Source organism: Mycobacterium decipiens (assembly GCF_963853665.1).
Lineage (GTDB): Bacteria > Actinomycetota > Actinomycetes > Mycobacteriales > Mycobacteriaceae > Mycobacterium > Mycobacterium decipiens.
In genome coordinates, this window is sequence record NZ_OY970459.1 from 57,672 (window position 1) to 170,313 (window position 112,642).

The 112,642-nt window shown below is 65.5% G+C and carries 106 protein-coding genes, 6 pseudogenes and 1 riboswitch (2 of these 113 only partly in view); of the genes and pseudogenes, 53 read left to right on the top strand and 59 right to left on the bottom strand.

The features are described from left to right. From AADZ55_RS00265 to AADZ55_RS00295, 7 genes and pseudogenes are all read right to left on the bottom strand, one after another. A protein-coding gene (locus tag AADZ55_RS00265; protein WP_165759398.1) for a MarR family winged helix-turn-helix transcriptional regulator crosses the window boundary here: on the bottom strand, positions 1-369 show its 5' portion. The gene continues 135 nt to the left of window position 1, outside the view; only the first 369 of its 504 coding nucleotides appear in the window; it begins with the start codon at positions 367-369; the stop codon falls past the left edge of the window. Positions 370-665: 296 nt separating this feature from the next. Continuing rightward, positions 666-1,399: pseudogene (locus AADZ55_RS00270) on the bottom strand (GntR family transcriptional regulator). A gap of 58 nt (positions 1,400-1,457) precedes the next feature. Further along, positions 1,458-2,255: an LLM class F420-dependent oxidoreductase gene (locus AADZ55_RS00275; protein ID WP_085325494.1), complete on the bottom strand. Its 798-nt coding sequence runs from the start codon at positions 2,253-2,255 to the stop codon at positions 1,458-1,460. A gap of 32 nt (positions 2,256-2,287) precedes the next feature. Continuing rightward, complete coding sequence (locus AADZ55_RS00280; RefSeq protein WP_085325495.1) at positions 2,288-3,202, bottom strand: alpha/beta fold hydrolase; 915 nt, start codon at positions 3,200-3,202, stop codon at positions 2,288-2,290. A gap of 101 nt (positions 3,203-3,303) precedes the next feature. Next, entirely contained in the window at positions 3,304-4,410 is a 1,107-nt protein-coding gene (locus AADZ55_RS00285; protein ID WP_085325496.1) for an inositol-3-phosphate synthase, read from the bottom strand. Positions 4,411-4,494: 84 nt separating this feature from the next. Further along, entirely contained in the window at positions 4,495-5,037 is a 543-nt protein-coding gene (locus AADZ55_RS00290) for a PadR family transcriptional regulator (RefSeq protein ID WP_085325497.1), read from the bottom strand. A 155-nt stretch (positions 5,038-5,192) separates the two neighbouring features. Continuing rightward, a complete protein-coding gene (locus tag AADZ55_RS00295) occupies positions 5,193-6,071 on the bottom strand; it encodes a DUF1707 SHOCT-like domain-containing protein (protein ID WP_085325498.1) in 879 nt (292 codons plus the stop codon). A gap of 134 nt (positions 6,072-6,205) precedes the next feature. Between AADZ55_RS00295 and AADZ55_RS00300 the strand changes: the two genes are divergently transcribed. The 9 genes from AADZ55_RS00300 (at position 6,206) to rplI (ending at position 14,266) form a co-directional block, all read left to right on the top strand. Continuing rightward, positions 6,206-6,649: a DUF5318 family protein gene (locus AADZ55_RS00300; RefSeq protein ID WP_165759399.1), complete on the top strand. Its 444-nt coding sequence runs from the start codon at positions 6,206-6,208 to the stop codon at positions 6,647-6,649. After that, on the top strand, positions 6,642-9,182 hold the full coding sequence (locus AADZ55_RS00305; protein WP_119184985.1) for a transglycosylase domain-containing protein: 2,541 nt from the start codon (positions 6,642-6,644) through the stop codon (positions 9,180-9,182). Before AADZ55_RS00300 ends, AADZ55_RS00305 begins: the two co-directional genes overlap by 8 nt. Next, positions 9,179-10,831, top strand: coding sequence for a glycosyltransferase family 87 protein (locus AADZ55_RS00310; protein WP_085325501.1), 1,653 nt, complete (start codon positions 9,179-9,181; stop codon positions 10,829-10,831). The genes AADZ55_RS00305 and AADZ55_RS00310 overlap by 4 nt, the downstream gene beginning before the upstream one ends. Continuing rightward, positions 10,828-11,469: a DJ-1/PfpI family protein gene (locus tag AADZ55_RS00315; protein WP_207569098.1), complete on the top strand. Its 642-nt coding sequence runs from the start codon at positions 10,828-10,830 to the stop codon at positions 11,467-11,469. Before AADZ55_RS00310 ends, AADZ55_RS00315 begins: the two co-directional genes overlap by 4 nt. Beyond that, positions 11,466-11,813, top strand: coding sequence for a hypothetical protein (locus tag AADZ55_RS00320; RefSeq protein WP_207569099.1), 348 nt, complete (start codon positions 11,466-11,468; stop codon positions 11,811-11,813). Before AADZ55_RS00315 ends, AADZ55_RS00320 begins: the two co-directional genes overlap by 4 nt. A 744-nt stretch (positions 11,814-12,557) precedes the next feature. Next, positions 12,558-12,848: a 30S ribosomal protein S6 gene (rpsF, locus tag AADZ55_RS00325; protein WP_085325502.1), complete on the top strand. Its 291-nt coding sequence runs from the start codon at positions 12,558-12,560 to the stop codon at positions 12,846-12,848. 106 nt (positions 12,849-12,954) lie between these two features. After that, on the top strand, positions 12,955-13,476 hold the full coding sequence (locus AADZ55_RS00330; RefSeq protein ID WP_085325503.1) for a single-stranded DNA-binding protein: 522 nt from the start codon (positions 12,955-12,957) through the stop codon (positions 13,474-13,476). 44 nt (positions 13,477-13,520) lie between these two features. Continuing rightward, positions 13,521-13,775, top strand: a complete 255-nt coding sequence (rpsR, locus tag AADZ55_RS00335; RefSeq protein WP_085325504.1) for a 30S ribosomal protein S18 — start codon at positions 13,521-13,523, stop codon at positions 13,773-13,775. A gap of 32 nt (positions 13,776-13,807) precedes the next feature. Then, complete coding sequence (gene rplI / locus AADZ55_RS00340; RefSeq protein ID WP_085325505.1) at positions 13,808-14,266, top strand: 50S ribosomal protein L9; 459 nt, start codon at positions 13,808-13,810, stop codon at positions 14,264-14,266. On the opposite strand, the gene AADZ55_RS00345 is transcribed toward rplI, so the two are convergent. Next, positions 14,263-14,553 carry a hypothetical protein gene (locus AADZ55_RS00345; protein WP_165759400.1) on the bottom strand — a complete coding sequence of 97 codons (291 nt, stop codon included), beginning with the start codon at positions 14,551-14,553 and terminating at the stop codon, positions 14,263-14,265. The genes rplI and AADZ55_RS00345 overlap by 4 nt on opposite strands. A 236-nt stretch (positions 14,554-14,789) precedes the next feature. Here AADZ55_RS00345 and dnaB point away from each other — a divergent pair, with 236 nt between their 5' ends. The 3 genes from dnaB to AADZ55_RS00360 all read left to right on the top strand — a co-directional run bounded on the left by dnaB (position 14,790) and on the right by AADZ55_RS00360 (position 19,198). Then, entirely contained in the window at positions 14,790-16,169 is a 1,380-nt protein-coding gene (gene dnaB, locus AADZ55_RS00350) for a replicative DNA helicase (RefSeq protein WP_085325506.1), read from the top strand. Positions 16,170-16,517: 348 nt separating this feature from the next. After that, a complete protein-coding gene (locus AADZ55_RS00355) occupies positions 16,518-18,002 on the top strand; it encodes a biotin carboxylase (protein ID WP_085325507.1) in 1,485 nt (494 codons plus the stop codon). Continuing rightward, positions 17,999-19,198 carry a serine hydrolase domain-containing protein gene (locus AADZ55_RS00360; protein WP_085325508.1) on the top strand — a complete coding sequence of 400 codons (1,200 nt, stop codon included), beginning with the start codon at positions 17,999-18,001 and terminating at the stop codon, positions 19,196-19,198. The genes AADZ55_RS00355 and AADZ55_RS00360 overlap by 4 nt, the downstream gene beginning before the upstream one ends. 344 nt (positions 19,199-19,542) lie before the next feature. Here AADZ55_RS00360 and AADZ55_RS00365 read toward each other — a convergent pair whose 3' ends face one another. From AADZ55_RS00365 to AADZ55_RS00385, 5 genes are all read right to left on the bottom strand, one after another. Beyond that, positions 19,543-20,391, bottom strand: a complete 849-nt coding sequence (locus AADZ55_RS00365; protein WP_085325509.1) for an SMP-30/gluconolactonase/LRE family protein — start codon at positions 20,389-20,391, stop codon at positions 19,543-19,545. 120 nt (positions 20,392-20,511) lie between these two features. Beyond that, positions 20,512-20,718 carry a hypothetical protein gene (locus AADZ55_RS00370; protein WP_085325510.1) on the bottom strand — a complete coding sequence of 69 codons (207 nt, stop codon included), beginning with the start codon at positions 20,716-20,718 and terminating at the stop codon, positions 20,512-20,514. A 455-nt stretch (positions 20,719-21,173) separates the two neighbouring features. Further along, complete coding sequence (locus AADZ55_RS00375; protein WP_085325511.1) at positions 21,174-22,064, bottom strand: alpha/beta fold hydrolase; 891 nt, start codon at positions 22,062-22,064, stop codon at positions 21,174-21,176. 345 nt (positions 22,065-22,409) lie between these two features. After that, positions 22,410-22,667, bottom strand: coding sequence for a Txe/YoeB family addiction module toxin (locus AADZ55_RS00380; protein ID WP_085325512.1), 258 nt, complete (start codon positions 22,665-22,667; stop codon positions 22,410-22,412). Next, entirely contained in the window at positions 22,664-22,945 is a 282-nt protein-coding gene (locus AADZ55_RS00385; protein WP_085325513.1) for a type II toxin-antitoxin system Phd/YefM family antitoxin, read from the bottom strand. Before AADZ55_RS00385 ends, AADZ55_RS00380 begins: the two co-directional genes overlap by 4 nt. Before the next feature lie 644 nt (positions 22,946-23,589). On the opposite strand from AADZ55_RS00385, the gene AADZ55_RS00390 reads away from it, so the two are divergent. After that, positions 23,590-24,636 (top strand): methyltransferase, encoded by a 1,047-nt coding sequence (locus AADZ55_RS00390; protein WP_085325514.1) that lies wholly within the window; start codon positions 23,590-23,592, stop codon positions 24,634-24,636. A 114-nt stretch (positions 24,637-24,750) separates the two neighbouring features. On the opposite strand, the gene AADZ55_RS00395 is transcribed toward AADZ55_RS00390, so the two are convergent. The 6 genes from AADZ55_RS00395 to rpmB all read right to left on the bottom strand — a co-directional run bounded on the left by AADZ55_RS00395 (position 24,751) and on the right by rpmB (position 27,651). Next, positions 24,751-25,908: a PE family protein gene (locus tag AADZ55_RS00395; RefSeq protein WP_085325515.1), complete on the bottom strand. Its 1,158-nt coding sequence runs from the start codon at positions 25,906-25,908 to the stop codon at positions 24,751-24,753. 346 nt (positions 25,909-26,254) lie between these two features. Next, positions 26,255-26,644 (bottom strand): hypothetical protein, encoded by a 390-nt coding sequence (locus tag AADZ55_RS00400; protein WP_085325516.1) that lies wholly within the window; start codon positions 26,642-26,644, stop codon positions 26,255-26,257. Beyond that, positions 26,641-26,940, bottom strand: coding sequence for a 30S ribosomal protein S18 (gene rpsR / locus AADZ55_RS00405; protein ID WP_085325517.1), 300 nt, complete (start codon positions 26,938-26,940; stop codon positions 26,641-26,643). The genes AADZ55_RS00400 and rpsR (AADZ55_RS00405) overlap by 4 nt, the downstream gene beginning before the upstream one ends. Before the next feature lie 2 nt (positions 26,941-26,942). After that, a complete protein-coding gene (rpsN, locus tag AADZ55_RS00410; RefSeq protein ID WP_085325518.1) occupies positions 26,943-27,248 on the bottom strand; it encodes a 30S ribosomal protein S14 in 306 nt (101 codons plus the stop codon). Positions 27,249-27,250: 2 nt separating this feature from the next. Beyond that, a complete protein-coding gene (rpmG, locus tag AADZ55_RS00415; protein ID WP_085325519.1) occupies positions 27,251-27,415 on the bottom strand; it encodes a 50S ribosomal protein L33 in 165 nt (54 codons plus the stop codon). Next, positions 27,415-27,651 (bottom strand): 50S ribosomal protein L28, encoded by a 237-nt coding sequence (gene rpmB / locus AADZ55_RS00420; RefSeq protein WP_085325520.1) that lies wholly within the window; start codon positions 27,649-27,651, stop codon positions 27,415-27,417. The genes rpmG and rpmB overlap by 1 nt, the downstream gene beginning before the upstream one ends. 126 nt (positions 27,652-27,777) lie before the next feature. Between rpmB and mrf the strand changes: the two genes are divergently transcribed. Both mrf and AADZ55_RS00430 read left to right on the top strand, forming a co-directional pair. Next, complete coding sequence (mrf, locus tag AADZ55_RS00425; protein WP_085325565.1) at positions 27,778-28,977, top strand: ribosome hibernation factor-recruiting GTPase MRF; 1,200 nt, start codon at positions 27,778-27,780, stop codon at positions 28,975-28,977. Between the two features lie 307 nt (positions 28,978-29,284). Beyond that, entirely contained in the window at positions 29,285-30,046 is a 762-nt protein-coding gene (locus AADZ55_RS00430) for a hypothetical protein (RefSeq protein ID WP_085325521.1), read from the top strand. Between the two features lie 88 nt (positions 30,047-30,134). On the opposite strand, the gene AADZ55_RS00435 is transcribed toward AADZ55_RS00430, so the two are convergent. From AADZ55_RS00435 to AADZ55_RS00445, 3 genes are read right to left on the bottom strand one after another with little or no spacing between them, the layout of a single operon-like run. Continuing rightward, the gene (locus tag AADZ55_RS00435) at positions 30,135-31,136 is read right to left on the bottom strand and encodes a SagB family peptide dehydrogenase (RefSeq protein ID WP_165759401.1); all 1,002 of its coding nucleotides are present in this window, start codon (positions 31,134-31,136) and stop codon (positions 30,135-30,137) included. 31 nt (positions 31,137-31,167) lie between these two features. Beyond that, complete coding sequence (locus tag AADZ55_RS00440; RefSeq protein WP_133056430.1) at positions 31,168-33,882, bottom strand: YcaO-like family protein; 2,715 nt, start codon at positions 33,880-33,882, stop codon at positions 31,168-31,170. A gap of 53 nt (positions 33,883-33,935) precedes the next feature. Beyond that, positions 33,936-34,538: a glycine-rich domain-containing protein gene (locus AADZ55_RS00445; protein WP_085325524.1), complete on the bottom strand. Its 603-nt coding sequence runs from the start codon at positions 34,536-34,538 to the stop codon at positions 33,936-33,938. A 299-nt stretch (positions 34,539-34,837) separates the two neighbouring features. On the opposite strand from AADZ55_RS00445, the gene AADZ55_RS00450 reads away from it, so the two are divergent. Together AADZ55_RS00450 and AADZ55_RS00455 are read left to right on the top strand one after the other, a co-directional pair. Next, positions 34,838-35,320, top strand: a complete 483-nt coding sequence (locus AADZ55_RS00450; protein WP_085325566.1) for an RNA polymerase sigma factor — start codon at positions 34,838-34,840, stop codon at positions 35,318-35,320. Continuing rightward, positions 35,320-35,934 carry a methylated-DNA--[protein]-cysteine S-methyltransferase gene (locus AADZ55_RS00455; RefSeq protein WP_085325525.1) on the top strand — a complete coding sequence of 205 codons (615 nt, stop codon included), beginning with the start codon at positions 35,320-35,322 and terminating at the stop codon, positions 35,932-35,934. Before AADZ55_RS00450 ends, AADZ55_RS00455 begins: the two co-directional genes overlap by 1 nt. A gap of 20 nt (positions 35,935-35,954) precedes the next feature. Here the strand turns inward: AADZ55_RS00455 and AADZ55_RS00460 are convergent, their stop codons facing one another. Together AADZ55_RS00460 and AADZ55_RS00465 are read right to left on the bottom strand one after the other, a co-directional pair. After that, a complete protein-coding gene (locus AADZ55_RS00460) occupies positions 35,955-36,368 on the bottom strand; it encodes an ester cyclase (protein ID WP_165759402.1) in 414 nt (137 codons plus the stop codon). Positions 36,369-36,487: 119 nt separating this feature from the next. Continuing rightward, positions 36,488-37,519: a fused (3R)-hydroxyacyl-ACP dehydratase subunits HadA/HadB gene (locus AADZ55_RS00465; RefSeq protein WP_085325527.1), complete on the bottom strand. Its 1,032-nt coding sequence runs from the start codon at positions 37,517-37,519 to the stop codon at positions 36,488-36,490. Positions 37,520-37,631: 112 nt separating this feature from the next. Here AADZ55_RS00465 and AADZ55_RS00470 point away from each other — a divergent pair. Continuing rightward, positions 37,632-38,699: pseudogene (locus AADZ55_RS00470) on the top strand (glycoside hydrolase family 6 protein); the annotation flags it as partial. A 7-nt stretch (positions 38,700-38,706) separates the two neighbouring features. Here the strand turns inward: AADZ55_RS00470 and AADZ55_RS00475 are convergent. The 3 genes from AADZ55_RS00475 to AADZ55_RS00485 all read right to left on the bottom strand — a co-directional run bounded on the left by AADZ55_RS00475 (position 38,707) and on the right by AADZ55_RS00485 (position 41,393). Beyond that, the gene (locus tag AADZ55_RS00475; protein WP_085325528.1) at positions 38,707-40,200 is read right to left on the bottom strand and encodes an amino acid permease; all 1,494 of its coding nucleotides are present in this window, start codon (positions 40,198-40,200) and stop codon (positions 38,707-38,709) included. Between the two features lie 214 nt (positions 40,201-40,414). Next, positions 40,415-41,053 carry an SRPBCC family protein gene (locus AADZ55_RS00480; RefSeq protein WP_085325530.1) on the bottom strand — a complete coding sequence of 213 codons (639 nt, stop codon included), beginning with the start codon at positions 41,051-41,053 and terminating at the stop codon, positions 40,415-40,417. Then, the gene (locus tag AADZ55_RS00485; RefSeq protein ID WP_085325531.1) at positions 41,046-41,393 is read right to left on the bottom strand and encodes an ArsR/SmtB family transcription factor; all 348 of its coding nucleotides are present in this window, start codon (positions 41,391-41,393) and stop codon (positions 41,046-41,048) included. Before AADZ55_RS00485 ends, AADZ55_RS00480 begins: the two co-directional genes overlap by 8 nt. 111 nt (positions 41,394-41,504) lie before the next feature. Here AADZ55_RS00485 and AADZ55_RS00490 point away from each other — a divergent pair, with 111 nt between their 5' ends. The 4 genes from AADZ55_RS00490 (at position 41,505) to AADZ55_RS00505 (ending at position 44,748) form a co-directional block, all read left to right on the top strand. Then, a complete protein-coding gene (locus AADZ55_RS00490) occupies positions 41,505-41,843 on the top strand; it encodes an ArsR/SmtB family transcription factor (RefSeq protein WP_085325568.1) in 339 nt (112 codons plus the stop codon). A 16-nt stretch (positions 41,844-41,859) separates the two neighbouring features. Continuing rightward, positions 41,860-42,354, top strand: coding sequence for an SRPBCC family protein (locus AADZ55_RS00495; protein WP_085325532.1), 495 nt, complete (start codon positions 41,860-41,862; stop codon positions 42,352-42,354). A 57-nt stretch (positions 42,355-42,411) separates the two neighbouring features. Next, the gene (locus tag AADZ55_RS00500) at positions 42,412-43,086 is read left to right on the top strand and encodes a methyltransferase family protein (protein ID WP_085325533.1); all 675 of its coding nucleotides are present in this window, start codon (positions 42,412-42,414) and stop codon (positions 43,084-43,086) included. Positions 43,087-43,293: 207 nt separating this feature from the next. After that, positions 43,294-44,748 (top strand): FAD-dependent oxidoreductase, encoded by a 1,455-nt coding sequence (locus AADZ55_RS00505; RefSeq protein WP_085325534.1) that lies wholly within the window; start codon positions 43,294-43,296, stop codon positions 44,746-44,748. A gap of 43 nt (positions 44,749-44,791) precedes the next feature. Here the strand turns inward: AADZ55_RS00505 and AADZ55_RS00510 are convergent, their stop codons facing one another. Then, entirely contained in the window at positions 44,792-45,310 is a 519-nt protein-coding gene (locus AADZ55_RS00510) for a TetR/AcrR family transcriptional regulator (RefSeq protein ID WP_085325535.1), read from the bottom strand. A gap of 52 nt (positions 45,311-45,362) precedes the next feature. Between AADZ55_RS00510 and AADZ55_RS00515 the strand changes: the two genes are divergently transcribed. Then, positions 45,363-45,716: a VOC family protein gene (locus tag AADZ55_RS00515; protein WP_085325536.1), complete on the top strand. Its 354-nt coding sequence runs from the start codon at positions 45,363-45,365 to the stop codon at positions 45,714-45,716. A 30-nt stretch (positions 45,717-45,746) separates the two neighbouring features. Here the strand turns inward: AADZ55_RS00515 and AADZ55_RS00520 are convergent, their stop codons facing one another. Further along, positions 45,747-46,010: a YdeI/OmpD-associated family protein gene (locus AADZ55_RS00520; protein WP_085325537.1), complete on the bottom strand. Its 264-nt coding sequence runs from the start codon at positions 46,008-46,010 to the stop codon at positions 45,747-45,749. A 349-nt stretch (positions 46,011-46,359) separates the two neighbouring features. On the opposite strand from AADZ55_RS00520, the gene AADZ55_RS00525 reads away from it, so the two are divergent. The 3 genes from AADZ55_RS00525 (at position 46,360) to AADZ55_RS00535 (ending at position 48,465) form a co-directional block, all read left to right on the top strand. Next, on the top strand, positions 46,360-47,571 hold the full coding sequence (locus AADZ55_RS00525; protein ID WP_085325538.1) for an EspA/EspE family type VII secretion system effector: 1,212 nt from the start codon (positions 46,360-46,362) through the stop codon (positions 47,569-47,571). A 61-nt stretch (positions 47,572-47,632) separates the two neighbouring features. Beyond that, positions 47,633-47,947: a type VII secretion target gene (locus AADZ55_RS00530; protein ID WP_085325539.1), complete on the top strand. Its 315-nt coding sequence runs from the start codon at positions 47,633-47,635 to the stop codon at positions 47,945-47,947. 2 nt (positions 47,948-47,949) lie between these two features. After that, complete coding sequence (locus AADZ55_RS00535; RefSeq protein WP_085325540.1) at positions 47,950-48,465, top strand: hypothetical protein; 516 nt, start codon at positions 47,950-47,952, stop codon at positions 48,463-48,465. A 26-nt stretch (positions 48,466-48,491) separates the two neighbouring features. Here the strand turns inward: AADZ55_RS00535 and AADZ55_RS00540 are convergent, their stop codons facing one another. The 3 genes from AADZ55_RS00540 to AADZ55_RS00550 are packed head-to-tail and all read right to left on the bottom strand — an operon-like array spanning position 48,492 to position 52,582. After that, positions 48,492-50,492 (bottom strand): hypothetical protein, encoded by a 2,001-nt coding sequence (locus AADZ55_RS00540; RefSeq protein WP_133056431.1) that lies wholly within the window; start codon positions 50,490-50,492, stop codon positions 48,492-48,494. 42 nt (positions 50,493-50,534) lie between these two features. Beyond that, positions 50,535-50,942, bottom strand: coding sequence for a YbaB/EbfC family nucleoid-associated protein (locus tag AADZ55_RS00545; protein WP_085325541.1), 408 nt, complete (start codon positions 50,940-50,942; stop codon positions 50,535-50,537). Then, positions 50,939-52,582: a PPE domain-containing protein gene (locus AADZ55_RS00550; protein WP_085325542.1), complete on the bottom strand. Its 1,644-nt coding sequence runs from the start codon at positions 52,580-52,582 to the stop codon at positions 50,939-50,941. Before AADZ55_RS00550 ends, AADZ55_RS00545 begins: the two co-directional genes overlap by 4 nt. 617 nt (positions 52,583-53,199) lie before the next feature. Here AADZ55_RS00550 and AADZ55_RS00555 point away from each other — a divergent pair. Beyond that, positions 53,200-54,363 (top strand): AAA family ATPase, encoded by a 1,164-nt coding sequence (locus AADZ55_RS00555; RefSeq protein WP_085325543.1) that lies wholly within the window; start codon positions 53,200-53,202, stop codon positions 54,361-54,363. Between the two features lie 27 nt (positions 54,364-54,390). Here AADZ55_RS00555 and AADZ55_RS00560 read toward each other — a convergent pair whose 3' ends face one another. Beyond that, the gene (locus AADZ55_RS00560; protein WP_085325544.1) at positions 54,391-55,137 is read right to left on the bottom strand and encodes an SDR family oxidoreductase; all 747 of its coding nucleotides are present in this window, start codon (positions 55,135-55,137) and stop codon (positions 54,391-54,393) included. A 246-nt stretch (positions 55,138-55,383) separates the two neighbouring features. On the opposite strand from AADZ55_RS00560, the gene erm reads away from it, so the two are divergent. Continuing rightward, a complete protein-coding gene (erm, locus tag AADZ55_RS00565) occupies positions 55,384-56,160 on the top strand; it encodes a 23S ribosomal RNA methyltransferase Erm (protein WP_085325545.1) in 777 nt (258 codons plus the stop codon). Positions 56,161-56,181: 21 nt separating this feature from the next. Here erm and AADZ55_RS00570 read toward each other — a convergent pair whose 3' ends face one another. Next, positions 56,182-56,751 (bottom strand): TetR/AcrR family transcriptional regulator, encoded by a 570-nt coding sequence (locus tag AADZ55_RS00570; protein WP_085325546.1) that lies wholly within the window; start codon positions 56,749-56,751, stop codon positions 56,182-56,184. A gap of 103 nt (positions 56,752-56,854) precedes the next feature. Here AADZ55_RS00570 and AADZ55_RS00575 point away from each other — a divergent pair, with 103 nt between their 5' ends. Next, positions 56,855-57,766 carry an SDR family NAD(P)-dependent oxidoreductase gene (locus AADZ55_RS00575; RefSeq protein WP_085325547.1) on the top strand — a complete coding sequence of 304 codons (912 nt, stop codon included), beginning with the start codon at positions 56,855-56,857 and terminating at the stop codon, positions 57,764-57,766. A 52-nt stretch (positions 57,767-57,818) separates the two neighbouring features. On the opposite strand, the gene AADZ55_RS00580 is transcribed toward AADZ55_RS00575, so the two are convergent. The 3 genes from AADZ55_RS00580 to AADZ55_RS00590 form a co-directional block, all read right to left on the bottom strand. Beyond that, positions 57,819-59,030, bottom strand: coding sequence for an acyl-CoA dehydrogenase family protein (locus tag AADZ55_RS00580; RefSeq protein ID WP_085325548.1), 1,212 nt, complete (start codon positions 59,028-59,030; stop codon positions 57,819-57,821). A gap of 27 nt (positions 59,031-59,057) precedes the next feature. Further along, positions 59,058-59,669, bottom strand: a complete 612-nt coding sequence (locus AADZ55_RS00585; RefSeq protein WP_085325549.1) for a TetR/AcrR family transcriptional regulator — start codon at positions 59,667-59,669, stop codon at positions 59,058-59,060. Positions 59,670-59,748: 79 nt separating this feature from the next. Continuing rightward, positions 59,749-60,036, bottom strand: coding sequence for a DUF3040 domain-containing protein (locus tag AADZ55_RS00590; protein WP_165759403.1), 288 nt, complete (start codon positions 60,034-60,036; stop codon positions 59,749-59,751). 160 nt (positions 60,037-60,196) lie between these two features. Here AADZ55_RS00590 and AADZ55_RS23440 point away from each other — a divergent pair. Continuing rightward, positions 60,197-60,267: pseudogene (locus AADZ55_RS23440) on the top strand (hypothetical protein); the annotation flags it as partial. 163 nt (positions 60,268-60,430) lie between these two features. Next, positions 60,431-63,388: a UPF0182 family protein gene (locus AADZ55_RS00595; protein ID WP_085325551.1), complete on the top strand. Its 2,958-nt coding sequence runs from the start codon at positions 60,431-60,433 to the stop codon at positions 63,386-63,388. Positions 63,389-63,405: 17 nt separating this feature from the next. On the opposite strand, the gene AADZ55_RS00600 is transcribed toward AADZ55_RS00595, so the two are convergent. Further along, a complete protein-coding gene (locus AADZ55_RS00600) occupies positions 63,406-64,671 on the bottom strand; it encodes a M23 family metallopeptidase (protein ID WP_423202344.1) in 1,266 nt (421 codons plus the stop codon). Positions 64,672-64,807: 136 nt separating this feature from the next. Then, positions 64,808-65,026: pseudogene (locus AADZ55_RS00605) on the bottom strand (NADP-dependent isocitrate dehydrogenase); the annotation flags it as partial. 30 nt (positions 65,027-65,056) lie between these two features. Between AADZ55_RS00605 and AADZ55_RS00610 the strand changes: the two are divergent. Together AADZ55_RS00610 and AADZ55_RS00615 are read left to right on the top strand one after the other, a co-directional pair. Beyond that, positions 65,057-65,544 (top strand): annotated as a pseudogene (locus AADZ55_RS00610) (membrane protein); the annotation flags it as partial. A 215-nt stretch (positions 65,545-65,759) separates the two neighbouring features. Then, a complete protein-coding gene (locus tag AADZ55_RS00615) occupies positions 65,760-68,108 on the top strand; it encodes a PE family protein (RefSeq protein ID WP_341286247.1) in 2,349 nt (782 codons plus the stop codon). 25 nt (positions 68,109-68,133) lie between these two features. Here AADZ55_RS00615 and AADZ55_RS00620 read toward each other — a convergent pair whose 3' ends face one another. From AADZ55_RS00620 to AADZ55_RS00635, 4 genes are all read right to left on the bottom strand, one after another. Then, on the bottom strand, positions 68,134-70,371 hold the full coding sequence (locus tag AADZ55_RS00620) for an NADP-dependent isocitrate dehydrogenase (protein ID WP_085327564.1): 2,238 nt from the start codon (positions 70,369-70,371) through the stop codon (positions 68,134-68,136). Between the two features lie 130 nt (positions 70,372-70,501). Next, positions 70,502-71,857, bottom strand: coding sequence for an 8-oxoguanine deaminase (locus AADZ55_RS00625; protein ID WP_085327563.1), 1,356 nt, complete (start codon positions 71,855-71,857; stop codon positions 70,502-70,504). Positions 71,858-71,897: 40 nt separating this feature from the next. Continuing rightward, on the bottom strand, positions 71,898-73,379 hold the full coding sequence (locus AADZ55_RS00630; protein WP_085327567.1) for an FAD-dependent oxidoreductase: 1,482 nt from the start codon (positions 73,377-73,379) through the stop codon (positions 71,898-71,900). Then, complete coding sequence (locus tag AADZ55_RS00635; RefSeq protein WP_085327562.1) at positions 73,379-73,786, bottom strand: hypothetical protein; 408 nt, start codon at positions 73,784-73,786, stop codon at positions 73,379-73,381. Before AADZ55_RS00635 ends, AADZ55_RS00630 begins: the two co-directional genes overlap by 1 nt. A 96-nt stretch (positions 73,787-73,882) precedes the next feature. On the opposite strand from AADZ55_RS00635, the gene AADZ55_RS00640 reads away from it, so the two are divergent. From AADZ55_RS00640 to AADZ55_RS00650, 3 genes are all read left to right on the top strand, one after another. After that, complete coding sequence (locus AADZ55_RS00640; RefSeq protein WP_085327566.1) at positions 73,883-74,458, top strand: TetR family transcriptional regulator; 576 nt, start codon at positions 73,883-73,885, stop codon at positions 74,456-74,458. A 109-nt stretch (positions 74,459-74,567) separates the two neighbouring features. Further along, positions 74,568-74,723, top strand: coding sequence for a hypothetical protein (locus tag AADZ55_RS00645; RefSeq protein ID WP_242670380.1), 156 nt, complete (start codon positions 74,568-74,570; stop codon positions 74,721-74,723). A 2-nt stretch (positions 74,724-74,725) separates the two neighbouring features. Then, complete coding sequence (locus AADZ55_RS00650) at positions 74,726-75,766, top strand: LLM class F420-dependent oxidoreductase (protein WP_085327565.1); 1,041 nt, start codon at positions 74,726-74,728, stop codon at positions 75,764-75,766. On the opposite strand, the gene AADZ55_RS00655 is transcribed toward AADZ55_RS00650, so the two are convergent. The 4 genes from AADZ55_RS00655 to glyA are packed head-to-tail and all read right to left on the bottom strand — an operon-like array spanning position 75,763 to position 80,845. After that, positions 75,763-77,370, bottom strand: a complete 1,608-nt coding sequence (locus AADZ55_RS00655; protein ID WP_085327561.1) for an FAD-binding protein — start codon at positions 77,368-77,370, stop codon at positions 75,763-75,765. The genes AADZ55_RS00650 and AADZ55_RS00655 overlap by 4 nt on opposite strands. Next, positions 77,360-78,127 carry a PP2C family protein-serine/threonine phosphatase gene (locus AADZ55_RS00660; RefSeq protein ID WP_207569182.1) on the bottom strand — a complete coding sequence of 256 codons (768 nt, stop codon included), beginning with the start codon at positions 78,125-78,127 and terminating at the stop codon, positions 77,360-77,362. The genes AADZ55_RS00655 and AADZ55_RS00660 overlap by 11 nt, the downstream gene beginning before the upstream one ends. Positions 78,128-78,185: 58 nt before the next feature. Then, a complete protein-coding gene (locus AADZ55_RS00665; protein ID WP_085327559.1) occupies positions 78,186-79,571 on the bottom strand; it encodes an L-serine ammonia-lyase in 1,386 nt (461 codons plus the stop codon). Further along, on the bottom strand, positions 79,568-80,845 hold the full coding sequence (gene glyA / locus AADZ55_RS00670) for a serine hydroxymethyltransferase (protein WP_085327558.1): 1,278 nt from the start codon (positions 80,843-80,845) through the stop codon (positions 79,568-79,570). Before glyA ends, AADZ55_RS00665 begins: the two co-directional genes overlap by 4 nt. Before the next feature lie 313 nt (positions 80,846-81,158). Further along, positions 81,159-81,249: riboswitch (glycine riboswitch) on the bottom strand. 154 nt (positions 81,250-81,403) lie between these two features. Here glyA and AADZ55_RS00675 point away from each other — a divergent pair. Continuing rightward, positions 81,404-82,771, top strand: coding sequence for an HNH endonuclease signature motif containing protein (locus AADZ55_RS00675; RefSeq protein WP_341286248.1), 1,368 nt, complete (start codon positions 81,404-81,406; stop codon positions 82,769-82,771). A 7-nt stretch (positions 82,772-82,778) separates the two neighbouring features. Here AADZ55_RS00675 and AADZ55_RS00680 read toward each other — a convergent pair whose 3' ends face one another. Together AADZ55_RS00680 and AADZ55_RS00685 are read right to left on the bottom strand one after the other, a co-directional pair. After that, positions 82,779-84,539, bottom strand: coding sequence for an N-acyl-D-amino-acid deacylase family protein (locus AADZ55_RS00680; protein ID WP_085326849.1), 1,761 nt, complete (start codon positions 84,537-84,539; stop codon positions 82,779-82,781). Positions 84,540-84,751: 212 nt separating this feature from the next. After that, positions 84,752-85,159, bottom strand: a complete 408-nt coding sequence (locus AADZ55_RS00685; protein WP_085326848.1) for a pyridoxamine 5'-phosphate oxidase family protein — start codon at positions 85,157-85,159, stop codon at positions 84,752-84,754. A gap of 209 nt (positions 85,160-85,368) precedes the next feature. On the opposite strand from AADZ55_RS00685, the pseudogene AADZ55_RS00690 reads away from it, so the two are divergent. The 3 genes and pseudogenes from AADZ55_RS00690 to AADZ55_RS00700 all read left to right on the top strand — a co-directional run. Beyond that, positions 85,369-85,605: pseudogene (locus AADZ55_RS00690) on the top strand (ABC transporter permease); the annotation flags it as partial. A 159-nt stretch (positions 85,606-85,764) separates the two neighbouring features. Continuing rightward, positions 85,765-87,069, top strand: coding sequence for an amidohydrolase family protein (locus AADZ55_RS00695; protein ID WP_085326846.1), 1,305 nt, complete (start codon positions 85,765-85,767; stop codon positions 87,067-87,069). Continuing rightward, complete coding sequence (locus AADZ55_RS00700; protein ID WP_085326845.1) at positions 87,070-88,242, top strand: MalY/PatB family protein; 1,173 nt, start codon at positions 87,070-87,072, stop codon at positions 88,240-88,242. 11 nt (positions 88,243-88,253) lie between these two features. On the opposite strand, the gene AADZ55_RS00705 is transcribed toward AADZ55_RS00700, so the two are convergent. Both AADZ55_RS00705 and AADZ55_RS00710 read right to left on the bottom strand, forming a co-directional pair. Further along, a complete protein-coding gene (locus AADZ55_RS00705) occupies positions 88,254-88,634 on the bottom strand; it encodes a hypothetical protein (protein ID WP_085326844.1) in 381 nt (126 codons plus the stop codon). 107 nt (positions 88,635-88,741) lie between these two features. Beyond that, positions 88,742-89,572, bottom strand: a complete 831-nt coding sequence (locus AADZ55_RS00710) for an alpha/beta fold hydrolase (protein ID WP_085326843.1) — start codon at positions 89,570-89,572, stop codon at positions 88,742-88,744. Between the two features lie 60 nt (positions 89,573-89,632). On the opposite strand from AADZ55_RS00710, the gene AADZ55_RS00715 reads away from it, so the two are divergent. Continuing rightward, a complete protein-coding gene (locus AADZ55_RS00715; RefSeq protein ID WP_085326842.1) occupies positions 89,633-90,238 on the top strand; it encodes a TetR/AcrR family transcriptional regulator in 606 nt (201 codons plus the stop codon). 38 nt (positions 90,239-90,276) lie between these two features. Here the strand turns inward: AADZ55_RS00715 and AADZ55_RS00720 are convergent, their stop codons facing one another. Continuing rightward, entirely contained in the window at positions 90,277-91,227 is a 951-nt protein-coding gene (locus tag AADZ55_RS00720; protein ID WP_085326841.1) for a LysR family transcriptional regulator, read from the bottom strand. Between the two features lie 74 nt (positions 91,228-91,301). Here AADZ55_RS00720 and AADZ55_RS00725 point away from each other — a divergent pair, with 74 nt between their 5' ends. The 6 genes from AADZ55_RS00725 to AADZ55_RS00750 all read left to right on the top strand — a co-directional run bounded on the left by AADZ55_RS00725 (position 91,302) and on the right by AADZ55_RS00750 (position 96,554). Continuing rightward, positions 91,302-92,447, top strand: a complete 1,146-nt coding sequence (locus AADZ55_RS00725) for a hypothetical protein (RefSeq protein ID WP_207569146.1) — start codon at positions 91,302-91,304, stop codon at positions 92,445-92,447. 38 nt (positions 92,448-92,485) lie between these two features. Then, entirely contained in the window at positions 92,486-93,058 is a 573-nt protein-coding gene (locus tag AADZ55_RS00730) for a UGSC family (seleno)protein (RefSeq protein WP_085326840.1), read from the top strand. Continuing rightward, on the top strand, positions 93,055-94,233 hold the full coding sequence (locus AADZ55_RS00735) for a CaiB/BaiF CoA transferase family protein (protein WP_085326839.1): 1,179 nt from the start codon (positions 93,055-93,057) through the stop codon (positions 94,231-94,233). Before AADZ55_RS00730 ends, AADZ55_RS00735 begins: the two co-directional genes overlap by 4 nt. A gap of 13 nt (positions 94,234-94,246) precedes the next feature. Next, positions 94,247-95,446: an acyl-CoA dehydrogenase family protein gene (locus tag AADZ55_RS00740; RefSeq protein ID WP_085326838.1), complete on the top strand. Its 1,200-nt coding sequence runs from the start codon at positions 94,247-94,249 to the stop codon at positions 95,444-95,446. An 85-nt stretch (positions 95,447-95,531) separates the two neighbouring features. Further along, complete coding sequence (locus tag AADZ55_RS00745) at positions 95,532-96,152, top strand: hypothetical protein (protein ID WP_085326837.1); 621 nt, start codon at positions 95,532-95,534, stop codon at positions 96,150-96,152. Positions 96,153-96,284: 132 nt separating this feature from the next. Further along, a complete protein-coding gene (locus AADZ55_RS00750) occupies positions 96,285-96,554 on the top strand; it encodes a DUF4242 domain-containing protein (protein WP_085326836.1) in 270 nt (89 codons plus the stop codon). A 16-nt stretch (positions 96,555-96,570) separates the two neighbouring features. Here AADZ55_RS00750 and AADZ55_RS00755 read toward each other — a convergent pair whose 3' ends face one another. Further along, the gene (locus AADZ55_RS00755) at positions 96,571-99,489 is read right to left on the bottom strand and encodes a helix-turn-helix transcriptional regulator (protein ID WP_085326835.1); all 2,919 of its coding nucleotides are present in this window, start codon (positions 99,487-99,489) and stop codon (positions 96,571-96,573) included. 121 nt (positions 99,490-99,610) lie between these two features. Here AADZ55_RS00755 and AADZ55_RS00760 point away from each other — a divergent pair, with 121 nt between their 5' ends. Further along, on the top strand, positions 99,611-100,987 hold the full coding sequence (locus AADZ55_RS00760; RefSeq protein WP_207569145.1) for an FAD-binding oxidoreductase: 1,377 nt from the start codon (positions 99,611-99,613) through the stop codon (positions 100,985-100,987). Between the two features lie 37 nt (positions 100,988-101,024). On the opposite strand, the gene AADZ55_RS00765 is transcribed toward AADZ55_RS00760, so the two are convergent. Further along, positions 101,025-101,825, bottom strand: a complete 801-nt coding sequence (locus tag AADZ55_RS00765; protein WP_085326855.1) for a transcriptional regulator — start codon at positions 101,823-101,825, stop codon at positions 101,025-101,027. Positions 101,826-101,900: 75 nt separating this feature from the next. Here AADZ55_RS00765 and AADZ55_RS00770 point away from each other — a divergent pair, with 75 nt between their 5' ends. Next, complete coding sequence (locus tag AADZ55_RS00770) at positions 101,901-103,118, top strand: aromatic ring-hydroxylating oxygenase subunit alpha (RefSeq protein ID WP_085326833.1); 1,218 nt, start codon at positions 101,901-101,903, stop codon at positions 103,116-103,118. Here AADZ55_RS00770 and AADZ55_RS00775 read toward each other — a convergent pair. The 3 genes from AADZ55_RS00775 to AADZ55_RS00785 all read right to left on the bottom strand — a co-directional run bounded on the left by AADZ55_RS00775 (position 103,057) and on the right by AADZ55_RS00785 (position 107,116). Next, complete coding sequence (locus AADZ55_RS00775; RefSeq protein WP_085326832.1) at positions 103,057-103,824, bottom strand: hypothetical protein; 768 nt, start codon at positions 103,822-103,824, stop codon at positions 103,057-103,059. The genes AADZ55_RS00770 and AADZ55_RS00775 overlap by 62 nt on opposite strands. A gap of 84 nt (positions 103,825-103,908) precedes the next feature. Next, positions 103,909-106,203, bottom strand: coding sequence for a heavy metal translocating P-type ATPase (locus AADZ55_RS00780; RefSeq protein WP_085326831.1), 2,295 nt, complete (start codon positions 106,201-106,203; stop codon positions 103,909-103,911). Between the two features lie 10 nt (positions 106,204-106,213). Further along, positions 106,214-107,116 (bottom strand): hypothetical protein, encoded by a 903-nt coding sequence (locus AADZ55_RS00785; protein WP_085326830.1) that lies wholly within the window; start codon positions 107,114-107,116, stop codon positions 106,214-106,216. Positions 107,117-107,281: 165 nt separating this feature from the next. Here AADZ55_RS00785 and AADZ55_RS00790 point away from each other — a divergent pair, with 165 nt between their 5' ends. Then, positions 107,282-107,755, top strand: a complete 474-nt coding sequence (locus AADZ55_RS00790; protein ID WP_207569144.1) for an SRPBCC family protein — start codon at positions 107,282-107,284, stop codon at positions 107,753-107,755. Position 107,756: 1 nt separating this feature from the next. On the opposite strand, the gene AADZ55_RS00795 is transcribed toward AADZ55_RS00790, so the two are convergent. Together AADZ55_RS00795 and AADZ55_RS00800 are read right to left on the bottom strand one after the other, a co-directional pair. Next, positions 107,757-108,311: a pyridoxamine 5'-phosphate oxidase family protein gene (locus AADZ55_RS00795; protein ID WP_085326853.1), complete on the bottom strand. Its 555-nt coding sequence runs from the start codon at positions 108,309-108,311 to the stop codon at positions 107,757-107,759. Between the two features lie 142 nt (positions 108,312-108,453). After that, the gene (locus AADZ55_RS00800; RefSeq protein WP_085326829.1) at positions 108,454-109,113 is read right to left on the bottom strand and encodes a TetR/AcrR family transcriptional regulator; all 660 of its coding nucleotides are present in this window, start codon (positions 109,111-109,113) and stop codon (positions 108,454-108,456) included. 143 nt (positions 109,114-109,256) lie between these two features. On the opposite strand from AADZ55_RS00800, the gene AADZ55_RS00805 reads away from it, so the two are divergent. The 3 genes from AADZ55_RS00805 to AADZ55_RS00815 all read left to right on the top strand — a co-directional run. Continuing rightward, the gene (locus AADZ55_RS00805; RefSeq protein ID WP_085326828.1) at positions 109,257-109,895 is read left to right on the top strand and encodes a TetR/AcrR family transcriptional regulator; all 639 of its coding nucleotides are present in this window, start codon (positions 109,257-109,259) and stop codon (positions 109,893-109,895) included. Positions 109,896-109,995: 100 nt separating this feature from the next. Further along, entirely contained in the window at positions 109,996-111,795 is a 1,800-nt protein-coding gene (locus tag AADZ55_RS00810; RefSeq protein WP_085326827.1) for a flavin-containing monooxygenase, read from the top strand. Then, positions 111,792-112,642: the 5' portion of a flavin-containing monooxygenase gene (locus tag AADZ55_RS00815; protein ID WP_085326826.1), read on the top strand. The gene runs 739 nt beyond the window's last position; 851 of the gene's 1,590 nt are visible here — the first part of the coding sequence; the start codon lies at positions 111,792-111,794; its stop codon lies off the right edge, out of view. The genes AADZ55_RS00810 and AADZ55_RS00815 overlap by 4 nt, the downstream gene beginning before the upstream one ends.

Below are 112,642 nucleotides of genomic sequence, written 5' to 3' on the forward strand. Positions count from 1 at the left end.
CAGGGCGGCGCGTCGGTTGGCCAGCGACTCACCGTGAACCGCGCGCCCTTGCGGAGTGATGTCGACCAGCACGGCCCGCAAGTCGGACGGGTCGCGCGAGCGTTTCACCAGCCCGATCTTCTCCAGCCGCCGGATCGCCACGGTGGTGGTGGGAGTCCGCACCCGTTCGTGCGCGGCCAAGTCCGTCATCCGGATGGGACCCTGATCGAGCAAGGTGACAAGGATCGACAATTGCGCCAGCGTCAAATCGCCGGCCGCGGCGCCGCTGGGATCCCCGCGGCGCAGGATTGAAATCAGTTTGGACAGTGCGCGGTGCAGCCCCTCCGCCAACTCCGTCACGTCCGGTGCGGTGGAATCGCTGTCCGCCATAAGTCGGCAGTCTAACGTGACGTCCGCGCAACCGAAGACCTGCATCGCGCAGTCTTTGACCGGCAAAGCATTTGGTACCGATAGCCGCCGCAAGTGTTCGGGGCCGTACTGCCACGATATCGAGCGGGCGAACCTCGTTCGGTGGATGACTCCAAGCCCTTGGTACTGCGCCGGACCACTGTCGCAGATGTCGAATACCTTTGGCCGCGAACGAAACCGGCTCTCCTGCGGTCTCTGGCACCGAATGTGCTAACGGAACAGTCAATATTGAAGCCACATCCGACGTCGCGGCCTGTTCAGGGCGTTAGCGATGACGGTTTGCGGGAGCCCGTCGGGCCGGGACCGACGGCTTAAGTGGGCCAGCACCAACGCCCTCGGGTGGGGCCAACACCCTGCGCCGGAATAGCTCGGCCAGCATCGTTTGGGCCATCAGCTCGGAACGCCCGAGGCAGGCAGCCCGCGCAGCTTCCGGGTCGCGCCGATGGATTGCGGTGTTCTCTTCCTCGTAGAACGGCAGCATGTCGTCGCGACTGTTCTGGTACGTCATCCAAAACGCCCGGGGGATCAGATTCTGCGAGGCGCGGATGGTGGCGTGCAGCCGCGGTCCCGCGTACTCGTCGTTGACCGTCCGTCGGTACTCCCACGCGAGTTCGGCAAAGGCCCGCGAATCCTTCGAGCTGCGCAGCGATCGAATGAGGGCATCGAGTTGGCCCAGGATAAGGGGCGTGGGGTTGGCGGCGGCGCGGGCGGAGGCAATGCCGTTGAGCAACCCGTCGAGTTCGTGATGTTCGAGTACGGTGGCGACGTCGAACCGCTCGACGAAGGCGCCGCGGTGATAGCGAGTCGAAACGATGCCGTCATGTTCGAGTTGGACCAGCGCCTCCTGGATGGGGACCCGGCTGACCCCCAGGTCGTGCGCGATTTCGTTGCGGTCGACGCGGTCGCCGCTGCGCAGTTTGCCGGTCAGTAGCAGGTTGAGCAGGTGGGCAACAACCTGGTCCTTTTCTTTGACCCCATATTTCTTCGGCATCGGTTTTTAGCAGCTCTTTCCGCCCGTTTCGGCCATCCAGCGCTGGCCGCAACGGGTGTCACCGGCTATCGCGCCACCTGCAAAGGGCCGCCGCGGCGGTCAGGTCGTAGTCGGGGCCGTCGCAGTCAACGGTCAACAGCGTGACGCCGAGACCAACGAGGGCTTCGGCGTTGGCGATCAGCGTGCTGCCGCTCTTGAGGGTGGCGGATCGTTCGATGGTCGCTGGGTCCCGGCCAACCGCGGAGCAGTGTTTGCTAAGCACGGCCGACTTCGCCAGGTAGGCGTCTCCGGCGGTGAAGCTGTGCCACATGTCGGCGTACTCGGCGACCAGCCGCAGGGTTTTGCGCTCGCCCCCGCCGCCGATCAGCACCGGGATGTCACGTGTCGGCGGCGGGTTCAGCTTGGAAAGCCGCGCCTTGATTCGGGGCAGCGCGGCCGCCAGGTCGTCGAGCCGGCTACCGGCCGTCCCGAACTCGTAGCCGTACTGGTCGTAGTCCTTCTTCATCCAGCCCGAGCCAATCCCCAGGATGAGCCGGCCGCCGGAAATGTGATCGACGGTACGGGCCATGTCGGCGAGCAGCTCCGGATTGCGGTAGGAGTTGCACGTCACCAGGGCGCCGATTTGGATGCGCGACGTTTGTTCGGCCCAGGCTCCCAGCATGCTCCAGCATTCGAAGTGTGGACCGTCCGGATCACCGAAGAGCGGAAAGAAGTGGTCCCAGTTGAATGCGATGTCGACGCCGAGGTCTTCGCAACCGCGAACGGCGTCCCGGATGTTGCGGTAGTGCGGCGCGTGCTGAGGTTGCAGCTGCACGCCGATCCGAATAGGTAGGTCGGGATGTGCGGGGGAAGTCATAGGTCTACCGTAGGTCGTTCAAATCCGCGGGCTCAGTGCGCGTCGATGACTCCGCGGACGATGTCGATCAGCGCGCGAGGCTGGTCACTTTGCACGGAGTGGCCCGAATTCTCGACAACGTGTGCTGTGCGAAATCGCTTAGCCCGCCGGCTCAGTTCGGCAACGTCCTGCGTGCTGACGAAGCCGGAAGCGCCGCCACGCACGAGTGTGACGGGCGCCGACAAGGCGTCGACGTCGTCCCACAGACCGGCGAAATCTCCGAAGGTGCGAATCGCGTCGTAGCGCCATGCCCAGTTGCCGTTGTCGAGCCGGCGGGAGTTGTGGAACACGCCGCGGCGCAACGACTTCACCTCGCGGTGCGGGGCTGCGGCGATCGTCAGGTTCACCATCGCCGTGAAGCTGGGGAACTCCCGCTCGCCGTGCATCAAGGCCACCGTGCCGCGCTGCTCGGCGGTCAACTCAGCGTGCCGCTGAAATGCCGCCGGGGTGACGTCGACGAGTACGAGTTCATCCACCAGGTCGGGTGCCATCGCGGCCAGCCGTATCGCGGTCAGCCCGCCCAGCGACATGCCGACAACGAATTCGGCGGTCGGTGCGAGCTCGCGCAGCACCGGCGCCAAGGTTTCGGAGTTGCGCTGGGGCGAGTAGTCACCGTCCTGGCGCCAGGCGGAATGGCCGTGCCCGGGAAGGTCCACTGCCAGCGCCGGTTCCCCTAGGCCGACGACCACGGTGTCCCAGGTGTGTGCGTTCTGTCCGCCGCCGTGCAGGAAGATCACCCGCGGCTCCGAGCCGCCCCAGCGCAGCGCGCTGATGCGGCCTTCCGCGGTAGCTACTTCGACCCGCTCCACCCCGGGCAGCGGACCCGTAACACCGGCCTGTTCGGCGTTCTCGCCCAGCAGGGCGAACTCGGAGAGAACGGTCAGTTCGTCATCGGAGATCTCGGTCACAAGCTCCGAGGTTACGAGCCCTGCCTGAACGGGACGCTGGGGTGACGCTCGCCGCCCAACGCCACCCTGGGGTGACGTTCAGCGGGGCAGGACGGCCTCTATTAGCCCGCGATGATGAACTCTTCGAGTTGGGTGCGTGCGACGTCGTCGGCGAGCTGCTGCGGAGGGCTCTTCATCAAGTAGGCCGACGCCGGGATCACCGGTCCGCCGATGCCCCGGTCCTTGGCGATCTTGGCCGCGCGTACCGCGTCGATGATGACGCCGGCCGAGTTCGGCGAGTCCCACACCTCGAGCTTGTACTCGAGGTTCAACGGCACATCGCCGAAGGCGCGGCCTTCCAGACGCACGTAGGCCCATTTGCGGTCGTCGAGCCAGCCGACATGGTCGGACGGGCCGATATGGACGTCCTTGCTGTTGAACTCGCGCTGCACATTTGACGTCACGGCCTGAGTCTTGGAGATCTTCTTGGATTCCAGGCGCTCGCGCTCCAGCATGTTCAGGAAGTCCATGTTGCCGCCGACGTTGAGTTGCATGGTGCGGTCCAACTGCACGCCGCGGTCCTCGAACAGCTTGGCCATCACGCGGTGGGTGATGGTCGCGCCGACCTGGCTCTTGATGTCGTCGCCGACGATGGGCACCCCAGCGTCGGTGAACTTCTTGGCCCACACCGGGTCGGAGGCGATGAACACCGGCAGTGCGTTCACAAACGCCACTTTCGCGTCGATGGCGCATTGGGCGTAGAACTTGTCGGCTTCTTCCGAGCCCACCGGCAGGTAGGAGACCAGCACGTCGACCCGGGCTTCCTTCAGCGCCTGGACCACGTCGACTGGCTCGGCGTCGGACAGCTCGATGGTGTCGGCGTAGTACTTGCCGATGCCGTCGAGGGTGGGTCCGCGCTGCACGACCACGTTGGTCGGCGCCACGTCGGCGATCTTGATCGTGTTGTTCTCCGAGGCGAAGATCGCGTCCGACAGGTCGAAGCCGACCTTCTTGGCGTCCACATCGAACGCCGCAACGAATTTGACGTCGCGGACGTGGTACGGGCCGAACCGCACGTGCATGAGTCCGGGCACCGTCGAGGTGTCGTCGGCGTTGTAGTAGTACTCGACGCCTTGGACCAGCGAGGACGCGCAGTTGCCGACGCCGACGATGGCGACTCGTACTTCCGTCTGCGCCTCCGGCGCCCCTAGTGGCTTGTGCTCAGTCATCAAGGCGTTCTCCTAACCTCATAACCTCTGGGGTGTCTTGGGTGGTTGGTTCGTGCTGGGGTACTGCGGGGTTGGTGCCGGGATTCACGTCTGTTCGGCGTGGTTGGGTGCCGCCCGTTCCGCGGCGATGAGCTCGTTGAGCCACTTGACTTCACGCTCGCTGGACTCGAGCCCGAGTTGATGCAGTTGGCGCGTGTAGCGGTCAAACGAACCGCTGGCCCGCGCCACCGCCTCGCGCAGGCCTTCCCGGCGTTCCTCCACCTGGCGACGCCGGCCTTCCAGGATGCGCATTCGCGCTTCCGCCGGGGTGCGGTTGAAGAACGCGAGGTGCACCCCGAAACCGTCGTCGGTGTAGTTGTGCGGGCCGGTGTCGGCCACCAGCTCACCGAAGCGTCGACGACCCTGGTCGGTCAGTTGGTAGACGCGTCGTGCCCGTCGCACCGGGGTCCCGGCCGGCGCCGCATTCTCGGCGATGAGCCCCTCCGCCTGCATGCGCCGCAGCGCCGGGTACAGCGAACCGTACGAGAATGCCCGGAACGCGCCAAGTAGTCCGGTCAGCCTCTTACGCAACTCGTAGCCATGCATCGGCGATTCGATCAGGAGACCCAGAATCGCGAGTTCCAGCATCGAGGCACCCCCTTTTGCATGGCTGGTTACGTTGGCTAGTTACGATGGTCCGACGTCTCGCGTCATCGTATCGTTTCGATATATTCGCCACAATACCGCTCACCGTTGGTGCGCTGTTCGTCCTGCTCAACTGGGGTTGACCGGCGCCGGGCCGACTAGTTCGGGTAGCTCACCTGTTTGATGGTGCCGTCACCAGCGAAGACGATGTGACCACCGCCGTAATCGCTGGAGACATGCAACGACAATGTCAACGCCCCGGGCGCGGTCGGGTCCTTGGCCGGCTCGACTATCAGGTACATGGTCTTGACGTCGGACTGTTTCATCCCGAGGGTTTCCGCGGCACCCCGGATGATGCCGACCGCCGTCTTGGCGTCGAACTTGCTCAGGTCGACGAGAGCCACGTCAGAGCTGTTTCTGGGTGAGCTGGTCGGATCGCCCCACCCGCCGCGGTAGGTGTAGTCCAGGACGCGGCGGTCGTCTTTGGGGTCGCGCCGATCTATCGACGCCCAGTCGGGATAGATCACCAGCTTGTAGCCGACGGTGTCGCCGAACCTGGCGCGAGTTTGTTCCAGCAGTCCGGTGAGTCCGCCGAGGGAGTGCAGTTGCCGGGGCGGGGTCAGCACCAGCGCCGCGACTCCGTCGGGCTTGGCGCCGGGATCCCCTGGATCCGCAGCGAATTCCAGCGGCGAACCGGTGCCGCCGTACAGGCCCCAGCCGATGCCGACGCCCAACAGCACCGACACCACAAAAGCGGCGGCCAGGATGCCCAACCTGTTGTGCTTCGCCCGCGATCTGAGTGCGGGCATCTGTGCGGGTGCGCTCTCGGCTTGCAGGTCGGCCACCAGATCCTGCAGATCACCCAGGGTCACGGCCTTGGTGGCGGTGCTGACGCGTTCCCGGTGTTCTTCCATCGAGAGCTCGCCGTCGTTGAGGGCGTTGTCGAGAATCCGGCAGGCGTCTTGCCGGTCGCTGTCTTTGGCCCGGGTCGTCGTCGATACTGCGCGCGCAAGCGGTGCGCCCAGCCATTTCGCCACGGGATGATCGTAGGAGCCCGTGTCGATTCTGAGCACCTAATGCCCGCCGCTGTCCCGCAAGCGGGAGGTGTCGCCACCGCCAGACCGCGCCGCTCTGCATCGTCGCGACGGGAAAACGTCGTACTCTGGTCAGCGTGCGACTGCAGCGACAGGTGGTGGACTACACGCTACGGCGGCGCTCACTGCTGGCCGAGGTGTATTCGGGACGCACCGGTGTGTCCGAGGTGTGCGACGCGAATCCCTATCTGCTGCGCGCCGCGAAGTTTCATGGGAAACCAAGCCAGGTGACCTGCCCGATCTGCCGCAAGGAGCAGCTCACGTTGGTGTCGTGGGTGTTCGGTGAGCACCTCGGAGCGGTCTCGGGATCCGCGCGCACCGCCGAAGAGCTGATCCTGCTGACGACCCGGTTCTCCGAGTTCGCGGTCCACGTGGTCGAGGTATGTCGAACCTGCAGTTGGAATCATCTGGTCAAGTCGTACGTCCTGGGCGCGGCGCGTCCCGCGCAACCCCCACGGGCCCCTAGGGGAGCCCCCCGCACGCGGACGGCGCGCAACGGCGCCCGCACGGCCAGTGAATAGCGACGGGCGTCGCCACCAGTCGTCCAGGGACGCCCCACGCGGGCCGGCGGCTGACGGTGTGGGCGATCATCCCGGCGGCGACCGACGCCGCGATGACCCCGGTGCACGTCCGGTGTCCGGCCAGCGCCGCCAGGTTCCGCCAGACGACAGACTGACCGCGATCATCCCGCCGGTGACCGATGACCGATCATCTCGGCACGCGGACTCCGTCGAAGCGGTCAAGGCCGCGCTGGACGGTCCGCCGCCGATGCCCCTGCAGCGCGAACCGCTCGAGGCGGTCAAGGCCGCATTGGACCGCCCGCCCGGGAAATCCCCACGGCAGGGCCGGCCGGGGGATGGACGTCGCCCACCGGGGGGACCACAACCGCCCGGGCCGCCGGGGCCCCCCGGACCGCCCGGGCCGTCCCCCGGCCGGGCCCCCCGACCGGGGGTAGACTTCCACCGGCGGATCAACTGGAAATGGGTACGACGCTCGCTGTACCTCGCCACCGTAGTAGTGGTGCTATTGCCGATCGTCACCTTCACGATGGCCTACCTGATTGTCGACGTTCCCAAGCCCGGGGATATCCGCACCAACCAGGTCTCCACGATCCTTGCCAGTGATGGCTCGGAAATCGCTAAAATCGTTCCCCCCGAAGGGAATCGGGTCGACGTCAATCTCAGCCAGGTGCCGATGCGTGTGCGCCAGGCGGTCATCGCCGCCGAAGACCGCAATTTCTATTCGAATCCGGGCTTCTCGTTCAGTGGCTTCGCGCGGGCAGTGAAGAACAATTTGATCGGCGGTGATCTGCAGGGCGGATCGACGATCACCCAGCAGTACGTCAAGAACGCACTGGTCGGTTCCGCACAGCATGGCTTCAGTGGGCTGATGCGCAAGGCCAAGGAATTGGTCATCGCCACGAAGATGTCGGGGGAGTGGTCCAAAGACGATGTGTTACAGGCCTATCTGAACATCATCTACTTCGGCCGGGGTGCCTACGGCATTTCGGCGGCGTCCAAGGCCTACTTCGACAAGCCCGTCGAGCAGCTGACCGTTTCCGAAGGGGCGCTGTTGGCGGCGCTGATTCGGCGGCCCTCCACGCTGGACCCGGCCGTCGACCCGGAAGGGGCCCGCGCCCGCTGGAATTGGGTACTCGACGGCATGGTGGAAACCAAGGCACTGTCTCCGAATGACCGCGCGGCACAGGTGTTTCCCGAGACGGTACCGCCCGATCAAGCCCGCACGGAGAATCAGACCAAAGGTCCCGACGGGCTGATCGAGCGGCAGGTGACACGAGAGTTGCTCGAGCTATTCAACATCGACGAGCAGACGCTCAACACCCAGGGGTTGGTGGTCACCACCACGATCGATCGCCAGGCCCAGCGGGCGGCGGAGAAGGCCGTGGCGAAATACCTCGACGGGCAGGACCCCGACATGCGGGCCGCGGTGGTTTCCATCGACCCGCACAACGGGGCGGTGCGCGCCTACTACGGTGGCGACAACGCCAATGGCTTTGACTTCGCCCAGGCCGCATTGCAGACCGGCTCGTCGTTCAAGGTGTTTGCCCTGATCGCCGCGCTGGAGCAGGGGATCGGTCTGGGCTACCAGGTGGACAGCTCTCCGTTGACGGTCGACGGCATCAAGATCACCAACGTCGAGGGCGAGGGTTGTGGGACCTGCAATATCGCCGAGGCGTTGAAAATGTCGCTGAACACTTCCTACTACCGGTTAATGCTCAAGTTGAAGGGCGGCCCGCAGGCCGTCGCGGATGCCGCGCACCAAGCCGGCATTGCCACCAGCTTTCCGGGCGTTCCGCACACGCTGTCCGAAGACGGCAAGGGTGGACCGCCCAACAACGGGATCGTGTTGGGCCAGTACCAAACCCGGGTGATCGACATGGCATCGGCGTATGCCACGCTGGCCGCGTCCGGCATCTACCATGCGCCGCATTTCGTGCAGAAGGTGGTCAGCGCGGACGGCCAGGTCCTCTTCGACGCCAGCACCGCGGACAACGGTGGTGACCAGCGCATCCCCAAGGCGGTAGCCGACAACGTCACCGCGGCAATGGAGCCGATCGCCGGCTATTCGCGAGGCCACAACCTGGCCGGTGGCCGGGCGTCGGCAGCCAAGACCGGCACGACTCAGTTCGGCGATACCACCGCCAACAAGGACGCCTGGATGGTCGGCTACACGCCGTCGCTGTCCACGGCCGTGTGGGTGGGTACCGTCAAGGGGGACGAGCCACTGGTAACTGCTTCGGGCGGAGCAATTTACGGCTCGGGTCTGCCGTCGGACATCTGGAAGGCGACCATGGACGGCGCCCTGAAGGGCACGTCCAACGAGACCTTCCCCAAACCGACGGAGGTGGGTGGGTACGCGGGTGTGCCGGCCCCGCCCCCGCCGCCGCCGGAGGCGCCGCCTACCGAGACCGTCATCCAACCCACGGTCGAAATCGCGCCGGGGATCACCATTCCGATCGGTCCGCCTACCACCATCACCCTCGCGCCGCCGCCGCCGGCCCCGCCCGCTGAGAATCCCACGCCGCCACCGTGACCGGCGCACCGACGCAAAGCAGCAAAGTCTCGCCACTGCCTTTGGCCGCCGATCTGCGTAGCGCAGACAGCCGCGATTGTCCCAGCCGCAACGACGCCCTGGGTTCCGCGCTGGCGAATGCCGTCGGTGGCCCGGTGGGCCGGCACGCGCTGATCGGCCGCACCCGGGTGATGACCCCGGTGCGGGTCATGTTTGCGATCGCACTGGTGTTCCTGGCGCTCGGCTGGTCGACGAAGGCAGCCTGCTTGCAGAGCACCGGAACCGGGTCGGGTGATCAGCGGGTGGCCAACTGGGACAATCAACGTGCCTACTACGAGTTGTGCTACTCCGATACGGTGCCGCTCTACGGCGCGGAGTTGTTGAACCAGGGCAAGTTTCCGTACAAGTCAAGCTGGACTGAAACTGACGCCCAAGGCACACCGCAGCTGCGCTACGACGGACAGATCGCGGTGCGATACATGGAGTATCCGGTCCTGACCGGGATTTACCAGTACGTGTCGATGGCGATAGCCAAGACCTATACCGCGTTGAGCAAGGTGGCGCCCGCTCCGGTGGTTGCCGAGGTGGTGATGTTCTTCAATGTCGCCGCGTTCGGGTTGGCGCTGGCGTGGCTGGCGACCGTCTGGGCAACCTCGGGGTTGGCGGGCCGTCGGATATGGGATGCGGCGCTGGTGGCCGCCTCGCCGCTGGTCATCTTTCAGATGTTCACCAACTTCGATGCGTTGGCAACGGGTTTGGCGATGAGTGGGCTATTGGCGTGGGCGCGGCGCCGACCGACGCTTGCCGGTGTGCTGATCGGGTTGGGTGCTGCGGCCAAACTGTATCCGCTGTTGTTTCTGTTCCCGTTGCTGTTGTTGGGAATCCGCGTCGGTCGTTTGGGCGCTGTGGCCCGCACCGCGACGGCCACGGCCGTGACCTGGTTGCTGGTGAATCTGCCGGTGATGCTGCTCTTTCCGCGCGGCTGGTCGGAGTTCTTCCGACTCAACACCCGGCGTGGTGACGACATGGACTCGCTGTACAACGTCGTGAAATCGTTCACCGGGTGGCGTGGCTTCGATCCCACGCTGGGCTTCTGGGAGCCGCCGATGGTGCTGAACACCGTTGTCACGGTCCTGATCGTGCTGTGCTGTGCGGCAATTGCTTACATTGCGCTCACCGCTCCGCAGCGGCCGCGGGTGGCACAGCTGACTTTCTTGATGGTGGCGACGTTCCTGTTGGTGAATAAGGTATGGAGCCCCCAGTTCTCGCTGTGGCTGGTACCGCTGGCAGTGCTGGCTTTGCCGCACCGCCGGATCCTGCTGGCGTGGATGACGATCGACGCGTTGGTGTGGGTGCCGCGGATGTACTACTTGTACGGCAACCCTAGCCGCTCGCTGCCCGAGCAGTGGTTCACCGCGACGGTGTTGCTGCGTGATATCGCGGTGATGGTGTTGTGCGCGTTGGTGGTTCGGCAGATCTACCGGCCTGGCGAAGATCTGGTGCGCTGGCTTGGACGAGTCGACGATCCTTCGGGCGGTGTGTATGACCGTGCCCCTGACACCGCACCGGGCTGGCTGCCCGGCTGGTTGCGCCCGGCCCGGCTGAGGACCCCAGCTAGACCCGCGGTGCCGGCCGAAACCGGCCCGCAAGCCGTCATGGGGCGGGCATGATGCAGGTCGCCATCCCACTGTTTCCACGGTTCACCGCACTCGATGCGGTCGGGCCCTACGAAGTGCTGCAACGCATTCCGTCGATCGACGTCGTGTTCGTCGGGCACCGGCGAGGCGAGGTGCGCACGGAAAACGGCATGCTCGGCGTGACCTGCGATGCCGCCTTCGACGAAGTCAGCACACCGGATGTGGTGGTGTTCCCCGGTGGTATCGGAACCCGCGTGCTGGTCGGCGACGAAGTCATCCGTTGCTGGCTGCAGCAGGTGCACCCGCGGACCACGTTCACCACGTCGGTGTGTACCGGCGCGCTGTTGCTCGCCGCGGCGGGCCTGCTCGACGGCCTCACCGCGACGACGCATTGGCGGGCCGCGGAGCAACTGAACGAGTTGGGTGCGCGGTATGTGCCCGAGCGCATCGTCGAGCATCTAGGGCAGCGGATCATCACCGCGGCGGGGGTGTCCAGCGGCATCGACATGGCGTTGCGCCTGGTTGAGCTGCTGGTCGATCGAGAGGCCGCGCAGGCCACGCAGCTGCTCATCGAATACGACCCGCAGCCGCCGTTCGACTCGGGCGCGCTGGCCAAGGCCGATGCGGCGACGAAGGCAAGAGCCACCGAATTCCTGCAATCCCGGAAGTGAGCCGCCAAGAACCCGTTGGCCGCAGCGCACAATTAGTACGAAATCGTGGCTCCGAACGCATCCGCCAGGTACGCGGCCGTGACCTCGTGGGCCGCGCTGCCGAATTCGTCGTCGAAGAAGCCGCGATTTTCAAGATGGGCGGCAATCCGAATGGTCGCGCGCACCACCGCCTCGGTCGGACGGCCCCCCGCCGTCAATCGCACGCCCTGGGCGAAATCGACGGAGACGCCAAGTTCAACGCCGTGCTCTTCGAAGACGTCGAGGTGCTCATCGCGAACGACGTAAAGATTCGTTTGCAGGCAATTTCGCACCCGGTGGCTTTCGAACCATTCCTCCGGGAATAGCTCCCGCTGTAGCGCGAACACACGCTCGAAGTAGGTGCGGGGTAGCAACGGTCGGCAACAGGTAGAAAACTGCCCAATCGCGAATGCTTGGGTCAGTGGCGGTGCCGCCGACGAGGCGTCCCTTCTCGATCGCCAGCGTCTTTGCCGTTCGCCAAAACGAAGGTGCCCGAGGTCGCCGGGTCGATGGTCGTGTCCGTGGAGATCAACTCCGCAGTTGACGAGGACTTGGGGGCAAGGGTGCTAACCCGGATCTCTTGCCCGTCCACCGTCTCAACGGTGACGACACTTGGGCGAAAGTGGCTCGTGGGAGGCGTGCCTCGATCTTCAACAAATGCAGAGATGACCGACGCTGTGCTCGCTGACTTCAACGCCTCCGCGATCGCCTTGCGGATAACTGGGTGCTTCGTTTCGTACAAAATCGTCATGTTGCGTTCCTCTTTTGGTATATGGTCGTCGCTTTCGCAGATCGCATTCGGCAGGCAAAACTATAAGCGCTCAAATTTTGTAGGGTGAATGCGAATAAATTGCGAGCAATTCTCGGATTCGCCGCTACAACGCCGCGCTGAGAAATTCCGCTCGGGAGTTCTGGGTCGGCGGCGGCGTGATCGCGTCGCGCCGTGGCGGTTGCCCGGATTTCGCCGCCTAGCGTGGGATCCGGTAGCCTGGGGCGGTTGCCGACGCAGGCGACCCTCCTGCTACGGACCTTCCGTAGCCGCGCAGACCAGAGGAGGTGATGAGGTTCCCATGCGTCCATACGAAATCATGGTCATCCTTGACCCCACTCTCGACGAACGTACCGTTGCCCCGTCTTTGGAGACGTTTCTCAACGTCGTCCGGAAGGACGGCGGAAAGGTCGAGAAGATCGACATCTGGGGCAAGCGCCGGTTGGCGTATGAAATCGCCAAGCATGCCGAAGGCATCTACGTCGTGATCGACGTGAAAGCTGCCCCGGCAACGGTTTCCGAGCTCGACCGTCAGCTCAGCCTTAACGAGTCGGTGTTGCGCACCAAGGTGATGCGCGTCGACAAGCACTAACCGGCGTCGCCAGGCGTTGGCTGCTGCTGTCAGTGCTGTTGCGTAGGCTCACCGAAAACAGGCTCGTGAAACGTCCACCGCCCGCAGGCGGATCCAGGAGGAAATTGTGGCTGGTGACACCACCATCACCGTCGTCGGAAACCTGACCGCCGACCCCGAACTGCGGTTCACCCCATCCGGTGCGGCCGTGGCGAATTTCACTGTGGCATCAACACCGCGGATCTATGACCGGCAGACCGGCGAATGGAAAGACGGCGAGGCGTTGTTCCTGCGGTGCAATATCTGGCGAGAGGCGGCCGAGAACGTGGCCGAGAGCCTGACCCGGGGGGCACGAGTGATCGTCAGCGGGCGGCTCAAGCAGCGGTCGTTCGAAACCCGCGAGGGGGAGAAGCGCACCGTCGTCGAGGTCGAGGTCGATGAGATCGGACCTTCGCTTCGGTACGCCACCGCCAAGGTCAACAAGGCCAGCCGCAGCGGCGGCGGGGGCGGCGGCGGGTTCGGTGGAGGCGGCGGATCCCGTCCGGCGCCGGCACCGGCGCCGGCTAGTAGCGGATCGGGTGACGACCCGTGGGGCAGCGCCCCGGCGTCGGGCTCGTTCGGCGGCGGTGACGACGAACCGCCGTTCTGACCCGCAGAACTTCAGATCAGTACGACACGGAAAGAAAGACACCCATGGCCAAGTCCGGCAAGCGGCGCCCGGCTCCCGAGAAGCCGGTCAAGACCCGCAAATGCGTCTTCTGCGCAAAGAAAGACCAAGCGATCGACTACAAGGACACCACGCTGCTGCGCACCTATATCAGTGAGCGGGGCAAGATTCGCGCGCGCCGGGTCACCGGCAACTGCGTGCAGCACCAGCGAGACATTGCGCTCGCGGTGAAGAATGCCCGCGAGGTGGCACTGCTGCCCTTTACCTCGTCGGCGCGGTAACCGCCGAACGTTCAACGGAAAGCACGAAAACGATGAAGCTGATTCTGACCGCTGACGTCGACCACCTCGGTTCCGTCGGCGACACGGTCGAGGTCAAGGACGGTTTTGGCCGCAACTTCCTGCTTCCGCGCGGGCTGGCGATCGTCGCCTCGCGTGGTGCCCAGAAGCAGGCCGACGAGATCCGCCGGGCCCGTGAAACCAAAGCGGTCCGCGATATCGAGCACGCCAACGAGATCAAAGCGGCGATTCAGGCGCTTGGCTCGGTCTCGCTGCCGGTGAAGACGGCCGGCGATTCCGGAAAGCTGTTCGGCTCCGTGACCGCTGGCGATGTGGTCGCGGCCATCAAGAAGGCCGGCGGACCGAATCTCGACAAGCGGATCGTCCGGCTGCCCAAGACGCACATCAAGGCGCTGGGGACGCATCCGGTGGCGGTGCACCTGCACCCCGAAGTCGATGTCGAGGTGTCGCTCGACGTCGTGGCGGAAAGCTAAGCCCGAACAGTTTGCACATCCCGGTGGCGGCCCTGGTCGGCTGCCACCGGGTTTTCGCCATGCCCGGTGGTGTCCGCAGCGCAGGCCGGTGCGGTGACGCTGGCGAACTGTTCCGCGGGTGTTTGCGGGCGGCCGTCTTTACCGGCGCTTAACGTCAGGAAAATGTGTCCGAAAGCCAACACGCCCGGCGCGGTAACCTGGCCCGACACGCCGAGGAGATTATTGTCCACACCAGAAGTGTCCCGTTGAAGGGCGGTCAACAGCAGCGATGTGATGACGCCCCGCATTGATCCACAGGTTCTCCACACCCCGCTTAACACAGGCGTCAACGGTAATGCACATGCGATGCACAGCTTCATAAACAGCAGCCCCTTGGAGTACTCGCCAGCAACGTCTAGCGTCTTCCCGGCACCACACGATGTGAGTGACCTTGGGGCGGTGGATGTCGGTGCGGTGCCTTACGCTCCGGATATCAGCGGTCGAATATATGTTCGTATGCTCGTGTCGGAGGAGGTGAGAACCCATGGCGGTCGTCGATGATCTGGGACACCCCGGCATGGACGCCCCGCCGCCCAGTGAGGACTTCGGCCGTCAGCCTCCGCAGGATCTCGCCGCCGAGCAGTCGGTGCTGGGCGGGATGCTGCTGAGCAAGGACGCCATCGCGGATGTGCTGGAGCGGCTGCGGCCCGGCGATTTCTATCGCCCAGCGCACCAGAACGTCTACGACGCCGTCTTGGATCTCTACGGGCGTGGGGAGCCGGCCGATGCGGTGACGGTGGCCGCCGAATTGGATCGCCGTGGGCTGCTGCGTCGGATCGGCGGAGCGCCCTACCTGCACACCCTGATCTCGACCGTGCCGACCGCGGCCAATGCGGGCTACTACGCGGGCATCGTCGCCGAGAAGGCGCTGCTGCGCCGGCTGGTGGAGGCCGGCACCCGGGTGGTGCAGTACGGCTATGCCGGCGCCGAGGGCGCGGACGTGGCCGAGGTGGTCGACCGCGCTCAGGCGGAAATCTACGACGTCGCGGATCGGCGGCTCTCGGAAGACTTTGTGGCGCTTGAGGATCTGCTGCAGCCGACGATGGACGAGATCGACGCCATCGCCTCCAACGGAGGTCTGGCGCGCGGCGTGCCCACCGGCTTCACCGAACTCGACGAGGTGACCAACGGTCTGCATCCCGGCCAGATGATCATCGTCGCGGCCCGGCCGGGTGTGGGCAAGTCCACCCTCGGGCTGGACTTCATGCGGTCGTGTTCGATCCGGCACCGCCAGGCCAGCGTCATCTTTTCGCTGGAGATGAGCAAGTCCGAAATCGTCATGAGGTTGCTGTCGGCGGAGGCGAAAATCAAGCTCGCCGATATGCGTTCGGGCCGGATGAGCGACGATGACTGGACCCGGCTGGCGCGGCGAATGAGCGAAATCAGTGAGGCCCCACTATTTATCGATGATTCGCCGAACCTGACCATGATGGAGATCCGGGCCAAAGCGCGCCGGCTGCGGCAGAAGGCCAACCTGCGGCTGATCGTGATCGACTACATGCAGCTGATGACCTCCGGCAAGAAACATGAGTCGCGCCAGGTGGAAGTCTCAGAATTCTCGCGGCATCTCAAGCTGCTGGCCAAAGAGCTTGAGGTTCCGGTGGTTGCGATCAGCCAGCTCAACCGCGGTCCCGAGCAGCGCACCGACAAGAAGCCGATGTTGGCCGATCTAAGGGAGTCGGGCTCTTTGGAACAGGATGCTGACGTCGTGATCCTGCTACACCGGCCGGACGCGTTTGATCGCGACGATCCGCGTGGGGGAGAGGCGGATTTCATTCTCGCCAAGCACCGCAACGGCCCCACCAAGACGGTGACCGTCGCGCATCAGCTGCACCTGTCGCGATTCGCCAATATGGCAAGGTGAGGCGCCAGGCAGGTATGCGCCCGCGGCAGCAAGCCAGAGCGCGACGCCTGCGATGCCGATCGCAACGGTTGGCATCTACGCGCAGGCCCTGCTCGATCGGCGCTTGCGGGCCGGCCGAGCAAATTTCCGTTGAAGCGAGCGACCCCTTCACCCGTAGGGGCAGCCAGATGGTGCTCGACGCGGTGCCGCTCGCCCGACGTTCAGGGACCCATACGTCGGCACGACACCACGATTGCATGCACACTGGTGCAATGGAGGTATGTCATTTCACCGCAATCGCCCTGACCGCGGCGTCTGCACCGCCGCGGTCCCTGCGCCGGGCTCAGGCGTCGACGTCACCGCGGCCGGCTGACCGTGCCCGCGGGTAAGGCTGAACCCCAGCCGCGCCGGGTGCTGAATGGCCTCTCGGATGTACGGGCGTTCTTTCACAACAACGCCGTGCCGATGTACTTCATCTCGCCGACCCCGTTCAACCTGTTGGGCATCTACCGCTGGGTACGGAACTTCTTCTACCTGACCTACTACGACTCTTTCGAGGGCGAACATTCGCGCGTGTTCGTGCCCCGGCGGCGCGACCGCAGGGATTTCGACGGCATGGGGGATGTGTGCAACCACCTGCTGCGTGATCCCGAGACACTCGAGTTCATCGCGAGCCGAGGGCCCGGTGGCAAGGCCTGCTTCGTGATGCTTGACGGAGAGACTCAGGCCCTCGCGCGCCAGGCGGGGCTCGAGGTCATGCATCCCCCGGCGGAACTGCGCCATCGCCTCGGCTCCAAGATCGTCATGACGCGCCTGGCCGACGAGGCGGGCGTGTCGAGCGTGCCGCACGCGATTGGGCGGGCCGGCTCCTACACCGAGTTGTCGGCGCTCGCGCAAGGCGCCGGGCTGGGAGACGACCTCGTCATCGAGGCCGCTTATGGCAACGCCGGCAGCGCGACGTTCTTTGTGCGCGGTGAGCGCGATTGGGACCAGTGCGCCGGTGACCTGGTGGAACAGCCGGAAATCAAAGTCATGAAGCGCATCCGCAATGTCGAGGTATGCATCGAGGCCACCGTGACCCGCCACGGCACCGTGATCGGCCCGGCGATGACGAGCCTGGTCGGTTACCCGGAGCTGACCCCGTACAAGGGTGCTTGGTGTGGCAATGACGTCTGGCGCGAGGTGCTGCCGCCCGCACAGACGCGCGCGGCGCGAGAGATGGTAGGAAAGTTGGGCGACGTCCTAAGCCGACAGGGATACCGCGGCTACTTCGAGGTGGACCTGTTGCACGACCTGGACGCCGACGAGCTCTACCTCGGCGAGGTGAACCCCCGCCTGAGCGGCGCAAGCCCGATGACGAACTTGACCACCGAGGCCTACGCTGACATGCCGCTGTTCCTTTTCCACCTGCTCGAATACATGGACGTGGAGTACGAGCTCGACATCGAGGAGATCAACTCGCGCTGGGAGCGGGGCTACGGTGAGGACGAGGTCTGGGGTCAGCTGATCATGTCGGAGACCTCGCCGGATCTCGAGCTCTTCACCGCAACCCCACGCACCGGGATGTGGCGCCTGAACCACGACGGGCGCGTCTCCTTTGCCCGGCAGGGCAACGACTGGGCCACGATGCTCGACGAGTCCGAGGCCTTCTACATGCGGGTCGCCGCACCCGGCGACTTGCGCTGCGAAGGCGCCCAGCTCGGCGTGCTCGTCACTCGCGGTCACCTGCAGACCGACGACTACCAGCTCACCGAACGCGGCAGGCGCTGGATCGACGGCCTCAAAGCGCAGTTCGCCTCGACACCTCTGTCGCCTGCTGCGCCGATCGTTTCGCGGCTCGTCGCACGAGCGTGAGCAGCGGCGTCCCAACCGGTCTGAAACTGGACAACTGGCTGTCGTCGCGGTATTCGCATTGGGCATTCCAACACGTCGAAGACTTCATGCCGACCGCGGTCATCTCGCGCGGGACGGGGCCGGTCGTGACGTTGCCCCCAGCCTGTGTCCCGATCGCCGACATCCCGTTGACCAGCACGGACGGGGTGGCCACCACCGTCGGCGCGGTAATGGCCAGCACCGCTACCGACGGGTGGGCCGTCGCCTACCGTGGTGCGCTGGTGGCCGAGGAGTACTTCGATGGCTTGCAACCGGAGACCCGGCATCTGCTGTTCTCGGTGAGCAAGTCGCTGGTGGCCGCCGTCGTCGGCGCACTGCATGGGGCCGGTGCGATCGAGCTTGACGCGCCGGTCACGACATACGTTCCCGCCCTGGCGAACTGCGGCTACGCAGGTGCGACGGTACGTCACCTGCTGGACATGAGGTCGGGCATCGCCTTTTCGGAGGATTACCTCGACCCGGCCGCAGAGATCCACGTCCGCGAGCAGGTGATCGGGTGGGCGCCCAAGCGAAGTCCGAACCTCCCCGCAACCCTGCGCGACTACCTGCTGACCTTGCGGCAGAAGTCGGCGCATGGCGGCCCGTTCGAATATCGCTCGTGTGAAACCGACGTCCTCGGCTGGATCTGCGAGGCCGCAGCCGGACAGCCGATGCCCGAGCTGATGTCGGAACTGCTGTGGAGCCGCATCGGCGCCCAGTGCGACGCCACCATCGCCTTGGACAGGGCCGGCGACGCGGGCGGTACCGGGATATTCGACGGGGGCATCAACGCCTGCCTCACCGACATGATCCGGTTCGGGTCGCTGTTCGTGCGCGACGGTGTCTCGCTGACCGGCCAGCAAGTGATGCCGGCGGCGTGGATCGCTGACACTGTCGATGGCGGTACCGACTCGCGTAAGGCGTTCGCTGCCACCCCGGACGACACCGGAATGCCCGGCGGCATGTACCGCAACCAAGTGTGGTTTCCTTACCCGGGCAACACCGTCGCGTTGTGCGTAGGCATGTGTGGTCAGCTGATCTACATCAACCGTGTCGCCGAGGTGGTGGCCGCCAAGCTATCCACCCAGCCGGCTTCCCAGGACGACCCGCAGTTGCAGTCAGACACGCTGTCCGCATTCGATGCGGTAGCACACGAGCTAGCTGAAATCGCTAGTTAGCCTGAGGTTTCGCTGATCGGCGTCCATCAAGGTCCCCGCCCCTCTTATGCCGAGATTTGTCGCCTGATCGTCCCAATGCTCCGGGCATGAATATCCCGGAAGTGACCAGAGGAACACGAATGCAGGGCCTGTAGGAAATGCAGCGGCTCGTGAGACAAACGCAGGAGCAGCCAGTATGAGACAAGACCGAATGACCGCAGGCCAGGGCCGCGGCTATATGCAACCGAAGGTGAGAACCTACACCTACGTCGCGTAGGTTCATATTCCGAGTGTTCTCAGAATCCGCGTGTCGCAGAAGACATCAGGGTATTCGCATCATTCGCATCAATGGATGCAGCTACGTCTCAGGGTGAGCCGGCACCGGGGACGTCGACGCGTGCTTGCAGAATCCACCCGGTCGACTTGCCGGCTACCATGTCCTCTTGGGTGGTCTCGTCGATCACCATGTAGAGGGTGCGCCCGTCGGCTCCGCCCAGCGCGGGTGCAATCGCCCATCCCCGGTCGATGGCGACCCGATGGGTCACCGTGCCGCCCGCGATAACCTGGAGGAACTCGCCGGTGTCGTAACAACCGACCCATACCCCTCCTTCGACGTCAACGCAGAGGCCGTCAGGGTGGCGATGTGCGCCGAGGTCCGCGAATACGCTTGGGGCGCCGAGGCTGCCGTCGGGTGAGGTCGGAAACTGAAGGAGCCGCGAACCGTTCGTCTCGGCGACGACGAGGGTCGACCCGTCGGGCAGGAAACCAAGGCCGTTGGGGACGGCGAGGTCGGTCGCGACGACGCGGACGGCACCGTCTGGATCGAGGAGGCCTATCTCGCCTGCCATCTCGCTCGCGTTGAGCTGATATAGGTCGACGTAAGCGTGGCCGTCCGGGGCGACGACGAGGTCGTTGGTCGACCAAGCGAGGTGGCTGAGGTCGTATGTGGCTGCCACGTTCCCCCGGGTGTCGACGTGGTAAACCTTTGCGTCGAAGAGGGCGGAGACCACTAGCGTACCGTCGGGGAGCCAGCCGAGCCCGGAGGCGTGCGCGACCTCGGCCTGCACGGCGAGGTCGCCGGTCTCGCCGGCCGAGTACACCCGGCCCGCCGGTCCGTCGCTGAACCACAGGCGGCCGCCGTGCCACCGGGGTCCCTCTCCGAACGTGATCCCTTCGATGAAGGGGAGCGGTTCAACAGCTTCGAACGTCGTCATCGGGCGGCCAGACCTAGTCGACCAAGATCGCCCGCAAGCTACCGGCGTGGCGAACGCTATCGATAGCCTGTCGCTCGACAGCCATCGGATCACCCCTTTTGCCGAAAGAGTGCGTTGAGACTATCCCATGCTGCCGCGGGAAAAGCAGTGATTGGTGAGACAAGCCACCGAGGCGGCGACAACCTCGGGACGCTCCATCAGCAGGTAGGTGTCGACCACGTCCAATGCTCCGGGCGGAACGCAAATCTCGCGGTGCTTGCCGTATTTGGCGCATGCTGCACCGAAACGAGGCCGTCGATCGATCGCAAGTTCGGGCAGCAGCACCATTGACCACTCTTCTGGCCGCATCCCCGTGCACAACGTCGGATCGGCCGCGGCCCGATTTCGTAACGGAGCCCGACCCGAAACATCGTGCGGACGTCCGAGTTGGGCAGCCGACCACCCAACCCGACGTCGCGGAGCGATACTGGGTCAAGGTCGTGTGCCGGATGTCCTTCCTTGGCCCACGCCGCGGTTCCGATCTGCATCCATATTCAGCGTCAGCGCCTACTTCGATGTGCACATGCCAATGGTTCAGCCAGCTAGCCATGGCCAGATGCGCTGTGCGCATTGCACCACGGCGGGCCAGAGTTCTTCTCGGCGAAGCGGTCGTCCTTGCGGATCCCCGGGTAGCTGGTCCAGTGTGCGCCAGAGTCGTTAACCGATCGACTCGTATCCGCGATTCTGAAACAGCCCGCGCACACCGTCATCGGGCGACATTAGCTGGTGCACGAAGATCTGAATCATGCGCGGAGGTCTCCCGCGGTGACGGCGAGGATGTCGTCGGCAGCGCCGATCCCGACGAAGTGGCCCGCGTCGGGCACTTCGTGCCACACCGCGCCCGGCATGCGGTCGGCGATCGTGCGGTTGATGTATGGCGGGACGAGCGTGTCGCCGGTGCCCTGCCACACGTGGACGGGCCGCTCGATCGCCGTCACGTCGAAAGCCCAACGGTGGTAGAGCAGTTCGGCGTCGACGACCAGGCCGTTGGATCCGTGCGCGAAGCACTCGGCGAACGCGTCGAGCATGCCGTCCATGACCGCCTGATCGGCGAGCACGTCGCGGTCGTAGTCGTTGACCGACTTGCGGAGCTGGCCTGCGAACGAGCCGCGGAAGTGCTTGGCGGTGATGCCGATTCCCGCGTACATCGCCTTGAAGCCGGGTCGGAACCGCAAGGCGAGCGTGCCGCCGAGGGCGTCGGCCTTTGATAGGTGGTCGGCGGCCCAGTTGTCGCCGAACGCGCCGTAGCAGCCGCCCGCGATGTTGGTGACGTGCCGCAGTCGGTCGGCGTCGACGTAGGCGGCTGCCGCGAGCGCCCACGGCCCGCCCTCCGACCACCCCGTCACGCCGAACTCACTGTGGCCGAGGGCGTCCGCGATTGCGATGAGATCGCCGCCCCAGTCGGCGTAGCCTCGGCCCGGCTGGGCGGTCGATCCGCCGATGCCGGGGCGGTCGACGCAGACGAACCGCAGCCCCTGGCGTCCCGCGGCGGCCGCGAACAGCTTCGCCTCCAGCCTGCTGCTCGGCCCGCCGTGGTTGTGGATGACGAGCGGGCCCGCGGGATCGCCGACCTCGAGGTACGTCAGCACCCGCCGGTCGGGGGTGACGACGTGCGGACCGGCTGCGTCGTTCATGGACTGACTGTATCTCGCGAGTTCTGCGCCAGCGTCGGGATTCGGGGTCGCGCACAGCGAACCCGGGGAACTAGTTCGCTGGTTGCGCGTTGGGAGCCAACCGCAGTTACCAGGGCCTCGAGCATGGTTGGAGCGGGCCGCCCGGGCGGATCATCCACAGGCTCCCCTCGTGCCTGGCTGACAAAGGCTGCCGCAGCAGGGCATCCCGATGCGGTGGCCCTGCTTCGCCGGATGTTCGGCAAGTAAAACTTTTGGGGCACAATGGTTTTAATCCCGCATCGAGGTGTGCCTATGCGCTCGCGCGTGTCACCGTGACAGCGGAGGCCCGGTGATCCGCAGGACCTGTCAGTAGTGGTATCGCGCCTTGAGGATCTTGACTTCGCGATCGTCTGCTCGGTAGACGAGCCGATGTTCATCATCGATCCGCCGCGACCAGTACCCCGACAGTTCTCCCTTGAGCGGCTCCGGTTTTCCGATCCCGGTGAACGGATCGCGCTGAATCTCTGCGATCAGCCTGGTGATTCGACGAGCCATCTTCCGGTCGGTGGACAACCAGAACATGAGATCGTCCCAGGCGTCGGGATCGAAGCTGATGCGTCTCACTCCTGTCCGGCCATCCCCTGGAGTTCATCGATTGTCTTCGTGTATTGCGCCGAGGTGGGTTCGCGCGCCTTGTCCCGGGCGACGGCCTCCATGAGCCGGCGCGCGTTCTCCGGCGACCGCAGAAGGTACACCGTTTCCTGCCACGAGTCGTAGTCATCGGCCGACATGAGCACCGCGTCTCCCGCCTTGGACGTGATCCGAACTGGCTCGTGGTCGGTGTTGACCTGTTCGAGCAGCGGGAAAAGTCGCTGACGGGCTTCACTCGCACTGATAGCCACCGTCGTCTCCTATCGTACGGAATTGTCGTACTTCTATGGTACGGCAATTCCGTACAACAACCGACGGGTGGGGACCGCCTCCACAGACGCACACCACTTTGACCGCAATCAGACAACAGCGTGCGGTTGTCGACTTCAATACATCTCGACAGCAGCAGCGTGAAAGTTCTCGACCTTACCGGCCATTCCAACGTCGTTGACTTGCAGTCCTCGTCTCCCCCATGGCCGCGGCGCCCTTGTCTCACCCTGCTGCCAAGCCCACCCACCGCCGAAGGTCGCCGAACATTGGACGCCGCTTGGGCGGATGAATTCCTCACCCAGAGAGGGCAAACCGAAGACTTCCGATGGGGCACCGACCTAGCGTGCACAATCGCCAGTCGATAGATGCCTGCCAACTCTCGGCCTGCATGCTTGCCTGCCGTTCGGGGGTGCCGTGAGCAAACGCGAGGTTTCCGACGTGTCGGCGCGAGCCACAAGTCCGAGCCGATCGACGGCGTCCGCTTCTGGCGGTGCGAGAGCCGGCCACATGGTCACCGACACCTGCGATCGAGCGTGAGAACCGAAACATCGCGCGATCAGTACCCTTGGAGCGGGCTCGCGTTCGCGTCGAAGAACCCGTAGCGCTCGCCCTGAGCGGAGGAGTCATGACGAGCGACAATCCGAACGAATCCGGCCGGATGGCCCAACGGCTCTTCGAGCTCATCTTTTCCAAGGTGATCACCCAGTGCCTGGCTGTAGCGGCGCAGCTCGGGATTGCCGACCATTTGACGGATGGTGACCGCCCGGTGTCGGAGCTCGCCAGCGAACTCGATGTCGATGAACGCTCCCTCTATCGGGTATTACGCACGCTGGCGAGCTTCGGGGTGTTTGTTGAATCTCAGCCCGGGCGGTTCGGGTTGACGCCCCTGGCCGAGCCGTTGCTAGTGGACTCGCCGAACTCGCTCAAGGACTTTGCGATCTTGTTCGGGCATCCCGTTCACAACGGCGCCTACGCGGACATCATGCACAGCGTGCGCACCGGGGAGACCGCATTCAAGCACGTGCACGGGGCTGAGCTCTTCGACTACTGCCAGACGGATGCCGACTTCTTTTCCGTGTTCAACGACGCCATGACGGCGACCTCGCGTCGCGAGGCTCGCGCGATCGCCGCAGCCTACCCGTTTTCCGACTTTGGGACTCTCGCCGACGTCGGCGGCGGCCGGGGGCTGCTGCTGTCGGAGGTCCTGAAGAAGGTTCGTGGTCTGAAGGGTGCCCTCTTCGATCTGCCCGGAGTAGTGGCTGGCGCCGAGGCCACCTTCGAGCAGGCCGGCGTGGGAGATCGAGCCACCATCCACGGCGGCAGCTTCTTCGAAGCGATTCCGGTTCGCGCCGACGCCTACATGATGAAGTACATCATCCACGACTGGGACGACGAGAAGGCGACGATCATTCTGCGGAACTGCGTCGAATCCATGGCGCCGGATGGCAAGGTTCTGGTGATCGATTACGTTCTTCCCGAGGGAAACGAGGCCAGTGTCGGCAAGTTCGTCGACATCGAAATGCTCGTCATCCCGGGCGGACGCGAGCGCACCAGGGCTCAGTTCGAGACGCTCTTCCAAGGAGCTGGACTCGAGCTGACCAACGTCGTGCCCACGTCCACATCCCTGTGCATCGTCGAAGGGGTGCGGGCGGACCGATCCGCACACGGGTGACCGCGCACGGAGGCGTCACGTCGTCTATCAATCGTGACTCGAGTTGGCACGCTTGCTCTTTGCCGATTTCGACGCGAGTGTGCGGCGAAGCCACACCGTCCGATCCGTCCTGGGCTAGGACAACAGCGCCGTGACAGCGGCATTGCCAGCCGTCTGCAGGTGGCCAATACCCTGAGCGAACTGGCCGCCGGCGCCCTGCAACGCAGCCAACCCAGGAGCAGCGTTCTGCGCCGCCAGCATCACATCGTTGAGGCCCTCAGCGAACTGGGTACCCGCAGTCTGCAGCACAGCGATTCCAGCAACGATGTTCGGCATCACCAACGCCAGATGTTGGACACCTTGAACGAGCTGAACAACCGCGATCGCGAGCAGGCCAACTCCACCCAACGCGCTGGGCACCGCCAGCAAGAAGGCGGGACTAAAGAGCTGAACACCGGCGCTGCCCAGCAGACCAAGTCCGGACGCGGCGGTCCCCGCGGCCAGCACGATGCCACCTACACCTTGACTGAACTCGACACCGGCGAGGGTGAGCAGACCCAGTCCGCCAGCAGCACTCGTCCCGGCGGCCAGGAAGGTACCGCCCGCTTGAACGAGGCCGACGGCGGCAGGTTGCAGCAGAACAACTCCGGTCAGAGCGCTCTGTCCAGCTGCCATGAACTCGCCGCCGCTCCTGGCGAGCCAAGGCGCGGCGCTCTGCAGCGCGGTGGCAAGCCTAGCGGCGGAACCCTGTCCGGCGGCCGCAACACCGTCGAGAACCTGAACCAGTCCAGCACCGGCGCTTGGCAACGGGGCAACCAGGCCGGCAGCATGTTGTTCGACCGTCGCAACGGCACGACTGGCCTGTGCGGCAAGCCCAGCGACAACGGCACTGTGGCCACCGCTCACCGCTTTGTGCACGGTCTCAGCCGCGCTCAGGATCGGGCCAGCGGATGGGTGAGCCAAGAGCGATCGGGCAGGCGCGTTCACCGCATTCGATAGATTGTGTTGCGCGTTGGCGACTTCGGCGTTGATATATGCGCCCGCGCCAGCCTGCAACAGATTGACGAACTCGTCATGATACGCCGAAGCCTGGGCGCTGAGAACTTGGAATTGTCGACCGTAGGCGCCGAATATCGACGCAATCGCGGTCGATACCTCGTCCTCGGCAGCGGCAAGCACCGTTGTCGTGGGTTCCGCTGCGGCCGTGTAAGACTCGGCCAGCGCCGAGCGAATTCCGGCCAAATCTTGAGCCACGGATTCGACCTGCTCCGGGATCACACTCAGGAACGGCATAGCGGTTCCTCTCGACTCACTACGGTTGCGGTCCGACGACGATCGAGGCACACCGATTGTAAAGAACCGGCTGTCTTTTCGGGCAGAGTTTGGCAATTCGTCGTCAATTCGCGTCGATGGCGTCTCACGAGTGGTGCAAACGACCCGCAGTACTTGCCGGTCGGCCAAGGCCGATCCGGGTAGGACCGGTCCCGCGCCGTGAGAGCGCCCACTCGAATGACGCCATCCCTCGGGGAAGCACTGAGAGTGGTTGTGCAGCGACGTATCTGAGCGACGGCTGCCGACACGATTGTGATCGAAGGGTGGTTGCCGCGACGCCGCCGATGGTGCGTGAGTCCGGAAACGCTTAGTTGGTCGCGATGGTGCGTCGGGTCGTGGGCAGCCTAAGGCAGAGGCGATCGGGAAGACGGTCGCTTTCCCAGCGGCCTCCCGCCACCCACGCGCAGACGAGCCGTAGATCTTCGAGATCTTCGATCGCACCGACCCATCTGGCTGGTCCGTGCGCAACACGGTCGGTTGAGCAGGGCTGCAACATAAGGACCGCACTGCCGCCGGATTGGCGGGTGAGGCAGGTGAATTCTCCGAGCAGGCAGCCGGTGGTGACCAGTATCCCGTGACGGGTGCGGCGCACAGTGGCCCGCAGCTGTTCGAGCACCGTCGGACCGACGGGCGAGGAACACGTGGTGCACAGCACAATGGTGAACGGGCGGGCAGTGGCGCGGTGTGAGCTGGTCATGGATTCTTCTGCGTGACTCGTCGCTGCTGTCCGCACCTGGCCTGACCGGGGTAGGGCAGCAGTGCCATTTCGCGGGAGTTCTTGATCGCTCGGGTGATGCGTCGCTGCTGCTGGACGGTCAGGCCGGTGACGTGCCGGGACCGGATCTTGCCTCGTTCGGAGATGAACAGCCGCAGGGTCTGGGTGTCTTTGTAGTCGACCGCCGCCAAACCAAGGCTTTCTAAGAGGCTCTTCTTAGCCGATGCGGGATCTTCTGGCGGATGCTTACGGCGGGGCCGGTTGGATTTGGCGGCCATGGTTACCAGCTGGCTTTCCGGACACCGGGCAGGTGCCCGTCGTGAGCCAGTTGGCGCACCCGCACACGGGAGAGCCCGAACTTGCGCAGGTGCCCCCGCGGACGCCCGTCAACGGCGTCGCGGTTGCGCAACCGCACCCCACTGGCGTCCCGCGGCTGGCTCGCAAGAGCCCGCTGGGCAGCGCTGCGCTGTTCGGGGGTGCTCAAGGGGGAGCGGATGATCTCTTTGAGTTCGGCGCGCCGCTGGGCGAAGCGGGCGACGACAGCCGCGCGCTGCTGATTCTTCACGATCTTGGATTTCTTGGCCACGGTCAACGTTCCTCACGGAAGTCGACGTGACGCCGCACGCTCGGGTCGTACTTGCGCAGGACCAGACGATCGGGGTCGTTGCGGCGGTTCTTGCGGGTGGTGTACGTGTAGCCGGTGCCCGCCGTGGAGCGCAGCTTCACGATCGGACGAATATCAGTGCTAGCCATCAGATCCGCTGTCCCTGTCGGCGCAGCCGGGCCACGACCGCGTCGATGCCGTCACGGTCGATGACCTTTATGCCCTTGGCCGACACCCGCAGTCGGATGCGGCGGCCCTCCGAGGGCACGTAATACGTCCGTTGTTGGATGTTGGGTGACCATCGGCGGCGGCTTCGGCGCTGGGAGTGCGACACGGTGTTTCCGAATCCCGGTGCGCGGCCAGTGACTTGACAGCGGGCAGACACGAGGCAACCTTCCTGCGTCGATACGGCTTATTGAGAATCATTTTCGACAACTGTTGTGCGGCACTGTACCGTCGGAAGCGCCTTAATGAAAATCGTTGTCGATAAGGGTGGGCGATGAGGAGGATGATGCGTACCCCGGTGATCCTGGTGACCGGCCAGGAGCACACTTCCGCCGTGACCGCTGAGCTGCTGCGCCACCCTAAGACGGTGGTGATCGAGCACCGCTTCGACGGACAGGTGGTGTGTCGGCGCATGGTGATGCTGCGGCACGGCATGGTGACGAGCGCCGAGGCGGCGTTGGAGCTGGCGCACGGATGTGTCTCGTGCACCATCCGCAACGACCTTCTGGTTCTATTGCGGAAGGTGGCTCGCCGGTCGGATGTCGATCGTGTCGTCGTGCACCTGGCGCCGTGGCTGGAGCCTGAACCGATCTGCTGGGCGATCCGCCACGTGCGCGTCGCGCCCGGCCCAGGCTTCGAGCCGGGGCCCCCCGCACGCGATGTCGAGATTGCGGCGGTCATCGCCGGTGTCGATGCCCTGGCGTGGCTGGCCCAGGCGTTGGGTGATGAAGCGCTGGCCGATGGGCGCACGGTGGCGCAAGTGGTGGTCGCCCAGGCCGAGTTCGCGGATGTCCTCGTCTGCAGCCAACCCCCGCCCGATCTGCTCGAGGTGTTGGCTCGGCTGAATCCGGCGGCGCGGGTGGCCGCCAACGCCGACGCTGTCCCCGACGCCCTCCAACGTCTCTGCGCTGTGAGTCGACGGGGCCGCAGCGACGACCCGCACGGTCCGCTACTGGCCGGACAGCCGCCGCTGGCGGCGGCCGGGGCGGTGCGGTTGATCGAATTTCACGCCCGGCGCCCGTTCCATCCCGAACGGCTCCACGATGCACTCGATGTGTTGTTGGAGGGTGTGATCCGCACCCGGGGCCGGCTGTGGCTGGCCAGCAACGACAAGCAGGTGATGTGGCTGGAATCCGCCGGCGGGGGTCTGCGGGTCAGCTCGGCCGGTCAGTGGTTGGCCGCGATGAGCGCCTCGCAGCTGGCCTATGCCGACGCCGAGCGCCGCGCGCTGGCCGACGCCTTCTGGGACGAGCGCCACGGTGATCGGCACAGCGACCTGGTGGTGTTGGTGTGCGGCGCCAACCCCGACACGCTTCGCAGGGCGCTGCGCGGGGCCCTGCTTACCGACGAGGAGATGCGAGACCCCGTCCAGTGGCGGGGCCTGCACGATCCGTTCGGCGACTGGCACCAGGACCCCTGCAGCGAGTCGATCCCCGTGTCGCGCGCCACCGGCGAGACGACCCACAACGACAGAGAGCAGCCATGAACCCGGCATCCATCCCGACTACCACCCGAAATGCGGCGGGTGAGAAGGCCGTTGCGACCTCGCCAATCCAGCTGGCCTGGAATCCGTCCACGTTCGGTGCGGCGAAGAGCGAGAGCCCTGTCGGATGAGCGCCAAAGCCGACACCAAACGACGGTTGGCGTGCAATCCTAAACAGTGCCAACCGGGGGCTGTTTGGGATGTAGCAAGGGGGGGCGATGACTGACCCGATCGCGCCGTTACCTCCGGATTGGCCGATGCCGGGCGATGTACGCAATGGACTGATGGCAAAGGTCGGGCTGGGTACTCGATGAGTTCTCAACATGCCGGTTCGGGTAGCGAACCGATTTTCAAGGCGGGGGCCTGGATCCTCGGCGGCTTCTCACTGCTGGCGGCAGGACTTGGTGCCCTCACCGTGATCCCGCGAATAGCCAACACGTATCTGCTATGGACGATTATTGCGGTCATCTTCATGGTGCTGGCATTTGTTGGCGCGCTCATGGCCGTTGGCCTGGTCTACCACCGCAAGCACGGTGACGCCGGAGAAGAGTGGTACCGCGATGCGGCCAAGGTTTTCATTGCGTTTGGGGGCGTATTCCTGCTTACCGGCATCTCCATTGTGCTGATCTCAGGAGTCCTTGTTCTGGCACGAACGGAGGTTCCGCGGCTGGCGCTCAGCATTGCTCCGAACCAGAGACAAGACGGAAACGCCGCAGAATCAGCCACCGTCAAGGTCAAAATCGAGGCGGACGCGATGGACCCCGGCGGATTCCTTGTGGTCGACCTCATGGCTATTCCCGTTGTCAAAAAGGGCCAAGAGTACCAGTTTGGCGATCGCGTGTACCTATCTGCCGTCGGGTCCGACTCAACTGGGCATGTGTCGTCCGAAATTCAAATCGAGATTCCGAGTTCCAAATACTCGATGATCGTCGCCGAGGTGTACCCAGGTCCTATGAAACGTGACGGTACGAATGTCAACTGGGCTGGCGAGATGTACGCCTCGACTCAAATGTGCGCAGACATCACCACACCGGTACCCCGAGCTTGCGCGTACGCACAAGTGCCAAGCTAGGCCACCTCGTAACCAGCCGGGTTGACGCAAAGCGGCGATTGCATCAACCAGTTCAAGCGCTGTTGGGAGGGCGTTGAATGATGGCTCCTTAGATCCGCCCACCGTCGATTTGCCGCGCGGGTCCGGATCCTCGTGGGCCGAGGGCGAATTCGCCTACCACCGGGTTGTCGAAGATCTGCTCGCCGCGCAGTTCGGCGAGGGCACCGTCGGGAGAGCCACCCCCCAGCGCGCACGCCGACAAGCCGAGGAATTCGCAGACCAAGTAGAGGGTTTGAAAGAGTGCGCCGACTTCTTTAAGGACCAGGCTGTAGGCGATTTGATGATAGGCCTGGCTCTGGCTGGCGATTCGGCTGCTGATCACGAGTACCACTGGCGGCCGGCCCGTTCCGACCGCCTCGGCGGCCGAGGTCAGGAAAGGCTTGGATGCGGCTGCGCCGGCGGCGAGCAGCTCGAGGGCGTGGTGGTCGGGCCGATACCGGTATACGCCTGCATCCACTGAATCGATCGCGTCCGTGTCGATCACCGGGTAGAGCTCCAGCGAATACACCGCGCCGCCGGACGGATATGGGCGACTCGTGGATCCGTCGTCGAGCAAGAAGGGGTCGGAACGGTTCGCGGCGCTCATCGACAACAGCGTTGAGAAAGTTGACCGCTCGATCGCGCACTTTGGCCACGCTCGGGTCGATCGGCGATGTATCAGCACGTCCGCGAAGTCTCGATTCCGCGGCGGTGCGGGTGGGCCGAGCGGAATCAGCGGCGGACCGGAACCCGGGACGTGTGTGCATGCCGATTCCTCGCCATCGGCAACCGGAGATCCGCTGCGTGAGAGTTGATGGTAGGCAAGCGCTGTCGGATCCCAGTGCGTAGGCTCGACAGAGGTCTCGGTTACCAGCACACGCGCGTCGATGAGTTCGTCTATGCAGGCGATTACCTCACTGCGGGGAAGGTGCGCCCACGCGTCGACGACTTCGACGATGTACTTAGGTCGAGCGAAGAAATGCACGAGGTCGAGGATGCGTGCGTCGCTGGCCAGCAGAGTGATGTTGGACGTTGACGAGGTGATCTCGATGGTCCCGTCCCGCCAGGACACTCTGGTGAACGCTGATACCCGCCAGCGTTGGTCATTGGGTGCGGGGACCATGAGGAAGTAGGTCGCGGATCAGGGTGGCTCGTGCACGGCGGCCGGTGAAGAGTGGGTTCGTCACTTCCAGGCCGGGAATTAGAACCCGCACGGCGTGTGCCGGCCGTATTTGGGGCGTGGTGTAGTCGGCGACGAGGAAGGCCGGGGAACCGGCCCGCACAACACGATCGACCATCCATTCCAGCTCGTCGAGGATATCGCGCGCATGTATCCCGGAGTTGGCATCGAACGGTTGAAGCGGACGATCATTGCTGAACCAGAACGCTTGTGATTGCGGAACCGCCGTGCGGGGACGCTCGTGTCGACCGAGGCTACGAGCGTGCAGGGAGTAGTCTTCGCGTCCCCCTGCAATGTAGCCACCTCGGGTCTGAGCCGCCTCCAGTAGTGCCATAGTCACGGCGACCCCTGGATCGGGGTGGCAGGCGAAGCCATCCGCGGACGCACTCTGGAATGAGTTGAACGGATCGTCGAATATGCGCGCCCAATACGTGGGCACGGCGACATCGGAGGTGATGTCGACGATTCGTACGAGCACGCCGGCATGGTGATATTTCCCGACGATCCGCGCAGGGGTCTCGGGAAGTGTGGTTTCGTCGACGAATCTGAACTGTCTGTCACCAACCGAACCCGGATTGTCGATCTGGATCTCCGCCAACCGATAGGCGTGTCTCTCGATGTACTCAGCTCCCGCGTGCACAATCGCCTCGGCCAGACTGAATCCCGATCCAAGTCCGCTGGACGAGAAGATCTTGCCGCCCAGCCTGGGCGAGTAGAAAATGTCGTTGAGCTGGCGCTGTCCAAGCAGGCTCGATGTCGGCACGTAGGTGCTTTGTGCGCTGACCAGGTCATAACAGGGAGCCCAGTCGAACTCAAGTGCATCCGTGTATCGGGAGTCGTAGGGCAGGCCGAGTTCCAGTGGATCCACCGCGGCATGCTCGGCTGACCAATTCCCAAACGAACGGTGGATTTGGGCGGCCGGACTGTATCGGTCTTGGGCGAAGATTTCGACTTCCTCCATGATGCTTCCGACGCGCGCGCCCTCACGCGATTCGGACTTGCCGCTACTGAAACTCGACGACCAGCCGCTGCGTTGCCCGTATGCCTGGGCTATGTGTATGCCGAGATTGTCAAGTTCACCGACCAGACCAATGCGCACGATTCCGATCTGTTTGGCCAAATCGGCGGCAACGGTCGACGTTTCAGCCTCCGACAGACTGAATCTCGGTGAGTCGGCCGCCTTGATGCTGCTGGTGAGCGCCAAGGGCAAATCGCTCCACGCAGCTTTCCGCTGCACGGGTGCAGCCGTCGGAGTGGGCCGATCCAGCGCGGAGGTGACGGGTGCGCCGGCTCGCCGGGCCAATGCGAGTTGCTCGATTGAGGCGTCGAGTTCGGGTGCGGACAGTCCGAGCGTGCGCAGCGAAGTAGCGACCGCTTCCCATCGGAACGCGTGACGGAGGCGTGCGATGCATCGGCGGGCATCAATCAACTCCTCGGCGGTGGGTGGCTCCTTCAGGCCACCCTCGGCCGCAAAGTACTGCAGGGCACCGAGTCGCAGCGTCTCGCGCTTGAGCGCCAAAGCGTCGCGCCACAGTTCGACTCGTAGTGCCGCGTTGAATGCCTCGGTTGGTGCCGTTGCGAAGGCGCGCACAAGGTGTTCTACCGTGGCCTCTGCCTCGAGCGTGTCGGCGACGTCCTCTAGCCCGAGTCCGAGATCACGCATGGTCACGTGCGCTTCCTCAGGCGAATCCCAACCCCATTGGAAGCGGGTGAGATCGAGCGTCTTCTGAGCGGCTTCGATCGACTGGGCTCGGGTGGGCAGCGGCGCCGGGATGCGCAATGGGCAGCCCGCCGCGGCACGGCTGCTGATTGCCCGTGCGGCATATCGCTCGAATGCGCCTGCCACTTTGAGAAAGCGAACGAGATCCTCGAACTGAATCCGGTCGCCGGACTCCCAAATCAGAATTGAGGCCGAGCTGCTTTCGTGGGCATTGACACGCGCGTAGGCAGGGGTGTTGGTTGGCCGGGCGTCGCCAGTTGTTGTTGGTCTCGGTTCGGTGTGGGCGATGGTTTCCAGGAGTAGCAGTGCGTCGTCTGCCTTGAGGTCGAACCGCTTAAGGAGGCAGATGATGTCGGCGACGTCCCTGTTGCGGGAAAGGCTGGAGGCGGCCAGAATTGCGGGATATGTGCGGTCGCTGAAATGCAGTTTTGCCGCCGCCTGAACGATCGCGTCGCCGTCTACTCGGCTGAGAGTTCCTGTGCGGACTAGTCTTTCGACCGCAAATCTCACGTTGACGAGGGGTTCGGTCAATGAAGCGAACGTATCAGGTCGCAACATCACGGCGACTTCGTCGTCACGCTCTATCACACCGGAGCAATACATCTCGTAGATGCGGCCCACGCCGATGACCGCCGGAATCTCCGCGGCTCGGAGGGCGCCCATGCTGGCCGCTCCGTAGACCTGGACACCGCGGTCGATCGAGTCGCGGATCTCACCCGGACTGATCGCCAGCGATTGAGCAAAGACGCCATCGATGATCGCGACGATCGAGCCAGGCGGGACGGCCGCCAGGTCATCGCGTTTGACGGGTGGGCGAAAGTCGGCATCCGGCAACACTTCCTTGGCCCGTTCAAGAAGCAGGGACGGGCCGAGGAAGACGATCTGGGCCGGGTTGTCCGCCACCACCGGTACCTCCATCGCGGTCACCCCGCCCGGTCGTCACGAACTCCGACGGGTATTCGGTGGACTAGCTAGGATTGCGGCTTGGTGACCGCGACGATCGGGCCCTCGATGTCCAAGTCGATCGGCGCAATGATCTTTTGGCAGTGCTGACCGTTCTTGCAGCCCTTCACCCCTCCGTCGGGCTGATCGAAAATCTCGGCTTGCCCAGTGAGCACCCGATCGAGCGTGAGGCGAGGCGCATTACCCAAGTTCGTGTCCTTGACGAGCGGAACGCCGAACGTCTCTTGCCAAATGCGTTGGGTGACTCCAAAAGCAGGGACATTCTGTCCCTCGTCCTCCTCGCCCGGCAGTCCGAAGTAGGGGTAATGGTGCAACAGCGAGCCGAAGACGCGTTCGCAGTCAGCCGCGTACTTCTGGGTGTCCAGGATGTGTGCGTGCCAGTAGTCATCGAGATCGCGGTTGACCGCTAACCGTTCTTGGGGATAGAGGAGATTCAACACAAGGAAGCGACGATAGGCCTCTTCGGCCTCTCTGATCCGTACGTCGCTCCAGCGTTCGGGCTCATCGTATTGGAGCTTGCGGTTGATCTTGGACAAGTCGATCTGCGCTACGCGTTCGACCGCGCTGCCAACTCGCTCGCTGCGGTCGGGATCTGAATCCGATGTATGCATGTCTTCCCCCGGTACGTCCACTGATTCAGTGGTTATCAACCGTACGCTCGGCCGAGCTCTGACACTATTGAAATGGAAAAGACCCAGTTCCGACCTGGCCAAGGAAGACGCCAATGGAGCCAGGGACGGGAAACGCGCACTGTCAGCGATGAGTTCGTGCAGCCAAACTGCAGGCCAACGGGCGGGATAACAGTGACCGAGTCAGCGACTCTCGCGACTTGCCCCGCCGTGGATGAACCGGTCCGTGAGACAACGGGATCTCACGTTTCGGCGTTGGCGGATGTCTTCATGATGTGAGCGTGCGTCCGTTCGAGGAAGTGGTGGCCGAGTACGGCCCAATGGTGCTGCGCGTGTGTCGTGCGGTGCTGGGGCCGATCGACGCCGACGACGCGTGGTCAGAAACCTTCCTGTCGGCGTTGCGTGCATATCCGGACCTAAGGCCCGACTCGAATCTTGAGGCGTGGCTCGTCACGATCGCCCACCGCCGCGCCATCGACGTGGGGCGGGCACGCACCCGCGCACCGACGCCCACCGAGCGCCTACCCGAATCTGCCGGCACGGCGGTGTCGCCCGATCCAGCGGGCAGGGACCTCGATCTTTGGTCGGCACTGGAAACGTTGCCCACCAAGCAACGGCAAGCGGTCGCATACCACCACCTCGCCGGTATGCCCCACGCCGAAGTGGCCAAATTGCTCGGCAATTCCGCCGACGCCGCCCGCCGCGCCACGGCAGACGGCATCAAAGCGTTGAGACGGCTGTACCTGGAGGAGGAAGCGAAATGATGAGCACTGATATCGCCGGCCGCGACCCCGAGCTGGGTGGACTGTTCCCCATCGCGAGCGTCGATCTGCAGCTCCTGCACCTGCGATTGGAGCGGGCGGCGCGGGACTCCGATCTCCTTGACATCGCCTATCGCACGATCGACACCCCGGTTGGCGAGCTACTGCTGGCGGCCACACCGGCGGGCTTGGTTCGAGTCGCCTACGCCAGCCAGGACTTCGACGCGGTGCTGGCCGATCTTGCGACCCGGATCAGTCCACGAGTCCTGCGGTCACACCCGCCCCTGGACGCCGCGGCCCGCGAGGTTGGTGAATATTTTGCCGGTACCCGCACCAGGTTCGATCTACCGCTGGACCTGTCGTTGACTGCCGGCTTCCGTCGCCAGGTGATCGAGCAGCTGCGCGAAATCGGGTATGGACATCGGCAAAGTTACGCCGCGATCGCGGCCGCCGTCGGCAGTCCCCGCGCCGTCCGCGCGGTCGGCAGCGCGTGCGGCCACAACCCGCTGCCGGTGGTGATTCCGTGCCACCGCGTCGTGCGCGCGGACGGCTCAATCGGCCAATACGTGGGCGGCGTCAACGCGAAGACCACCTTGTTGAGCCTGGAGGCCGCTTGATGTTCGTGGTCCACGGGGGGTCACGGCTGGTGTGCTCCGAGCTGCGCGGCCAATAAGGCTGCGTCGACGTACTCCCACTCCTCGATCAGCTGATCCGCGAGGGAGTGGGCAATGACCGCACCATCGAACTCGACATCTCTCCCGGTCGGTTCGAATCCGAGGAATGTGCCCGTGTGTCGACCCGAGACGCTGTAGCGGCAATACGCTTGATCCTGGCGCCCGCCGATGTCGTGGATCTGCGTGTGGAAGCCGTCGAAGGCGGCCCGGACCGCCCAGATGCGGTCCTTGAAGACCTGCGGACCCACGAGGTCGCCGCGCGAGGTGTGTCTGACAAACGACGTCGCAATGCGTCTGTCGATCACCTCCAGTTCACCCAGGTTCCAAGCGCACTCGATGATCTCCCGGACGATGTCGCCCGCTGAATCGTTGGTCACGGCCAGCTCCATTCCCCGTCGTGCGGACGTCCCCCTTGCCGCCCACACTGCAAACGGTGGACGGCTCGGCTTTGTGAGACGGGGTTGGGGATTTGTCGCCTGGGCCAGATCAGCGGAGATCAGCGAAAGCGGACGTGCGACGTCGCAAGGCCGAAGATCTTCCGGCCACCGGACCGCGCGGTGACAATGACGACACCGGTGCGGGTTACCGGGTCCAGCGATTTGATTCGGCCGCTGTACTCGATGTCTGCGCCCTCGGCGGCCGACACGATGGCGGGCTGGGACAGCCGCACCGCGTAGCGGGTAACCGCGCCGGGGTCGCCCGACCACCCGGAGACGACACCGGCACCCAAACCCATGGTGAGCATTCCGTGGGCGATCACATCGGGCAGCCCCGCCAGCTTGGCAATGTCCTCGTCCCAGTGAATCGGGTTGGCGTCGCCGGCGACTCCGGAATAGTTCACCAGGTCGCCGCGAGACAGTCGGGCGTGGTGCACCGGTAGCTGATCGCCGACCTTCACGTCATCGAAGGACGGCGTCCCCGGCGTGCGTGCCGTGCCTCCCTCGGCGATCCGAACCTCGCCCTCGGGACGCACCGTCTTTTGGTAGCCCGCATCGGATTCGCCGATTTCGATGATGTTCACGTCGTGCATCATCACGTTCCGCACGGCCGTCCTGATCGCCGGATCGACATCCTCGCCGGTGATACCGACGACGGTGGTGTGCAAAGTGTGCACCCGCTCGCCGGCGGTGTCGGTGAAGGTGTTGGTCACGGTGATCAGGTCTCTGCCGGCGATCCTGCGTACCGACGACAGCTCGACATCAATGCGCAGTTCGTCGCCGGCCACGATTGGGCGGTGCTGCTCAAAGACCTCTTCGGTCTGCATGTAGGTGTCATAACCGACAACCACCGATTCGAACAGGCGCCGATTGGCGGCCATGGCCGGGATCGATGTGAACGTCAGCGGCGCCACCAGGCCCGAGTATCCAAGCTCCGCGGCGACGGCGACATCCCAGTGCGCGGGGTGGTAGTCCTGCACTGCACGGGCGTACTCGCGCACCTTCTCCCGCCCGACCCGGTAGGTGTCGTCCACCAGGTAGTAGTGGCCGACCCGCGATTCGATCGTCGACGCTTCTGCTGCTGCGGTCATGAATCTGCTCAACTTTTCTATCGGCCTGTTCGCTGAAGCCGACCGAAGCACACTAACGCGCCGACGCCGCAGCTATTCACGCCGATACGCCTTGGCAGCGGTGCAGGCCACCATCTGTCGTCGGCGTTTGGCGTTTGTCGAATTGTGGCACTACTTTTCTGGGGTGATGTCCTCAGCTCTTGGTGCGGTCGCGCGGTGGATCACCGCCTTCGTGGCGGTTGCGGCGGTCGCTGGCATGGGGTTGTTGGCCGATCCGGTGCGGGTCGTTCCCGCCCCGAGGGTGACCCTGGTCGACGCGGCAAACCCGCTGGCCGGAATGCCCTTCTACGTCGATCCCGGTTCGGCGGCGATGGTCGCGGCGCGCAATGCCAACCCGCCGAGTGCCGAGCTGACTGCAGTCGCCAACACCCCGCAGTCCTACTGGCTTGACCAGGCGTTCCCAGCGTCTACGGTCGGCGGCACGATCGCCAGGTACACCGGCGCGGCGCAGGGTGCCGGTGCCATGCCGATTCTGACGCTTTACGGAATCCCGCATCGCGACTGCGGTAGCTACGCATCCGGTGGGTTCGCGACGGGCGCTGACTACCGCGGGTGGATCGACGCTGTCGCATCCGGTCTGGGCTCATCGCCGGCGGCGGTCATCGTCGAACCCGATGCGCTCGCCATGGCCGACTGCCTGTCGGCGGATCAGCGCCAGGAACGCTTTGACTTGGTGCGCTACGCCGTCGATACGCTGACCCGCGATCCGGCCGCCGCCGTGTACGTCGATGCGGGGCATTCGCGCTGGGTGAGCGCCGAGGAGATGGCCGCCCGGCTCAACCAGGTCGGTGTGGGCCGCGCCCGCGGTTACAGCCTTAACATCTCGAACTTCTACACCACCGATGAGGAAATCGGTTACGGCGAGGCGATTGCCGGACGCACGAATGGCTCGCATTACGTGATCGACACGTCGCGCAACGGCGCCGGACCTGCGCCCGATTCCCCGCTCAACTGGTGTAACCCCAGCGGCCGCGCCCTGGGTGCACCGCCCACCACGGCTACCGGGGGCGCGCACGCCGACGCCTACCTGTGGATCAAGCGTCCCGGTGAATCCGACGGCTCATGCGGCCGCGGGGAGCCCCAGGCAGGTCGGTTCGTTAACCAATACGCCATCGATCTGGCCCACAACGCGGGCCAGTAGCGACCCCTTAGGCCTTCCTAGACCTAGCGACTCGCGACGTATCGTTTCCGGTCTGAAGTGGTTGCACGCCGTTCGCGCGGTGGGGGCTGCTGGGATTTAGGTGCGAGTTGCGGTGGCCGTAGAACGCGTAGATCGCTAGTCCGAGCAGCAGCCAGCCGGTGAAACGCAGCCAGGTGAGTTCGGTGAGGTAGATGGTAAGCCAGATCGAAGCTCCGACCCCGACCAGTGGGATGATCGGCATGCCCGGCATGCGGAATGAGCGCTCGATGTCGGGAGAGCGATAGCGCAGCACGATGACCGAGCTGCAGACGATCGCGAAGGCAAGCAGGATCCCGATGTTGGTCAGTTGTGCGGCTTCAACGATTGGGGTGAACCCGGCGATTAGCGCGGAGACGATGCCAACGATCCAGGTAACCCGCACCGGCACATGATGTTTGGTGTCGACCGCGGCAAACCACCGGGGTAACAGACCGTCGCGGGCCATGGAAAACCAGACCCGGGTCACAGCGAACATGAAGGTAAACATCACGGTGGCGATGCCTATGACCGCGCCGACTGAGATCAGGGTCGCGATCCCCGGAAGGCCAACGACATCGAAGGCGCGGGCGAACGCAGATGTTGGGTCGATTTCGGTGTATTTGATCATCCCGGTCAGTACCAGGCAGGCCAGAATGTAGAGCGTCATCGAAATCGTTAGCGAGATCAGGATGGCTTTGGGGAGCATCTTTCTGGCTTGGGCGGATTCTTCCGCGGCTGTGCTCATCGCGTCGTAGCCGAAGACGGCGAAAAACACGATGGAGGCGCCGAAGAGCACCCCGTTCCAGCCGAACGGCAGGAACGGGGTGTAGTTGTCGGTGTTCACATAAAACGCGCCCAGGCAAATGATGAGCACGACGAGGCCGACTTTGAGCCAGACCAGCACGCTTTCGGCGCGGGCGGCGTTGCGCACACCGCGGGTGAGGACGAACGCGATGAGCAGACACAGCAGCATTGCGAACAGGTCGACTACGTGGCCCTGCCCGGTTCCCGGCGCTCCGAGCGTCCACTGGGGCAGGCTGATGCCGACTTGTTGGACAAGGAACCCGAAATAGCCGGAGATGCCAATACCGACCACGGCGACGATGGCGGTGTACTCGAGCAGCAAGTCCCAGCCGACGAACCAGCCGACGGCCTCGCCGAGGACGGCGTAGCTGTAGGTGTAGGCCGACCCGCCCTTGGGGATCATTCCCGCAAATTCGGCGTATGACAAAGCCGCACAGGCGCTGGCAATGCCCGCTACCACAAATGACAACGGCACCCCTGGCCCAGCGGCTTCCTTGGCCACCGCCCCGGCCAAGGAAAAAACACCGGCACCGATGATGCCGCCGACGCCCAGCGCGACGAGTTGCCATAGGCCAAGCACCCGCAAAAGCCCCCCACCCTGCTGCGGGTCTTCGGGCTCGATCGCATCGATCGGCTTGCGGCGAAAGACACCGCTGGTGGAGAAGTCCAGGATGCTCATCAGGTGGCGACCTTTCTCAGCAAGCCGTGCAATCGCGATTCTGCATCGTCAACGTACGGGTAGCGATCGTTGCCGCTGCCGCCGAGGGTTCGGCTGCGGTTCGTTCCGCGTGTGCTAGCGCCACTAGCAGATCCGATTCGGCTGTAAAGTGCCTGCAAATCTTGCGTTCCTGCGCCCTTGCGGTGCAGCATCGGGCGAGGCCGTGCTCCGGTCCCTATTCCTCGCCGAGGTACGCGGCAGTCGCGCGGTCCGCGCACTGGCGCGCCAGGTCGGCGTCCTCGCCGCCCAAGACGTTGGCCTCATACCAGGCCGCCGACGCCATTCTCATGAAGCGCCGACCTTCGTCGGTCGCCACCCATTGCTGGCCGAATGATGGATCGATGGACTGGCGGGTACTCAGGTGAAGCGCCAGACCCAGCACCATCGAATCCCAACCGATGCCGACCGCACCCGGTCCGTACTGGCGCCACGTTTCGTCGTCGACATGCGCGATGTGCTCGAGCAACAATCGGGCTCGGCCCGATCCCTCGCCCGAGACGCTCACCTCGATCCAGCTCATGCTGCCGCCGTACTCCCAGGTGGCGGTGAAACTGTTCGGCGGGTCGCACGTCAGGACGGTCCCGTTGGCTTGGCCCTCCAGCCGGTACCGGCCGCCGACCTTGAGCTCACCGATGATCGGCAGAAACCACCGAGGAATGCGCTCGATGTTGGTCACCGCGTCCCACAGATCGTCCGGGTCGGTGGCATAGGACTGGCCGACGGTGACGACGCGTGCCTCGCCCGCCTCCAGCGTGCGGCTGCCGACTGTGCGCCGGACCGCGTTGATCTGATAGTCGACATCAACGTCAATCATGTTGGCTCCTTTGCTCTCTGCGTTGTCGTTTGCCGCGGGCGACTTCGGTCGCCAGCGCACTCAGGTGTGGTGTCCAAAACCGGCGGAATGTGTCCAGCCAATCGTCGATATCGCGCAGCGGCGCGCTGTTCACGGCGTAGAGCCGGCGCTGCCCGTCGGGGCGGACCGAAGTGAAGCCGCTGTCCCGCAACACTTTCAGATGCTGGGAGACCGCGGGCTGGGTGATCGCGAACTCCGCCTGGACGGTCGCCCCAATTGCCCCAGCGGAAAGCTCGCCGTCGGCGAGCAGTTCGAGGATACGGCGGCGCACTGGATCGCCCAGGACGTCGAATGCGTGCACGATTCGCCACTATAAAAGCAGCCACTTATATAAGTCAAGGCTTCATCATCTTTACCGGCGATCCCATTGGGCGCTTGATCGCGATAGCCCGAGCCCGTAATGTACAACCAAATGGTTGTAGAAAATGTGTTGAGCAAGCGACGGACCGACCGGGTCCTCCATGCCCTGGCGGACGCCACGCGGCGGGACATCGTCGCGACGGTGCTGGTCAAGGAGCATTCGGTCTCGGCGTTGGCTCGGCAGTACCCGATGAGCTTCGCTGCGGTGCAAAAGCACGTGGCCGTCCTCGAACGATGCGGACTGGTCAGCAAGCACCGGCGCGGCCGCGAGTCCCTGGTGCACGGCGTCATCGACCAGGTGCGTGACGCACAGCGAGCGCTCGACGATCTCGAACAGCTCTGGCGCCACCGCGTCGCACAGATGGACCAGATCCTCGCCGAGGATTGCTGAACCGAGGAGGAGACCCATGCCTATCACCCGTATTGACAAGAGTCTCGACGCCCACACGATGACGGTCGTCGCCGACTACGACGCCCCGGTCGAGCGCGTCTGGCAGCTCTACGCCGACCCCAGGCAGCTCGAGCGGTTCTGGGGTCCGCCGACGTGGCCGGCCACCGTTGTCGACCACGATCTTCGTCCCGGTGGTCGGGTCAGCTACTTCATGAGCGGACCCGACGGCCAGAAGTCGGCCGGCTACTGGGACGTGCTCGAGGTCGACGCGCCGAGTCGGTTCGTCGTCGACGATGGTTTCGCCGACGAGAGTGGTCAACCGAATCCGAACATGCCCACCACCCGCATGGAACTGAGCCTTGTCACGCGCGCCGACGGCGGCACCACCATGACCGTGGTCTCGACCTTCGCGTCGACGGATGCGATGAACCAGATGCTCGAGATGGGCATGGAGGACGGCATGCGGGAGGCGATGGGCCAAATCGACGATGTGCTGGCCGGGATCACCTGAGCGCCTGGCTATCTCGCGCTTCGGCCTCGCATCCACTCGGCCATAGGCAAGGAAATCGTGCATGACACATTGAAAGCGGTCACGGCAAGCCTGCTCGGATTCGCATATTTCGGCGTGCTGCTGTTCCTGCCGGCGGGCACGTTCGATTACTGGCAGGCATGGGTTTTCATCGCGGTATTCGTACTCGTCACTGTCGTGCCCGGCATCTACTGGGCGATGCGGAGACCCGAAGTGCTGCGTCGGCGGATGAATGCGGGCCCCATGGCAGAGACTCGGCCCGCGCAGAAAATCGTTGTCTCTTGCCTCTATCTGTGCCTGACGGCGTGGCTGGTGGTCTGCGCACTCGACCACCGGTTCGGCTGGTCGAACGTGCCGACCGCCGTCGTCCTCGTCGGCATTGTGCTGGTGGCGGTCGGCCTTTGCATCACAATGCTGGTCGTCCAACAAAACAGTTTCGCCGCGGCCAATATCACGGTAGCAGCGGACCAGCCACTGGTGTCCACGGGACTGTACGGATTCGTCAGGCACCCAATGTATTTCGGAGCGCTGATGATGATGATTGGTATGCCTCTTGCGCTCGATTCGTATTGGGGACTGCTGTTCATCATCCCGAGCGTGATCATCCTGGTCGTACGCATCCTCGACGAGGAGAAGGCGCTCCAGCAAGAGTTGGCCGGCTACCGCGAATACACCCAGAAGGTGCACCATCGGCTGGTGCCCGGAATTTGGTGACGGCCACTCGTCCGGTGGCGGCACCAACGCCGACGTCGAGGCGGTCCGGGTAACGGTTCGGGCACGTTTCAGTTGTCCCGCGACACGTCATGCGGCACCGCGGTTCACGTCGCTGAACAATGCGGGACATGACGCGATTTGGACGGTGCCGGCCCGCAGGGCCCGGCTGCGCCGGGCTCGGAACCGTCACGAGGCGGGAGCCCGACGTTGGCGCGTGAGATCTCCCGCCAGCGGCTCTTGCGGGGCGCCGCCGGAGCGCTGGCCGCCGGCGCAGTTTTTGGATCGGTCCGAGTCGGCTCGATCCGGGCGACCGCGGCTCCGAATGCCTCCGGCTGGGAGGGACTTTCTGCCGCCCTGGGTGGGCGAGTGTTGAGACCGGACGACGGTTCTCAATTCGCAGCGGCCAAGCAGGTTTTCAACACCAACTACAACGGCTTGACGCCGGCGGTGATCGTTACCCCGACATCGCCGGCGGACGTGCAGAAGGCAATCACATTCGCCGCTGCCAACAACCTCAAAGTCGCTCCCCGCAGTGGTGGGCACTCCTATGTGGGGGCTTCCACGGCGAACGGCACCATGGTGCTCGACCTGCGTCAGCTGCCCGGGGAAATCAAATACGACAACGCCACCGGGCAGGTCACCGTGACGCCCGCCACCGGGCTGTATGCGATCCACCAGGCGCTGGCCGATGTCGGCCGCGGCATCCCGACGGGCACTTGCCCGACGGTCGGTGCGGCGGGGCACGCCCTGGGCGGCGGGCTGGGCGCCAATTCCCGGCACGCCGGCCTGCTCGCGGACCAGTTGAGGTCGGCGACGGTGGTGTTGCCCAGTGGCCAGGCGGTCACCGCGTCGGCCAGCGACCACCCGGACCTGTTCTGGGCGTTGCGCGGCGGCGGTGGCGGAAACTTCGGGGTGACAACCTCGTTGACCTTTGCCACGTTCCCCACCACAGACCTCGACGTCGTGAACCTCAATTTCCCGCCGGAGTCGTTCGCTCAGGTCCTGCTCGGTTGGCAGAACTGGCTGCGCAGGGCCGACCGAAGCAGCTGGGCACTGGCAGATGCCACCGTCGACCCGCTGGGTACGCACTGTCGTATCCTTGCGACCTGCCCGACCGGGTCGGGTAGCAGCGTGGCCAGCGCCATCATTTCAGCCGTCGGAACGCAACCGACGGGCACCGAGAACCACACGTTCAACTATTTGGACCTGGTGAGGTATTTGGCGGTCGGGAACCTCAACCCGTCGCCGCTCGGGTATGTCGGCGGATCCGATGTGCTGCCCACCATCAACGCGGCCACCGCCGCGGCGATCGCCTCGGCGGTCGACGCCTTCCCGCGTGGGGCGGGTCGCATGTTGGCGATCATGCACGCGCTCGACGGCGCCCTCGCCACCGTCGCACCGGGGGCCACAGCCTTTCCGTGGCGTAGGCAGTCCGCGCTGGTGCAGTGGTACGTCGAGACCTCCGGTTCCCCGTCGGCGGCGACCAGCTGGCTCAACACCGCGCACCAAGCGGTGCGACCGCACTCGGTCGGCGGCTATGTGAACTATCTCGAGGCGAACCAGCCGCCATCGCGCTACTTCGGTCCGAACCTATCCAAGCTGAGCGCCATCCGGCAGAAGTATGATCCCGGCCGGGTCATGTTCTCGGGGCTGAGTTTTTAGCCGCCGGGTGTGGCACGGCCCCGGGACTGTTCGCGCGGCGGCCTCACCCGCGGTCGAAGAGGCCGAAGTTCGCCAGGGCTGTGCGTACCGGCTCGACGCCGTAACCTTCCACGGTGCACATTAGCGCCGCCCGCCACGCCGCCAGCCAAAGTCGCGCCGAGGTGCCATCGCAGACCAGTACCGTGGCGACCGCCGTTTCGATCAGATCATCACGCCCGGCGGGCACCGGCGCGCCGACCAGACGAGCACGACCGGTGCCGACGACATAGTCGAAGCCAACCAGCAACGCCGCCCGCACCGCCACCGCCGGGGGATCGTCCGCGCGAGCCGCCAGCGCGCCCGCGATCCGGTCGACGGTCCTGCGCTCCGTTTCGAGCCGGACGATTTCGTACAGCCCGAGTTTGGTTTCGAAGTGGTGATAAAGCGTCCCGGTCGTGACATCGGCCGCCGTACATAGCGCGACAACGTTTACCTCCTCGAACGGCTGCGCGCTGAACGCGTCGAGAGCGCGAAGTACGAGGCGTCCCTTCGCCGAGCGCTCCGTCGGGATCCACTCCGGCATGCCGCTAGCATAACCTGTTGCTCTGATTCCATAATTGGATTATGTTCGAGTCATGACCACGTTGGGGTTCCTCTACCTCCCCGTTCCCGAGCTCGGGTCCGCGCTGGCGTTCTATCGCGACACTTTGGGCTGGACCGAGGCTTGGCGCGAGGGCGACCACACCGTTGCGCTCGCCCTACCCGGCACCGAGGTGCAGCTCATGGTCGACGTCGACACCGAACGCATTGGCAGACCGGGGCCCATGCTTGTCGTCGACGACGCGCGGGCGTGGATCGCAAAGCGAAGCCACGAACTGGCCGTGTGGCTCGAACCGATCGAGATCCCGGGCGGATGGTGGGCCGGGTTCGAAGATTTGCACGGCAATGCGGTTTACGTCCTCGATCAATCCACCGCCGACCAGGGATAGTGCGCTACCCGGACGACAGTGCGTTGGCCCTTATCCGCCGGTGCGCTCGCGGTGCGTGCACCCCGGCCAGCAGCAGGGCCGGCGCTGGCCCTGCTCGAGTTCCTCCTGAGTCCGGCGGATGCGGCGCTGTCGGGTCGTTTCCTGCTTGGCATCCTCGACCCAACAGATGAACTCGTTACGCGCCAACGGTGTGATGTCCTTCCAGGCAGCGAGTGCCGCCGGGTTGGCGATCAGCGACTCGCGCAAGTCTGCGGGCAGCTTGTGGACAACCCCACCCGGGAGTCGCTGGCTCATGGCACCAGGGTAGCCATTTGCCCAAAGGCGAGCGGTTCCGGGATGGGATGCACTCTGACGCTTTGTCGGGCAACGAGACTACGTAGCGCGGCCCAGCCCAAATACATTTCTCCGTAATGTAATTTGGGCACGCTTCCGGACGCTTGGCGGTAGCTGGGCATGCCTTTCGGCAAGACAGCCGCGGAATGCCCGCGACACCAATCGGTTCGAATCCTTCTTAGCGACAATGAAAGTCAAATTCGGCGACGCCGTCGTCGAATCAGGATATTCACAGCCTCCATTGGTGCGCCGAGGTTTACGATTGACCTGCACACCACCGAAACCGCAAACAGTGCAGGGGAATACAACAATGGGTGCAATCACAGCTTCCGGCGTGGCCCTCACCACCGCCTATTCGGCGGGTATGAGTTTCGCGTCGGGTGAGTGGCAGACCGGCATAACTCAGACGGTCGGCGCCGTTGGGTACGGTGCGTTCGCATATGGCCAATACAAGGCCGAAAGCGCGGCCTTCAAATCGCAGACGGTGTTCCTCGACACGGGAATAGTGCTCACCACCATGGTGGACCTACTGTTTGGCGGCGCGTCGAATAAGGGGCAAGGCTACTCGATCGGTTCGAAGAGCTTCGAACTCGCCAACCGAACCCTGGCGGATGCCGTTGTGGACTCCAGCAGCTGGACGGGATCCGCCGCCGACGCGTACGGCGCGCGGAACAGCGATCAGATGACTCGGACCACCACCATGGCCACCCTTGATTCGCAGATCGCGAGCATACTGGCGAAGCAGGCTCGACAGATCAAAGCGAAGAAGACTCAGCTGGCGCGGGCGAAGATGAGCCTGGTCGCAGCCGTGCCGGTCGCCATGAGTCTCCGGTTGATTCAACCTGGCGGCGAGGCAATTTCGGTGGCGTTCGAGCTCGCCGTCTTCACCGCTGCGATGGCGGTTGTTGAGCGAGCGCTTGGATTCATGCTGGCGGATGCGAGCGACAACCGGCGTGCGGTACTAGACGTCCGGCACCAGTACTGTGCGGTCGCTGCCGCGACGGCGCAGCCCGGTGGCACAGCGCCCAAGCCGTCACCTCGTGCGGCCCCGGCCTTGACGACCACCGTTGCTGGGGTTCCCGAGGCGTCGGGGGTGTCCTCCACCGCACCGGACGACGACGCCGTTGCGCTGGCAAACATCGCAACCGGGAGCGTCGGCGCGCAGGCGGGATCCGCATCGCCGGTGACGGACCCGCAAGGGCCCGCGAACGCGCCGGGGACCACGCGCGGACCCGCGGGCGGGTCGACGGACGCACCGGCTACCGTGCCCAGGCTAAACGATTGGGCGGCCCAATCCTCCGGGCGCACCGCAACTTCCGCGCAGCGGAAAGCCGAGGCGGCCCAGCGGCCCACGCGTCCGGCGCACGCCGACGAGCGGGGCCGTGCCGCGGAGCGCACCGGCGCCGACGACGCCAAAGGAGCGGCCGCGGGCGCGCGCGACGGGGAGCGCGCACCGATCGGTGGCGCAACGGGCGGCGCTGAACAGGAGCGGGAGCCGAACCCGGTACAGCGTAGCTTGTGACGTCGGTCGCACGTCAAAGCCGATGTCCGGTAAAGAAATTCAGCATTGAGGAGGCAAGCCCATGGCGGATCTGATGGCGAATTCCGGGTACTTGACCGGCCTGGCCGATCAGCAAGACCAAGCCGCTGGCGAGATCGATGCCGCGACCGCAGCGGCCGACAACGCCGCCGCTGCGCTGTGGGCTGATCATGGTCCAGTATGCGGAGAATGCATCACCGCCCTGCAAGCGACGGAGAAGGACCGGGCAAGTGCCGGCACCAACCTAGCCGGATTCTCCAGCTACCTCGCCAAAAGCCTGCGTGTTGCTGGGACGAAATTCGACAGCACCGACAAAAGCGCGCGCGAGAGTCTCGACCGCCAAGTGGTTGGCGGCTGATCATGCCCGGCGACGACGCCGATCTATTCGCGGCCCTGGATTTCGGCGATGAGCTCGGTAACAATGGCTGTGCCGCAACGGACTTCGTCGAGGACACTGGAGCCGAGTTGGCCGCCCTCGACGCGCTGAATCAGGACACGAGCGCGGACGACGAGGACCTCAGCGATGCGGACGGATCCGGTGGCTGGCAGCTGACCACATTGACCAACCCAGCTGAGACCGTGTCGGTGACGGCGAGTATGGACGGACAGATCCGCGGGGTCGAGTTGTCGGCGAACGTCGCGACGATGACTGAATCGGAACTCGCCGAAGAGGTACTTGTCGTCGCGGACCTGACTCGGCAACGGGCGCTATCGGCGCAGCACGCCTTGCTGGCCCGATCCCTTCGCGCAATAGGAGCCGACGACGAGGCCATCCGCGACCTGCTGGACAACGGCATGGGCCTGCCCTCGCCGGAACAGGCCGCCGAAGCGCAGGCACATGTGTTCGTCACCCGATACATCAGCCACACTGACTGACCGATCATCCGGTCATACCGGCGTGATCATGGGTTGATCAGCGCGCTATCCAGTAGCCGGCGCAGATGCTGCCAGTACAGCGAATCGGCTACGGCGCCACGCCGGACGCCGACGTCGACCGTAGTGTGCGCCTGCCAAAGCGCGGAACTGTGGGAATAGGCGGCATAGGTACGCAACGCTTGCAGATGTGCGGTCTCTCGTCCGGGGGCCTTTCGCACCACCGGCGTCATGACGTTGAACCACAACCTGCGCCTATCCGCCGGCGGACTCACTACCACCTGTGTCGGCGGCAGCAGTGTGGGCAGTCTCGCATCGGTGGTTGACGCCAGGCGGGCGGCGGCGGCGGGATCGACGACCTGCAGCCGGGTTCTGCCGGTCATGCCGCCGCTGGTTGGGATGTCGTCTGAGGTGAGCATCACCGTGGGCACACCGGTATCGGAGCCGGCAAACTGCTCCGCGGTGGCGATTATCGCGCGCAGCACGTGGTCATGGTGGGCCGCCCAGGCCTGCACGGCCAATGCGGGACGCGTGGCCCAGCGCGCCCGCTCTGTGACGGGGATCCCCTCGTCGGCACTGGCCATGCACGCCGCTTCCGGTAGCTGCACCCGCTCCGGAATGTAGGCCACTCCGTAGCTATTGGCCAGCACGATCGCGCCCTCGGTAGTGACACCGACGACCCAGAAAAACCCGAAATCGCCTTGGCCACCACTGTCTGGTGCGTTGAGCGCCGCGGCTATGTGCCGTGCCAGTCGCAACGGGTCCTTCCCGCCGCCGGCGCGGCGTCGGGCGGGCTCGGCGACGGCGCCCGCCGCAATGGCGTCGCGCTCGGCGCGCGCCGCAGCAACCGGTACCGCGGCCGGACCTGCTGACGTGGCGCGGTGGCCAGCCTCAGTACGCGCGGTGTTCGTTCGAGCCGGGCCCACACCGCTCGACATCTGCTGTCCTGTCGGGGATGCATCCGCCGGTCTGACCGGAGCGGTCCAACCCGCGCTCGGGCCCGAATTCGCACCATCTGACACCGCCGGCACCCGCGGTCCGGCCAGCGCGGACGGTGCGCCGGTTTCGGTGGTCGGCGTCGTCGGCGTTGACGAGTTCGCCACAGGCGGAGCCCGCCGGCTGCGCGGTGTTGCCGAGCGTGGCGCCTGCTCGCCGCCGCGCCCGGGTCTAGCTGCCGGAGCGGCCGTCGACCCCGCCGGCCAGCCGACCGGAACGCCAGGTGCCGCGGACGCCGTCCGACTCATCGACTGGGCCCCCGAGGCCGGTCTCGGCATGGCCACCGGCAGCGACGGACTTGCATAAGCGGAAGACGCCAACGGCTGCCCAAGCGACGGCGGCGTCGTCCCCGACAGGTGCTGTCTGATGACATGTGCCGACGAGGTCACGGGTTCCGGCGGCTGGGGGCGGGGCGGCCGATGGCCGCCGGGGGACTGCGATTTTGGGGGTCGGAGTCTCGGTGGGTGCTGGACTGGCACCGGCCTGTCTGCGGGTGGCGACTTCTGGCTGAGCAGCCTTTCGAGCGCGCTATCGGGGGGCGTCCACGTCCGCATTGCCCGGATCTGCTCGGCAGTGTCGGCAACCACGCTGGCGCTCACCCCGTGCGCCGTGCCGACAATCGTCTCGATTGCGGCGTCTCGCGCCGCTGCCGACCAGCTGGGGTCATTGCGCAAGACGGTGATCTGTTGTTGAGCCGCTTCCACGTTGTCGCTGATCGCTGACTTGGCGTAACCGATCGCCCCAGCGACCTTGTCGTGCACGGCAATTGCCGTGACGATATCGCGTTGCAGCTTCATCAACCGGTCGATATCTCCGTCCAGCGCGCGCCTTGCCGCGTTGGCGCCCCCACCCGACCAGATGCCACCCTCGAAGATCTGCAACCGCTGTTGCTGGCAGGTCTCCAACACGTCGGTTACCTGCCTAAGGGCCCGAGTGTATTCCCGCGCCCGGTCGTAGAGGATGTCCTCGTCGAATTCCGGCCACCCGCCCGGCTCGAGCATCCGCTGGGCATCCGTACCGCCCGGTCTGGTCATGCCCATCGCGTAGTTGCTCCCGCGCACGAAATGCCACTGCGGTCAACGTCTGCCGACGTCTAGGTCCGCGCTGTCGATGTCACCGTCATCGCGATCGTGAGCTGGCTGTAGGCCGAAATGTGTCTGCAGCGCCGCGGTGATCTGGGCAAGCCCCCCGATCAAGGCTTCCTGCTGGGCACTGATGACCGACCCCGCGGCTTCCCGCGCGTTGCACAGCGCCTCGTTGATCCGTTGCGCAACCGTCGGTCCGCCCAACCGCAGTAAGCCGTCCGTGACATAGAGGTCGGTCAGCCACCGGCGTCCATCCAACGTGACCTGAACTGTCCTGGCTTCGTCTGTGCCAGTGTACGTTTGGGTGTCTACTTGGTGCGCGTAGTGGTCGAGGGTTGTGTGCAGGCGCGTCGTCTGCTGCAACACCGCAGCGACCTGTGGATGGGTACCGGCGTTCATTCTGGCTCCATGTTGTCGGGAAGATCATTGCGCCGCCGTCTACCAATGAGGCCCCCGGTCCATGGGCGCTTCTCGGTATACAGTGACTCCTCGGCCCGTTGGGCGTGCTTGGGCTTGCCGCCGTGACCCTGAGCGCCCTGCCCCACTGGTGCCATACCCATGCCGCCACCGCCGATCGCGCCACTCACACGCGAACCCGGCTTGCCCAGGCCCACAGCGGTATTGCGCGTTGCCGACGAGGACCGTGCCGCTGATTCGACGTCAGTCAGCGGGATCGACGGTACGCCGCCACCGCCCGCTGAACTGCCTAGCCGAGAACCCGGGGCCGGTGTCGTCGATCCGACGGCAGATGCGGGCTTCAACTCCGCCGCCGGCACATCGCCGCCGGTGGCCGACGCCGGCTTGAGCGACGGCGGCGGCAGCATCGCTGCCGCCCTGGTCGCCGAACCGGTCAACGGCGCCAGCCCTGCGCCCGGCACACTGCTCACGGTGTTGTCCGTCCCGCCGGTCCCGGCGCCAGCCGGCACCGGCGAGGGGTCGGTGACCGTTGCCGACCCCGCCGAGATCTCGCTACCGACATCGGAAAGCGCCGACGACCCCGCAGCAAGCCCGTCGACCAAGCCGGGTTGATCTAGGGGGAGCCCCGAAGAATCGGGGGGCTCGGGAACCGTGATGCGGGCAGCCGCCGGAGGTTGCGGCGGCTGCAGCGCCGGTAGGGGTAGCGGCACGTTCTTGGCATAGGCGGCCAATGTCTCCTCCGACTTTGCATCCGCCGCCAAATACTGTCTGCGAGCGAGTTCGGTGTTGCCCGAAAGGTAGTTCCTTTCGATCGTCGCTATCTGGGCCGACGTGGGGTGGTCCGTCACCGCCTGACGCTGTGCGGACACGACGCTTTGGGCCTGGGCAGCAATGCTGGCGCACAACTCCGCCATTTGGTACATCCAGGATCTTTGTGCATTGAAGCTCGATTCGACGGCCGTCGCTGCGGCGCCCTCCCAGGAGGAAAAGGGCCGAAACATGTAGGTGGCTTCTAGCAACGTTGTTTGGTAGGCGGCCCACTCCTGGGCAAACGCGTCGAACGATACGCCCTGATCAGCTGCGGCGATTTGGCGTGCCAACTGTTTCAGATCGACGTAGTCACCAAAGGATTGCTCGATCGGGTTCAGGTTTAAGTTGACGATCTGGAATCGTGGCGGTGGTTCACAGTCGAGCCTGTTGGGTGGTTTGGTGGCCTTTCTGGATTGTGGCGACCCGGGCGACCCGGGCGACCCGGGCGTAGCGGGCGTTGGGGGCGTTCCGGATGTTCCAGACGTTCCAGGCGATCCGGATGGTTCTCCCGAATCGGGGTTGCTATCGGTCTTGCCTATCGCCTGCGCGGCCTGTTCGTCAGTCTCCTCGTAGGCTTTGGCCGCGTTCCTAAGGGATACGGCCAAACGTCCCCGCTCCCGACTCCCCGCATCAAGGTAGAGCCGCATGTTGTCGGCCGACAGCCCGATCTGAGCGGTTGCCCTGATCACCATGGCAAGTTGGCTCGGCGGAACGGGGTTGCCGGATGGTGGATTCGGTAGTGGGGCTTCCAGCTCGGCGACCCTGGCCATGAGTTCCTCGTGTTCGACATTCAAGGTCTGCGGCGCGGACATCGCTCACGGTCCTTTCTTCGTTGGTTGAGCATCAGTGCTGATAGGGCGGCGTTGCGCGGGCGGCTGCGGTCGGTCATGGTTGTTCCCACGGCAACAGCAACGCGACGACTCCCGCGTCGAGGTAGCGCAAGGCTTAATAGCCAAGCGCGCACAAGATAATGACGGTTATCGCGACAACCACCAGCCGATCGGGTCCGTTCCATTTCACGTTGGTCACCGCGGAAATGTTCGGGCGCGAACGTCAAAATGCATTGACGAGATTGACTTATTGCCACGCCACCTACAATTAGCAGTTCCCAACCGGCCGCAACAGCGATTACTCCTGTGAGTTCGCTCCGGGGTCTGCTCGGAAATGTCCCGGATGCACAGTGCAACAACGAATTTCATTTTCGTATATCGATGTGCGAAGGCGCTGTGCCGCCGCCTTGTTCGCTGTCTCGTAAAAAGACATGTTGTGCCAGTTTCGACTACCCGATTTCAGGTCGGCCGACAATGAAAATCACATTGCGTCCGCAATTCTCGCCACTAGTTCCGCGAAGCCAGCGATGCGGGTCAGCGGCGTAGCACCATGATGGCCCAGCCGAAAGTGAGCGCGGGCATTGGACTAGCGTGGCCAGGTGCTGGTAACTGTCGCGGTTCAGAATTACCGCTCGCTACGTCAGCTGGTCGTTCCGCTGCGCCAGCTCAACGTCGTAACCGGTCACAACGGTAGCGGCAAATCCAACCTCTATCGAGCATTGCGCCTGCTGGGGAACTCGGCTCGCAACGGCGCGGTGGCCGCGCTGGCCCGCGAGGGTGGGTTGAGCTCAACGATGTGGGCAGGGCCGGCGGTGATCGGCAAGTCGGTGCGCGAGGGGCGCCATCCGGTCCAGGGGACGGTGCGCGCCGAATCGGTCAGCTTGAAGCTTGGCTTTGCCGGGTCCGATTTCGGCTACGCGATGGACCTGGGGTTACCCGGGCCGACGCGCAGCGCGTTCCAGCTTGATCCCGAGCTCAAGGTGGAGGCGCAGTGGGTCGGGCCGGTGTGGCGCACCGCGACAGTGATAGCGCAACGGGGTGGCCCCACCGCGCGCGTTCGTGACGGCGAGGGCAACTGGCACGTGATCGCCGACGTGCTGCGGCCGTTCGACTCGATGCTCAGCGAGCTGGCGGATCCGGTGCGCGCACCGGAGCTGATTCAGCTGCGCGAGCGCATACGTAGTTGGCGCTTCTACGATCATTTGCGCACTGATACCGATGCGCCCGCCCGGCGGGCCCGAATCGGTACGCGCACACCGGTACTGGACCACGATGGCGCAGATCTGGCCGCTGCCTTGCAAACGATTCGCGAGATCGGTGACGATGCTGCGCTCAGCGAAGCCGTCGACCGCGCGTTTGACGGCAGCCGCGTCGAGATTCGTAACGACAACGGTCTCTTCGAACTGGCTCTGCACCAGCCCGGAATGCTGCGGCCGCTGGGCGCCGCCGAGCTCTCCGACGGGACGCTGCGATATCTGTTGTGGATCGCGGCCCTGCTAACGCCGCGCCCGCCGCAGTTGCTGGTGCTCAACGAACCCGAGACCAGCCTGCACCCCGAGCTATTGCCCGCCTTGGCTTCGCTGATCGCCACGGCCGCCGAACGTAGCCAGATCGTCGTCGTCACCCACTCCGAATCCCTGGTCGTGGCGCTGCAAGAGGCCGCTGACGTGCACACCGTACGTCTGATAAAAGAACTTGGCGAGACCCGGATCGCGGGTCAGCGCCTACTTGACCAGCCGCCATGGCATTGGCCGCCACGCTAGCGGGGCGCCATAGCGCCCGCGGTGAGGCTATTGGGCGCCGGCGGCCAGCCAATCGTCGAACGTTGTCGGGGCGATGCGAGCGTTGTGGCCAGGCAGCATGACATTGCCGGCCATCGACTCACCGAAGACGCCCGACCAGGTGGGGACCAGCTTCACCGTGCGGCCGCGCACCTCGAGGGTGCGGCGCGCCATGTCGACCAGGTCTTGTGTCTCGGGACCGGCGACGTCGGCGTAGCGGCCGTGCGGTTTCCCGGCGGCGACCTCGGCCAGGATCGCGGCGACGTCGTCGGGCGCGATCGGCTGAACGAGTAACGGGGCGATGGTGGCAACGCCGTCCCGCTCGGTCCAGCTGACAACCATTGCCGCGAAGTCATGAAACTGGGTGACCGGCACGATCGTCCACCCCACGTTGCCCTCTTCGATTAGGCGCTCCTGCTGACGCTTGCCGGTGTAGTGGGGATTGCCTTCTGTTCGGTGGATTCCGACTATCGACAGCAGGACGTGGTGGCCCACGCCCGCACGTTCCTCGGCGGCGAGCAGGTTGCGTGTGGTGGTGCCGAAGTAGGCCAGCGTCTCATCACGAGTGGCCGGGGGCGCGCTGATCGCGTCCACCACCGCGTCGACGCCGGCGAGGGCCGCATCCAAGCCTTGCCCCGTGGTCAGGTCCATGCCGAACGAGCGGCTGATGCGTATGACGTGGTGGCCCTCGCGCTCGAGGATAGCGGCGGCGCGCGCGCCGATGTTGCCCGTTGCGCCGGCCACGGCAACTCGCATGGTGAGCCTCCCGTCCCGGGAGTTCGCGCCCTCCCGCAACTCGTTGCGCAGACTCTATCGGGCCGCCCGCGGACGTTGGTACGGCGCCCGGAAAATTGGTTGAGCACAACCCCGACCGTGATCTAGCGTGCTACGCATGGGTTGCACAGCTTCGATGAGGTTGCGTCCCGCCTAGCGGCGGATCCGATCTGCAATCCCTGCGTCCGCCGCTCCCGCGTCCCCTTCCGGTCTTCTCGCGGAGCAGCCTTGTCATACCCCCACGCAGGCCGACATGAGTTCGGCCAGAACTTCATTCACGATCGCAATGTCATCGACGCCGTCATCGCGGCCGTCGCGCGAACGCCCGGCCCGATCGTCGAGATCGGGGCCGGCGACGGGGCGCTGACGGTGCCCATGCAGATGCTGAATCGACGGGTAACCGCGATCGAGATCGACCGCCGTCGGGCTGGGCGGTTGCGTCGTCGGGTCACCCCGCCCACAACGGTGGTCACCGCCGACTTCCTGCGGTACCGGTTGCCGCGCCATCCGCACACTGTCGTCGGCAACCTGCCCTTCCACCTCACCACCGCGGTGCTGCGCCGACTGCTGCACGCGCCGGGCTGGACCGATGCGGTGCTGCTGGTGCAGTGGGAGGTGGCCCGCCGGCGCGCCGGTGTCGGTGGTGCGACAATGATGACCGCGCAGTGGTGGCCGTGGTTCGATTTTGCACTGGTGCAACGGGTTCCGGCGGCGGCGTTCCGGCCTCGGCCGGATGTCGACGGCGGCCTGCTGACCATCACCAGGCGGAGGAAACCGCTGATCGACACCGCGGACCGAGCCGACTACCAGGTCCTGGTGCACCAGGTCTTTACCGCGCGCGGGCGGGGGCTAGGCCAGATCCTGGGACGGCGGGGGCTGACCCGGGAGTTGTTGCGGGCCAACGGTATCCGTTCGGACGCGCTGCCGCGCGACCTGACCGCGGCGCAATGGGCGGACCTGTTCGGTACCAAATGCCAGGCCGCCCAGTCGTCGCACCGACGATAACCTTGGGGTGCGCGACGGTACTCACTTTCCCATTCCCCTGAGGCCGTCGAGGGCGACCTGGGTCACCCTTTCGGCCAACTGCGCGTTGTAGCTCTGCATGGCTTGGCACCCGACCAGGAGCGTCTTCAATTCGGATACTCCGACGTCCAACCGCACCGTGCCCGCGCGGCGGGCGGAGGCCAACAGGTCTGCGAGAAGGCCCAGGAAGTCCGCCTCGGCCTCGGGGGCTGCATTGTCGACCTCGATCCCGACGCCGGCCAACGCCTCGACCAGGCCGCGGTCGGCGGCTCCCCACTGCAACACCATCGACCGCAGGAAGGTAAACAGCGCCTCGCCGGGCTGCTCGGATTCAAGCAGGACACGTCCCTCGTCGACGATGCGGTCGATCCGGTCGACGATCACCGCCTGGAACAGCGCCTCTTTGGTCGGGAAATGCCGGTACACCGTGCCCGCGCCAACCCCCGCGCGCCGGGCGATCTCGTCGATCGGCACCGACAAACCGTCGGCGGCAAACGTCTGGTAGGCGACCTCCAACACGCGAGCCCGGTTCCGGGCGGCATCAGCGCGCACCCGGCGATCGCCTTTCGCCATGGCACTCCTCCGGACGCATTGACAAAACGGGGCGCCCGTTCCGTATAGTTCTGGTCAAGCGGAGCGCTCGCCCCGTTTAGGGAATCATAACGAGGAGCCCCTCATGACCAAATGGACCGCCGCCGACATTCCCGACCAGACCGGACGCACCGCTGTGGTCACCGGCGCCAACACCGGGCTTGGCTTCGAAACCGCCGCCGCGCTCGCCGCGCGGGGCGCACTCGTGGTGCTGGCCGTACGCAACCTCGACAAGGGCAAGCAGGCCGCCGCGCGCATCACCGGGGCTACTGCTGGCGCCGATGTCGAGCTGCAGGAGCTCGACCTGGCCTCGCTGGAGTCCGTGCGAGCCGCCGCGGCGCAGCTGAAGTCCGATCACGAGCGCATCGACCTGCTGATCAACAATGCCGGGGTGATGTACACGCCCAAGTCGAGAACCGCCGACGGCTTCGAGATGCAGTTCGGCACCAATCATTTGGGCCACTTTGCATTGACCGGCCTGCTGCTGGATCGGCTGTTGCCCGTCGCTGGTTCGCGGGTGGTCACCGTCAGCAGCCTTGGCCACCGCATCCGCGCCGCAATCCATTTCGATGACCTGCAGTGGGAGACCAGCTACAGCCGGGTCGGTGCCTACGGGCAATCCAAACTCGCCAATCTGCTGTTCACCTATGAACTTCAGCGCCGACTAGCGCCTGGCGGGACCACCATTGGGGTGGCTGCGCACCCGGGCGGCTCCAACACCGAGCTGATGCGTAACCTGCCTCGGTGGGTCACCGCGGCAAGCATCCTGCTGGAGCCCTTCGTGCAAGACGCCGATCGAGGTGCGCTGCCGATACTGCGTGCCGCCACCGATCCGGCGGTGCGGGGTGGTCAGTACTTCGGACCCGACGGATTCGGTGAAATACGGGGCTACCCGAAAGTCGTGGCCTCCAGCGCGCAGTCTCACGACGTCGAGCTGCAGCGGCGGCTGTGGACGGTCTCCGAGGAACTCACCGGGGTCGTCTATCCCGTCGGATGACGAGGATCGAAAGACCTGCGTAGCAGGGCAGGCACAGCCCCGGGTGCGGCGCCTAACGGATGGCCAGGCCGGTCAGCGCACGGGAAATGACCAGGCGCTGGATCTCGCTGGTTCCCTCAAAGATCGTGAAGATTTTCGCGTCACGGTGCATCCTCTCGACCGGGTAGTCGCGGGTATACCCGTTGCCGCCCAGGATCTGGATGGCCTCGTCGGTGACGTAGACCGCGGTCTCGCTCGCCACCAGCTTGGCCATCGAGCCCTCCGCGGCGTCGAAGCTCTGGTTATTGCGCGCCATCCAGCCGGCCCGCAATACCAACAGCCGGGCCGCGTCGATACGGCTTTTCATGTCTGCCAGCTTGAACGCCACCGCCTGGAACTCGCCGATCTTGCGACCGAATTGTTCGCGCTGGCAGGCGTAGTCGAGGGCATATTCATATGCCGCGCGCGCCACGCCGACGGCCATCGCGCCGACGGTGGGCCGGGTGCGCTCGAAGGTCTTCATTGCCGCCTGGTCACCCGTGGACGCACCGGATTTGGCCCGAGCGATCCGCGCCTCGAACTTCTCCCGGCCGCCGAGGATCAGGTCCTCGGGCAGGCGGACGTTGTCGAGCACCACCTCGGCGGTGTGCGACGCGCGGATGCCGTGCTTCTTGAACTTCTGCCCCTGAGCCAGACCTTTGCTGCCCGGCGGGATGACGAACGTGGCCTGGCCGCGCGTGCCGAGTTCGGGATAGACCGATGCCACCACGATGTGCACGTCGGCGATGCCGCCGTTGGTCGCCCAGGTCTTGGTGCCATTGAGAACCCACTCGCTGGTCGCCTCGTCGAAGCGGGCACGAGTGCGGATGGCTCCAACGTCGGAACCGGCGTCGGGCTCCGATGAGCAAAATGCCCCGAGCTTGGGGTCGCCGGGCGTCCCAAACATCTCGGGAATCCAGCGGCCCAGCTGCTCGGGAGTTCCGTTGCCGGCCAACGCCGCTGCGGCCAGGCCGGTACCCATGATCGATATCGCGATACCCGCATCACCCCAGAACATCTCCTCCAGCGCGACGAGCAGGCCCAGCCCCGTCGGCTCGGTGGACTGCCGCGCAAAAAACTCGGGGGAGTACAGACCGACCTTCGCGGCCTCCTGGATCACCGGCCACGGAGTCTCTTCACGTTCGTCCCATTCGGCCGCGGCGGGGCGGATTACTTCGGCCGCGAACTGGTGCACCCAATCGCGGACCTCTATCACATCGTCGCTCAGTTGCAGTGAGAACGTCACAGCTCTACTCCTGAAATAGGTTGGTGATCAACGTTTCTTGCGATTGGTGTACTGCGCGAGGACGCTGAGCGTCTGGCCGACCCAGGCCTCGAAGTACCGGTCGTCGTCGATGTTGCCGGGCGAGTGGCCGGTCAGTGCTTGCAGCGTCGCGGCATACGAGAGCGACCCGATTGCCACGGCCGCGGTCGCCTCGGGATCGGGGATGTGCGTGCGGCCGGAGCGGTTGGACGCGGCCAAATCCTGCGCGAAGCGTTGATAGGCGTTGTCGGTGATGACCTGCCAGGTCTTCTCGCCGAGTTCGCCGAGTTCGCCGGGTTCGCGCAGCGTGACCTTGAGTAGGTCCTCGCTCTGCTTGAGGTTGTCCCAGATCAACTGGCCTGCGGTGCGGACGGCCTGCTCGACGCTGCTCGGTTCCCCGGCGTCGTATTGCTCTCGAGCGGCCACGATGGTGTCGATCCGGTGGGCAACGGCGGCCTCCAACAGCTCGCGCTTGGAGGCGAAGTGCTTGTAGAGCGCGCCCGAGCCAGGTGCCAGGCCTGACGCCCGCTGGATGTCGGCGACCGACGTCGCGGCGTACCCCTTGCTGGCAAATAGCCTGAGCGCCGCGGCCAGCAGCCGATCACGTCCCGAAGCGAGCATGGTGAGAGAATACTCACTCACTCGGGGTGGGGCAAGCTCCACGGCATCGTCGTACGGCTGGGCGCGAAACCGGCCATAGCTAACCAGCCCGGTGAATGCGGGATCCGGTGATCAGGCACAACCCGCCGGCGAGCATCAGCAGGAAACCAAGAACGGACACCGTCAAGAGCGCCAGAACGATGTTGGGAACCAATACGATCGCGCTGAGCATCGCCGCCAATCCGCTCACGAACAGCGCCGCCGCCAGCATGGGTCGGCGAATGGACCAGGAAGGAGCGCGCAGGTCATCGGCGAGTTTGGGATCTTGACCCTGCAGTTCTCGCTCAATGTCCTCGAGCATGCGCTGCTCATGATCGGAGAGCGGCATGGCACACCTTTCGTCGCGATCGGCTACGGCCTTAGCCCGTTCGGCCACGGGACCCCAACTGTCGTAGTCAGAATTCCCCGGTTCAGGTACGCATACACCTCGTTTCGGGTTGTCGGCTGAAGGTGGCCTGATCGTAGGCCGTGCTCGTCTACCCTGGGAAGTGATCATGGAACTGTCCGTGTCTGTCATCGCGGGATTGGTCATCGCACTGTTGGCGGCCATTTCCCGGGTGCGGGCAGTCCCGATCGTGCCTTCGCGGCGTCGTCGCGCGCATCGGCCGCGACCTTCTTGGCATTGCGACCGGGCCGCAACGTGGCAGGGAGTGCCCGGCCGTATCACCGTTGCGTCGATAGCCAGTTCGCCGCAACACGGCTCTGGGGTGTAGGAGGCGCGGATGGAAACACGTTCGCCGGGAAGGCGCCCGGTGTTGTCCAAGCGCTCCCGCGTAATTGTCATGGCAGGGATCGGCGTACTTGCGTTACTGCTGTTCGGACCGCGGTTAGTGGACATCTACGTCGACTGGTTGTGGTTTGGCGAGGTCGGTTTTCGCAGTGTCTGGGTCACGGTGTTGCTAACCCGGGTGGCGATCGTCGGTGCGGTTGCGCTTGTGGTGGGCGGAGTTGTGTTTGTTGCCCTGCTGATGGCGTACCGCTCGCGGCCGTTCTTTATGCCGGCCGAGCCGCAGAAGGATCCCATCGCGCCATTTCGCACCGAGGTGATGCGCCGACCGCGCCTGTTCGGATGGGGCATCGCGGTCACACTTGGTGTGTTGTGCGGGCTGATCGCCCAGTTCGACTGGGTGCCGGTTCAGCTGTTCCTCCACGGTAGTTCCTTCGGCATCGCCGACCCCGAATTCGGCTATGACATAGGGTTTTTCGTCTTCGATCTGCCGTTCTACCGGTCTGTGTTGAACTGGCTATTCGTCGCCATCGTCCTGGCGTTCGTTGCGAGCCTGCTGACGCACTATGTGTTCGGCGGCCTTCGTCTGACGACCGGCAGGGGTCTGCTCACCCAGGCCGCTCGAATTCAACTCGGGGTGCTCGCCGGCACGTTTATTCTGCTGAAGGCTGTTGCCTACTGGTTCGACCGTTATGAGCTGCTGTCGAGTGGCCGTAAGGAGCCAACCTTCACCGGTGCCGGCTACACCGACATCCACGCCGAGCTGCCGGCCAAGCTGGTGCTGCTGGCGATCGCCGTGCTGTGTGGGTTGTCGTTCTTTGCGGCGATCTTTCTGCGCGACTTGAGGATTCCCGCGATGGCTACCGCGCTGCTCGTGCTGTCGGCGATGCTGGTGGGTGGCCTGTGGCCGCTGCTAATGGAGCAGTTCTCGGTGCGTCCGAACGCCGCCGATGTCGAACGCCCGTATATCCAACGCAATATCGAAGCGACGCGTCAGGCGTATCGGCTCGGTGGCGATTGGGTGGAGTACCGCAGCTATCCCGGCATCGGCACCAAACAGCCCCGCGACGTGCCGGCGGACGTCACCACGATCGCCAATGTGCGGTTGTTGGACCCGCATATCCTGTCGCGAACCTTCACCCAGCAACAGCAGCTCAAGAACTTCTACAGCTTCCCCGAGGTGCTCGACATCGATCGCTACCGGATCGACGGCGAGCTGCGCGACTACATCGTCGGCGTCCGCGAACTTTCGCCGAACAGTCTCACCGGGAATCAGACCGACTGGATCAACAAACACACCGTGTACACGCATGGCAACGGCTTCGTCGCCGCCCCAGCCAATCGGGTGAACGCGGCGGCTCGCGATGCCATGAACATCTCCGACAGCAACAGCGGGTACCCGATCTACACGGTCAGCGACATTGCGTCGATGGATTCTGGTCGACAGGTCATCCCGGTCACGCAACCGCGCGTCTACTACGGCGAGGTGATCGCCCAGTCCGATCCCGACTACGCGATCGTCGGCGGTGCCCCGGGGTCCGCGCCCCGCGAGTATGACACCGACACGTCCAAGTACGCCTACACCGGCGCAGGTGGCGTGCCGATCGGAAACTGGTTCAACCGCACGGTGTTTGCCACCAAGTTCGCCGAGCACAAGTTCCTGTTCTCCCGCGAGATCGGTTCGCAGTCCAAGGTGCTAATCCACCGCGACCCGAAGGAACGCGTGCAGCGGGTGGCGCCATGGCTGACCACCGATGACAATCCCTATCCGGTCGTGGTGAAGGGACGGATCGTCTGGATCGTCGACGCCTACACCACGCTGGACACCTATCCGTACGCGCAACGCAGCTCGCTCGAGGGGCCGGTGACTAGCCCGACCGGCGTTGTGCGGCAGGGCAAACAGGTGTCGTATGTGCGAAATTCGGTCAAGGCCACCGTGGATGCCTACGACGGAACCGTAACGCTATATCAGTTCGATCGGGACGATCCGGTGCTGCGAGCGTGGATGCGCGTCTTTCCCGGCACCGTCCAATCCGAGGACGGCATTCCCGATGAGTTGCGGGCCCACTTCCGGTATCCGGAGGACCTGTTCGAGGTTCAGCGGGGTTTGCTCGCGAAGTACCATGTCGACGAACCGCGAGAGTTCTTCACCACCAACGCCTTCTGGTCGGTGCCTAGCGACCCCACCAATGACACCAACGCAGCGCAACCGCCGTTCTACGTCCTCGTCGGCGACCAGCAGACCGCTAGGCTGTCCTTCCGGCTGGCGTCGGCGATGGTCGGCTACAACCGCGAATTCCTGTCCGCTTACATCTCGGCGCACTCGGATCCGGAGAACTACGGCAAGCTGACCGTGCTGGAGTTGCCGACCGACACCTTGACCCAAGGCCCGCAACAAATCCAGAACTCGATGATCTCCGACACCCGGGTCGCGTCCGAGCGAACGCTGCTGGAACGGTCGAACCGGATCCACTACGGCAATCTATTGTCGCTGCCGATCGCCGACGGCGGTGTCCTGTATGTGGAACCGCTCTACACCGAGCGGATCTCGACGAACCCGAACAGCTCAACCTTCCCGCAACTTTCCCGAATGTTGGTCAGCGTGCGCGAACCGCGCACCGAAGGTGGGGTCCGAGTCGGATACGCGCCGACCTTGGCCGAAGCTCTCGATCAGGTATTCGGGCCGGGCACCGGTCGGGTCGCGACCGCTCCCGGCGGTGATGCCGCCACGGCACCGCCGCCTGAGGCGGGCGCGCCTGCGCCGCCGCAGGTTGTGCCGCCGGTCGCGTCGCCACCGGGCGCGATCCCGGCCGAACCCCCCGCCGCCCCGCCGCAGCGACCGGACGTGCCAGCCGCGACGGTGGACGAACTCCGGAAAGCGCTGGCCGAACTGCGTGCGGCGCTCGACCAGATGGAGCGGGCCATCGACGCGGCTGGAAGTCCCGGACGCTAGGCCCGGACGCCAGCGGGTCAACCGTTCGGGAAGCTCATCGTGTCGAGCTGCAGCGGCATCACATGGGTTTTGTCGCTCTGGGCGAAACCCTGTTGCGTCGGCACCGGGCCGCCGCTATCGGCGAGCTGGTCAACTGCCGCATCAGAGGCGATCCGGGAGTCAAGATGGAAACTCACAAAGACATACGGCAAGCCATTGGAGCGCAACGGCTCAGGCGTACTCATCACATGGAAGTGCAGATGTGGCGCAGTGGTGTTACCGCTGTTGCCCAGCGAGGCAAAGACCTGCCCAGCGGTCAACCGGTCGCCGGGCTTGACCCGCACGCTACCGGTCGCCAAATGCGCATAGAACGCATAGTTGCCCTCGCCGATGTCCTGCACCACGTGGTTGCCGCCGTATTGGTCGAGCGGCAGGCCGGAGGGATTCGCACCGGGCACTTGCTCCGGCAGGTTGTCCACCACCGCAACGACCGGGCCGTCGGCGACCGCGTGGATGTCGGTGCCGAAGTACGGGTAGCTCTCGACCTTCGTTCTGTCGCCGATGAACAGGCGGCCCTCCGGGGTGAGCTGGACGAAGTCGATCGCGAACCGCTCCGCTCCCCACAGTTGCCCGTTGATGGGGTTCAGGGCCGTGCGGTGCGCAGACATGGCGCAGCAGCCGTCGCCGTCCAACCACCCTGGTCCGCTCAGCGGTGGCGCGATTGTCACCGGTTTGCGTGCGGCGACCTTGGTGAAGGCGATCGATTCCGTCATCGTCGACGGGACGAGGGGCGGTTGCGGGTGCGGCACGGTCAGGCCCACCATGTGGCCGATTTCAGTGGGGACGTCTGCGGGTTGGTCGACGGTGACGTCGAGCCAGATCAGCGCGGTCTGAGCCGGGCCGATCTTGGTGGTCGGGGTCTGGCTGCCGATAATCCGTGTCCAAAATGCCAGGCCGTCACCGGTTAGTGTGAGCAGCGTCTTGCCGCCCACCACTGCGGCGACCGACGTCAGCGTGACCTCTTGGTCGAGGGTATTCGTGAGTTTCAGTTCATAGGCCAGATGAACTTTGCCATCGGTGGCCGGGACGGCGACCGGCGGCGCAAGCGCCGAGCCCACGATCGGTGTTACGACTGACGGACCGACTGCAGGCCCGCTCGGCGCGACGGCGGAGGTGTCGGTCGGCGAGGTCGCCGTTGGGGTGCTCGAGGTGGAGGTAGGCGGCGATTTGGCATCGGTGGCACACGAGGTGACAAGAAGAATCACGACCGCGCTGCGAACCATCGCTGAAAGGCGCGGCAGCATAGAGCGATCTAATCATGGCAGCGGGCAGCGGGCAGCGGGCAGCGGGCAGCGGGCAGCGGGCAGCGGGCAGCGGGCAGCGGGCAGCGGGCAGCGGGCAGCGGGCAGCGTCATGTCGCCGGTCGCAAATTCCACGGCGTCAGCGTTGGGCGGTCAGCAACGCCTCGTTGAACGGTCTTGCTGGGCCGCATCACCGCCGTGGTCGTGTCGCTGTCCGGCGCGGAGTGGGCGCCGATGTCTACGGTTCGCCCTGCACCTCGTTGAATTCGCGCACGATGACGTTTTCGTTCTTGGTCAAGGAGTCGGCGAGTGCGGCGAAGTGTTCGGCCAGCTCCGAGTCGTCGTGGTCGGCGCCCATCGACCCCACCAATGACACCAACGCAGCGCAACGGCGCACTCGGATCCGGAGAACTACGGCAAGCTGAGGTTGCTGGAGTTGCCGGCCGACACCTTGACCCAAGGCCGGCAACAAATCCAGAATTCGGCAATCTATTGTCCTATTGTCGGCCAATCGCCGACGGCGGCGTCCTCTATGTGGAACCGCTCTACACCGAGCGGATTTCGACGAACCCGAATAGCTCAACCTTCCCGCAACTTTCCCGAAAGTTGGTCAGCGTGCGCGAACCGCGCACCGAAGGTGGGGTCCGAGTCGGATACGCGCCGCCCTTGGCCGAAGCTCTCGATCAGGTATTCGGGCCGGGCTCCGGTCGGGTCGCCACCGGGCGCGATCCCGCCCGAACCCCCGCCGCCCCGCCGCAGCGGCCGGACGTGCCAGCCGCGACGGCGGACGAACTCCGGAAAGCGCTGGCCAAACTGCGTGCGGCGCTCGACCAGATGGAGCGGGCCATCGACGCCGCTGGAAATCCCGGCCGCTAGGCGATGCAGAGGATGAGATTGGGTCAATAGGGCGGCGTACGAATCGGGCTGCACTGCAGCGTGGGTTGGCCGCCCGTGGCGGAATGCGAACCGCCTAAGAAAGGCCGAAAAAGCCGGACAACAATCGGCGAAAATGCTATGTGTAGAACACTGTGTGAATAATCAGTTTTCACCGAGCGCTCGACGATGACCGCACGTGAATGGGTGAGCTAGCGATGTCGCATGTGACGGTGACCCCGACGGAGTTGGCGGCGGCGGCGACGGATTTGCAGGGCATCGGCTCGGTGCTGCGGGCGGCCAATGTCGCGGCCGCGGCCCCGATCACCGCGGTGCAGGCCCCCGCGGCCGATGAGGTCTCGGCCGCCATCGCGTCGCTATTTTCCAGCCACGCGCAGGACTATCGGGCGCTCAGCGCGCGAGCGGCGATGTTTCACGACCAGTTCGTGCGGTCGTTGACGTCGGGTGCGGGGGCCTATTCGGCCGCGGAGGCTGCCAGCGCGTCGCCGCTGCAGCCGCTGTTCGACTTGGTGAACTGGCCCACCCAGGCGCTGCTGGGACGTCCGCTGATCGGCGATGGCGCCAACGGCACCGCTTCGGCGCCCAACGGGCAGGCGGGGGGATTGTTGTACGGCAATGGCGGCAACGGCTACGACAACAGTGCAAACACCGGAGTGGCTGGCGGTGCCGGCGGGACCGCTGGGTTGATCGGCAACGGCGGCTTCGGCGGCGCCGGAGGGGTCGGAGCGGCCGGCGGGGCCGGTGGAGCCGGCGGGTGGCTGTGGGGCAGCGGCGGCGTCGGTGGGAATGGCGGCCTGGGTGCAGGCGGGGGCGCCGGCGGTGACGCCGGGGTGCTGTCGCTGGTCGGAAACGGTGGTGACGGCGGGCGCGGTGGCGACGGGGCGACCGCCGGACCAGGTGGGGCTGGCGGCAGCGGTGGTAACGCGGCGCTGTTCGGCCGCGGTGGTTCGGGCGGTGCCGGCGGTGCGGGCGGCGATGGTCTGATGGGCAGCCCCGCCTCGCTGGACGGCGGCGGTGGTGGCGCTGGTGGGCCGGGTGGCCGCGGCGGACTGTTTGCTGTTGGCGGCGATGGTGGCCACGGTGGCGCCGGCGGCAACGGAGCTCGGGGCGCCGATGGAGTCCTCGATGGGGAGGCGGGTGAGCAGGGTGGTGCTGGGGGCGCTGGTGGTGCCGGTGGTGTGGGCGGCGCCGGCATTCTGGCGGGATCCGACGGTGTGGGCGGCGACGGCGGCAATGGTGGCCGCGGCGGCAACGGCGTTCGGGGTGCCGACGGGGTCGGCGACGGTGCGGCGGGCGAGATGGGTGGTGCGGGGGGCGCTGGTGGTGCCGGTGGTGTGGGCGGCACCGGAAGTCAGGTGGGATCCCAGGGTGTGGGCGGCGATGGTGGGAACGGTGGCCGTGGCGGCAACGGCGTTCGGGGTGCCGACGGGGTGCTCGATGGTGAGTCGGGCGGTACGGGTGGCAATGGCGGCGGCGGCGGGGCCGGTGGCGCGGGCGGCACCGGAAGTCAGGCGGGATCCCAGGGTGTCGGTGGCGATGGCGGCCGCGCCGGGGACGGCGGTAACGGCGCTTTCGTCGATGGCAAGGGCGGCGGCCATGGCGGTACCGGCGGTCGCGGGGGTGACGGCGGTGCGGGCGACACCGGTGGCGCGGCCGGCGACGGCGGTCACGGCGGTGCTGGCGGCGACGCTGTGGACTTCTCCGGCCGAAACGGCGGGCGCGGTGGCGAGGGCGGTGCCGGCGGGACCGGCGGGGAAGGCATCAACGGCACCGGCGGCAGCGGGGGCACCGGCGGGATGGGTGGCAATGCCGGCGTCAGCGACCCCACGTCGGGCGCAACCGGGTCGAGGGGCGGCCATGGGGGTGCTGGAGGCAATGGCGGCCAGGGCAGCACAGGTGGTGAGGGCGGCGTCGGCGGCGACGGCGGCATCGGCGGGGTTGGGGGCAATCCCGACGCGGACAATACCGCCGGTGCGGGCGGCAAGGGTGGCGGTGGCGGCAACGGCGGCGTCGGCACGCTCGGGTCCGGCGGTGCCGGCGGTGGCGGCGGTGACGGCGGCACCGGCGGTAGCGGCAACATTGTCGCCGGGGCAACTGGCGGCGACGGGGGCGGCGGCGGTGAAGGCGGGGCCGGGGGCGCCGGCGGGGAGGGCGTCACCGGCGGTTTCGGCGGCGCCGGCGGCCGTGGGGGAGCTGGCGGCACCGGCGGCATCGACTTTGCCGACGGAGATGCCAGCAACGGGGGCGGCGGTGGCACCGGTGGGATGGGCGGCGTCGGCGGGGACGGTGTCGTCGGTACCGGCGGGATGGGTGGCGACGGCGGTGACGGGGGCACCGGCGGCGACGCCATCGACGGAAATGTTCTTAGCGCCGGTGGTACCGGCGGTGACGGCGGTGCTGGCGGGGACGGTGGCGCAAGCTCGACCGGTACCGGCGGCACCCCGGGCGGCGCCGGCGGTGACGGCGACGACGGCGCTGCCCCGATGGGCGACACCGGCGGAGACGGCGGCACCGGTGGCGGGGGCGGCTCTCCCGGCGTTGTCTAGCCGGCGATAGGCCACCAGAGCGGCGTCAGCCTTGGGCGGTCAGCAACGCCTCGTTGAACGTCTTGCTGGGCCGCATCACCGCCGTGGTCTTCTCGGCCTCCGGCGCGTAGTAGCCGCCGATGTCCACCGGCTCGCCCTGCACCTCGTTGAGTTCGCGCACGATGACGTCTTCGTTCTTGGTCAACGCGTCGGCGAGTGCGGCGAAGTGTTCGGCCAGCTCCGAGTCGTCGGTTTGCGCGGCAAGTTCCTGCGCCCAGTACATGGCGAGGTAGAACTGGCTGCCGCGGTTGTCGAGCTCACCGGTCTTGCGCGACGGGCTCTTGTTGTTGTCCAGCAGCTTGCCGGTCGCGGCGTCCAGCGTCTTGGCCAGGATTTTGGCCTTCGCGTTGCCGGACTTGGTGCCGAGGTCTTCCAGGCTGACCGCCAGCGCCAGGAACTCGCCAAGCGAATCCCAACGCAGGTGATTCTCCTCCACCAGTTGCTTGACGTGCTTGGGAGCCGAACCACCCGCTCCGGTTTCGTACAGGCCACCGCCGGCCATCAGCGGCACGATCGACAGCATCTTGGCGCTGGTGCCCAGTTCCAGAATCGGGAACAGGTCGGTGAGATAGTCGCGCAGGATGTTGCCGGTCGCGGCAATGGTGTCCAGCCCGCGGATCAGGCGCTCCAGCGTGTAACGCATGGACCGCACCTGGGACATGATCTGGATATCGAGGCCAGTCGTGTCGTGATCCTTCAGGTATGTCTGAACCTTCTTGATCAGCTCGTTTTCGTGTGGACGGTACGGGTCCAGCCAGAACAACACCGGCATGCCGGACTCGCGCGCGCGGGTAACGGCCAGCTTGACCCAGTCGCGGATCGGCGCGTCTTTGACTATGGGCATGCGCCAGATGTCGCCGGTCTCGACGTTCTGGGTCAGCAGCACTTCGCCGGTGGCGCGGTCGACGATGTTGGCGACACCGTCCTCGGGGATCTCGTAGGTCTTGTCGTGCGAGCCGTACTCCTCCGCCTTCTGCGCCATGAGGCCTACGTTGGGGACGGTGCCCATGGTGGCCGGATCGAACGCGCCGTTGGTCTTACAGAAGTTGATGATCTCCTGATAGATGCGGGAAAAGGTGGACTCCGGGTTCACGGCCTTGGTGTCCTTGGGCCGTCCATCGGCGCCGTACATCTTGCCGCCGGCCCGGATCATCGCCGGCATCGAGGCGTCGACGATGACGTCACTGGGCGAGTGGAAGTTCGAGATCCCCTTGGCGGAATCGACCATGGCCAGCTCGGGGCGGTGTTCGTGGCAGGCGTGCAGGTCGCGGATGATCTCGTCGCGTTGCGTCGCCGGCAGCGACTCGATCTTGCTGTACAAGTCGACCAGGCCGTTGTTGACGTTGACGCCCAGTTCGTCGAACAGCTCCTGGTGTTTGGCGAACGCGTCCTTGTAGAAAATCTTCACCGCATGTCCGAAGACGATCGGATGGCTGACCTTCATCATGGTCGCCTTCACGTGCAACGAGAACATGACACCGGTCTTGTAGGCGTCCTCCATCTGTTCTTCGTAGAACTCGCACAAGGCCCTTTTGCTCATGAACATGCTGTCGATGATGTCGCCCTCTTGCAGCGACACCTCGGGGTTGAGCACGATCGTCTGGCCGCTCGTGGTAACCAGTTCCATCCGCACACTGAGTGCGCGGTTCAGCGTCATCGACTTCTCGCCATGGTAGAAGTCGCCGTGCCGCATCGTCGCCACGTGCGTGCGTGAGGCCATCGACCACTCGCCCATGCTGTGCGGGTGCTTGCGCGCGTACTGCTTCACCGCATTGGGCGCGCGCCGGTCCGAATTGCCCTCGCGCAGCACCGGGTTCACCGCGCTGCCCAAGACCTTGGCGTAGCGCTCCTTGACGGCCTTTTCCTCGTCGGTCCTGGCGTCCGCCGGGTAGTCCGGCAGCTTGTAACCCTGGTTCTGTAGTTCCTTGATGGCGGCGGTGAGCTGTGGCACCGAGGCGCTTATGTTCGGCAGCTTGATGATGTTGGTCTCCGGACGCTGCGTCAGCTCGCCCAGCTCGGCCAGTCGGTCGGGCACTCGCTGCTCTTCGGTCAGGTAGTCGGAAAACTCGGCGAGAATGCGCGCCGCCACCGAGATATCACTGGTCTTGACCTTGACGCCCGCCGGCTCGGTAAAGGCGCGCACTATCGGCAGAAAGGCGTAGGTCGCCAGCAGCGGCGCCTCGTCGGTCAGCGTGTAGATGATGGTCGGCTGTTCGGCGCTCATAGTTGCTCTCCCGGCGTCGCTGTCGGTCAGATTTCAAGGAGCTCGGCGTTGTAACGGCGACTATCAGTATCGCCTCGGACGCGGCGCCACGCAGGGGCAGGGTCGGTTTCAATCCGGCCGGACGCTGAGGTCAGTCGGCGCCGCGTTGGCGCAGTGTCACGGCGGCATCGCGCGCGTCTCGTGCCAATGTCGCGGTATCGGCGGTGCGCAACTCGCCGTCTGCGACGACGGTCTTTCCGCCGACCAGCAGCAGCCGCAGCGGTGCGGGCGGGCCGTACACCAGCGCCCACACCGGGTCTTCGATGTCGGAATGGCCGAGCCCATCGAGCTGCCATAGCGCGATATCGGCCAGCTTGCCCGGCTGCAGCGATCCGAGTTCAAGCTCCCGCCCCAGACACCGGGCACCGCCGACGGTGGCCATCCGCAATGCCTGGCGTGCGCTCAGCGCCCCGGCGCCCAGCCGGAACCGGGCCGCCAACGTTGCTTCGCGCAATTCGTTGGCCATCCCCCGGTGTTCGGTACAGCCGCCGTCCACGCCCAGCCCGACCGCGACGTCCGCGCCCAGCAGCTCGGGAATCCGCGCGATGCCCGAACCAAGTCGGCCGTTGGAGGTCGGGCAGTGTGCGACGCCGGTACCGGTGGCGGCGAACTTGGCGATGTCGGCATCCGACAGGTGTACGCAGTGGGCCAGCCACACGTCGCTACCCAGCCAGCCCAGCGACTCCAGATAGTCCACCGGGCGCGCGCCGAAGTGTGCGATGCAGAACTCCTCTTCGTAAGGGTCCTCCGCGAGATGGGTGTGTAGGCGCACCCCGAGGTCTCGGGCCAACAGCGCAGACTGGGCCATCAGCTCACCGGACACCGCAACCGGTGAGCCCGGCGCCAGAGCGATCTGCAGCATTGAGCCGAACGCGGCGTCATGGTGTGTATCGATGGCTTCCTGGCAGGCCGTCAGGATCGCATCGAGGCCCTCGGCGCTCTCATCGGGTATCAGTCCACCCGAAGAGACGCCCAAATCAATCGACCCGCGGGTTGGATGGAAGCGGACACCGATGCGGTCCGCCGCGGCGATTTCCGCGCCCAGCATGTCGCCGCCGGCGTCGGTAAAGACATAGTGGTGATCCATCGTCGTTGTGCAGCCGGTCAGCGCCAACCTGGCCAGCGCCGCGCTGGCGGCAGCGAACTCCAGCTCGGCATCGAGCCGACACCACAGCGGAAACAGCGTCTCCAGCCATCCGAACAACCCGTCGCCCTGCGCGTAGCCGCGGGTGATCCACTGACAGAGGTGGTCGTGGGTATTGACAAATCCGGGGGTAGCCAGACAATCGCGTCCGTCGACGACGGTCGCGCCGGGTACCACCGGGGCCGGTCCATCGCCGACCGTAACGATCAAACCCTCTGCCACGACGATGTGACCCGAAGAGTATTCGGTACCCGTCGGATCGGTGGTTGCGATGGCTGCGCCGTCGATGACGAGGTGGGGCACAATTCATCCTGGCATGCCCGTTGGTGAACAGTGCGGCTTGTTACCCGCGGGATGCTTCGGCAGGGGTCTTGGGAGCGGTCCACCGGGCCAGGGCCGCAGCCCACCCGGACCGATCCGCCGAATCGCCGGCCCAAGCGATGTAGCCGTCGGGCCGCACCAGCACCGCGGGACCGCGATCCGCGCGCTGTGCTTCGAGCAGCTCGGCGGCTATCGGGGTCGCTCCGCACCCACGGACCACAACGAAGCCAGGCTGGCGTTGCAGTTGGGTCAACCGACCGTGTGTCAACGGAATCTGGGTCGCGCGGGTGCCGACCAGAGAGCTCTCGTCGCGTCGGTGGGCATACCGCAACGCCGTTCCCGCGAAGCTTCCGGCCACCGCGTCGCGCAGGCGGGGAACACGAAGCAGCCGGGGGGCCAAGAGATTTCGCAACGATCGTGCAACTCGCGGATAAAGCGTGATGCCACGCGCCATGAGCCCCGACTGCAGCAGGACCCGCTTGCCGATCGGATGGCGCTCGTCGTGGTAGCTGTCGAGCACCGCCTCGTCCGCGCCGGCGAGCGCCGCGTCGATCTTCCACGCGAGGTTCGCCGCATCCTGAATACCGGTGTTCATGCCCTGCCCGCCCATCGGGGAGTGGACGTGCGCAGCGTCCCCGGCGAGGAACACGCGACCGTGCCGGTAGTTCGCGACTTGTCTTTCGTCGCAATGGAATCGGGACTTCCATCCGATATCGAGCACCCCGAGGTCGGTCTGGATCGCTCGGGCAAAGATGCCGACGATTTCCTCCCGATCCACCGGCTCGCTGTCGGGCATCTGGTTGTTGCGGTCCCAGACCATCGCGCGATACCAGGAGCCGTCGGCGTCGTGTCGGTGGTGTGGGGCTTCGTAAGGGGCTAGGAACGCGAATACGTCGCGAGTGCTGCCGACGGTCAGGCTGCCGCTGGCTGGCCCGTGCGCGAGCTTGACGTCGGCGAGGATGATTGACGACAAGATCGTCTTGCCGCCGAAGTCAGCACCTACCAACGTGCGAACCGTGCTGTGCGCCCCGTCGGCGCCGATCAGGTACCGCGCCCGCCAGTGCTGCTTTGCGTCGTGGTCGCGCGGCTGCGCGGTCACCGTCACACCGTCAGCGTCCTGATCGAGTCCGATGACCTCGGTGCCACGCCGGATATCGGCGCCCTGCGCTTCGGCGTAGCCGGCCAGCGCGCGATCGACATTGGTTTGCGGAGTGACCATCACGAACCGATAAAACGAGTCGAGGTGGGTGAAGTCAATGCGGGCGCCGGCGAAGATCGTGACGCCCGCTGCCTTGTGCGAGTGCGCCAACAGATCGTCGGCGAGGCCGCGGGCATCGAGGACCTCCAACGTGCGCGGCATGGTGGCGAATGCGCGGCTCGACGGGTTAATCGTGGGCCATCGCTCCAGGACAACGACGGACCGGCCGGCCCGGGCAAGGTCGCCGGCGGCGGTCAGGCCCGTGGGCCCGGCGCCGACGACGAGGACGTCAACATCGTGGGTCATCATCGCGCCAACCCTTCCGGTTCCGGATACCAGCGACGGATGTCGTCTGGGGTCGTTGTGGGGGCGCGATTGAATACGAACCGGCAGCCCGGCTGCGTGACGTGCGCGGCGTTGACGATCGACTCGAACAGCAACGTGTTGCTGGCGACCAGCCGTACGCCCGCGCCGATGAGCACCGCGTCGTAGCGCTTGGCTCCCAGCCATCGACGAGCTTTGTCGGCGCCTGCCTCGCCGAAGTCGATCAGGCAGTTGTCGACCCGATAGCCGGCGGCGCGCAACGCCGCGATGTTGTCATCGTTGGCGGCGCGCAATTTCTCCCTGGACAGGCCCGGAAACTGGGCGAAGTCGGGGGAGGAATAGTCGATCGCGTCGGGATCGAGTCCGATCTGGATGGCTGTGACGGTCATGGCCGCGACCTCCTTGTCGCGAGTTCAACAACTGTTGACTTCGACGGTAGCCCCGTGCGCGAGCCATGTCAACAGTTGTTGAATACACTGGTGGGCATGCCCTCGAAGATGCGAGACGCAGCGGCCACCCGATCGGCGATCCTGGCCACGGCGCGATCGCAATTCGGGGAGCATGGCTTCGAACGAACTACCATCCGTTCGGTGGCGTCGGCCGCCGGGGTCGATCCGGCGCTCGTCATGCATTACTTCGGCAGCAAGGCGGAACTGTTCGCTGCGGCCTCCCGATTCGAGATCACCTTCCCGGATCTCTCGGGCGTCGCGCCGGACCGCATCGCCGATGTGCTGCTACCCGAGTTCGTCGCCGTCTGGGGACCGCAGGGACCGTTTCTCCCGCTATTGCGCGCCGCCGCGACGAACCGCGATGCCGCGGACGCCCTGCTTGAGGTGTTCGTCGACCGGGTCGCCCCGGCGCTGGCTGCCGTCGTTCCCGACCATGGTGCCGAGCGGGCCGCCCTGGTGGGATCGCATCTGCTTGGCCTCGCGGTGGCTCGTTACATTCTCGGCATACCGCCGCTTGCTGGCATGGACGACGCCCACCTGATCGAATGGCTACGCCCGGTGCTCGCGCTCTACCTGGCGGGCCCCGCGCCCTGGAGCAACGCCCCCGGTTAGCCCAACAACGCAGCTAAGCACTAAAGTGATTAGCTGCAAAGGAAAATACCGGTGTTCGACCTCTACCGTCGAGCGCATCTAATCAACAAATCAATTATGCGAGGTGCCTATGCACGCCCCTAGTCAGGGAGTCGGGGAGCGCGACCACGCGGCCATCCGGGTATGGCGGCTGTCGGGCGCGATGGCGTTGTCCGACGCACTGGGTGTCCAGTCCGATCGGATCCAGCGGGAGGCCCTCGAACTTGTCACTGTGTGGGGGCGCTGACCATGCGGATCGGATTGGCTATCAACTACGCGGGCGGCTTCAAGGACGTGGCCGCCGAAGTCGCCGAACTTGAGCGGGCCGGGTTGGACATCGTCTTTGTCCCCGAGGCGTATTCGTTCGACGCGGTGAGCGCGCTGGGCTATCTGGCAGCCAGCACCGAACGGGTTCAATTGGCCTCGGGCATTCTGCAGCTCTACACCCGAACACCCACATTGACCGCGATGACCGCGGCCGGGCTCGACTACGTCTCCGACGGCCGGTTCACCCTCGGCCTTGGCGCGTCCGGCCCGCAGGTCATCGAGGGTTTCCACGGTGTGCCCTACGACGCCCCGATCGCACGCACCCGCGAGGTCATCGACATCTGCCGTCAGGTGTGGCGCCGCGAGTACCTGCAGTTCGAGGGCAAGCACTACACGATCCCGCTGCCCGCCGACCAGGGCACCGGACTTGCCAAATCGCTCAAGCTCGTGAACCACCCTGTCCGGGAACGTATCCCGATTCTGGTGGCCGCGCTGGGACCCAAGAACGTCGAGCTGGCAGCCGAGGTCGCCGAAGGCTGGCAACCGCTCTTCTATCTGCCCGAGAAGGCGCCCGACGTGTGGGGCAAGGCCCTGGCCACCGGCCGGGCCAAGCGGGACCCCGCGTTGGGAGAACTCGACGTGTACGCCAATCCGATGCTGGCCATTGGCGAAAACGTGGAACCGCTGCGAGAATTCGCCAAACCGCAGCTGGCTCTCTACATCGGCGGGATGGGTGCCAAGGGCAAGAACTTTTACCACGCCCTGGCCACCAACTACGGCTACGGCCCGGAGGCCGACCGGATCCAAGAGCTCTACCTGTCCGGCGACAAGGACGGCGCGGCCAAGGTTGTGCCCGACGAACTCGTGCGAGACATCTCCCTGATCGGAACGCCGCAATTCGTCAAGGAGCGGTTGGCGGCGTTCCGCGAGTCGGGCGTGACCACCTTGAACGTGGTGCCGCTGGCGAGCACGCGATCCGAACGAATCAAGCTGATCGAGATACTGCGCGAACTGGCTGCCTAATGCGCAGTGGCGGCATGTGTCCCGGCACGACGGCCGGAGAACACGCAGTCGGCCAGTGAGAGCCCGCTGACGTATGAATTGGAACAGATTCCGATCGCGGTGCGTCCTGCGCTGAACAAGCCGGGAATCGGTGCGCCGGACTTGCTGACGACGGCTCCGGTTGCTTCATCGACTCGGATGCCGCCGAGGGTGAGCATCGGGGTGGGGTTGATCCGGCTTGGCCGCACCGAAACGTTCAGGAGGGTGTACGGGGCCGAAGCTATTCGACGCACGAACTCCGCGGGCTTCCCGGCGGGATCCGCTGTCCCGGAATCGATCGCGTTGTTGTGCGCTTCCACCGTGGCCAGCAGCCCGTCGGGATCGATACCGGCTCCGCGTGCGACGTCGACGAGGGACCCGGCCTTCACGGCGTCGGCGAACATCAGCGCCGCCGACTGGGCGCGCTGAAACCACAACGGTTGCTTGATTAGTTGGCGTCGAGCTTCCCTCATCAACGCGGCGTCGGCCAGCAGCCATCCGTTGCCGTTGTGGTCTCTCACCATGGCTTGCCCGACTGCCGCACCGTACCGACTCTCGTCGATGATGCGTTGACCTTGCTGATCGACGATGATGGCGCCGATGAATGCGCTCGGCGGCGTAATGAACCGCCACGCTGAGACGTTGTCCATCCGGTGGGTAACCGCTCCCACGCTCTGCGCAAGCGCGATACCGCTGCCATCGTCGCCACTGGTACCCAGCGCAAGCCCGTTCATGTATTGCGGCGCAAAGCGTTCGATCCATTCGGTGTTGGCGATGAAGCCGCCGGCGCAGACGATCACCCCTCGTCGGGCGGCGATCCGCACCGGACGGGCGAAGCGCCGCTCGAGGCTCCTGAGCCGGCGCTCCGTCAGGCGCCGTAGCGGCGGAACGTAGATGCCGGGCTTGGCTGACACCCCCGCCAACGCCGCATACATCCGGCGGACAGGGGGTGGCGCATGGTTCATCGTCATCGCTTCCACCCCGGTCACACGACCGGCGCAATCCCGGATCAGCTTCGTCGCGGTTGTCTGGGGATGAAACCGGACACCAAGGGCGAGTGCAGATTTGGCAAGCGGCGCATACAACTTCTTGCCGGAGGTACCTCGTCCCTTCACCCGATGTCCGCGTTGGACGGGCGGGGTATGGCAGCGGAATGCCCCGGCGTTCTCGCTACCCGAGTGATACAAGTAGTAGCGATTGTTCGGGAACGACGTCTTATAGGGGCACAGTGTGGGATCGAACGGCACCCCGTAGTTGCTCAGCCAATCGATCATTTCGGGGCTGCCGCGCACGAAGGATTCCAAGGTTTGTTGGCTGACGGCGTCGCCGACTTCGAGCTGAAGGTAGGTCAGCATTTGCTCGAAGGTGTCGCTCACACCGGCCTGTTGCTGCACCGTGGTGCCGCTACCGGCGTAGATGATCCCGCCCGATATCGCGGTCGCACCGCCACCGTTTGCGCGATCGAGCGCGACGACCTCGGCGCCCTGTTCACGGGCGGCAATGGCTGCGCACACACCCGCTGCACCAAATCCGATCACCACGACGTCGACGGCTTCGGTCGTGCACGCCGACTCATCAAGCGCCATGGCTTTCCTCAATGTGGATAACCACCGCGGTGACGTTGTCCGGCCCGCCGGCATCATTTGCGGCATTGATCAGTGCCGCGCACGCGTCGGCAGGCACCCGATGCGAATCCAGAATCTTCGCCAGAGATGACTCGTCGATGACCCCGTGCAGTCCGTCGCTGCATAGCAGGATCCGGTCACCGGCCAACAGATCCACCGCCGCAGTATCGGGTCGGGCCGGTGGCGACATCGCCACGTGTCGCGTCAGCGTGGCCCGGGCCGGGTGCTCGTCGGCGTGCTCAATATCGACTTGGTGTGCGTCGAGCAGATCCTGGATCAGGCTGTGGTCACGGGTCAGGCGCTGCAGGCGCCGCTCGCGGCACAGGTAGGCGCGGCTGTCTCCCAGATGGACGACCAAAGCGCGCGAACCCGCGACGACCACGGCCACCACCGTGGTCGAGGCCCCGGCAACGCGGGAGTCGGTGTTGCCGTAGGCGCGAAAGTGATCGCAGAACTCGGCGACCGCGCGGCCCAGCAGCTCGGGTTGGGCCGAATCGTCCGAGTCGGCCGGCTTGAGATGGCGGGCCACATATGTCGGGAGCAACTCAACCACCAAGTGAGCGGCCAGCGCGCCGTCGGTGCTGCCGGCCACCCCATCGGCAACCATGAATAGCGCCTGGTCGGCGTCCGCTCCCCAGCAATCTTGGTTGCTGGATCGTTGCCGCCCGATGTCGCTAAGCCCGGCGAAGTGGACCGATCCACCCAGCGTCGTACCCATGTCGGCCATACCTCGCATCAGTATCGCGGCGAGGCCCTTTGGTCAAGGCGTGGGTTGGTCAGCACTCGACGATGTTGACGGCGACGTTGATGGCGAGCCCTCCGGCGGAGGTCTCCTTGTACTTGGTGTGCATGTCCGCACCGGTGGCGCGCATCGTGTCGATCACCTGGTCGAGGGTGACGCGATGGAAGCCGTCGCCACGCAGTGCCATCCGCGCGGCGTTGATGGCTTTGCCGGCCGAGATCGCGTTGCGTTCGATGCAGGGGATCTGCACCAGCCCGGCGATGGGGTCGCAGGTCAGGCCGAGGCTGTGTTCCATGGCGATCTCGGCGGCGTTCTCCACTTGCCGCGGTGTGCCGCCGAGGATCTCAGCCAATCCGGCAGCGGCCATGGCGGCCGCGGAGCCAACTTCCCCCTGACAGCCGACCTCGGCTCCGGAGATCGACGCCCGTTCCTTGAACAACGATCCGATGGCCCCCGCGGTGAGCAGGAATCGCGCGGTTACATCGTCGGGGTCAGCGGCCCCAGCCGGCGTGTAGCGCGCGGCGTAGTGCAGGACGGCGGGCACGATGCCGGCGGCGCCGTTGGTCGGGGCGGTGACGACTCGCCCGCCCGAGGCGTTCTCCTCGTTGACCGCCAGCGCTACCAGGTTGACCCAATCCTCAGCGAATTCCGGCTTGCGAGTGGGGTCTTCGGAGCTCAAACGCTCGTACCACACCTTCGCTCGGCGGCGTACCTGGAGGGTGCCAGGAAGCAACCCGTCGCGAGCGATACTGCGCTGTTCGCACTCGACCATGACGTCGCGCAGGTGCAGCAGCCCGGTGCGTACCTCGTTCTCCGTGCGGCAACATGATTCGTTGCGCAACGCCACTTCGCTGATCGACATGTCGAGCCGGTCGCAGACATCGAGCAGTTCCTGAGCCGAGGCGTAGGGAAGCGCAACCGAGCACGAATGTTGGCCGCTGCTGCGGCTGGTCTGTTCGGTGACGACGAAACCCCCACCCACCGAGAAGTAGGTCTCGGTGGCCAGGACGCGGCCGTGGGAGTCGATGGCAGTGATTGTCATCCCGTTGGGATGTGTGGGCAGGACAACATCGGGATGCAGGTCAATACCACTCTCGGTCAGCGGCACCGAAACGATACCGCCGATTCGTGTTCGGCCGGACGCCGCGATCTCGGCGAGGCGGCGCTCCTTGTGATCGGTGGTAATCGTTTCCGGCTCACAGCCCTCCAACCCCAGCAATATCGCGGACATGGTGCCGTGGCCGGCGCCGGTGGCCGCGAGTGAGCCGAACAGATCCACTCGCACCGCCTCGAGGGCATGCAGGTGACCGCCACGGCGCAGCGCCACCACGAACTGGTTCGCCGCGCGCATCGGGCCCACGGTGTGGGAGCTGGACGGGCCGATGCCGATGGAGAACAGGTCGAAAACGCTGATGGTCATGCCCGGTGCAGTTCCGGGTAGAGCGGATAGCGCGCGGCCAGCCGCTGGACCTGGGCGCGGAGCGGACTCAGCTGGTCGTCGGCGGTGGCCGTCAGCGCCGCCGCGATGACGTCCGCCACAGCGCGGAAGTCGTTGAGGGAGAAGCCGCGTGCGGCCAGCGCCGGGGTGCCGATCCGCAGTCCGGACGTGACCATCGGGGGGCGCGGGTCGAAGGGCACGGCGTTGCGGTTGACGGTGATGTCCACCGCGGCCAACCGGTCTTCGGCTTGCTGGCCGTCGAGTTCGGCGTCGCGCAGGTCGACCAGGACGAGGTGCACGTCGGTGCCGCCGGTCAGCACGGTGATGCCCTGTTCGGCGACGTCCGGCTGGGTCAACCGGTCGGCAAGGATGCGCGCGCCGTCCAGGCAACGTTGTTGCCGTTGCGCGAAATCAGGCTGCGCGGCCATCTTGAACGCGGTGGCCTTGGCGGCGATGACATGTTCGAGTGGCCCGCCCTGCTGCCCGGGGAAGACCGCGGAGTTGATCTTCTTGGCGATGGCGGCGTCGTTGCACAAGATGATGCCGCCGCGGGGGCCGCCGAGTGTCTTGTGGGTGGTGGAGGTGACGACGTGGGCGTGCGGCACCGGACTGGGGTGCAGGCCGGTGGCGACCAGGCCGGCGAAGTGTGCCATGTCAACCATCAGCACGGCGTCGATTTCGTCGGCGATGTCTCGGAACCGGGCGAAGTCCAGGTGGCGGGGATACGCCGACCAGCCGGCAATGATCATTTTGGGCCGCTGTTCGCGCGCCACCTCGGCAACCGCATCCATGTCGACGAGGTAGTCCTGTTTGGACACTTCGTAGGCGGCGACGTTGTAGAGCTTGCCGGAGAAGTTGATGCGCATCCCGTGGGTCAGGTGACCGCCATGAGCCAGCGACAGCCCCAGGATGGTGTCGCCCGGGTTCAGCAGGGCGTGCATGGTGGCGGCGTTGGCGGTGGCACCCGAATGTGGTTGCACGTTGGCGTATTCGGCGTCGAACAGGGCTTTGACCCGGTCGATGGCTAGCTGCTCGACACCGTCGATGTATTCGCAGCCGCCGTAGTAGCGCCGGCCCGGGTACCCCTCGGCGTACTTGTTGGTCAGGACCGAACCCTGAGCTTGCATCACCGCCAGCGGCGCGTAGTTCTCCGAGGCGATCATCTCCAGGCCGGTTTCCTGGCGGCGTAGCTCGCTGTCGATCAGGGCTGCGATGTCGGGGTCGAACGTGGCCAGGGATTCGTTGAGGGTGTTCATCGGCTCGGTCCGTTCTGTTCGGCGTTGGTCAACGGTGTTCCCGGAGCAATCGTCTGCCCGGCGAAATAGCCATTCCGCGTCGCAAATTTCGGCCGCGGTACGGGCAGCATGCGGGCCGCGCGAGGCCGCCAAAAAGTCGGCTGGTGTAGTTCGGACAAGGGCCAACTCCGGTCTCGGTGAGCCCGAATCGCACCGGGCTGGTTGCGCCCTCCCCGCTCTGTCCTGAAACCTGAGAGTCTGTGGCGTCGCCTCATGGCGCCGCTCTACACCTTCGGTCAGGTCGGTCTGCGACCGTCCTTGTCTCCAGAGTTGCCTCGGCGGTGCGGTGCTTGGGCCTGAGAGATTCCCGGGGAGGAGATTGCTCCTACGGCGCCTCGACTTCGAGGTTCTCCCGCATCGCGTCAGTGGCTGTTCGGTTGTGACGGGAAGCAACATACACACCACGTAGGCGTCTTGTCACCCTTGGATGTTTGCGGCGCGGGTCCACAGTTTGGTGTTTGTCCACAGATGTGGTCGGTGCCGTGGCGGGGGGACGAGGTCCGGCAATAGCATTCGAACATGAGTGCGATCACCGCGCCGGTGGAGGTGGCCGCCGCGTTCGACGCGCTGGATGCCGCGGTGGCAGCCATCGGCGAGCTGAACTTCGAGCGCCTGCGGCCGGCCGTGCGGCTGCGCGCACTGCAGCGCCTAGAAACCTCGCGCCGACGCCAGGTCGCGGTCAGCCACGACGTGATCGCCGGGCTGGAGCGGGCAGATCCCGCCGCGATCGGCGGGCCGGCCCACAAGGTGATCGCCGACTGGTTGCGGATCAGCTGTGCCGAGGCCCGCCGCCGGATCAACGACGTGACACAGCTGTCGGCGCGGGTCACCCTGAGTGGCGGGCAGCTACCCCCGCAGTTGCCCGCCACCGCCCATGCGTGGCGCGCCGGGCTGCTCGACGGCCAGCACCTGCGGGTCATCCAAACCTTCGTGCGCGAGCTATCCGAGACCACCCCGGCCGACACCGTCGCACACGCCGAACGCTTCCTAGCCCACCAAGCCACCCAACTGCGTCCGGATCAACTCGACAAACTGGCCCAGCGGTGTGCCCTGTTGATCAACCCGGACGGGACATTCGCCGACGCCGACCGCGCCCGCCAACGCGGCTTCACCTGGCACGGCCAACGATCCGACGGGATGAGCATCGCCACGCTGATCGCCACCCCCGAACTGCGCGCCAACCTCGATGCCTGGCTGGCCCGCTTCGCCGCCCCCGGCATGTGCAACCCCGACAACCCCACCCCCTGCGCCAACGGCGAACCCACCCACGAGGCCACCCGCAGCGACACCCGCAGCCCCGCCCAACGCCAACACGACGCACTCAACGCCCTGGTCCGCGGCCAACTCGGCGACCCCAAACTCGGTACCCACAACGGGCTGCCGGTCACCGTCATCGTCTCGACCACCCTGGCCGAGCTGACGTCGGGCGCCGGGCGCGCGGTCACCGGCGCCGCCACCCTGCTACCCATTCCCGACCTGATCCGCATGGCCCGCCACGCCTACCACTACCTGGCCGTCTTCGACGAACACTCGGCCCGCCCACTGTATCTGGGCCGCACCCGCCGCATCGCCACCCCCGATCAACGCGTGGTCCTCTACGCCAAAGACCGCGGCTGCACCCACCCCGGCTGCGACGTCCCCGGCTACTGGTGCGAAGTCCACCACACCGACGACTGGGCCAGCGGCGGGCTGACCAACATCGACAAACTCACCTTCGCCTGCACACCCAACCACCAACTCGCCACAAAGGGCTGGCGCACAAGCAAACTCCCCAACGGCCAAACCGCATGGATCCCCCCACCACACCTCGACCACGGCCAACCCCGCACCAACAGCCACCACCACCCCGAACGCCTCTTCAACAACGACGAACGAGCCGGACCCTAGCCCGCGTCTAACGCGCTCCGCGCACCAGCCGGCCGGGACGGGCCCCGGTGTCGATATCGTCGCGCCGGGTCACACTTCCGCTGACGATTGTCGCGGTGTAACCGCTCGCCGCCTGCAGAATTCGGTGGCCGCCGGCCGGCAGATCGTAGGCCATCGCCGCGGGGTGCAGGGTCAGCGCGTTCATGTCGATCACGTTGATGTCGGCCTTCTTACCGGGTTCGATGGTGCCGCGGTCGGTGAGACCGAATAGGTACGCCGTGTCTCGGGATTGCTTGCGGATCACATACTCCAGCGACAACTTCTCGCCGCGGCGACGGTCACGGGTCCAGTGCGTCAGCAGAAAGGTGGGATAGGAAGCGTCACAAATCATCCCGCAATGGGCGCCGCCATCGGAGAGCCCGAGCACCCCGGCGGGGTGCAGCATCATCTCCCGGATCGCATCGTGGTTGCCGTGAGCGTAGTTGAAGAGGGGCAACATCAGCATGGCGCTCGCGTTCGCCTCGAGCATGAGGTCGTAGAGCGTCGCCAGCGGGTCTTCGCCGCGCTCTTTGGCCATCGCGGCGACGGCGCGGTCGGGGGTGGGCTCATAGTCAGGCGGATCGCCGAGTGCATACAGACGCTCCAGTGAGTGCTGCACGAAGGTGGACATGCCGTCGAACAGCACGGTCGGGTCGATGGGCAGATCGTCCTCGGACAGGATGGCGGCCTTCACCGCGGGGTCGGCCAGGCGCTGCGCGAACTCGCCGCGGCTGCATTCGGACTTCAGCCTGCGGTAGCTGGGCCGATGGCCGAACGCATGGTGGCCTTGGAATCCGATCATCATGCCGAACGGGCGCGCTGCGATCTGCGGATGCAGCCGACTTCCCGCCGCGTGCGCGGCCGCGGAGAGGTCCAACTGCTCGCGCCAGAGATTCGGGTCCGCATCCACCTGAATAAGCGCGAACGACAACGGTCGGTCGATTTCGCTGCCCAATCGTCGCATCCAGTCCAGTTCCTTTTTCGGGCCGACGATGTCCTCGCCCGCCGCCCCCTGCGGTGCCAGCTCGAACACCGCCTGACCGCCGGCCGCCATCGCGTGGCCAAGGCCGAACAGTTCCTCTTCGGCGGCGAACGTCCCGGGCACGGGTTCGCCGTCCATCGCGCGGTGTGCCAGCGTCCGGGACGTGGAAAACCCAAGCGCGCCGGCTTCGATCGCTTCGGTGACCAGCCGGCCCATCGCTGCGATGTCGTCGGGCGTGGCTGGCTCATTGCGCGCACCCCGCTCACCCATCGCATAAGCGCGGACGGCGCCGTGCGCGACCTGGCTGCCCACGTCGATCGCGAACTTGTGCTTGCCGATCGCGTCGAGATACTCGGGGTAGCTCTCCCAGCCCCAGGTGATGCCCTCGGTAAGGGCGGTGCCGGGGATGTCCTCGACACCCTCCATCAACCTGATCAGCCAGTCCTCCTTGCCCGGCCGTACCGGAGCAAATCCGACTCCGCAGTTGCCGGTGACCACCGTCGTAACCCCGTGACCGCTCGACGGCTCGAGCAGGCTGTCCCAGCTCGCCTGACCGTCGTAGTGGGTATGGATGTCGACGAAACCGGGGGCCACCACTTGCCCTGTCGCGTCTATGGTTTCGGCGGCCTCGCCGGGCATCGCCGGATCGTCGGCAGCGCGGCGGACGACGTCGACGATCGTGCCGTCTGTGATACCGATGTCAGCGCGATAACGTTGCGCGCCGGTGCCGTCGACGACCATGCCACCGATGATCTTCAGGTCGAACACGAGTCCTCCTCATCGCCACGGGCTGCTGACGCGAGACGTGCGGCACACCGGATTTGGACAGTTATTACGCTACGACCAGTAGCGTAACTGCTGCCGCCGTTCGTTGGCGATAGGTCGATTCAATGAATTCTTCCCTCGAGCCGTTGATAAGTCCGCGGGGCGGGCTGGGATGACTAGTTCTCCAATTGGTTTGCGGGCCAAGTCACAGGCAGCTATTTCCCGAACCGGAAGCGGCGACCGGTAATCGAGGTCGGCCGAACGCACACATAGTGCGGCTTGTGCGTCGCAACCCACGGCAGCAGCCCGGCGTGCTCGGCCTCGGCGATCTCCTCGTCGCTACGAAGTGTGCGACTGGTGCCCTCCACGATGACACTCCAGCCCCCAGCGGCATCGTGGTCATCCGCCTCGAAAAGAACCTGGTTATTGATAGCGGCGCTGACCAGTTTGGTGCCCTCCGCGGTCCGGAACAGCACGTTGCGGTTCTGGACGACAAAGTTCACCGGAAAGATTTGAGGTCGGCCATCGACACTGGTAACCAATCGGCCCAGCGGCACGCTCGACAACAGTTCCCAACTTTCGCTGGCCGACAGGATGGTCACGGCTTCGTCGTGGGTGGACATCGGCGCCTACCGGACTCGAGGCGATTGGGCGGTCATCAGCAAGACTTTCCACGTATACGTCACCACAGCAGCTTATTGGAGGGAAGGTCCGCGCTGGGCACCACGTTTGCCGGATTGGTCGATGTGCCCGGCTCGCCGATCAACGATGTCGGTGGATGACAAACGCGAAGACCCGCCCCGCAAGTGCGTGACGTTGGTAGCGTCTGGGAATGCGCTTCGCGGCCCTGCGCGACATGCAATGCAGAAGGCGCCGCCTCGCCATCACGATTATCAGCACCGGACTGATCTTTGGAATGACGCTTGTGTGGACCGGACTTGCGAACGGCTTCCGGGTGGAGGCCCGACACACGGTCGATTCCATGGGGGTCGACGCATTCGTAGTGAAATCCGGCGCGCCCGGTGTTGTTGCTTCGGCTCCACTGGCCACCGCGGCATCGACAACAAGGGACCTGCTGCGCCCATTGAAGGTCACCGTGGACGCCATCACGATCGTGGCGGTGCTGCTGTGGATCGTTGCGTTGGTGATCGCTCTGCTGGCCAGCGTCGCTGGATTGAGGCGCGCGGTGGCGATCGATCCCGCGCTCGCATTCGGAGGTCCATGAGCAATGGGCGAGCTGAGCGTCGGCCGGGCTTCGCCACGCCCCGATCCCGGCCGCGGTCCTAGCGAGCCGACAGGACCGGGAGAACGGATCGGGATTCTCGCCCAACTTGTCTTCGACGGGTACCGGTTTCACCGTCGACCCGTGCTGGTCGTGGTCGAGGGCGGTCGGATCAGCGCGGTCGATTTTTCCGGCGCAGGCGGCCCGGATATGACACTGGTTGATCTGGGCGAATCGACGTTGCTGCCGGGCCTGGTGGATGCGCATGCACATTTGTGTTGGGACCCCAACGGTACGCCCGAGGATCTGGCCAGCGACCCCTACCCGGTGTTGGTGGAGCGGGCGCGACGACACGCCGCGGCCGCGTTGCGTTCGGGGATCACCACGATTCGCGACCTCGGTGACCGCGACTTTGCGACCTTGTCGCTGCGGGACGAATATCGGCAAGGAACGACGGTGGGCCCGGAACTGGTGGTTTCCGGGCCGCCATTGACCCGCAGCGGCGGGCATTGCTGGTTCCTCGGCGGTGCGGCCGACAACGCTGCGGCGCTGGTTGATGCGGTGCAGGAGCGGGCCGCACGGGGAGTGGATTGGATCAAGGTGATGGCCACGGGCGGATTCGTCACCGCCGCATCCGATCCGTCGCAGCCGCAGTACAGCGGTGATCAACTGGCCGCGGTGGTGGCGGCCGCCAGTCGGGTGGGTTTACCGGTGACCGCGCACGCCCATGCCACCGCAGGGATCGCCGCGGCGGTCGCCGCGGGTGTGGACGGGATCGAACATTGCACGTTCCTCAGCGGAAGCGGCGTCGCGGCCAGCCCGGATGTCGTGGAAGCGATTGTTGCGCAAGGTGTGTGGTGCGGTCTCACGATTCCCCGCGTGCACCCAGGGATGCCGGAGAACATCGTGGCAGTCGTGCAGGAGGTGCGGGCAATCATCCGCCTGCTCATTGATTCCGGTGCGCGCATCGCCCTGTCCACCGATGCTGGGGTCGGCCCCGAAAAACCCCACAATGTGCTCCCCCACGATCTGGCGGATCTGTCCCGCCACGGTTTCACCAGCACAGAGGTGCTGAACGGCGCCACCGCCGCCGCCGCGGCCAGCTGCGGCCTGGGCCATCGCAAGGGACGTATCGCGCCGGGTTACGACGCTGATCTGCTCGGTGTCGCCGCCGGTGTGGACCAGGACCTCGCCGGACTGGACGATGTCAAGGCCGTCTGGCGCGCCGGAACTCCAGTGCCGCTCCAAACGTCCGCTGGCGGTGTCCGCCAACGGGGGGCATCCCCAGACGAGAGGACACAGACTACTTAAATGCACGACAGCGTCTTCGATCTGTTGACCGAGAAACGGCTTCGGGGTCGTAACACGATCAAGTGGAACCATTTCGGGCCCGATGTGGTGCCACTGTGGGTGGCGGAGATGGACTATCCCACGGCACCGGCGGTACTCGACGGGGTACGGGCGTGCGTCGAGAACGAGGAGTTCGGGTACCCACCCTTCGGCGAGGACACCTTGCTGAGGGCGACTGCGGACTGGTGCCGACAACGGTACGGTTGGTGCGTCCAACCCGAATGGATCCGCGTCGTTCCGGATGTCCTCAAGGGGATGGAAGTCGTCGTCGAATTCCTTACCCGGCCGGAGAGCCCGGTTGCGTTGCCGGTTCCGGCCTACATGCCGTTCTTCGACGTCTTGCAAGTGACCGGCCGCCAGCGAATGGAAATCCCGACGGTGCAGCAAGATTCGGGACGTTACCTGCTGGACCTGGACGCTCTCGAGGCCGCGTTCGTCCGTGGTGCCGGATCGGTGATCCTCTGTAATCCGAACAACCCGCTGGGCACCGCCTTCGCCGAAGCTGAGCTGGCCGCGATCGTGGATATCGCGGCCAGCCACGGCGCTCGGGTGATCGCGGACGAGATCTGGGGACCGGTGGTGTACCGATCGCGCCATATTGCCGCCGCCTCGGTGTCGGAGGCGGCCGCAGAAACTGTGGTCACGTTGGTGTCGGCTTCCAAGGGCTGGAACTTGCCGGGCCTGATGTGCGCTCAGGTAGTCCTGTCCAACCGCCGTGATGCCGCCGACTGGGACCGGATAAACATGCTGCACCGCCTGGGCGCATCCACCGTCGGTATTCGCGCGAACATCGCCGCCTACGACCATGGCGCGCCGTGGCTGGACGAGCTGCTCACCTATCTGCGGGCAAACCGCGACCATCTGGCGCGGGCGCTGCCGGAGTCAGCTCCCGGGGTGAAGGTCAACGCCCCGGAGGGCACCTATCTTTCGTGGGTCGATTTCCGTGCGCTCAAGCTGCCGTCCGAACCGGCGGAATATCTGCTGTCGAAGGCGAAGGTGGCGCTGTCCCCCGGCATTCCGTTCGGCGCCGCGGTGGGGTCTGGATTTGCGCGGCTGAACTTCGCCACCACCCGCGCAATCCTTGACCGGGCGATCGAGGCGATTGGGGCCGCGGTACGAGAAATCGTCGACTGAGCCTGTCGGATTCACACCGCTGCGGCGTTTTGGGTCAGGCTGAAGAAGATGTAGGCCAGGCAGATGAGGAAGTTCAGTGCAACGAGAATCAAGCCCGCACAGATGAGCGAGCACGTGGCTCGGCGTCGCAGCCGCTGGAACTTCACGACGCGCTTTTCATGGTCCAGCCGGGTCGCGATTAGTGCGAAATTGACGTCGGTCCATTCGTCGTCGGTGGCCGGAGCGCCCGACAGCATCTCCTGAAGGCGCTGCGGCGGGGTTTCGACGCCGACGAGCGAGAACCGCCGGCTCAGCCGCCGCGCCTCCCTGCGGCCAAGAAGCTGACCCCGCATTTGTAATGAATGCGAGAGCTTCCTTCGTTCGTCGCCCCAGGGGTTGGACGGGGTCGTCACAGCGGCATTCTAATTCGCGCGGGCATACAATCGGGAGTGCCTTGCCAAATTCTTGGTCCCAATATCCTTGGCAGAGCGCCCGTTCTGCGCCCTATACCGGTGCTTAGTTACGTGCGCACCGCGACAGCGGACAGCAGATCGGCGAGCCGGTCCGGCCGATCCAGCATCGAGAATGTCCGCGCTCCCTCGATCACCTCGAGATGGGCGTGCGGGATGGTGGCGGCGAGCCGTTCGCCGTCCTCGAGTGCGAAGAACACGTCGTCCGCCGACCACGCGATGAGCGCGGCCTTGTCGAACTCAGGCAGCCGCGCGGCGACCGCGGTGGTGACTTCCCTACGCAGCGACAGCGTGAGCTGACGCAGGTCTTCGGCGATCGCCGGGTCGGATAGTGCCGGTCGAACCCAGCTCCGGGTGAGAGGGTCGATGTCCTGGTGTGACAGGCCCTCATAGGCGCGTTTGCGCGCCGCCGGTGCCCGCATGGTCTGCATCGCGGCCCGGAACAGGGTTGTCGACTTCGCTGCCAGGATCACCGGCTTGAGAATCGGCGGCGGAAAGTGCTCGAATGCGTCGCAACTCGTGAGAACGAGGGCGCCGAGCCGTTCGGGATGGTGCACCGCGACCAGCTGGGTGACGACCCCACCGGTGTCGTTGCCAACCAGCACCACATCCTCAAGGTCCAGGGCGGCAAGTACCTCGGCGACGATGCCGGCGACGCCGCCGATGGTTTGGTCGGCTCCGGGGCGCAGCGGTTCGGGATGCGCGCCCAGCGGCCAGGTCGGGGCGATGCAGCGCAAGCCTCGACCGGCGAGTTGCTCGCTGACCTGGCGCCATAGTTGGCCGCCCATCAGGTAGCCATGCACGAACACGACAGGTCTGCCGCTTTCGGGTCCGGTTGCTTCGTAATGGATGGTTCCGGCACTAATGTCGATCGTCGACATGGAGGGCACCCCTTCGAGTACATTTACAAGCAGGCTGCCGGTAACTTACCAACAGGTTGTATGGAAATCAAGAGACGCACCCAGGAAGAGCGCTCCGCGGCTACCCGCGAGGCGCTGATCACCGCCGCCCGCAAGCTGTGGGGCAGCCGGGGCTATGCGGAGGTGGGGACGCCGGAGATCGCCACGGAGGCGGGGGTCACTCGGGGGGCGATGTACCACCAATTCGCCGATAAGGCGGCGCTGTTTCGGGAAGTCGTGGAGGTGGTGGAGCAAGATGTGATGGCCCGGATGGCCACCTTGGTCGCCGCGTCGCGGGCGACGACCCCCGCCGATGCGATTCGGGCCGCCGTCGACGCCTGGCTCGAGGCGTCCGGGAATCCGGAGGTGCGTCAGCTCATCCTGCTGGACGCACCCGCCGTGCTGGGTTGGGCCGGCTTTCGCGACGTCGCCCAGCGCTACAGCCTGGGCATGACCGAGCAGTTGATTACCGAGGCCATTCGGGCCGGCCAGTTGCCTCGGCAACCGGTGCGGCCGCTGGCCCACGTGCTGATCGGCGCCCTCGACGAGGCGGCCATGGTCATCGCCACCGCCGACGACCCCAAGCGCGCCCGCCGGGACATCAGGCAAGTGCTGCGCCTGCTCATCGACGGGATGCTGACCACCTAGACCTTGGCGGGACGCGTAAGGGGCTCAAGAGGCTCCGATCAATTCGCCGAGTCGGGTGCGGTGAGTTGCGGGTAATGCTGGCTTAAATCGTGCAGGTACCGCGGGGCGGCCTGGGTGGCGACGTCGAGGAAACAACGCATGCTCGGCGCGCGATTGGAGGTGCGCCACGCCAGGGCCAGCGGGCGGTGCGGAAGCGGCCCGTGTAAGGGGATGAACCGCACGCCCTTTCGGTTGAGGTTGATGAACGAGGTTGGCAGCAAGGTGATTCCCGCTCCGGACGCCACCAGCGCGAGAATCGTTTGGATACGCGGCACTTCGTCGACGATGGGCGGATCGAGATCGTGCTGGCGGAACAGCTCGACGACGTCGGCGTAGGTGGTGGCTGCCGCGGCTCGAGTCCACAGGATGATCGGTTGATCGCCAAGCAGCGACGGCGCGATCCGCTCCTGCTCGGCGAGTGCATCGTCCTCGCAAACGACGGCGGCAAGCGGGTCGTCGATGAGCGTCTGGATGGTCAGCGACGGCTCGTCGACGGGTCCGCGCAAGAACCCGACATCGAGGCGGTGTTCGATCAGTTGCGTCACCTGCTCGGCGGTGCCCAGTTCGGCGAGCTCGAGTTTGACGCCGGGATACCGTCGGCGATGTGCGCGCATGATGTAGGACAGCACGCCGTCCACCGCGGCCTGCAGTGCACCGATGCGAAGATGACCGAGATGACCGGTGGCGGCCCGGCGGGCGGCGGCAAAGGCCCGGTCGGCGTGGGTGAGCGCTAGCCGCGCCTCCTCGAACAAGGCAGTGCCGGCGTCGGTGAGTTCGATCGGGCGCCGGGACCGATCGATGAGTTCGACTCCCAGCTGCCGTTCGAGCTTCTGGATCTGCTGACTCAGCGGTGGTTGGGCGATGTGGAGTCGCTCGGCCGCGCGACCGAAGTGCCGCTCCTCGGCGACGGTTACGAAGTAGCGCAGCAGGCGCAACTCCGGATCAGTCATATCTACAGGATATGAAAGCTGTCTGAATATGTCTTGGACTATGAAGATGCTGGGAACTTACGGTTGTCGCAACGGTGAGCAAACCGACCGAGAAAGGCAACCAGATGATCGCTGTGACCGCTGAAGAATTTGATCTCGTCGAGCACTACTTCGATCAGCCGTGGAGCGACGGGTTACCCGTGGTGCCGCCCACACCGGAACGCGTCGCCGCCGTTTTGGACGTGTTGGGCGGACACCCGAAGGAACTTGTGGCGCGGATTCCGCCGCGGTGGGGGAGCCTGACCCGAGAACTCCTCGCCGTCAACATGGTGATGGCCGGGTGCAAACCCGAGTATGCCCCCGTCGTGCGAGCGGCCATCCTTGCCCTGGCCGATGCGCGGTTCAACCTCAATGGGATTCAGGCCACCACTCATGTCGTCTCGCCCCTGATCGTGGTGAACGGTCCCATTGCCCGCCAGATCGGGATGAACGCCGGCGGCAATGTATTCGGCTCGGGCAACCGCGCCAACGCCACCATCGGACGTGCGGTTCGGTTGATCCTGCTCAGCGTCGGCGGTGGGATTCCGGGCGAATTGGACAAGAGCACGCTGGGTCATCCCGGCAAGTACACATTCTGCATCGCCGAGAACGAAGCAGCCAGCCCGTGGGCTCCCTATCACGTCGAGCACGGATACGCACCAGACGACAGCACGGTCCTGGTGATCGGGGCCGAAGCCCCGCACAGCGTCACCAACCACATTTCCGATGACCCGCAAGGGATTCTGGACTCCATCGCGTCGGCGATGAGCACCATCGCCCACAACAACGCGGTGCTCGGCGGTTCCTGCACGGTCGTCATCGGGGTGGAGCATGCGCGCACCATCGCCTCGTTTGGTTGGAGCCGCGACGACGTCCGTCGCTACCTGTGGTTCAACGGCACCAACGACTGGGACGAGGTGAGCTACGGCAATCGCTATGCGCCCCCGGGGGCACACACCTACAACCGCAACCTGCCCAAGTGGTACCCGCGTCAGTCGGGCAGGCAGCTGCCAATCGTGTTCACTCCCGACGACATTCACCTGTTCGTCGCGGGCGGAGCCGCCGGCCGGTTCTCGGCGTTCCTGCCCGGGTGGAGCGCCGCCACCACGCCGGTGCTGCGCGCGATCGAGGAGGACCACATCGACGCCGTGGCAAACGGCGCCCGCGAGCTTGACTGTTCCGATGGCGCCTGCCGGCTCTGAGAACCGATCACCAGAAATTTCGCAAAGGAGAGACAGCGATGACCGATTTTGTCTATGACCCGTGCGGTGTGGTCGATGTTCAGGCCATTCCCCCCGCTCCTCGACCCAGCGGTGTCGAGGGCCTGCGCCTGGGCGTGCTGAGCAACACCAAATGGAACGCCGCCAAGTTGTTGCGTGCCACGGTGCGGGAGTTGGCCGACCGCGGACTGACCTTCGCCGCGGTCACCTACTACGACAAGCACCACTTTTCCTCGGACGCCAGTCCCGAGCTGATCGGTCAGATCGCCGCCGAGAACGACATCGCACTCACCGCGATCGGCGACTGTGGCTCATGTTGCTCGGCGTGTGTCAACGACGCGGTGCGTCTGGAAGCCGCTGGGCTGCCGACGGTTGCGATCGTGACAACGGAGTTCGAGCATGAGGCTCGATTGCAGCGCGAGTCGCGGGGCATGGTCGGTCTGGAACCCGCGGTGGCCACCCATCCCATCAGCAGCCTGACCCTCGAACAGCTCGACGGCCGCGCCGCCGAGATTGCCCCCCAGGCACACCGGATCTGGTTCGGTGCCGGCGCTGCCGCAAACGGACACGCGTTCGAGGTCACGTCCAGATGACGAATCCCGATACACCACATCCGCTTTCGTCTTTGATGGTGGTCGACTTCTCTCGGGTACTCGCCGGGCCGTTCTGCACGATGACGCTTGGCGATCTCGGTGCCGAGATCGTCAAGGTCGAACGACCGGGCGGTGATGACACCAGGGCCTGGGGCCCGCCGTTCGTCGACGATGAAAGCACCTACTACCTCGGCGTCAATCGCAACAAGCGCAGCATCATGCTCGATCTCCGCGAGGCCGAGGACCTGCGGACGGCGAGGACTCTGGCCGAGCGCGCCGACGTGCTGGTGGAAAACTTTCGCCCAGGAACCATGGCGCGCTTTGGCCTGGATGAGCCCACGATGCGCCGGGTCAACCCCGCCCTGATCTACTGCAGCATCTCGGCGTTCGGGCCGGCCGAGGGCCGCGAACTGGCCGGCTATGACTTGCTGGTCCAGGCGCTAGGCGGGTTGATGAGTCTCACCGGGTCGGATTCGCAGACCCCAACCAAGGTCGGGGCGGCCCTCGTCGATGTCCTCGCGGGCCTGTTCGCCACGGTTGGCATCCTGGCGGCGCTGCGCGAGCGCGACCGGTCCGGGTGCGGTCAACACGTCGAGATCAACCTGCTGTCGGCACTGCTGTCCGCCCTGGCAAATCAGTCCGCCAGTTATGTTCTGGCCGGCGAGATCCCGCGCGCGGTGGGCAACGGACATGCCAGTATCGCCCCCTACGACACGTACGCCACCGGCCAGGGAACGATCGTGCTGGCGGTAGGCAACGACAAGCAGTTCGGCCTGCTCTGCGATGTCCTTGGCATTCCCGACCTGCCACGGGATTCGCGATTCCGCACCAATGAACTGCGGGTGCACAACCGAGCGCTGCTGCGTGAGTACTTGGAACGCGCGTTGGCGCCCAACTCCGCGAAGTACTGGTCGCGGATCCTGCCCGAGTTCGGGGTTCCCGCCGGTGCGGTCAACGACGTCGCCGAGGCCTTCGCCCTTGCCGAGCAGCTAGGTCTGCACCCGATCCGCAACACCGAAGATGGTGCGCGGCGACTCGGTCGCCAGGTGGCCAGCCCGATCAATCTGTCCGCCACACCGGTGACCTACCGCACCAGGGCACCACGGCTGGGTGAACACGGCGCCGCCATCCGTAGCTGGCTCACCACGCTCAAGGCGGGACGCAGAACGGCGTGACAAGGAGTATTAGATGACCACCACCACCAACGCAAAGTCGGATGTCGGGTTGGCGCCTAGTGCGCGCGACTTTCTGGCGATCGAAGGCAGTTTGTCCGACGAAGAGCGGCTGATTCGGGATACCGTTCGCTTCTTTGTCCGCCGCGATCTACTGCCGCAGCTGCCCGACGCCTACGCCCGGGGGCAGCTTCCCGGCGGATTCCCCACCGCTGCAGGCCAACTCGGTCTGCTCGGGATGCACTTGCAGGGCTATGGATGTCCGGGGATGAGTGCGGTGTCCTACGGGTTGGCGTGCATGGAGCTCGAGGCCGGGGATAGCGGCTTGCGCAGCTTCGTTTCGGTGCAGGGATCGCTGGCCATGTTCGCCATCTGGCGGTACGGAAGTGAACGGCAGAAGCAAACCTGGTTGCACCCCATGAGTCAAGGTGCGGCCATCGGGTGCTTCGGACTCACCGAGCCCGACGCCGGCAGCGACCCGTCCGGTATGCGAACCGCCGCGCGGTTTGAGGATGGCCAGTGGGTGCTCAACGGAGCCAAGATGTGGATCACCAACGGCGACATCGCCGATGTGGCGGTGGTCTGGGCGAGAACCTCGGACGGAGTCCGAGGATTTGTGGTGCCGCGCAACACGTCCGGCTTCATCACCCGCAAAATCAAACACAAGCTGTCCCTTCGGGCGTCGACGACCGCCGAGCTGGTTTTTCAGGATTGCCGGCTTCCGTTCGAAGCGATGCTGCCCGAGGCGACCGGTCTGCGAGCACCCCTGTCGTGTCTCACCGAAGCCCGATTCGGCATCATTTGGGGGGCGGTCGGGGCCGCGCGGGCTTGCTATGAGGCCGCACTCGACTACGCCGGCACGCGGACGCAGTTCGGGCGTCCGATCGCGGGATTCCAGCTCACCCAACGCAAGCTTGTCGAGATGCTGACCGATGTCAACAACTCCTATCTGCTGGCCCTGCACCTGGGCCGGCTCAAGGACGCCGGCCGGCTCCACCCGGAACACGTCAGCTTCGGCAAGCTGCACAACGTGCAAAAGGCACTGGATGTGGCCCGCATCGCGCGAACCATTCTGGGCGCCAACGGAATCACCCTGGAGTACCCGGTCATGCGGCACATGGCCAATCTCGAATCGGTACTGACCTACGAAGGAACCAGCGAGGTGCACACCCTCGTCGTCGGCCAGGCCATCACCGGCCTGGCGGCGTTTCACTGACCGGCCGCTACGCGCGAAGTGCCCACAGATGTGCGTCCCGTAGGCTGTCGTGGTCTATGGACCAATACGGCGGCGAGGTCGAGTCATGGCATCTCGGATCGGTGTGAGTATTGCAACGTGGATGTTGGTGGCGATGGTTCTGGCGGACCTGCCCACCGCACTGGCCGACCCCGATGTTGTGTTGCCTGTAATCGCATCGACCGGAGGTGGACCGATCATTGGCGGCGGGGATGAGGCCGCACAGCAGCGGATCTCGCTGCAGTTGAACAGCCCTGAGGCGCCGGATGTGCAAACGGGTGACGGCGCGGATGCGGCGGCGTTCATCATGGATGCGGCAGGGGTGGCCAACACTGGCCTCGCGTCCGCCTTTGTGCCGCTGCAGCGCGCGTTGGGATGTCAGAAGGACAACACCTCATTCGGAGCGCGGGCATATCGGCGGGCCGACGGCCAGTGGGGCGGCGCGATGCTGGTGATCGCCCAGAGCGCGACTGCGAACCTTGATGCACTTACCAACTGCGCCAGCTCGGTGTGGCCGGCGCCCACCGCCGGCGGGCCCACGTCGATGTGCGCCAGCGGGTGGACCTACCCGACCTCGGGTGAAAACCACCGCCCAGAGACGTATTACATCTTGCTCGCCGGCACCGCAGGTGACTTCTGCAGACCGCGCAACGCAAACTATGCCAACTACGCCACCAGGTGGCCGTGAGCGCTGCCCTGCGTAGCTAGCTGGGGTGCCGGGAGCAAGAACTGCCCGACGGTGGCGGTGGCGTCCAATGTTGCTCGACGTGGAAGACGCGTAGGTTCGACGCCAGGACGAGACGATCGACAGGAGTCCGCCGTGCCGATATTCATGGTCGAGCGCAACTATGCCGAACAACTGGAACCCAGCCTCGACGTCGCCGATGGAATCAATCGGATCAACGCGCAGGAGGGCGTCCGTTGGTTGTACTCGTTTCTGTCGGCGGACAAACGAAAGACGTACTGCCTGTACGAGGCGCCGTCGCCGGAGGCCATCAGAACCGCGGCGGCGCGTGCCGGTCTTCCCGCCGATGTCGTCGTCGAGGTAAGCGAGCGCGTTCTGCCGGACGGCGCTTCGGCCGATATCTGAAACCGATAGCTGATCCCTACCCGAGCAGCTCGTGATCGGCGGCATACATCGCCGCCTGCGTGCGATTCGCGGCACCGGTCTTGATCAGGATGCTGCGAACATGGTTGGCCGCCGTGTTGGTGCTGATGTAGAGGCGTTCACCGATTTCCCGATTGCTCAACCCCCCGGCCAGCAGCCGCAGCACTTCGACCTCCCGGTCCGTCAGCCCAGCCGGACCCTCGGGGCCGTCCGGGGCCATCGTGAGCAAGGTATCCACCAGGCCGAGGACCCGGGACTGGCCGATCGGCGCGGCGATGCCGCGAGCCTCGTCGGCCAGCTGCCGCGCCTCCTCGATGCGATCTCGGGACGCTGCGAACAACGCGTGCCGGGCCAGCGTCTCGGCAACATGGACGACCGACCCCATCCGCCGGTCCATCTCGAGCGCCGCGGCGAAATGACGCTCGGCGGCATCGGTGTCACCGCTGTGCGCCGCAATCCGTGCTAGATATCGGTCGGCGCTGCCGAACGGCGCGACGAACTGGCCGGCCACCAGGTTCTTGCCGGCATAGCGGGCAACGAACGGGCGCAGCGCGTGAATCGCGTCTCGGTTGGCCAGCTCCAAGGCAGCCTCCACCATGAAGACCAGCTCCATCGGCCACTGCGCTTCGTCCGTGTGTTCGCCGAGATTGCGGTTGAGCAGGTGATTCAGTGCGCGGGTGATACCACGTTCGCATCCGAGCTCGGTATACAGCGCAAGCAAGCCGGGCACCCAACGGCCGGCGAATGTCTCGCTGCCGTCGACGAATTCGGAGAATCTTTTCAGGTCCCCGGATTCGCGGCGGATCATGAACATCTGAACCCCGTGCGAGCCCTCGGTCTCGTCTGCGCTGAACAGGTTTCCCGTGCGTAACGCGATGTCTGCCCATCGTTCGGCGCCGGCAAAGTCGCCGCGTAGATACGCCAGTGCTTGCTCGACGCAGGCGCCAACGAAGCCGAAGAACGGTTGTCCGCCGGCTTGGACCGCTCGCTGCAGATCGGCGGCCGAGGCGGCCAGGTCGTCGGGCCGGCCGACCACATAGCTGACCAGGGCGCGGAAATGCGATACCGCGCCCAGCGTGTCGTAGTCTCGGGCTGATTGCACGGCGCGCAACAGCTCGGCCGACCGCTCCAATTGGATGTCACACATCTCCGGGGTGAGTCCGTGCCACAGGCTCGCCTTCAGAGCGTGCAGCGTCACCGCCGGATCGCGGACCCGCCGCGCGCGATCGATGGCACGGCCGCCGATTTCGCGGGCCCGTGCCGCCTCACCGGCAAACGCCAGTGCCCGTCCGAAACTAGCCAGAGCCCCGACATAGCGGGGGTCGTCGGTGCTCAACCCGCACGATTCCAGCGCCGCGGCGAGCAGATCGGCCGCTTTCGAGTCGGCCAGCCCGGGACGCCAACTCGCGTCCTCGTAGCCGACGGCGGCCTCCAGCCGGATGAGCGGATCGTCCATCGCGCTGATGCGTTCGTAGATGGCCCGCGCACGGGCGAAATCGCCGGCGCGCACATGGTTTGCGGCCGCGCCGAAATTCAGCCGCGCGCGATCGTGCGGACTCAGTTCGGGAAGCGACACCGCCCGCTCGAACCAGGTCGCTGCGTCCTCGTAGGCCAGACTCTGTTCGGCTATCCGGGCCGCTTTCCGCGCGTAATGCAACGCCTGATCGTGGTAGCCCAGCACGTGCGCAAGCAGGTAGTGGTTGGCTAGGCGGGGCACGACCGAGGGGTCCGCGCGCCCCTCGAGCGCTTCGGCTGCTCGCGCGTGCATGATCCGCCGGCGCGACGCCGCCATCCCGTCGAGCACGGCCTCCCGGGTCAGCGCGTGCACGAACGCGAACTCGCCGTCAGAGCCCCCAACCGGCCGGATCAGCCCGACGGCCTCAGCCGAGTCGATCGCCGCCAGCGTGGAGGTGAGGTCGGTCTCGCTGGTCGCAATCAGCGCGGGCAGATCAAACGCTTCGCCCAACACCGCAGCCTGCTCGATGACGTTGCGAACGCTGGCCCCCAATCCGCCCAGCCGGCGGGCGATGGCATCCCCAATCGACGCCGGAATCCTGTGGTGCGAACTCAGCGTGGCGATCCCACCCCGGAGCTCCAGGTCGTTGCAGAGTTCGGTCAGGAAGAACGGATTGCCGCCGGTTTTGTCGCGCAGCAGCGCCGCCGCCGTGCGGGCCGACGGTGGGAGCAGGTGCTGGGTTTGGCCGACGTACTCGGCGATCGCCTCGGTGTCCAGGCCCTCGAGATCGAGACGACGGACGCCGTCGAACCGGTGCAGTTCGGCCAGCCGGGTGAGCAGCTCTTCGGAGCGGTCCGGTTCGGTGGTGCGGAATGTGGCCACGACCAGCATTCGGACATCGGCACAGCCGATCAGCATGTGTTCCAGCATCGCCAGGGTGGGCAGCCGCGCCCAATGCAGGTCCTCGAGGATCAACGCGATCGGGCGATCGATCGCCAGCCGCCGCAGCAAGCCCGTCACCGCGTCGAACAAAGCACGCCGGACCGCGTCGACATCGTCCGCCGGGCCGGTATCGGGCAGATGTCGATCCACCTGGGTCGTCAGCCGCCGCAGTTGTGGTCCCCCGTCTGTCAGCGCGTCCGCCATCGAACCTGGTGGAGCGGCGATGAGCAGGCGATCCAGCGCCTCGGCGAACGGTGCGTACGGGACGTCCGCATCGGCCGTGGAGCTGCCGACGAGTACGGCGACACCGTGATCGACCAGCCGCCCGGCCACCTCGGCGGCCAGCCGCGTCTTACCGGCTCCGGGTTCACCGCCGATGAACACCGCCTGGCGGTTGCCGCCCACCACGTGCTCCCAGGTCTGCTCGAACGCAGCGAGCGCTGCGGCGCGACCAACCAGCGGGCCGCGCCGACGTGCGGTCAGTTCTGCCGGAAGCGGTGGTGGCACCCACTGCGCCATGGTTTCAACGTAACTGCGGCGCCGCTGGGTGGTCGATAGTCAGATCTGACTATTGGGTGCGCATCGGAAATGCGCCGTTGTGGTCATGACGGCTGCCTCCCCGGCTCGTAGCGTCGGAGGCATGAGTACCCCAACCGCAACCGAAGAACTGCGCACCCGATTGGGTGGGCAGGTAATCCTGCCGGCTGACCCGGGATACGACGAAGCCAGAGCGCTGCACAACGCAATGATCGACAAGCGGCCGGCGGTGATTGCGCGCTGCCGATCCGCTGCCAACGTTGCGGGCGCTTTGGAGTTCGCGCGGGCGTCGAACCTTGCGGTCGCTGTCCGCGGGGGCGGTCACAACGGCCCTGGTTTCGGCACCGTTGAGGGCGGCATGGTCATTGATCTGTCGCCGATGAACCGGATCGACGTCGACCCCGACCGGCGCACTGCCCGGGTTCAAGGCGGAGCGACCTGGGGTCAGGTGGACGCCGCGACCCATGCGCATGGTCTGGCGACGCCGGCCGGCATTATCTCCAGCACCGGTGTCGGCGGCCTCACGCTGGGCGGTGGCCACGGCTACCTGTCTCGCAAGTACGGCCTGACCATCGACAACCTGTTGGCGGCCGAGGTCGTGCTGGCCGACGGGCGCGTGGTCACGGCGTCCGAATCCGAGCACCCCGACCTGTTCTGGGGGCTGCGCGGCGGCGGCGGGAACTTCGGTGTGGTCACCTCGTTTACCTTCCGCGCCCATCCCGTGCACAGCGTGATCTGCGGCCCCACGGCGTGGCCGGTTTCGGCGACTGCCGACATCCTTGGCTGGTTCCGGGATTTCATCCCGGCTCAAGACGAGGACCTCTACGGGTTTTTCGCAACCATGACCGTCCCCCCGGTGGCGCCTTTCCCGGAGTCCTTCCACCTGCACAAGGCGTGCGCGGTGGTCTGGTGCTACACGGGCGATCCCGCACGAGCCGACGAAGCGTTCGCGCCGGTGCGGCAGCTGGAACCGGCCTTCGACGGCCTCGGGGTGGCCCCCTATCCCGCGTTGCAATCCACTTTCGATGCCCTGTATCCGAAAGGGCTGCAATGGTATTGGCGTGGTGACTTCTTCCGGACCGTCGCCGACGGTGCCGTGGCGGCCCACGCCCGCTTCAGCGAGGACCTTCCGACCATGCACTCCACAATGCACCTGTATCCGATCGACGGCGCGGTCCATCGGGTCGGGCAAACCGACACCGCGTGGGCCTACCGTGATGTCAACTTTTCACAGGTCATCGCGGGGGTTGATCCGGACCCGGCCACCGCGCGGGCGCTGCAGCGGTGGACGGTGGACTACTGGGACGCGACTCACCCGTACTCGGCGGGCGGCGCTTACGTGAACTTCATGATGGACGAGGGCCAGGACCGAGTCCGCGCCACCTACGGTCCGAACTACCGCCGGCTCAGCGAGATCAAGGCGGAATACGATCCGCACAACGTGTTCCACATCAACCAGAACATCCCGCCGGCCCGATAACTCCGGTCGCGGCCGTGACCGCCGGTGACGCTCGCCCTCAGTCGGAAGGCGCCGCCAGTCGTCTTTTGAACGCGCTGTCGAAACGGCGGTAGGTGCCGCGCAACGTGCGCCCGGGCCAGTGGTCGGAAAGCAGTTCGACGGGCAGCAGCGGATCGAGCTGAAGATGGCGGACCACGGCGATCGATAGCGCGAACTCGTAGGCGATGCCTTCGGCCGAACCGGCACCTCGGCCTAGGTTGAGTTGGGTGTCCATCGCCTCGATCAGCACCCGGGCATCGGCTGTCCACTCATCAAGGGAGAACAACGACCGCATCTTGTCGGCGGCAATGTCGGTAGCGGCGCTGTGAAAATGGGTGCACTGTCGGTCCAGCACCGCCCGGGATGTCGGAACCCGTTGCGGGTCAAGATTATCCGGTCGTATCCACACGCCCTCTCGAAGCTCCGCCAGATGGAGGGCCAACGCTGCCTTTCGCAGCTCGAGGCGATCGGCTGCCGAGCGACGCTCCAGCGAGACGATCGCCAGCTCCCAGGTTCCGTCCCAGGACGGCGGGCCGTCGATCGCCGACGCTTCGTCGACCCGCCGGCGACGTTCCAGTAAGCGCCCGGCGAGCGCGTAGCTACCGCTGTCGCCGGTCAGCTCGCCATTGCAGACCATCCGCCACAGGCAGGTGCGGGCCGCGCCGGCGCTGATGCCGAACAGGGCGGCTACCGCGACCAGTTCGGCCACCGTAAGGCGGGCATGGTCGGCCCCCAGCAAGGCCGACGCGAGCACCGAGCGGGCGCTAAGCGGGCGGTTGCCGATCAGCTCGCCCACCCGGGACCGTGATGTTGCGGGCACGTAGCCATCTTCGCGGACCGGGACGTGTATCACCAAATCATTGACGCGTGACGCGCAAAGTGTGATACTGCTCGGATGGGCTCGCCGACAAAGTCGTTGGTTGCTGGTGACGTGGAGATCGTCCGCCGCGTCCTTGCCCACATCGATGCTGGCACCACCGATGAGGGCCCGGCCTGGCGTGAGCCCGTCGAAAACTATGTCAATCCTGCCCGGTTCGCCGCGGAGTTCGACCTGTTGCGGGCCACGCCGAGCGCATTCATCCCCTCTGCCGCGATCCCCAACCGGGGTGACCACGTCGAACGAACCGTTTTCGGGGTGCCGCTATTCGCCGTGCGCGGTCCCGATCAACGGGCGCGGGTGTTCCGAAATGCTTGCCGCCACCGCGGATTCGCCCTTGTCGAGGGCGCCGGATGTGCGCACGCGCTGGTGTGTCGCTACCACGGTTGGACCTATCGTCTGGACGGCTCGCTCGCGCACGTGCCGCATGCGGAGGCGTTCCCCGATCTGGACATGGCGGCGCGCGGTCTGGTCGAAGTCACCAGCCATGAGGTGGACGGGCTCATTGTCATCGACGCCCTCGACTCCAGCGCGGGTCAGCAATGTGGCGCCGAACCGGTGCTCGCGTGGTTGACCAACGGGATTCCGTGGCGGGATAAACTACTGCCGGCCCAGCGGCTGGTCTATGCGGAATCCATTGTGCGGGCTATGAACTGGAAGGTTCTCGTCGAGCAGTTCCTCGAGGGCTATCACATCCGCACGACGCACAAGAACACCTTTTTCCCGCTGCAATACGATGATCTCAACGTGGTCGAGATGTTCGGACCGAATTGTCGTATTACGTTCCCGTACCGCAATATTGAGCGGCTCCGCGACCGTCCAGAGGCCACTTGGACGACGGATGCACGGGTGACCTACCTCTATCACCTGTTCCCAAACGTCATGTTGGCGACGTTCCCGGACCTCGTTCTCATGGTGGTGATCGACCCGGTTGACGTCGAGCACAGCACAACGACGGTCTATTCGATGGCTAAGGCCGCGGCCGCACCCGCAGCATCGCTTGATCCGCCGGATAATCCGGCGGGCAGCCTCGTCGCGCGCGGCTCCATCGAGGACAACGACATGTCGGCCGGCGTCCAGCACGGCCTGCACGCCGGTGCAAACGCGTTTCTGGAGTTCGGCACGCACGAGAGTGCGATCGGCCACTTCCACGCCACTCTGCGGGACCGTCTGGCTACGAGTCGAAGGGAGCCAGACGCACGGCCAATGGCAACCCGCAACGAACGAGAAGTCTGAACCGTCCCCCCGGCACCGCCGCCGCCTCGGCGCGCATCATATCGACGAGTTGCCGTTTGAATTCGCCCCTTGGGTAGCGGCGCACGATCTCCTCGACGTTGCCCGAAGCGATGTCCCAGATGCGCAGTCCGGCGCCGTCGACCATCGCGCCCCATTGCAGGTAACAGCCAATCGCGCCATCGGTTTTCACCGCGATCCCAGGTGTGGTGTGCACACAGATGCCGTCCGCCAGCAGATCCGCTCGCTCGGCAGCCAGCCCCGCGGCGTTCGCGCAGGAAAGCATGCGATCGACGCTGCCGAGCGTGAAATCCCGATTTTGCGTCGGGCGGGCGATCCCGTAGTCGTGCAGCAGCGCGCCGCAGTAGAAGAGCTCCTCGTCGATCTCGCACCCGTCGACGGCCGCGAGCGCGCACCCGAACAACCACGTGCGGTAGGAGTGGCCCGTCAGGGCGGGCGGCAACTCCGCACATGCCTGCTCGGCCTCGCGGGCGAACCTCGAATCGGGGATGGAAAACGTCTCGAGGTCAACCCGCTCGGCTGCGGCCGGAATCCGACCCAGGGCCAGCTTGACCCGTCCCACCGCGTTCTCCCACTGGCCCAACGCAATAGCGGCGAGCAAGCGCCGCCGCTCTCGGCCCGATAGCCGACCACCCGTCCGACGGGCCCAGGCCAGACCGCCCAGCCGCTGCGGATCGGGAATGTTCATCGAGCTACCCAACCAGTCGACCGTGAATGCATTCGGGCAATTCTTCCAGCAGGCGCGACGGCTGCACAGCGCTATCGCGCGTTCTCACAAGAGGCTGGGGGCCGCTTCTTTGACCACGCTGGTGGCCGAGCGCAGCCGCAGGCTGTTGCCGACGACGAACGCACTGGAGAATGCCATCGCGGCCCCGGCCAGCATCGGATTGAGCAGGCCGAGCGCGGCCAGCGGGATAGCGGCGACGTTGTAGCCGAAGGCCCAAAACAGGTTGGTCTTGATCGTGGCCAGGGTCCGGCGGGCGAGCCGGATGGCGTCTGCGGCGGCGCGCAGGTCGCCGCGCACCAGGGTGATGTCGGCGGCCTCGATCGCAACGTCGGTGCCAGTGCCCATCGCCAGTCCGAGATCGGCCGTGGCGAGTGCGGCGGCGTCGTTGATGCCGTCGCCGACCATGGCAACGACCTTGCCCTCGGATTGCAGCCGTTTGATCGCGGCCACTTTGTCGGCGGGCAGCACTTCGGCGATGACCTGGTCGATGCCGAGCTCTGCCGCGATGCGCTGCGCGACGGTCTGGTTGTCACCGGTGAGCAGCATCGGCGTGAGACCCAGGCGCTTGAATTCATCGATGGCTTCGGCGCTGGTGGGTTTGACGGTATCGGCGACCACCAGGACACCCCGGGCGCGGCCGTCCCAGCCGACGGCGACAGCGGTTTTGCCGTCGCGCTCCGCGCGGTCTTTGGCGGCCGACAATCCAGGATCGAGGTGCTGGGATCGATCGGCCAGCAGGCTAGCACGACCGACGACCACCAGGTGTCCGTCGATAATGCCTTGCACACCTTGACCTTCCACGTTGGCGAAGTCCTCGGGTGCGGGCAAGGCGTGCACTTCGGCCTTGGCGCCCTTGGCGATAGCCCGTGCGATCGGATGCTCGGAGGCTGCCTCCAGGGCTCCCGCATAGCGCAGTAGTGTCGCGCGGTCGGTATCCGGTGCGACGATTGCCTCGACGAGGGTCATCTTGCCGGTGGTCACCGTACCGGTCTTGTCGAGCACGATCGTGTCGACTTTGCGGGTGGACTCCAGCATTTCGGGTCCTTTGACGAGCACGCCGAGCGTAGCGGCGCGTCCCGTGCCGACCAGTAGCGCGGTCGGGGTCGCCAGCCCGAGTGCGCACGGGCAGGCGATGATGAGCACCGCGACGGCGGCGGTCAGTGCCGCGGTGATGGGAAAGCCGGCACCGAGCCATACCCCGAAGGTGGCCACCGCGATGGCGATGACGATGGGGACGAACACGCCGGAGATGCGATCAGCGAGCCGCTGTACGGCGGCCTTGCCGGATTGGGCGGCTTCGACGAGTTTGGCCATCTGGGCCAGCTGGGTGTCGTCGCCGACGCGGGTGGCGCGCACCACCAGCCGCCCGCCGGCGTTCACCGTGGCACCGGTCACGCTGTCGCCGGGGCCGATCTCGATGGGGACCGACTCGCCGGTGAGCAGCGCGGCGTCCACCGCCGAGGAGCCCGAGACGACCGTGCCGTCGGTGGCGATCTTTTCGCCGGGGCGCACCACGAATTCGTCACCCACCTTGAGTTGGTCGACGGGGATGCGGATTTCGATGCCATGCGTGTCGGGGCGCAGTAGGGTGACGTCCTTGGCGCCCAGGTCCAACAGGGCGCGCAGTGCCGCGCCTGCCCGGCGCTTGGAGCGCTTCTCGAAGTAGCGGCCGGCCAGCACGAACATGGTCACGCCCGCGGCCACCTCGAGGTAGATGTTGGCCGCGCCGTCGCCGGGTGTCACGGTCAGCTCGAAGGGATGGCGCATGCCCGGTTCCCCGGCGGTCCCCAGGAACAGGGCATACAGCGACCACAGGAACGCCGAGAGGGTCCCAACCGAGACCAGTGTGTCCATGGTGGCGGCGCCGTGTTTGAGATTGACCCACGCGGCCTCGTGGAACGGCCGGCCCGCCCACACGACGACGGGTGCGGCCAGGACCAGGGAGGCCCATTGCCAGTAGCGGAACTGCAGGACGGGCAGCATCGCCATGAGGATCACCGGGCCGGCGAGCACGATCGTGGCAACCAGCCGGGTGCGCAGCGACCGCAGCTCTGGGTCGCATGCCACCCGCTGGGCCGCTGGGTTGTCCGGTTCGTCATGGTGGCGCGACAGCGCCGCGGTGTAACCGGCCTTTTGGACCTCGGCGATCAGCGCCTGCGGGTCATACCCCGCGGGAACCGTCACGGTTGCTAGCTCGGTCGCGTAGTTGACGGCGGCGTTGACCCCGTCGAGCTTGTTCAGCCTCTTCTCGATCCGCGCCGCGCATGAGGCACAGGTCATTCCGGCGATCTCGAACTCGAGGTTGCTCACCGTGGCAGGCGAGCCGGTTGTCTCGGGCATGACGGCTCCTTCAGTTGTGTGCCGCCGTTGGCGGCTCGGCGTTGAGGACGAACTGCGCGGTGTGCACCCGTCCGGCGACCTCAAAGTCCAGGTAGACCAGATACCGGCCCGGGGTGGGCCCTTCGGCCAGGAACCCGACCCGTCCGGCGGTCGGCTCGGCGGCTACGGCGTGTGCGTGCAGGTACGCCAGATCACCCTCCCGCAGCGCAACCAGGTGGCCGTAGGCGCCCAGGTAGGGCTGCAGTGTGGTGACGGGTTGGCCGTCACGGGTCACGGTAACGGTCAATTTCGATACCGCTTCGGCGCGGAAAGCTCCATCGATCGCCACGGCAAACCCGTCCACCCGGCTCACCGTCGACACCGTCGTCGCACGGCGGGGTGTGACGCAGCCGCCGACTTCCAGCGCGTATGAGAGGACCCGGCCGGTGCCCGCGCCGGTGTCCTTGCCGGTGGCTGCAGCGGGGACGAAGTCGGCGAAAATGCGGTAGGTGCCCGCCGCTTTCCAGGTCCATGGGATCGACCACTGGCCGGCGACGTTCATCGTGGGATGCACGTGGCGGAACTCGGCGCCGTCGCTGCGCACCACGATCAGATGCAATTGTTTGGTGTTCTCGGTGTCAAACTTCGTCACCGGTACGCCCGCCAGTGTCTCGATCCGAAACGACAGCGTGCCGCTGACCCCGGCGGCCGACGGGGCAGCTACGTCGCCCAACATCAGACCACCCTGGCTGAGCGACACCCCGCGCACCGACTGCGAGCCGGCCTTGTGCCCGGCGACGTTCGTGTTGGGGATCGCCCGAGCCCACGAGGAGGCGACATGCGGCGGAACGACCGAGCCACCGGCCACGAGTGCCGCGCCGAGCACGACCGCCAATCCGGCCCAGAAGAATGCGAGTCTGGCGGTGGTGCTCATGCGACCGGAACCATCTCCTATCGATACCCGGAGGGGGTATCTACGTCAGTATCTGTATACCCCCATGGGGTATTACTGTCAAGAGGTTGTTCCGGGGAGGACGGGCGGGCCGCTTTATCGTGGGACTCACCGGGTAGGTCAGCGATACAACCGAAGGGAGACATGATGACTGTCACCGTTGTCGATGCGGGACCCCGCCGGGTCAGCCGCAGTGTCGAGGTAGCCGCTCCGGTGGCCGAGCTGTTCGCCATCGCCGCCGATCCCCGGCGCCACCGCGAATTGGACGGATCGGGCACGGTGCGTGACAACATCAAGGTACCGGCGAATTTCGGTGTCGGGTCAAAGTTTTCGACCAAGATGAAGATGTTCGGTGTGCCATACCGCATTACCAGCACGGTAACCGAGCTCAAAACGAACGAAGTGGTGGAATGGCGTCATCCGCTGGGCCACCGCTGGCGATGGGAATTCGAGCCGCTCTCACCGACGCTGACCCGCGTCACCGAGACGTTCGACTATCACGACGCAGGTGCGATCAAGAACGGGCTGAAGTACTACGAGCGGATGGGTTTCGCGAAGGCCAACGGGTCGGGAATCGAGGCGACGCTGGCCAAGCTGCACGATCGCTACGCCGGGCGGTAGGTCACGACGGATCGGGGGCGTCCCAGGCCACCACGCCGGACACCCAATGGCTCAGTTGTTCCACTTGGTCATTGCGGTGCAGGTGGCGTGGCGGCGTCGCGTAGGTGGCGTACGGCCGACAGCGGATGACAACCCGGTTCTCCCGCTCCGACATTGCTTCGATGGCCGGGCGTGCCTCGTCGCCGAGGGGTTGACCGGACATTCGACCGGCGACCGCCATCATCACGTCAACGGCCAGGGTGCGGTCTGGATCGAGCGTCGCATCGGCGTAGACCTGTAGATAGGTGAAGGGCCACCGCTCGTCGAGTACGCACAGGCCAACCTTGCCGTCGCGTTCGACCACGCGGGCCTTGCCTCGGCCGGCCATGGTGGACACCAACAGCTCGTCGGCGTCGGTGGGGATGTAGTAGACGACCGACATCGCCGGACCGTCGCTGCGGCGACGGTAGCCGAACACGCAGGTGCGGTGCGTACGGACGAACTCGCGACGCTCGGACGGGAGCATGTCGCGGTCGGTCGGAGCGGTATACGGCGTTGGGGCCAGGGGGAGCAGCATGCGAAACATCCTTGCGATCAGCCCGCGGCGATCTTAGTGGTATCGGGAAACGTGCGGGAGAACTTCTGAGGCCAGCAGATGCAAACTGGCCCAGCCGTCTTCGACTGGAAATCCGCCGATGACTTCGGCGCGGTGAGCAAACTCATTGCCGCGCAACGGTTCTGCGCTTGCCACGCGTGAACAGCGTTCCGCTGATGAGCTGCTTGACTGAGTCCAGCGTGGCGTCGTAGGCCTCCGGTGACAGGCTGGCCGCCTGCTCCGAAAGGCCGCGCGTGAGCGCGCAGATGGCCTCCACCGCGGCCCCCGAGCCGGTGTCGGGGGACAGCAGCCCTTTTGCCTGGGCCTCGTCAACGATCTCGGTGACGACGTCGCGCAGCGCCCTGGAACCCGGGTATTTGGGACCACCCCGCCGCAATTGGGCAGTACTCTCGACGCGGATCGCCCGCAAGAACGCTGCCAGGTAGGGATAGTCGTATTTCAACTGCTTCGATGCTTCCAGCACCTTCCCGAGGCGGTCGATGGGGTCATCGGACAGCGCCGCGGCGGCCCGCAGCCGCGGCAGGACGATCTCCTCGATCTCCTCGCCGGTCGCTTTGAGCAGTTCGGACTTGTTCGGAAAGTAGTGATACAGGCTGCCGCTGGTCATTTCTGCTGCCCGGGCGATCTCGCGGATCGTCGCGTGTGAGTAGCCGACCTCAGCCACGCAGCGCATCGTTGCCACGATGATCCGCCGACGGGTTTCCTCGCCGCTGGCACCCACCGGCCGGCCCAATTGCGACCCGGACCGCGTCGTAACCGTCATGCCGCGCAGCGCCCGCCGTAGGGCTGTCCGTCATCCACCCCGCACCTCCGCGGATACCCAAAATAATCGATCACCCGAATATATTCGATGATGTGGATGCCCACGGTCGAAGGTGGGCAACATGGCAGTGAGGACACGATCACATGACCCGGACACAGCTGGGCCGGCCGGTGGGTGCCAGCGGCGAGGAAACCCGTCGGCGGATCATCGTGGCAACGATGCGCTGCGTGGCCAACAAGGGCTATTCACGAGCGACGATCCGCGAGATCGCCAGCATGGCGAATGTGACCAGCGCCAGCCTGTACAACTACTTTCCGAACAAGTCCGAACTGCTCAAGGCGACGATTGCGGCCCGCGCCGACGCCGCCATGCCACGGCTGCGTGATGCCGCGGCAGGGGCTGGCGACGTCGTCGACCGAATACAAGCGGTGCTCGACGAATGCGGTGATCTGATGCGTGAGTACCCCGACCTGGCCGCGTTCGAATGGGCGATCCGCGCGGAGAATGTCATCACCCTGGACGGGCGCGAGGCGGCCGAGAACTCCGGCCCCGAAGCGGAGCCGGAGTTCTCGACGTTCCGCGAAATCATCGAGGGCCTCGTTGACGACGCGCGCCGAAATGGCGAACTCGGGGAGCGCCACGATCGGCGGGGTGCGGTGGAAGCGATCTACGCGCTCATCTACGGGCTGACCGAGCTGGCCGCCACCTTGCCGCCGGATGAATACCAGGCCGCACTGAGGTCGGCCAAGGTATTGGTCGAAGGCGCACTGCTCGCTCGTTAGCTTTCCTTGGATCGCACCTGTTGATCCGCCCCGACAGGCGATCGTCTTGATGCAATCAATCGCTTGATTATAGAGTCATCACGAAGAGGGAGTCCAGAGCTTGACCGAGACCGTTCGCCTGGCGTTCGACATTGATGCACTGCGCCGGAAGTACGCGCAAGAGCGGGCCCGGCGATTGCGCCCCGATGGACTCGCGCAGTACGTGGAGATCGCGGACGAGTTCGCCCGGTACGCCGAGGATCCTTGGGTGGATCGCACATTCGAACGCGAGCCTGTCGCCGACGAAGTCGACGTGGCGATCGTGGGCGCCGGGTTTGGCGGGCTGTTGACGGCCGTGCGGCTACGCGAGCTGGGTATCGAAAATGTGCGGCTGATCGACAGGGCGGCCGACGTGGGCGGCACCTGGTACTGGAACCGCTATCCGGGAATCGCCTGCGATGTCGAGTCCTATGTCTATATCCCGTTGTTGGAGGAGCTGGGCTACCTCCCGGCGGAGAAGTACGCCAAAGGAGCGGAGATCTTTGCCCACTGCCGGCGGATTGCACAGCATTACGATCTGTACCGGAACGCGTGCCTGCAGACCGATGTTCACGAGATTGCATGGAATGCAATGGATTCCCGCTGGATCATCCGGAGCAACCACGGCGACGAGATGCGGGCCAAGTTCGTATCCATGGCCAACGGGTATCAAGCGAAGCCCAAGCTGCCCGGCATCCCCGGCATCGGTTCGTTTCGTGGTCACACGTTCCATACCAGCCGGTGGGATTACCGCTACACCGGCGAAAAGCTGGAGAACCTGGCTGGCAAGCGCGTCGGCATCATCGGCACCGGGGCAACCGCAGTCCAGTGTGTGCCGCACCTGGCCGCCGCAGCCCGGCAGCTCTACGTTTTCCAGCGCACGCCGTCGTCGGTCGACGTGCGGGCCAATAGGCCCACGGATCCACAGTGGGCCAACACATTACAGGCGGGCTGGCAGCGCAAGCGCATCCAGAACTTTCAGATCCTCACCGCCGGCGGTCAGGCGGAGGAAGATCTGGTCGCCGATGCCTGGACAAGCATCACCCGCAAGCTTCCGGTGATGCGCCATGACATCGACGGCTCGGGCAACCCCGAAGAGCGGACTCGCAGCATCGAACTTGCGGACTTCGCCAAGATGGAGGAGATCCGGGCACGGGTTGATGACATCGTGGCCGATCCCGCTACGGCGGAGGCGCTCAAACCCTGGTACGGCTACTTCTGCAAGCGGCCCTGTTTTCATGACGAGTATCTACAGACGTTCAACCGCGACAACGTCAGTTTGGTGGATACCCGCGGTCGCGGGGTAGACCGCATCACCGAGTCTGGCCTCGTCGTCGACGGACTGGCCTACGAACTCGACTGCCTGATCTTCGCCACGGGCTTCGAGGTGGGCACCGATTACTGCCGCCGTACCGGGTTCACGTTGATCGGCCGCGATGGTGTGACGCTGACCGATAAATGGCGGGACGGCGTGCGGACGTTCCAGGGCTTGTGCGCCAACGGCTTTCCGAACTGCTTCATCGAAAGCATTGCCCAGTCGGGTCTGACGGTGAACTTTCCGTACTTGCTCGACGTACAGGCAAGCCATGCGGCATGGATCATCGCGTGGGCACTGCGCCGGGGTGTCACCGAAATCGAAGCTTCGCGCAGCGCCGAGGCCGACTGGGTGGACCTGGTTTTGGCTCGCTCGGTCGCGACCGCCGAGCGAGCCAAGACCTGCACTCCCGGCTACTACAACCGGGAGGGAATGGCGGACGCCCGGACGCGACAGGGTAGCTTCTTCTTCGGCGGACCCACCGAGTACGCCGACATCTTGGAGACCTGGCGTGCTCAAGGGGGACTGGTGGGGTTCGAGATCCACGGCGGGCAGGCCGAGCCATGACAAGCCGGCCAGCCCGTCGGCGATACGGCATGGGCCGGTTAAGAGCGGCGACCCGGCGTCGCCGCGCACCGAAGGTAGCGATCATCGGCGCCGGGTTCGGCGGCCTCGGCGCGGCGGTGGCGTTGCGTCGAAGAGGCATCGACGACGTGGTGATCGTCGAGGGCGACGACGGAGTCGGGGGCACGTGGCGGCGCAACACCTATCCGGGCGCCGCCTGCGACATTCAGAGTCATCTGTACTCGTTTTCCTTTGCACCCAACAAATCCTGGAGCCGCACCTACGCTCGGCAGCCCGAGATTCTGGCCTACCTGGAGTCGGTGGCCGATGACTTCGATCTGCGCCGTCATCTCATGCTCGGCACCCGGGTGCATACGGCTCGTTGGAACGCGGACACCTGGCGATGGGATTTGCACCTGCACCGTGACGGTCAGGTCGAGATGCTCACTGTCGACGTCGTCGTCTGTGCCACCGGATTATTCGGGTCGGTGAAGCTTCCCGAGATAGCGGGGCTGACCGACTTTGACGGAGCCCTGATGCACACTGCGCAGTGGGATCACAGTGTGGACCTGGCGGGCGCGAACGTGGCGGTGATCGGCACGGGGGCCAGCGGGGTGCAAGTGGTTCCCGAGCTAACGAAAACCGCCCAACGGCTGACGGTGTTTCAGCGAACTCCGCCTTGGATGGTTCCCAAGGACGACCGCCCGTACAGCACAAGCGAATTGGCACGATTCCGGCGTAACCCGCTAGCGGTCCGCCGCACCCGCTGGCAGATCTGGAAGTTCCAGCACGACAACACCGGGACATTTGCCAACGACCCGGTGGTGGCCGCCCGCACGCACATCGCGGC

What these genes read in the sequence shown, in the direction of transcription:
- AADZ55_RS00365 (WP_085325509.1), bottom strand. Translation starts at nt 20,391, where the DNA reads ATGACGACGTTCGAAGCTGTTGAACCGCTCCCCTTCATCGAAGGGATC.
- AADZ55_RS00545 (WP_085325541.1), bottom strand. Translation starts at nt 50,942, where the DNA reads ATGAACGCCGGTACCCATCCACAGGTCGCTGCGGTGTTGCAGCAGACG.
- glyA (WP_085327558.1), bottom strand. Translation starts at nt 80,845, where the DNA reads ATGAACACCCTCAACGAATCCCTGGCCACGTTCGACCCCGACATCGCA.
- AADZ55_RS00275 (WP_085325494.1), bottom strand. Translation starts at nt 2,255, where the DNA reads ATGACTTCCCCCGCACATCCCGACCTACCTATTCGGATCGGCGTGCAG.
- AADZ55_RS00700 (WP_085326845.1), top strand. Translation starts at nt 87,070, where the DNA reads ATGCACGACAGCGTCTTCGATCTGTTGACCGAGAAACGGCTTCGGGGT.
- AADZ55_RS00760 (WP_207569145.1), top strand. Translation starts at nt 99,611, where the DNA reads ATGAGTACCCCAACCGCAACCGAAGAACTGCGCACCCGATTGGGTGGG.
- AADZ55_RS00440 (WP_133056430.1), bottom strand. Translation starts at nt 33,882, where the DNA reads ATGGAGGTACCGGTGGTGGCGGACAACCCGGCCCAGATCGTCTTCCTC.
- AADZ55_RS00490 (WP_085325568.1), top strand. Translation starts at nt 41,505, where the DNA reads ATGGTTGTAGAAAATGTGTTGAGCAAGCGACGGACCGACCGGGTCCTC.
- AADZ55_RS00465 (WP_085325527.1), bottom strand. Translation starts at nt 37,519, where the DNA reads ATGACCGCAGCAGCAGAAGCGTCGACGATCGAATCGCGGGTCGGCCAC.
- AADZ55_RS00645 (WP_242670380.1), top strand. Translation starts at nt 74,568, where the DNA reads ATGCACGCCCCTAGTCAGGGAGTCGGGGAGCGCGACCACGCGGCCATC.
- AADZ55_RS00795 (WP_085326853.1), bottom strand. Translation starts at nt 108,311, where the DNA reads ATGCTGCTCCCCCTGGCCCCAACGCCGTATACCGCTCCGACCGACCGC.
- rpsR (WP_085325517.1), bottom strand. Translation starts at nt 26,940, where the DNA reads ATGGCCGCCAAATCCAACCGGCCCCGCCGTAAGCATCCGCCAGAAGAT.
- AADZ55_RS00740 (WP_085326838.1), top strand. Translation starts at nt 94,247, where the DNA reads ATGACCACCACCACCAACGCAAAGTCGGATGTCGGGTTGGCGCCTAGT.
- AADZ55_RS00600 (WP_423202344.1), bottom strand. Translation starts at nt 64,671, where the DNA reads ATGCTGCCGCGCCTTTCAGCGATGGTTCGCAGCGCGGTCGTGATTCTT.
- AADZ55_RS00620 (WP_085327564.1), bottom strand. Translation starts at nt 70,371, where the DNA reads ATGAGCGCCGAACAGCCGACCATCATCTACACGCTGACCGACGAGGCG.
- AADZ55_RS00800 (WP_085326829.1), bottom strand. Translation starts at nt 109,113, where the DNA reads ATGACGGTTACGACGCGGTCCGGGTCGCAATTGGGCCGGCCGGTGGGT.
- AADZ55_RS00520 (WP_085325537.1), bottom strand. Translation starts at nt 46,010, where the DNA reads ATGAGCCAGCGACTCCCGGGTGGGGTTGTCCACAAGCTGCCCGCAGAC.
- AADZ55_RS00550 (WP_085325542.1), bottom strand. Translation starts at nt 52,582, where the DNA reads ATGTCCGCGCCGCAGACCTTGAATGTCGAACACGAGGAACTCATGGCC.
- AADZ55_RS00290 (WP_085325497.1), bottom strand. Translation starts at nt 5,037, where the DNA reads ATGCTGGAACTCGCGATTCTGGGTCTCCTGATCGAATCGCCGATGCAT.
- AADZ55_RS00395 (WP_085325515.1), bottom strand. Translation starts at nt 25,908, where the DNA reads ATGCCGTTCCTGAGTGTGATCCCGGAGCAGGTCGAATCCGTGGCTCAA.
- AADZ55_RS00390 (WP_085325514.1), top strand. Translation starts at nt 23,590, where the DNA reads ATGACGAGCGACAATCCGAACGAATCCGGCCGGATGGCCCAACGGCTC.
- AADZ55_RS00630 (WP_085327567.1), bottom strand. Translation starts at nt 73,379, where the DNA reads ATGACCCACGATGTTGACGTCCTCGTCGTCGGCGCCGGGCCCACGGGC.
- AADZ55_RS00430 (WP_085325521.1), top strand. Translation starts at nt 29,285, where the DNA reads ATGAGTTCTCAACATGCCGGTTCGGGTAGCGAACCGATTTTCAAGGCG.
- dnaB (WP_085325506.1), top strand. Translation starts at nt 14,790, where the DNA reads ATGGCGGTCGTCGATGATCTGGGACACCCCGGCATGGACGCCCCGCCG.
- AADZ55_RS00715 (WP_085326842.1), top strand. Translation starts at nt 89,633, where the DNA reads ATGGAAATCAAGAGACGCACCCAGGAAGAGCGCTCCGCGGCTACCCGC.
- AADZ55_RS00590 (WP_165759403.1), bottom strand. Translation starts at nt 60,036, where the DNA reads ATGCCGCTCTCCGATCATGAGCAGCGCATGCTCGAGGACATTGAGCGA.
- AADZ55_RS00560 (WP_085325544.1), bottom strand. Translation starts at nt 55,137, where the DNA reads ATGCGAGTTGCCGTGGCCGGCGCAACGGGCAACATCGGCGCGCGCGCC.
- AADZ55_RS00685 (WP_085326848.1), bottom strand. Translation starts at nt 85,159, where the DNA reads ATGTCCACCCACGACGAAGCCGTGACCATCCTGTCGGCCAGCGAAAGT.
- AADZ55_RS00455 (WP_085325525.1), top strand. Translation starts at nt 35,320, where the DNA reads ATGAGCACTGATATCGCCGGCCGCGACCCCGAGCTGGGTGGACTGTTC.
- AADZ55_RS00675 (WP_341286248.1), top strand. Translation starts at nt 81,404, where the DNA reads ATGAGTGCGATCACCGCGCCGGTGGAGGTGGCCGCCGCGTTCGACGCG.
- AADZ55_RS00315 (WP_207569098.1), top strand. Translation starts at nt 10,828, where the DNA reads ATGATGCAGGTCGCCATCCCACTGTTTCCACGGTTCACCGCACTCGAT.
- rpsR (WP_085325504.1), top strand. Translation starts at nt 13,521, where the DNA reads ATGGCCAAGTCCGGCAAGCGGCGCCCGGCTCCCGAGAAGCCGGTCAAG.
- AADZ55_RS00650 (WP_085327565.1), top strand. Translation starts at nt 74,726, where the DNA reads ATGCGGATCGGATTGGCTATCAACTACGCGGGCGGCTTCAAGGACGTG.
- AADZ55_RS00370 (WP_085325510.1), bottom strand. Translation starts at nt 20,718, where the DNA reads ATGGTGCTGCTGCCCGAACTTGCGATCGATCGACGGCCTCGTTTCGGT.
- AADZ55_RS00445 (WP_085325524.1), bottom strand. Translation starts at nt 34,538, where the DNA reads ATGCATACATCGGATTCAGATCCCGACCGCAGCGAGCGAGTTGGCAGC.
- AADZ55_RS00530 (WP_085325539.1), top strand. Translation starts at nt 47,633, where the DNA reads ATGGCGGATCTGATGGCGAATTCCGGGTACTTGACCGGCCTGGCCGAT.
- AADZ55_RS00655 (WP_085327561.1), bottom strand. Translation starts at nt 77,370, where the DNA reads ATGGCGCTTGATGAGTCGGCGTGCACGACCGAAGCCGTCGACGTCGTG.
- AADZ55_RS00695 (WP_085326846.1), top strand. Translation starts at nt 85,765, where the DNA reads ATGGGCGAGCTGAGCGTCGGCCGGGCTTCGCCACGCCCCGATCCCGGC.
- AADZ55_RS00525 (WP_085325538.1), top strand. Translation starts at nt 46,360, where the DNA reads ATGGGTGCAATCACAGCTTCCGGCGTGGCCCTCACCACCGCCTATTCG.
- AADZ55_RS00540 (WP_133056431.1), bottom strand. Translation starts at nt 50,492, where the DNA reads ATGACCAGACCGGGCGGTACGGATGCCCAGCGGATGCTCGAGCCGGGC.
- AADZ55_RS00345 (WP_165759400.1), bottom strand. Translation starts at nt 14,553, where the DNA reads ATGCGGGGCGTCATCACATCGCTGCTGTTGACCGCCCTTCAACGGGAC.
- AADZ55_RS00480 (WP_085325530.1), bottom strand. Translation starts at nt 41,053, where the DNA reads ATGATTGACGTTGATGTCGACTATCAGATCAACGCGGTCCGGCGCACA.
- AADZ55_RS00775 (WP_085326832.1), bottom strand. Translation starts at nt 103,824, where the DNA reads ATGAACATTCCCGATCCGCAGCGGCTGGGCGGTCTGGCCTGGGCCCGT.
- AADZ55_RS00495 (WP_085325532.1), top strand. Translation starts at nt 41,860, where the DNA reads ATGCCTATCACCCGTATTGACAAGAGTCTCGACGCCCACACGATGACG.
- AADZ55_RS00515 (WP_085325536.1), top strand. Translation starts at nt 45,363, where the DNA reads ATGACCACGTTGGGGTTCCTCTACCTCCCCGTTCCCGAGCTCGGGTCC.
- AADZ55_RS00805 (WP_085326828.1), top strand. Translation starts at nt 109,257, where the DNA reads ATGACCCGGACACAGCTGGGCCGGCCGGTGGGTGCCAGCGGCGAGGAA.
- mrf (WP_085325565.1), top strand. Translation starts at nt 27,778, where the DNA reads ATGCGTACCCCGGTGATCCTGGTGACCGGCCAGGAGCACACTTCCGCC.
- rplI (WP_085325505.1), top strand. Translation starts at nt 13,808, where the DNA reads ATGAAGCTGATTCTGACCGCTGACGTCGACCACCTCGGTTCCGTCGGC.
- AADZ55_RS00730 (WP_085326840.1), top strand. Translation starts at nt 92,486, where the DNA reads ATGACCGATTTTGTCTATGACCCGTGCGGTGTGGTCGATGTTCAGGCC.
- AADZ55_RS00400 (WP_085325516.1), bottom strand. Translation starts at nt 26,644, where the DNA reads ATGACCAGCTCACACCGCGCCACTGCCCGCCCGTTCACCATTGTGCTG.
- AADZ55_RS00745 (WP_085326837.1), top strand. Translation starts at nt 95,532, where the DNA reads ATGGCATCTCGGATCGGTGTGAGTATTGCAACGTGGATGTTGGTGGCG.
- AADZ55_RS00570 (WP_085325546.1), bottom strand. Translation starts at nt 56,751, where the DNA reads ATGGCGAAAGGCGATCGCCGGGTGCGCGCTGATGCCGCCCGGAACCGG.
- AADZ55_RS00770 (WP_085326833.1), top strand. Translation starts at nt 101,901, where the DNA reads ATGGGCTCGCCGACAAAGTCGTTGGTTGCTGGTGACGTGGAGATCGTC.
- AADZ55_RS00790 (WP_207569144.1), top strand. Translation starts at nt 107,282, where the DNA reads ATGACTGTCACCGTTGTCGATGCGGGACCCCGCCGGGTCAGCCGCAGT.
- AADZ55_RS00785 (WP_085326830.1), bottom strand. Translation starts at nt 107,116, where the DNA reads ATGAGCACCACCGCCAGACTCGCATTCTTCTGGGCCGGATTGGCGGTC.
- AADZ55_RS00285 (WP_085325496.1), bottom strand. Translation starts at nt 4,410, where the DNA reads ATGACTGAGCACAAGCCACTAGGGGCGCCGGAGGCGCAGACGGAAGTA.
- AADZ55_RS00475 (WP_085325528.1), bottom strand. Translation starts at nt 40,200, where the DNA reads ATGAGCATCCTGGACTTCTCCACCAGCGGTGTCTTTCGCCGCAAGCCG.
- AADZ55_RS00660 (WP_207569182.1), bottom strand. Translation starts at nt 78,127, where the DNA reads ATGGGTACGACGCTGGGTGGATCGGTCCACTTCGCCGGGCTTAGCGAC.
- AADZ55_RS00780 (WP_085326831.1), bottom strand. Translation starts at nt 106,203, where the DNA reads ATGCCCGAGACAACCGGCTCGCCTGCCACGGTGAGCAACCTCGAGTTC.
- AADZ55_RS00710 (WP_085326843.1), bottom strand. Translation starts at nt 89,572, where the DNA reads ATGTCGACGATCGACATTAGTGCCGGAACCATCCATTACGAAGCAACC.
- rpsF (WP_085325502.1), top strand. Translation starts at nt 12,558, where the DNA reads ATGCGTCCATACGAAATCATGGTCATCCTTGACCCCACTCTCGACGAA.
- AADZ55_RS00635 (WP_085327562.1), bottom strand. Translation starts at nt 73,786, where the DNA reads ATGACCGTCACAGCCATCCAGATCGGACTCGATCCCGACGCGATCGAC.
- AADZ55_RS00510 (WP_085325535.1), bottom strand. Translation starts at nt 45,310, where the DNA reads ATGCCGGAGTGGATCCCGACGGAGCGCTCGGCGAAGGGACGCCTCGTA.
- AADZ55_RS00735 (WP_085326839.1), top strand. Translation starts at nt 93,055, where the DNA reads ATGACGAATCCCGATACACCACATCCGCTTTCGTCTTTGATGGTGGTC.
- rpmG (WP_085325519.1), bottom strand. Translation starts at nt 27,415, where the DNA reads ATGGCTAGCACTGATATTCGTCCGATCGTGAAGCTGCGCTCCACGGCG.
- AADZ55_RS00375 (WP_085325511.1), bottom strand. Translation starts at nt 22,064, where the DNA reads ATGAACGACGCAGCCGGTCCGCACGTCGTCACCCCCGACCGGCGGGTG.
- AADZ55_RS00640 (WP_085327566.1), top strand. Translation starts at nt 73,883, where the DNA reads ATGCCCTCGAAGATGCGAGACGCAGCGGCCACCCGATCGGCGATCCTG.
- AADZ55_RS00720 (WP_085326841.1), bottom strand. Translation starts at nt 91,227, where the DNA reads ATGACTGATCCGGAGTTGCGCCTGCTGCGCTACTTCGTAACCGTCGCC.
- AADZ55_RS00755 (WP_085326835.1), bottom strand. Translation starts at nt 99,489, where the DNA reads ATGGCGCAGTGGGTGCCACCACCGCTTCCGGCAGAACTGACCGCACGT.
- AADZ55_RS00585 (WP_085325549.1), bottom strand. Translation starts at nt 59,669, where the DNA reads ATGCTCGCTTCGGGACGTGATCGGCTGCTGGCCGCGGCGCTCAGGCTA.
- AADZ55_RS00595 (WP_085325551.1), top strand. Translation starts at nt 60,431, where the DNA reads ATGGAAACACGTTCGCCGGGAAGGCGCCCGGTGTTGTCCAAGCGCTCC.
- AADZ55_RS00615 (WP_341286247.1), top strand. Translation starts at nt 65,760, where the DNA reads ATGTCGCATGTGACGGTGACCCCGACGGAGTTGGCGGCGGCGGCGACG.
- AADZ55_RS00665 (WP_085327559.1), bottom strand. Translation starts at nt 79,571, where the DNA reads ATGACCATCAGCGTTTTCGACCTGTTCTCCATCGGCATCGGCCCGTCC.
- AADZ55_RS00535 (WP_085325540.1), top strand. Translation starts at nt 47,950, where the DNA reads ATGCCCGGCGACGACGCCGATCTATTCGCGGCCCTGGATTTCGGCGAT.
- AADZ55_RS00575 (WP_085325547.1), top strand. Translation starts at nt 56,855, where the DNA reads ATGACCAAATGGACCGCCGCCGACATTCCCGACCAGACCGGACGCACC.